The sequence below is a fragment of the Mycolicibacterium rutilum genome (genome assembly GCF_900108565.1).
GTDB classification, from domain to species: Bacteria; Actinomycetota; Actinomycetes; order Mycobacteriales; family Mycobacteriaceae; genus Mycobacterium; species Mycobacterium rutilum.
On the sequence record NZ_LT629971.1, the window covers coordinates 286,092 to 401,434 of the forward strand.

The 115,343-nt window shown below is 68.3% G+C and carries 103 protein-coding genes and 1 tRNA gene (2 of these 104 cut by a window edge); 60 read left to right on the plus strand and 44 right to left on the minus strand.

Features of this window, described 5'->3' with window-relative positions; genetic code table 11:
- On the minus strand, window positions 1-777 hold the 5' portion of the coding sequence (locus BLW81_RS01340; RefSeq protein WP_162277394.1) for a DUF2357 domain-containing protein. 723 nt of this gene lie to the left of the window's left edge; only the first 777 of its 1,500 coding nucleotides appear in the window; the start codon lies at window positions 775-777; the stop codon falls past the left edge of the window.
- Window positions 778-923: 146 nt separating this feature from the next.
- The gene (locus tag BLW81_RS01345) at window positions 924-2,321 is read right to left on the minus strand and encodes an AAA family ATPase (protein ID WP_083405629.1); all 1,398 of its coding nucleotides are present in this window, start codon (window positions 2,319-2,321) and stop codon (window positions 924-926) included.
- A gap of 857 nt (window positions 2,322-3,178) precedes the next feature.
- Here BLW81_RS01345 and BLW81_RS01350 point away from each other — a divergent pair.
- The 8 genes from BLW81_RS01350 (at window position 3,179) to BLW81_RS01385 (ending at window position 11,292) form a co-directional block, all read left to right on the plus strand.
- The gene (locus BLW81_RS01350; RefSeq protein ID WP_083405630.1) at window positions 3,179-4,777 is read left to right on the plus strand and encodes an aldehyde dehydrogenase (NADP(+)); all 1,599 of its coding nucleotides are present in this window, start codon (window positions 3,179-3,181) and stop codon (window positions 4,775-4,777) included.
- 36 nt (window positions 4,778-4,813) lie between these two features.
- Complete coding sequence (locus BLW81_RS01355; protein ID WP_083405631.1) at window positions 4,814-5,743, plus strand: 5-dehydro-4-deoxyglucarate dehydratase; 930 nt, start codon at window positions 4,814-4,816, stop codon at window positions 5,741-5,743.
- Window positions 5,740-7,011 (plus strand): glucarate dehydratase family protein, encoded by a 1,272-nt coding sequence (locus BLW81_RS01360; RefSeq protein ID WP_083405632.1) that lies wholly within the window; start codon window positions 5,740-5,742, stop codon window positions 7,009-7,011. Before BLW81_RS01355 ends, BLW81_RS01360 begins: the two co-directional genes overlap by 4 nt.
- A gap of 16 nt (window positions 7,012-7,027) precedes the next feature.
- Window positions 7,028-7,660, plus strand: coding sequence for a DUF7255 family protein (locus BLW81_RS01365; RefSeq protein WP_235632142.1), 633 nt, complete (start codon window positions 7,028-7,030; stop codon window positions 7,658-7,660).
- A gap of 70 nt (window positions 7,661-7,730) precedes the next feature.
- Window positions 7,731-8,654, plus strand: a complete 924-nt coding sequence (locus BLW81_RS01370) for a LysR family transcriptional regulator (RefSeq protein WP_083405633.1) — start codon at window positions 7,731-7,733, stop codon at window positions 8,652-8,654.
- A 248-nt stretch (window positions 8,655-8,902) separates the two neighbouring features.
- Complete coding sequence (locus BLW81_RS01375; protein ID WP_083405634.1) at window positions 8,903-9,874, plus strand: metal-dependent hydrolase; 972 nt, start codon at window positions 8,903-8,905, stop codon at window positions 9,872-9,874.
- A complete protein-coding gene (locus tag BLW81_RS01380) occupies window positions 9,871-10,059 on the plus strand; it encodes a ferredoxin (protein ID WP_083405635.1) in 189 nt (62 codons plus the stop codon). Before BLW81_RS01375 ends, BLW81_RS01380 begins: the two co-directional genes overlap by 4 nt.
- 36 nt (window positions 10,060-10,095) lie before the next feature.
- On the plus strand, window positions 10,096-11,292 hold the full coding sequence (locus tag BLW81_RS01385) for an NAD(P)/FAD-dependent oxidoreductase (protein WP_235632144.1): 1,197 nt from the start codon (window positions 10,096-10,098) through the stop codon (window positions 11,290-11,292).
- On the opposite strand, the gene BLW81_RS01390 is transcribed toward BLW81_RS01385, so the two are convergent.
- On the minus strand, window positions 11,282-12,244 hold the full coding sequence (locus BLW81_RS01390) for a 2-hydroxyacid dehydrogenase (RefSeq protein ID WP_083405637.1): 963 nt from the start codon (window positions 12,242-12,244) through the stop codon (window positions 11,282-11,284). The genes BLW81_RS01385 and BLW81_RS01390 overlap by 11 nt on opposite strands.
- A gap of 307 nt (window positions 12,245-12,551) precedes the next feature.
- On the opposite strand from BLW81_RS01390, the gene BLW81_RS01395 reads away from it, so the two are divergent.
- From BLW81_RS01395 to BLW81_RS01435, 9 genes are read left to right on the plus strand one after another with little or no spacing between them, the layout of a single operon-like run.
- Entirely contained in the window at window positions 12,552-14,123 is a 1,572-nt protein-coding gene (locus BLW81_RS01395; RefSeq protein ID WP_083405638.1) for an ABC transporter substrate-binding protein, read from the plus strand.
- A 13-nt stretch (window positions 14,124-14,136) separates the two neighbouring features.
- Window positions 14,137-15,066, plus strand: coding sequence for an ABC transporter permease (locus BLW81_RS01400; RefSeq protein ID WP_083405639.1), 930 nt, complete (start codon window positions 14,137-14,139; stop codon window positions 15,064-15,066).
- Window positions 15,067-15,079: 13 nt separating this feature from the next.
- Window positions 15,080-16,057, plus strand: a complete 978-nt coding sequence (locus BLW81_RS01405) for an ABC transporter permease (protein WP_083405640.1) — start codon at window positions 15,080-15,082, stop codon at window positions 16,055-16,057.
- Complete coding sequence (locus BLW81_RS01410; protein ID WP_083405641.1) at window positions 16,057-17,052, plus strand: ABC transporter ATP-binding protein; 996 nt, start codon at window positions 16,057-16,059, stop codon at window positions 17,050-17,052. The genes BLW81_RS01405 and BLW81_RS01410 overlap by 1 nt, the downstream gene beginning before the upstream one ends.
- On the plus strand, window positions 17,045-18,037 hold the full coding sequence (locus BLW81_RS01415; protein WP_083405642.1) for an ABC transporter ATP-binding protein: 993 nt from the start codon (window positions 17,045-17,047) through the stop codon (window positions 18,035-18,037). The genes BLW81_RS01410 and BLW81_RS01415 overlap by 8 nt, the downstream gene beginning before the upstream one ends.
- Entirely contained in the window at window positions 18,034-18,762 is a 729-nt protein-coding gene (locus BLW81_RS01420) for a sulfite exporter TauE/SafE family protein (protein WP_083405643.1), read from the plus strand. Before BLW81_RS01415 ends, BLW81_RS01420 begins: the two co-directional genes overlap by 4 nt.
- Window position 18,763: 1 nt before the next feature.
- Window positions 18,764-19,585 (plus strand): IclR family transcriptional regulator, encoded by an 822-nt coding sequence (locus tag BLW81_RS01425; RefSeq protein WP_083405644.1) that lies wholly within the window; start codon window positions 18,764-18,766, stop codon window positions 19,583-19,585.
- 1 nt (window position 19,586) lies between these two features.
- The gene (locus BLW81_RS01430; protein ID WP_083405645.1) at window positions 19,587-20,921 is read left to right on the plus strand and encodes an enolase C-terminal domain-like protein; all 1,335 of its coding nucleotides are present in this window, start codon (window positions 19,587-19,589) and stop codon (window positions 20,919-20,921) included.
- The gene (locus BLW81_RS01435) at window positions 20,918-21,886 is read left to right on the plus strand and encodes a 2-hydroxyacid dehydrogenase (protein ID WP_083405646.1); all 969 of its coding nucleotides are present in this window, start codon (window positions 20,918-20,920) and stop codon (window positions 21,884-21,886) included. Before BLW81_RS01430 ends, BLW81_RS01435 begins: the two co-directional genes overlap by 4 nt.
- On the opposite strand, the gene BLW81_RS29570 is transcribed toward BLW81_RS01435, so the two are convergent.
- From BLW81_RS29570 to BLW81_RS01450, 3 genes are all read right to left on the minus strand, one after another.
- On the minus strand, window positions 21,874-22,497 hold the full coding sequence (locus tag BLW81_RS29570; protein WP_173839563.1) for a VldE C-terminal domain-containing protein: 624 nt from the start codon (window positions 22,495-22,497) through the stop codon (window positions 21,874-21,876). The two genes, BLW81_RS01435 and BLW81_RS29570, sit on opposite strands and share 13 nt — an antisense overlap.
- Before the next feature lie 193 nt (window positions 22,498-22,690).
- Complete coding sequence (locus BLW81_RS01445) at window positions 22,691-24,889, minus strand: esterase-like activity of phytase family protein (RefSeq protein WP_083410252.1); 2,199 nt, start codon at window positions 24,887-24,889, stop codon at window positions 22,691-22,693.
- 206 nt (window positions 24,890-25,095) lie between these two features.
- Window positions 25,096-26,022: an NAD-dependent epimerase/dehydratase family protein gene (locus BLW81_RS01450; protein ID WP_157897538.1), complete on the minus strand. Its 927-nt coding sequence runs from the start codon at window positions 26,020-26,022 to the stop codon at window positions 25,096-25,098.
- A 116-nt stretch (window positions 26,023-26,138) separates the two neighbouring features.
- Here BLW81_RS01450 and arr point away from each other — a divergent pair, with 116 nt between their 5' ends.
- A complete protein-coding gene (gene arr, locus BLW81_RS01455; RefSeq protein WP_083405648.1) occupies window positions 26,139-26,567 on the plus strand; it encodes an NAD(+)--rifampin ADP-ribosyltransferase in 429 nt (142 codons plus the stop codon).
- Here the strand turns inward: arr and BLW81_RS01460 are convergent.
- From BLW81_RS01460 to BLW81_RS01505, 10 genes are all read right to left on the minus strand, one after another.
- A complete protein-coding gene (locus BLW81_RS01460) occupies window positions 26,564-26,956 on the minus strand; it encodes a hypothetical protein (RefSeq protein ID WP_083405649.1) in 393 nt (130 codons plus the stop codon). The genes arr and BLW81_RS01460 overlap by 4 nt on opposite strands.
- 237 nt (window positions 26,957-27,193) lie before the next feature.
- A complete protein-coding gene (locus BLW81_RS01465) occupies window positions 27,194-27,928 on the minus strand; it encodes a hypothetical protein (RefSeq protein ID WP_083405650.1) in 735 nt (244 codons plus the stop codon).
- A gap of 7 nt (window positions 27,929-27,935) precedes the next feature.
- Entirely contained in the window at window positions 27,936-28,292 is a 357-nt protein-coding gene (locus BLW81_RS01470) for a hypothetical protein (protein WP_083405651.1), read from the minus strand.
- Window positions 28,289-28,555 (minus strand): WXG100 family type VII secretion target, encoded by a 267-nt coding sequence (locus BLW81_RS01475; RefSeq protein ID WP_083405652.1) that lies wholly within the window; start codon window positions 28,553-28,555, stop codon window positions 28,289-28,291. The genes BLW81_RS01470 and BLW81_RS01475 overlap by 4 nt, the downstream gene beginning before the upstream one ends.
- 21 nt (window positions 28,556-28,576) lie before the next feature.
- Complete coding sequence (locus BLW81_RS01480) at window positions 28,577-28,789, minus strand: hypothetical protein (protein WP_083405653.1); 213 nt, start codon at window positions 28,787-28,789, stop codon at window positions 28,577-28,579.
- Between the two features lies 1 nt (window position 28,790).
- Window positions 28,791-29,807 carry a hypothetical protein gene (locus BLW81_RS01485; protein WP_083405654.1) on the minus strand — a complete coding sequence of 339 codons (1,017 nt, stop codon included), beginning with the start codon at window positions 29,805-29,807 and terminating at the stop codon, window positions 28,791-28,793.
- 3 nt (window positions 29,808-29,810) lie between these two features.
- Complete coding sequence (locus tag BLW81_RS01490; protein WP_083405655.1) at window positions 29,811-33,260, minus strand: FtsK/SpoIIIE domain-containing protein; 3,450 nt, start codon at window positions 33,258-33,260, stop codon at window positions 29,811-29,813.
- Between the two features lie 45 nt (window positions 33,261-33,305).
- A complete protein-coding gene (locus tag BLW81_RS01495; RefSeq protein ID WP_083405656.1) occupies window positions 33,306-34,214 on the minus strand; it encodes a serine hydrolase in 909 nt (302 codons plus the stop codon).
- Window positions 34,204-34,665 carry a hypothetical protein gene (locus tag BLW81_RS01500; RefSeq protein WP_083405657.1) on the minus strand — a complete coding sequence of 154 codons (462 nt, stop codon included), beginning with the start codon at window positions 34,663-34,665 and terminating at the stop codon, window positions 34,204-34,206. Before BLW81_RS01500 ends, BLW81_RS01495 begins: the two co-directional genes overlap by 11 nt.
- Before the next feature lie 324 nt (window positions 34,666-34,989).
- Window positions 34,990-35,790, minus strand: a complete 801-nt coding sequence (locus BLW81_RS01505; RefSeq protein WP_235632145.1) for a hypothetical protein — start codon at window positions 35,788-35,790, stop codon at window positions 34,990-34,992.
- 146 nt (window positions 35,791-35,936) lie between these two features.
- On the opposite strand from BLW81_RS01505, the gene BLW81_RS01510 reads away from it, so the two are divergent.
- The gene (locus BLW81_RS01510) at window positions 35,937-36,722 is read left to right on the plus strand and encodes a peptidoglycan recognition protein family protein (protein ID WP_235632146.1); all 786 of its coding nucleotides are present in this window, start codon (window positions 35,937-35,939) and stop codon (window positions 36,720-36,722) included.
- A 12-nt stretch (window positions 36,723-36,734) separates the two neighbouring features.
- Here BLW81_RS01510 and BLW81_RS01515 read toward each other — a convergent pair whose 3' ends face one another.
- Window positions 36,735-42,527, minus strand: coding sequence for a cadherin-like domain-containing protein (locus BLW81_RS01515; protein ID WP_157897539.1), 5,793 nt, complete (start codon window positions 42,525-42,527; stop codon window positions 36,735-36,737).
- Between the two features lie 366 nt (window positions 42,528-42,893).
- On the opposite strand from BLW81_RS01515, the gene BLW81_RS01520 reads away from it, so the two are divergent.
- Both BLW81_RS01520 and BLW81_RS01525 read left to right on the plus strand, forming a co-directional pair.
- The gene (locus BLW81_RS01520; protein ID WP_157897540.1) at window positions 42,894-43,355 is read left to right on the plus strand and encodes a DUF3592 domain-containing protein; all 462 of its coding nucleotides are present in this window, start codon (window positions 42,894-42,896) and stop codon (window positions 43,353-43,355) included.
- Window positions 43,356-43,396: 41 nt separating this feature from the next.
- Window positions 43,397-44,935: an MFS transporter gene (locus BLW81_RS01525; protein ID WP_235632147.1), complete on the plus strand. Its 1,539-nt coding sequence runs from the start codon at window positions 43,397-43,399 to the stop codon at window positions 44,933-44,935.
- Here the strand turns inward: BLW81_RS01525 and BLW81_RS01530 are convergent.
- Window positions 44,913-45,086 carry a CsbD family protein gene (locus tag BLW81_RS01530; protein ID WP_083405660.1) on the minus strand — a complete coding sequence of 58 codons (174 nt, stop codon included), beginning with the start codon at window positions 45,084-45,086 and terminating at the stop codon, window positions 44,913-44,915. The genes BLW81_RS01525 and BLW81_RS01530 overlap by 23 nt on opposite strands.
- A gap of 45 nt (window positions 45,087-45,131) precedes the next feature.
- A complete protein-coding gene (locus BLW81_RS01535) occupies window positions 45,132-45,950 on the minus strand; it encodes a DUF1206 domain-containing protein (RefSeq protein WP_083405661.1) in 819 nt (272 codons plus the stop codon).
- Window positions 45,951-46,056: 106 nt separating this feature from the next.
- Between BLW81_RS01535 and BLW81_RS01540 the strand changes: the two genes are divergently transcribed.
- A complete protein-coding gene (locus BLW81_RS01540; RefSeq protein WP_083405662.1) occupies window positions 46,057-46,476 on the plus strand; it encodes a lipoprotein LpqH in 420 nt (139 codons plus the stop codon).
- Here BLW81_RS01540 and BLW81_RS01545 read toward each other — a convergent pair.
- From BLW81_RS01545 to BLW81_RS01560, 4 genes are all read right to left on the minus strand, one after another.
- Entirely contained in the window at window positions 46,460-47,857 is a 1,398-nt protein-coding gene (locus tag BLW81_RS01545; protein ID WP_083405663.1) for a WS/DGAT/MGAT family O-acyltransferase, read from the minus strand. The two genes, BLW81_RS01540 and BLW81_RS01545, sit on opposite strands and share 17 nt — an antisense overlap.
- Before the next feature lie 40 nt (window positions 47,858-47,897).
- Window positions 47,898-48,353, minus strand: a complete 456-nt coding sequence (locus tag BLW81_RS01550; protein ID WP_083405664.1) for a cyclic nucleotide-binding domain-containing protein — start codon at window positions 48,351-48,353, stop codon at window positions 47,898-47,900.
- Window positions 48,354-48,431: 78 nt separating this feature from the next.
- On the minus strand, window positions 48,432-49,973 hold the full coding sequence (locus BLW81_RS01555) for a serine/threonine-protein kinase (RefSeq protein WP_083405665.1): 1,542 nt from the start codon (window positions 49,971-49,973) through the stop codon (window positions 48,432-48,434).
- Window positions 49,974-50,114: 141 nt separating this feature from the next.
- A complete protein-coding gene (locus BLW81_RS01560) occupies window positions 50,115-50,657 on the minus strand; it encodes a YceI family protein (RefSeq protein ID WP_083405666.1) in 543 nt (180 codons plus the stop codon).
- A 71-nt stretch (window positions 50,658-50,728) separates the two neighbouring features.
- Between BLW81_RS01560 and BLW81_RS01565 the strand changes: the two genes are divergently transcribed.
- From BLW81_RS01565 to BLW81_RS01585, 5 genes are read left to right on the plus strand one after another with little or no spacing between them, the layout of a single operon-like run.
- Window positions 50,729-51,244 carry a 2Fe-2S iron-sulfur cluster-binding protein gene (locus BLW81_RS01565; RefSeq protein ID WP_083405667.1) on the plus strand — a complete coding sequence of 172 codons (516 nt, stop codon included), beginning with the start codon at window positions 50,729-50,731 and terminating at the stop codon, window positions 51,242-51,244.
- Window positions 51,241-52,230, plus strand: a complete 990-nt coding sequence (locus tag BLW81_RS01570; RefSeq protein WP_083405668.1) for an FAD binding domain-containing protein — start codon at window positions 51,241-51,243, stop codon at window positions 52,228-52,230. The genes BLW81_RS01565 and BLW81_RS01570 overlap by 4 nt, the downstream gene beginning before the upstream one ends.
- Window positions 52,227-54,311 (plus strand): xanthine dehydrogenase family protein molybdopterin-binding subunit, encoded by a 2,085-nt coding sequence (locus BLW81_RS01575; protein WP_083405669.1) that lies wholly within the window; start codon window positions 52,227-52,229, stop codon window positions 54,309-54,311. The genes BLW81_RS01570 and BLW81_RS01575 overlap by 4 nt, the downstream gene beginning before the upstream one ends.
- Before the next feature lie 30 nt (window positions 54,312-54,341).
- Window positions 54,342-54,854 (plus strand): hypothetical protein, encoded by a 513-nt coding sequence (locus BLW81_RS01580; protein WP_083405670.1) that lies wholly within the window; start codon window positions 54,342-54,344, stop codon window positions 54,852-54,854.
- A 14-nt stretch (window positions 54,855-54,868) separates the two neighbouring features.
- Window positions 54,869-56,035: a zinc-dependent alcohol dehydrogenase gene (locus BLW81_RS01585; protein WP_083405671.1), complete on the plus strand. Its 1,167-nt coding sequence runs from the start codon at window positions 54,869-54,871 to the stop codon at window positions 56,033-56,035.
- On the opposite strand, the gene BLW81_RS01590 is transcribed toward BLW81_RS01585, so the two are convergent.
- Window positions 56,036-56,965: an NAD(P)/FAD-dependent oxidoreductase gene (locus BLW81_RS01590; RefSeq protein WP_083405672.1), complete on the minus strand. Its 930-nt coding sequence runs from the start codon at window positions 56,963-56,965 to the stop codon at window positions 56,036-56,038.
- On the minus strand, window positions 56,920-57,582 hold the full coding sequence (locus BLW81_RS01595) for a rhomboid-like protein (protein ID WP_083405673.1): 663 nt from the start codon (window positions 57,580-57,582) through the stop codon (window positions 56,920-56,922). Before BLW81_RS01595 ends, BLW81_RS01590 begins: the two co-directional genes overlap by 46 nt.
- A gap of 63 nt (window positions 57,583-57,645) precedes the next feature.
- Here BLW81_RS01595 and ppk2 point away from each other — a divergent pair, with 63 nt between their 5' ends.
- Window positions 57,646-58,536 (plus strand): polyphosphate kinase 2, encoded by an 891-nt coding sequence (ppk2, locus tag BLW81_RS01600; protein WP_083405674.1) that lies wholly within the window; start codon window positions 57,646-57,648, stop codon window positions 58,534-58,536.
- Here ppk2 and BLW81_RS01605 read toward each other — a convergent pair.
- Window positions 58,533-59,594: an NADP-dependent oxidoreductase gene (locus tag BLW81_RS01605; protein WP_162277395.1), complete on the minus strand. Its 1,062-nt coding sequence runs from the start codon at window positions 59,592-59,594 to the stop codon at window positions 58,533-58,535. The genes ppk2 and BLW81_RS01605 overlap by 4 nt on opposite strands.
- Window positions 59,595-59,687: 93 nt before the next feature.
- Here BLW81_RS01605 and BLW81_RS01610 point away from each other — a divergent pair, with 93 nt between their 5' ends.
- Window positions 59,688-60,989 (plus strand): HNH endonuclease signature motif containing protein, encoded by a 1,302-nt coding sequence (locus tag BLW81_RS01610; RefSeq protein WP_083405676.1) that lies wholly within the window; start codon window positions 59,688-59,690, stop codon window positions 60,987-60,989.
- 160 nt (window positions 60,990-61,149) lie between these two features.
- Here the strand turns inward: BLW81_RS01610 and BLW81_RS01615 are convergent, their stop codons facing one another.
- Window positions 61,150-62,016, minus strand: a complete 867-nt coding sequence (locus tag BLW81_RS01615; protein ID WP_083410256.1) for an alpha/beta fold hydrolase — start codon at window positions 62,014-62,016, stop codon at window positions 61,150-61,152.
- 63 nt (window positions 62,017-62,079) lie between these two features.
- Between BLW81_RS01615 and BLW81_RS01620 the strand changes: the two genes are divergently transcribed.
- Window positions 62,080-62,709 carry a winged helix-turn-helix transcriptional regulator gene (locus BLW81_RS01620; protein ID WP_083405677.1) on the plus strand — a complete coding sequence of 210 codons (630 nt, stop codon included), beginning with the start codon at window positions 62,080-62,082 and terminating at the stop codon, window positions 62,707-62,709.
- Here the strand turns inward: BLW81_RS01620 and BLW81_RS01625 are convergent.
- From BLW81_RS01625 to fdh, 4 genes are read right to left on the minus strand one after another with little or no spacing between them, the layout of a single operon-like run.
- Window positions 62,699-64,036, minus strand: coding sequence for an MFS transporter (locus tag BLW81_RS01625; protein ID WP_083405678.1), 1,338 nt, complete (start codon window positions 64,034-64,036; stop codon window positions 62,699-62,701). The two genes, BLW81_RS01620 and BLW81_RS01625, sit on opposite strands and share 11 nt — an antisense overlap.
- Window positions 64,033-64,995, minus strand: coding sequence for an NrfD/PsrC family molybdoenzyme membrane anchor subunit (nrfD, locus tag BLW81_RS01630; RefSeq protein WP_083405679.1), 963 nt, complete (start codon window positions 64,993-64,995; stop codon window positions 64,033-64,035). The genes BLW81_RS01625 and nrfD overlap by 4 nt, the downstream gene beginning before the upstream one ends.
- Complete coding sequence (locus BLW81_RS01635) at window positions 64,995-65,885, minus strand: 4Fe-4S dicluster domain-containing protein (RefSeq protein ID WP_083405680.1); 891 nt, start codon at window positions 65,883-65,885, stop codon at window positions 64,995-64,997. The genes nrfD and BLW81_RS01635 overlap by 1 nt, the downstream gene beginning before the upstream one ends.
- Complete coding sequence (fdh, locus tag BLW81_RS01640; protein WP_157897541.1) at window positions 65,882-69,178, minus strand: formate dehydrogenase; 3,297 nt, start codon at window positions 69,176-69,178, stop codon at window positions 65,882-65,884. The genes BLW81_RS01635 and fdh overlap by 4 nt, the downstream gene beginning before the upstream one ends.
- A gap of 81 nt (window positions 69,179-69,259) precedes the next feature.
- On the opposite strand from fdh, the gene BLW81_RS01650 reads away from it, so the two are divergent.
- From BLW81_RS01650 to BLW81_RS01695, 10 genes are all read left to right on the plus strand, one after another.
- Entirely contained in the window at window positions 69,260-70,099 is an 840-nt protein-coding gene (locus BLW81_RS01650) for a glycoside hydrolase family 16 protein (RefSeq protein WP_083410257.1), read from the plus strand.
- A 23-nt stretch (window positions 70,100-70,122) separates the two neighbouring features.
- Window positions 70,123-71,580, plus strand: a complete 1,458-nt coding sequence (locus BLW81_RS01655; protein ID WP_083405683.1) for a glycosyltransferase family 39 protein — start codon at window positions 70,123-70,125, stop codon at window positions 71,578-71,580.
- Window positions 71,581-71,619: 39 nt separating this feature from the next.
- Entirely contained in the window at window positions 71,620-74,364 is a 2,745-nt protein-coding gene (locus BLW81_RS01660; protein ID WP_083405684.1) for a helix-turn-helix transcriptional regulator, read from the plus strand.
- Between the two features lie 187 nt (window positions 74,365-74,551).
- Window positions 74,552-75,337 (plus strand): SDR family NAD(P)-dependent oxidoreductase, encoded by a 786-nt coding sequence (locus BLW81_RS01665; protein WP_083405685.1) that lies wholly within the window; start codon window positions 74,552-74,554, stop codon window positions 75,335-75,337.
- 45 nt (window positions 75,338-75,382) lie between these two features.
- Window positions 75,383-76,210, plus strand: a complete 828-nt coding sequence (locus BLW81_RS01670) for an alpha/beta fold hydrolase (RefSeq protein WP_083405686.1) — start codon at window positions 75,383-75,385, stop codon at window positions 76,208-76,210.
- Between the two features lie 3 nt (window positions 76,211-76,213).
- Window positions 76,214-76,678: a nuclear transport factor 2 family protein gene (locus BLW81_RS01675; RefSeq protein ID WP_083405687.1), complete on the plus strand. Its 465-nt coding sequence runs from the start codon at window positions 76,214-76,216 to the stop codon at window positions 76,676-76,678.
- Between the two features lie 11 nt (window positions 76,679-76,689).
- A complete protein-coding gene (locus tag BLW81_RS01680; protein WP_083410258.1) occupies window positions 76,690-77,664 on the plus strand; it encodes an NADP-dependent oxidoreductase in 975 nt (324 codons plus the stop codon).
- A 14-nt stretch (window positions 77,665-77,678) separates the two neighbouring features.
- Window positions 77,679-78,248: an HD domain-containing protein gene (locus BLW81_RS01685; protein ID WP_235632148.1), complete on the plus strand. Its 570-nt coding sequence runs from the start codon at window positions 77,679-77,681 to the stop codon at window positions 78,246-78,248.
- Entirely contained in the window at window positions 78,245-79,123 is an 879-nt protein-coding gene (locus BLW81_RS01690) for an SDR family NAD(P)-dependent oxidoreductase (RefSeq protein WP_083405688.1), read from the plus strand. The genes BLW81_RS01685 and BLW81_RS01690 overlap by 4 nt, the downstream gene beginning before the upstream one ends.
- Window positions 79,120-79,539, plus strand: coding sequence for a nitroreductase family deazaflavin-dependent oxidoreductase (locus BLW81_RS01695; protein WP_083405689.1), 420 nt, complete (start codon window positions 79,120-79,122; stop codon window positions 79,537-79,539). The genes BLW81_RS01690 and BLW81_RS01695 overlap by 4 nt, the downstream gene beginning before the upstream one ends.
- Window positions 79,540-79,551: 12 nt before the next feature.
- On the opposite strand, the gene BLW81_RS01700 is transcribed toward BLW81_RS01695, so the two are convergent.
- From BLW81_RS01700 to selA, 3 genes are all read right to left on the minus strand, one after another.
- The gene (locus tag BLW81_RS01700; protein WP_083405690.1) at window positions 79,552-80,109 is read right to left on the minus strand and encodes a hemerythrin domain-containing protein; all 558 of its coding nucleotides are present in this window, start codon (window positions 80,107-80,109) and stop codon (window positions 79,552-79,554) included.
- Window positions 80,110-80,182: 73 nt separating this feature from the next.
- Window positions 80,183-81,862, minus strand: a complete 1,680-nt coding sequence (locus tag BLW81_RS01705; RefSeq protein ID WP_083405691.1) for a selenocysteine-specific translation elongation factor — start codon at window positions 81,860-81,862, stop codon at window positions 80,183-80,185.
- Window positions 81,850-83,130: an L-seryl-tRNA(Sec) selenium transferase gene (gene selA, locus BLW81_RS01710; RefSeq protein ID WP_083405692.1), complete on the minus strand. Its 1,281-nt coding sequence runs from the start codon at window positions 83,128-83,130 to the stop codon at window positions 81,850-81,852. The genes BLW81_RS01705 and selA overlap by 13 nt, the downstream gene beginning before the upstream one ends.
- 43 nt (window positions 83,131-83,173) lie before the next feature.
- Here selA and BLW81_RS01715 point away from each other — a divergent pair, with 43 nt between their 5' ends.
- Window positions 83,174-83,695, plus strand: coding sequence for a DUF488 domain-containing protein (locus tag BLW81_RS01715; RefSeq protein WP_083410260.1), 522 nt, complete (start codon window positions 83,174-83,176; stop codon window positions 83,693-83,695).
- 3 nt (window positions 83,696-83,698) lie between these two features.
- Here BLW81_RS01715 and BLW81_RS01720 read toward each other — a convergent pair.
- Window positions 83,699-83,793, minus strand: a tRNA-Sec gene (locus BLW81_RS01720).
- Between the two features lie 30 nt (window positions 83,794-83,823).
- Between BLW81_RS01720 and selD the strand changes: the two genes are divergently transcribed.
- Window positions 83,824-84,837 carry a selenide, water dikinase SelD gene (selD, locus tag BLW81_RS01725; protein WP_407662370.1) on the plus strand — a complete coding sequence of 338 codons (1,014 nt, stop codon included), beginning with the start codon at window positions 83,824-83,826 and terminating at the stop codon, window positions 84,835-84,837.
- Here the strand turns inward: selD and BLW81_RS30115 are convergent, their stop codons facing one another.
- The 4 genes from BLW81_RS30115 to BLW81_RS01740 form a co-directional block, all read right to left on the minus strand.
- On the minus strand, window positions 84,838-84,960 hold the full coding sequence (locus BLW81_RS30115) for a hypothetical protein (RefSeq protein ID WP_268875574.1): 123 nt from the start codon (window positions 84,958-84,960) through the stop codon (window positions 84,838-84,840).
- A 104-nt stretch (window positions 84,961-85,064) separates the two neighbouring features.
- Window positions 85,065-86,879, minus strand: coding sequence for a serine/threonine protein kinase StpK7 (gene stpK7, locus BLW81_RS01730; protein ID WP_083405693.1), 1,815 nt, complete (start codon window positions 86,877-86,879; stop codon window positions 85,065-85,067).
- A gap of 129 nt (window positions 86,880-87,008) precedes the next feature.
- Window positions 87,009-89,225: a S15 peptidase family protein gene (locus BLW81_RS01735; protein ID WP_235632149.1), complete on the minus strand. Its 2,217-nt coding sequence runs from the start codon at window positions 89,223-89,225 to the stop codon at window positions 87,009-87,011.
- 62 nt (window positions 89,226-89,287) lie between these two features.
- Complete coding sequence (locus BLW81_RS01740) at window positions 89,288-90,118, minus strand: helix-turn-helix transcriptional regulator (RefSeq protein ID WP_083405695.1); 831 nt, start codon at window positions 90,116-90,118, stop codon at window positions 89,288-89,290.
- 133 nt (window positions 90,119-90,251) lie between these two features.
- Here BLW81_RS01740 and BLW81_RS01745 point away from each other — a divergent pair, with 133 nt between their 5' ends.
- The 4 genes from BLW81_RS01745 to BLW81_RS01760 all read left to right on the plus strand — a co-directional run bounded on the left by BLW81_RS01745 (window position 90,252) and on the right by BLW81_RS01760 (window position 92,953).
- Window positions 90,252-90,965, plus strand: coding sequence for an SDR family oxidoreductase (locus BLW81_RS01745; protein WP_083405696.1), 714 nt, complete (start codon window positions 90,252-90,254; stop codon window positions 90,963-90,965).
- A 66-nt stretch (window positions 90,966-91,031) separates the two neighbouring features.
- Window positions 91,032-91,619: an Rv1733c family protein gene (locus tag BLW81_RS01750; RefSeq protein ID WP_083405697.1), complete on the plus strand. Its 588-nt coding sequence runs from the start codon at window positions 91,032-91,034 to the stop codon at window positions 91,617-91,619.
- Window positions 91,591-92,385 carry an aminoglycoside phosphotransferase family protein gene (locus tag BLW81_RS01755; protein ID WP_083405698.1) on the plus strand — a complete coding sequence of 265 codons (795 nt, stop codon included), beginning with the start codon at window positions 91,591-91,593 and terminating at the stop codon, window positions 92,383-92,385. Before BLW81_RS01750 ends, BLW81_RS01755 begins: the two co-directional genes overlap by 29 nt.
- A 49-nt stretch (window positions 92,386-92,434) precedes the next feature.
- Window positions 92,435-92,953: a hypothetical protein gene (locus BLW81_RS01760; protein ID WP_083405699.1), complete on the plus strand. Its 519-nt coding sequence runs from the start codon at window positions 92,435-92,437 to the stop codon at window positions 92,951-92,953.
- 65 nt (window positions 92,954-93,018) lie between these two features.
- Here BLW81_RS01760 and BLW81_RS01765 read toward each other — a convergent pair whose 3' ends face one another.
- Genes BLW81_RS01765 through BLW81_RS01775 form a run of 3 tightly spaced genes read right to left on the minus strand, consistent with a single transcriptional unit; the run spans window position 93,019 to window position 96,369 of the window.
- The gene (locus BLW81_RS01765) at window positions 93,019-94,383 is read right to left on the minus strand and encodes a cytochrome P450 (RefSeq protein WP_083405700.1); all 1,365 of its coding nucleotides are present in this window, start codon (window positions 94,381-94,383) and stop codon (window positions 93,019-93,021) included.
- Between the two features lie 46 nt (window positions 94,384-94,429).
- Window positions 94,430-95,641 (minus strand): alcohol dehydrogenase catalytic domain-containing protein, encoded by a 1,212-nt coding sequence (locus BLW81_RS01770; protein WP_083405701.1) that lies wholly within the window; start codon window positions 95,639-95,641, stop codon window positions 94,430-94,432.
- Window positions 95,642-95,694: 53 nt separating this feature from the next.
- Window positions 95,695-96,369, minus strand: a complete 675-nt coding sequence (locus BLW81_RS01775; protein WP_173839564.1) for a DsbA family oxidoreductase — start codon at window positions 96,367-96,369, stop codon at window positions 95,695-95,697.
- Between the two features lie 95 nt (window positions 96,370-96,464).
- Here BLW81_RS01775 and BLW81_RS01780 point away from each other — a divergent pair, with 95 nt between their 5' ends.
- From BLW81_RS01780 to BLW81_RS01800, 5 genes are all read left to right on the plus strand, one after another.
- Window positions 96,465-97,382 (plus strand): quinone oxidoreductase family protein, encoded by a 918-nt coding sequence (locus BLW81_RS01780; protein ID WP_083405702.1) that lies wholly within the window; start codon window positions 96,465-96,467, stop codon window positions 97,380-97,382.
- Entirely contained in the window at window positions 97,379-98,836 is a 1,458-nt protein-coding gene (locus BLW81_RS01785) for an aldehyde dehydrogenase family protein (protein ID WP_083405703.1), read from the plus strand. The genes BLW81_RS01780 and BLW81_RS01785 overlap by 4 nt, the downstream gene beginning before the upstream one ends.
- A 91-nt stretch (window positions 98,837-98,927) precedes the next feature.
- Window positions 98,928-101,303, plus strand: a complete 2,376-nt coding sequence (locus BLW81_RS01790) for a lysylphosphatidylglycerol synthase transmembrane domain-containing protein (protein ID WP_083405704.1) — start codon at window positions 98,928-98,930, stop codon at window positions 101,301-101,303.
- Between the two features lie 146 nt (window positions 101,304-101,449).
- The gene (locus tag BLW81_RS01795; RefSeq protein WP_083405705.1) at window positions 101,450-102,394 is read left to right on the plus strand and encodes a cyclopropane mycolic acid synthase family methyltransferase; all 945 of its coding nucleotides are present in this window, start codon (window positions 101,450-101,452) and stop codon (window positions 102,392-102,394) included.
- A 118-nt stretch (window positions 102,395-102,512) separates the two neighbouring features.
- Complete coding sequence (locus BLW81_RS01800; RefSeq protein WP_083405706.1) at window positions 102,513-103,364, plus strand: cyclopropane mycolic acid synthase family methyltransferase; 852 nt, start codon at window positions 102,513-102,515, stop codon at window positions 103,362-103,364.
- A gap of 4 nt (window positions 103,365-103,368) precedes the next feature.
- Here the strand turns inward: BLW81_RS01800 and BLW81_RS01805 are convergent, their stop codons facing one another.
- Complete coding sequence (locus BLW81_RS01805) at window positions 103,369-104,619, minus strand: KasA/KasB family beta-ketoacyl-ACP synthase (RefSeq protein WP_083405707.1); 1,251 nt, start codon at window positions 104,617-104,619, stop codon at window positions 103,369-103,371.
- Between the two features lie 93 nt (window positions 104,620-104,712).
- On the opposite strand from BLW81_RS01805, the gene BLW81_RS01810 reads away from it, so the two are divergent.
- Window positions 104,713-105,099: a DUF2237 family protein gene (locus tag BLW81_RS01810; protein ID WP_083405708.1), complete on the plus strand. Its 387-nt coding sequence runs from the start codon at window positions 104,713-104,715 to the stop codon at window positions 105,097-105,099.
- A 33-nt stretch (window positions 105,100-105,132) separates the two neighbouring features.
- Window positions 105,133-105,618, plus strand: a complete 486-nt coding sequence (locus BLW81_RS01815; protein ID WP_083405709.1) for a hypothetical protein — start codon at window positions 105,133-105,135, stop codon at window positions 105,616-105,618.
- A gap of 178 nt (window positions 105,619-105,796) precedes the next feature.
- Here the strand turns inward: BLW81_RS01815 and BLW81_RS01820 are convergent, their stop codons facing one another.
- The gene (locus tag BLW81_RS01820) at window positions 105,797-106,492 is read right to left on the minus strand and encodes a FadR/GntR family transcriptional regulator (protein WP_083405710.1); all 696 of its coding nucleotides are present in this window, start codon (window positions 106,490-106,492) and stop codon (window positions 105,797-105,799) included.
- A 161-nt stretch (window positions 106,493-106,653) separates the two neighbouring features.
- Here BLW81_RS01820 and BLW81_RS01825 point away from each other — a divergent pair, with 161 nt between their 5' ends.
- From BLW81_RS01825 to BLW81_RS01855, 7 genes are all read left to right on the plus strand, one after another.
- Window positions 106,654-108,063, plus strand: coding sequence for an SLC13 family permease (locus BLW81_RS01825; RefSeq protein ID WP_083405711.1), 1,410 nt, complete (start codon window positions 106,654-106,656; stop codon window positions 108,061-108,063).
- A gap of 190 nt (window positions 108,064-108,253) precedes the next feature.
- Complete coding sequence (locus BLW81_RS01830) at window positions 108,254-109,441, plus strand: CaiB/BaiF CoA transferase family protein (RefSeq protein WP_083405712.1); 1,188 nt, start codon at window positions 108,254-108,256, stop codon at window positions 109,439-109,441.
- Complete coding sequence (locus tag BLW81_RS01835; RefSeq protein ID WP_083405713.1) at window positions 109,438-110,928, plus strand: carboxyl transferase domain-containing protein; 1,491 nt, start codon at window positions 109,438-109,440, stop codon at window positions 110,926-110,928. The genes BLW81_RS01830 and BLW81_RS01835 overlap by 4 nt, the downstream gene beginning before the upstream one ends.
- A gap of 67 nt (window positions 110,929-110,995) precedes the next feature.
- Window positions 110,996-111,685 carry an ATP-binding cassette domain-containing protein gene (locus BLW81_RS01840; RefSeq protein WP_083405714.1) on the plus strand — a complete coding sequence of 230 codons (690 nt, stop codon included), beginning with the start codon at window positions 110,996-110,998 and terminating at the stop codon, window positions 111,683-111,685.
- A 2-nt stretch (window positions 111,686-111,687) separates the two neighbouring features.
- Entirely contained in the window at window positions 111,688-113,694 is a 2,007-nt protein-coding gene (locus tag BLW81_RS01845; protein WP_157897542.1) for a YhgE/Pip domain-containing protein, read from the plus strand.
- A gap of 96 nt (window positions 113,695-113,790) precedes the next feature.
- Window positions 113,791-114,117, plus strand: a complete 327-nt coding sequence (locus tag BLW81_RS01850) for a hypothetical protein (protein ID WP_083405716.1) — start codon at window positions 113,791-113,793, stop codon at window positions 114,115-114,117.
- A 297-nt stretch (window positions 114,118-114,414) separates the two neighbouring features.
- Window positions 114,415-115,343, plus strand: the 5' portion of a protein-coding gene (locus BLW81_RS01855) for a Fic family protein (RefSeq protein WP_157897543.1). 427 nt of this gene lie beyond the right edge of the window; only the first 929 of its 1,356 coding nucleotides appear in the window; the start codon lies at window positions 114,415-114,417; the stop codon falls past the right edge of the window.

A 115,343-nucleotide genomic window follows, 5' to 3' on the forward strand; every position in this document is an offset into this window, starting at 1 on the left:
AGGTGGGATATGCGCGAGGGCATTCGACCAGTCGGTAACCCGATGTAAGAGCTGATCAACATATGCGCTGAGATCGCTATTCAAAAGTTGATACCATTCTGCAGCAGTAACGCTGAGAACAACCCCGCGCAGCTGGTCGACTTCCCATCGCAGGTGTCCGTTGAGTGGAGTGGCTTCAGAGTCACACACTTGCTGGACCAGGACGGGCCGACTCTGCCGATTCTGCGCCTGATGGCGGCGTGATATCGGCCGTGCATTTCGTAGCCGATCTGACATAAGGACCCGAATGCTGCGGTCGACGCGTCGCCGTAGCATCGGAAGCAATCTTTGCATCTTTTCTGTGAGATCATCGAGTTCGCGACACACCAACGCCATCCATTCAAGCGCCGTCGTCTGACTATTCTGCGAAGTAGTCTCAAATCCCGCACCGGCAGCACCCGATACGGAGGCCGTCAGCATCGGCGCGATCCTTTCCAGGTCAGCTCGAATCGCGGCAAAATCTTTTCGGTAATCTAGCTTCGTCGGGAAAGATTCGAGTTCGATCGTCAACTGCCCGTTCGGTGTTGACCACTGCCAGTGAACATCGCCAACCGCCCCGCGATATTGCAAGGTGAAGTGCTGGAAAGTCCCTTGCCGGAAAACTGCTCTCACGGTAGCCCGATTAGGCGCCGTGGAAAGAGTAGACGGAAGCGGACCATCAATGTAGACGTCAATTGTGTCGTTCTCTTGCACCAGAGGTCGCGCGACTATCGCGGAGCCTTCAGCGTCGATTGCCATCTCTAGGCTGTGCGCAATGACTGAGAGTGAGGCGGGGTCGACTCCGCGAAAAGCCAAGCGCGTTGGCGTGAATGGCGGCCTTGCCGTACTAGTCAAAGCGCGTAAGGTGTAGCCTTTCCAAGATACTGTCAGAAACTGCCGCTTCATCACCATGAGTCGAAATACCCGAGCGCTAAGGCCTGTTCGAGCATGGATACCAGCTTCTCAACGGTGCGCGGGAAGCGGCTGTCGGGAATTCGAGATCGAGCAATCTCGGGCGTGATCTCATCGGCGTCGGAATCGATGTCCAATAGCAACCCGACCAGACCGCGCAGAGCGGCAATAGCCGACTGTGTCGAACCTTGCCACTTAGGTACCACGCATGAGCGAAGGCCGATGTCAACGACGGCCGGCCTCGTCAACACGTCTGACAGTTGGTGCCTCTCGGCGAGCGTCACCATATTGAGCAACGCGTCACGCTGACGGTACGCTATCGGGCCGCCGAGTGCGCGGGAGTACACATTGATGGCGTCGAGTAGATCGCCGAGCTCAGCTACCAGGCCGTCGGGGAGAGTGAGGTCCCTGAGCGCACGAGGACGGTCTGAGAGGAGATCCCGCACTGCTGCGAACGTCGATGGCGCCTGCCCCGTTGCCGTAGCTGTTGCGCTTGGGACGCTCGAAAGATCAACGTGGTGAAGGTCGTACACTGCCGCACGGTCAAGCACTTTTGGGCTAAGGGGGCGCGTCGTCTCGTCAATGTTCACAGTCCCGATAAGAAATACTTGATCTGAGAGATCAATTCGAGGTAAGTCAATCCCTTCCGGGACCGGTGGCAGCTGGACGACGTCAGACCGGTAGTGTCCGTTAGCATTCCGCTGCCACCCCTCCCCCGCGCTGAGCACTTCGGCTAGGTAGTACTCAGGTGACGCCAGGTTCATCTCATCAAACCGGATGAAGTGCAGGTTGGTATCGCTCTGTGCAGCGATGAGAGCCGATGTCAAGATTCCCGGTATGAAGGTTTGCGAGGTCTCAGAGAAATATCCGAGTGTGTCCTCGGAGGAAAGCCAATTCGGCTTCACTTGGATGTCGTGTAGTACCCCACCTAAAGCGTTGCACAGGTGACGCACAACGCTACTCTTTCCAGTGCCCGATGGGCCGGACAATATAAGCCACTGTCGTGCGGCCATCATGAGCAAAATGGATGCTATCTCTTCGATTCCACACAAGTAGCCATGATCCTCGAGATAGTCGCGCAGCAACTTGACCTCTTGGCTGACGCCGCTCAGCACGAGGCCCGTTTCACCGTCTGAACTGGCAGCGAACGCAAGCCTGGAACCAGGGCGGCTGTAGACGGCTATCAGCCGGCCTTTACTCTCGGGGACCTGCGACTTGACTCGCCCAACTTCCTCGATCAAGCCATCGCGCCGTGCTTTGTTGAACACCGGGGCGATCGCACGCGGAGAGACGCCCTCGCCAAGCAGCGGCCTTACGTCGTCCGGTGTGAAAGTCTCCCTATCTGCCGCCAGCTGGCGCACGATCTCATAGATATCGTCAGTCGATGTCACGTCACCTCCTTCGCACGTGAAGGATAATGCTGCCTACCGACAAGTTAGCCGCAACGGGTTGATAAGCGTGGTTGGCGCACCGGAGCCGGGCGCCATGTCTTTCCGTCTCCGACGGGACTCCAGCGCGTAGCTCTCGAGGAATCACACCTAGCTTTCGATCGATGGATCGTAGTCGCGGTACGGAGTATCACCCGTCATTTCACCGCGAACATTTCGGCGCAATGAAGGATGAGCCTCACTCTGGCATAATACCGCGCGTGGGTTCGCTACATGATTCCGAGATGGACTGGCCCTACTCCTTGCCCAAGCATGATCCACGGCACGGAACGGTGAACGGCTATGGCAATTTGGGTTGCAGATGCGCGGCATGCAGAGCCGCGAGCAGCGCAAATCATCGTGAGTACCTCGCACGAGTTCGAGCGGAAGGCCGGGTGCTAAGTCAACACGGGACCGAGACAGCGTATGCGTCAGGATGCCGGTGTGATGCCTGTCGGCTGGAGCATAACGCCAGGAGTCGCGACTACAAGCGTCGACGCGCAGAGCGTGAACGTAGTAGCCAACTTCCTACATCGGGTGATCGAGCATCGGGGCAATCGACCGCCTAATTACACGTAGGAACAACGAGACGCCGCGTCGCTTCTGAGCGCTTGGCATCGCGCACTTCCAGATACCGGCGATCCGTTTGCTTCACGCTCTTCGGTCGCCTCAGCGCATTCAGGTTTGTGCTCCACCCGTTGATCGCTTCAACAGAATGCGATGTCGAATCAGCATTAATCATGCCTCAATCGGTCTTGGACAGGCATTGATCGCACACCTAGCGTGGTGGGCAGGTAACCGACCTCGACGGCTAGGAAGACATGACTGCCACCATCCCCGAGACCACCGGCCTCACCGGGCAGATGCTCATCGCCGGCACGCCCGTCCGCGGAACCGGCACCCCCATCCACGCCTTGAACCCCGCCACCGGCGAGACCCTCGAGCCCGCCTACCACTACGGCGACGCCTCGAACGTCGACGCCGCCTGCGCCGCCGCCGCCGAGGCTTTCCCGGCCTACCGCGCCACCACCGCCGAAGCCCGCGCCCAGTTCCTCGAAGCCATCGCCGCCAACATCGAGGCCGCCAAAGACGCCATCATCGCCCGCGCCACCGCCGAGTCCGGCCTGCCGACCGCCCGCATCACCGGCGAGGTCGGCCGCACCACCGGCCAGCTCCGCCTCTTCGCCGCCGTCCTGCGCGAAGGTTCCTGGAACCACGCCGTCATCGACCCGGCCCAACCCGACCGCCAGCCCGCGCCGCGCCCCGACATCCGCCAGCGCTCCATCCCGCTCGGACCCGTCGCCGTCTTCGGCGCCTCCAACTTCCCGCTCGCCTTCTCCGTCGCCGGCGGCGACACCGCCTCCGCCCTGGCCGCCGGCTGCCCCGTCGTCGTCAAAGGCCACGACGCCCACCCCGGCACCTCCGAACTCGTCGGCCGCGCCATCACCGACGCCGTCGCCGCCTCCGGCCTGCCCGCCGGCACCTTCTCCCTGCTCTTCGGCGACGGCCCCGACCTCGGCACCGCCCTGGTCACCGACCCCCGCATCAAGGCCGTCGGCTTCACCGGATCCCGTTCCGGCGGAACCGCTCTCGTCGCCGCTGCGGCCCGCCGCCCCGAGCCCATCCCCGTCTACGCCGAGATGAGCTCCATCAACCCCGTCTTCCTGCTCGACGGCGCACTCGCCACCCGCGGTGCCGATCTCGGCAAGGCCTTCGTCGCATCCCTGACCATGGGCTCGGGCCAGTTCTGCACCAACCCCGGTCTCGTCATCGCCGTCGACGGCGCTGGCCTCGACGCCTTCGTCACCGCCGCCCGTGACGCGCTCGCCGACGCGCCGGCCACGCCGATGCTCACGCCCGGCATCGCGACCAACTACACCACCGGCGTGGACGCCCTGGGCAAGCACGCCGAGCTCGTCGGCCGCGGCCAGGCCGCCGAGACCGAATGTGCCTGCCACGCCGCGCTGTTCACCACCGACGCCGCCACCTTCCTGAAGTCCGAAGCACTGCAGGACGAAATCTTCGGCGCCTCCAGCCTCATCGTCCGCTGCAAGGACGCCGCCGAGATGCGCGCCGTCGTCGACAACATCGAGGGCCAGCTCACCGCCACGGTGCACGCGGACGAGTCCGATTTCGACGCCGCCCGCGACCTGCTGCCAACCCTCGAACTCAAGGCCGGCCGCATCCTGTTCGACGGCTGGCCCACCGGCGTCGAGGTCAACTACGCCATGGTCCACGGCGGCCCCTACCCCGCCACCTCCGACTCGCGCAGTACGTCCGTCGGCGCCCGCGCCATCGAACGGTTCCTGCGTCCCGTCTGTTACCAGGACGTGCCAAAGGCATTGCTGCCCAGCGTTCTTACCGACGACAACCCCGACCAGCTGTGGCGCCGCATCGACGGCCAGCTCACCCGCGACTGACCACCCTCACCACCACTCATCAAGGAGCTCCGCCCGATGCACCCCACCTTTAACGGTGTCCTGTTCTTCCCCGTCACCCCCTTCACCGAGGACGGCCAGGTCGACCTGGACCTGCTCGCCCGCCACCTCGCCAAGGGTGTCGACGCCGGACCGGGCGGCGTGTTCATCGCCTGCGGCACAGGCGAATTCCACGCGCTGGAACCGCACGAGTTCGGTGATGTCGTGCGCACCGCCGTCGAGGTCGTCGCGGGCCGGGTGCCCGTCTACGCCGGCACCGGCGGCGCACTGGCCCAGGCGAAACTGTTCGCCAAGGCCGCCAAACAGGCCGGCGCCGACGGCCTGCTGCTTCTGCCGCCCTACCTCGTCGAGATGCCGCAGGCCGGGCTCGTCGCCTACACCCGCGAGGTCGCCGCGGTCACCGACCTGCCGCTGATCGTCTACAACCGCAACAACGCCCGCTTCACCGAGGCCTCCGCCGTCGAGGTCGCCAAGATCCCCACCGTCGTCGGATTCAAAGACGGCACCGGCGATCTCGACAAGGTCGCCCGCATCGTGCGCGCCGTCACCGACACCGTCGACAAGGGCTTCCTGTTCTTCAACGGCATGCCCACCGCCGAGGCCACCCAGCAGGCCTACCGCGCCATCGGAGTGCCGCTGTACTCGTCGGCGACCTTCGCCTTCGCACCCGACCTGTCGCTGGCCTTCTACAACGCGCTCGAAGCCGGCAACGACCACCTCGTGAACAAGCTGTCGGCCGCGTTCTTCCATCCGCTGGTGCGGCTCCGTGACTCGGTCCCGGGATACGCCGTCTCCCTCGTCAAGGCCGGCGTCGCGATGGAGGGCGTCCCAGTCGGGCCGGTCCGCCCGCCGCTGGTGATGCCCAACTCCGACGACCGGACCGAACTGCAGTCGATCATCGCCGCCGGCCGCGCGGTCCTCGCCGAGGCGCTCATCGAGGCGGTCTGACGGTGGCGCCGAGCAGCATTCGGATCACCGGCGCCCGCATCACCCCGATTGCGTTCGCCGATCCGCCGCTGCTCAACACTGTCGGCGTGCACGAGCCGTACGCGTTGCGGGCCATCGTCCAGCTCGACACCGACGCCGGTCTTGTCGGGCTCGGCGAGACCTACGCCGACCAGGCCCACCTGGCCCGGCTCCACGCGGCCACCGACGCGATCATCGGACTAGACGTGTTCGCGCTCAACGTGATTCGCGCCGCCATCGCCGATCGCCTGCAGGGCGACACCCGGGCCGTCGGGACCGCCGGGATGATCACCACTGCCAGCGCTGTCGACCAGGTGCTTTCCCCCTTCGAGGTCGCCTGCCTCGACGTGCAGGGCCAGGCGACCGGGCGACCGGTGTCGGATCTGCTCGGCGGCGCGGTGCGCGATGCTGTGCCGTTCAGCGCGTACCTGTTCTACAAGTGGGCCGGGCATCCAGGACGCGAGCCGGACGTGTTCGGCGAGGCGCTCGACCCGGACGGCATCGTCGCGCAGGCCAAGCGCATCGTCGACGAATACGGCTTCACGGCAATTAAACTCAAGGGCGGTGTCTTTCCTCCCGAGGAGGAGATGGCGGCGATCGAGGCGCTGCACACGGCGTTCCCGAACCACCCGCTGCGCATCGACCCCAACGCCGCGTGGACCCCGCAGACCGCGGTCAAGGTCGCGTCGGGGCTGGCGGGCATCCTCGAGTATCTCGAGGACCCGACGCCGGGCCTCGACGGGATGGCCGAAGTCGCTGCGCAGGCGCCGATGCCGCTGGCGACGAACATGTGCGTCGTCGCGTTCGACCAGCTGAAGCCGGCGGTCGCGAAAGACGCGGTGCGCGTGGTGCTGTCAGATCACCACTACTGGGGCGGATTGCAACGCTCGCGGCTGCTCGCCGGGATCTGCGAGACGTTCGGACTCGGGTTGTCGATGCACTCCAACTCGCACCTGGGCATCAGCCTGGCCGCGATGGTGCACCTGGCCGCGGCCACCCCGAACCTCACCTACGCCTGTGACACCCACTGGCCGTGGAAGACCGAAGACGTCATCAAGCCTGGAGTGCTGAACTTCGTCGACGGCTCAGTGAAGGTGCCGACCACCCCGGGCCTCGGTGTGGAGATCGATGACGACGCGCTGGCCGCGCTGCACGAGCAGTACATCCACTGCGGCATCCGCGACCGCGACGACACCGGTTACATGCAGCGCGTCGACCCGAACTACCGGCTGCTCAGCCCGCGCTGGTAACTGCCACACTGATGTCGTGGTCCGCACGGGTGCGCGCGCGGCGGCGCTGCAGAGCCTCATGACCCGAGCCGGCTTCCGCCCGGTGGCCGTGGCTCCGGCGGCCCCGCGCCCCGACGTGCTGCCCAATGACGCCTACCAGCAAGTGTCCGAAGTGTTCGAGGCGCTGGGCGGCCGGGCGCCGATGCCGGCGTTGCGGCCCGGAGCATGGGACCTCGTCTTCGCTGATGGCCTCGTGGTGGAGCTCGACGAGGAGTTGCACTTCAACCGCTACCGGGCGCAAACACTCGGTTTCCCATGGGCGACCGTGTTGCCCTGGCGTGACGCCTATCTCGACTATTGCGGTGACTACGAGCAGGAGTGCCTCGCTGCAGGCAAGTGGGGTAAGCGGTGGACCACGACGTCCTGTGAGTCGATGGTCGGAACGCCGAGTGCACCCGGCGTGCTGGCCGGGTCGGGGTCTCCTCGATGGAAGCAACGCGCCCTGTACGACGCGGTCAAGGACATCGCGGCAATGCACTCGAGCGCCCTTCGGCTGTGCAGGCTCGCAATCTGGGACACCGTCGGTGACATCAGGTTGCATGACGCGTTCGCGGGCAGTGCCCTCGATCTCCAGCAGCTCGCCGACTTCGTCGCACAGCGCACGATCTGATCGGCGAACGCGCCTAGACTGATGCTCAATCGCCGCAGCGACGGCGCGCAGTGATTCGAGGAGTGCATCGGTGTTTTCGTTAGCGCGGTTGGCGTGCTTCGTCGCCGTCGCCGAGGAACTGCACTTCGGCCGCGCCGCCGAACGCCTGCACATGACGCAGCCGCCGCTGAGCCGGCAGATCCAGCAGCTCGAGCACGAGCTGGGCGTGCAGCTGATCGACCGCACCACCCGGACGGTCACGTTGACGCCGGCGGGTGTGGCGTTCCTGCCCGACGCCCGCCGCATCCTGCAGCTCGCCGAGGGCGCCGCGCAGACCGTCAAGCGCATCCCGGAAGGTGATCTCGGCACCGTCGTCATCGGGTTCACTGCGGCGTCGGCGCATGTCGTGTTGCCGCGGTTGCTGAGCGCTGCTCGGGAGAAGCTGCCCGATGTCAAACTCGAACTGCGTGAGATGGTCACGTCGGTTCAGCTCGACGGGCTGCTGTCCGGCGAGATCGACCTGGGCATGGCGCGGCCGCCGGTGCGACGCCCGGGGTTGGTGTCGCGGCCGCTGCTGCACGAACAGCTCATCGCAGCGATCCCCGAGGGGCATGCGCTGGCGGGGTTGGAGCGGCAGCTGACGCTGAACGACCTCGACGGTGAGGACATGATCATGTACTCGCCGATCCAGGCGCGCTACTTCAACGATCTGTTGATCAGTACGTTCACGATCGCCGGCGCGACACCGCGCTATGTGCAGTACGTGACGCAGGTGCACACGATGCTGGTGCTGGTGCGCACGGGCATCGGCATCGCGCTGGTGCCCGCCTCGGCGGCGACGCTGCATCCCGACGGTGTGGTGTTCCGCTCGATCGGCGCGTTCCGGGAGCGGCCGGTGGAGCTCGACGCGGTCTGGCGTTCCGACAGCACGAACCCGGCGCTGCTACGCCTGATCAAAGACGTTCTGCCGCAGCGGGAGTGGACGACCGACGATCTGGTCGAAGATGTGAGCTGATCCCGACTGAGAAGCCAGGGTCGTGATTCAGCACCGTCAGCGATCAGGACTGCTATTTCGCCTGCGTGGTCAAGCCTCGCACTGTGCGCGCCGGTGCCCAGCGGATTCACAGCAACGCGGTACCGCAGGTACGCATAACGGCCGATGCCATTGGGTACGCGCGAGATGGACGGTTGCCGCGCGGTCCCGTCATCGCGTCGACCGGCCCTTCAACGAAGAAGGAACCGACGAGCAGGCGGAGGTTTTCGATGCCAGAGGTCGCACTCCACCACGACGGCTACCCGAAGTATCGGCGCATGGTGCGTTTCGACTGGTCACAGACGCCGATCCACTGGGTCCCCGGCGATCCATTCGCCACCCACATGATGAACGTGCTCCATCTGCTTCTGCCCGAGGGAGAACGCCACTTCATCAAAGCGGTCCTCGAGGCGTCGTCACTGGTCGACGACCCGGAGTTGGAGTCGGCGATCAAGCCGTTCATCCAGCAGGAGTCCTGGCACGCGTGGGCGCACCAGGTGGTACTTGATCACCTGGCCGAGCAGGGCATCGACACCAGGCCGTACACCGACCGCCTCGGCAGAACGCTGTCCAAAACGCTGGGCGATCCGCCGAGATTTTTTCCGCCGCCGCTGAAGCGGTGGTGGCTCTACCGTCGACTGGCCGACGTCGCCGCATTGGAGCACTTCACCGCGGTACTCGGACAGTGGGTGCTGCAGAACCGCGGGCTGGACTACGCCCGCACCGACCCCGCCATGCTCGATCTTCTGCGCTGGCACGGCGCCGAGGAGGTCGAGCACCGCTCGTTGGTGTTCGACGTCTACCAGCACGTCTGCGGGAACTACTTCATCCGGGCGTTCTCCATGCTGATGACCGCGCCGCTGTTCGTCGGCTGGTGGATCGCCGGGGCGCGCTACCTGATGGCCAACGACCCGACCATCGACCAGAAATGGAGCTTCGCCGAGTGGCGCCGCGCGGCCCGCGAGTACAAGCTGCCCGGCCCGTGGAATTTCCTCGTGACGGTGCCGCTGCGGTACATGCGACCGAGCCACCACCCGAGCGAGGAAGCGAACACCCAGATGGCGATCGACTACCTGGAGTTCTCGCCCGCGGCCCGCGACGCCCGCGAGCGCGCCGCTGCCCACGGCAAGCGTGGCGGGTCCCCGATGACCGCGGGAATGACGGATACACAGGCAGCGGCGGAAAGGGCTGAGGCGCGATGAAGGTGGCGGTCGATCTTGATACTTGTGACGGCAACGGCGTCTGCATGAGCATCTGCCACGAGGTGTTCGATGTCCGCGAGGACGGCCTGCACGTGCTTGACGACGCGCCCCGCGAGGAACTGCGCGAGCAACTGATAGGTGCCGAGGTGTCCTGCCCGACCCAGGCCATCACGATCAAGGACTGACGCATGCCGGCAACTCGTGAATTACGGGAAGTGCTCGTGGTCGGGGCCGGCATCGCCGGAATCAGGGCAGCCGAGACCCTGCGGCAGGAAGGCTTCGACGGTGAGCTGACGATCGTCGGAGACGAACGCCATGCGCCGTATCATCGGCCGCCGCTGTCGAAGAAGCTCCTGACCGGCGAGGTGCATCGGGCCGGCGTCGACATTGCGCCACAGTTCGACCTCGACGCCCGAGTGTGGCGCAGCGCGTCCGCCGTCAGTTTGGACGCGACGGCACGCACCGTCCATCTCCGAGACGACGGCCGAGATCTGTCGCTGCGGTTTGATGGGCTGGTGATCGCCACCGGCGCATCGGCTCGCGAATGGCCGGGAGGCCCAGTGCCCGACGGTGTGATGATGCTGCGCACGGTCGACGACTGCCTCGCCATCCGGGACCGCCTCGCTGCGCGCCCTCGCGTCGTGGTCGTCGGCGGCGGGTTCATCGGCGCCGAAGTCGCCGCCAGCTGCCGGTCGCGCGGCCTCGACGTCGCCCTCGTCCAGAGGGCGTCCAGCCCGCTGCTTTCCGTGCTCGGTGAGGAACTGGCGCCGCGGTGGGCGGATCTGCACCGCGAACACGGTGTCGATGTCAGGGTCGGTGTCGGAGTCGACTCCTTCATCGGTGGCCGGCACGTGGCGGGGGTGCGCCTGACCGATGGCACCCACCTCGCGGCCGATCTCGTCGTGATCGGGCTTGGCGTGACCCCGGCGACTGACTGGCTGCGTGGTTCGGGATTGCGTACCGACGACGGCGTGCTGTGCGACGCCACCGGGGCGGCCGAAGGCGCCGAGGGCATTGTCGCCGCAGGTGATGTCGCAACGTGGTGGCATCCCCTGTACGAGCGTCACCTGCGGATCGAGCACTGGGACCACGCAGCGAGCCAGGGTGAAGCGGCGGCACGCACGCTGCTGGCCGGCCCCGGAAACGCCGCTGCCTATGACGAAGTGCCCTATTTCTGGTCCGACCAGTACGAGGTGAAACTTCAGATGCTGGGCGTGCCAATTGATTACGATGCAGTCGAAGTCGTCGAAGGAGATGTCGCAGGCTGGGAGTTCGTCGCCGCATACGGGCGTGGCGGCCGCACGACCGCCGTCCTGGCGACCATTCCAGGACGGGTGCACGCCTACCGCGACGCGATCAGCGGCGGAGCCGCGTTTCCGCCGGCGCCGGCTGTTTCAAGTGCATCGGTCAGCGTCTAGCGATCGCATGCGTCGGCACCGGCGTCACCAAAGCGCCCGTCGCCAAGTAACTTTCGAGGTTTCGCAGCGTCAGTTCCTCCATCGCCGCGCGCGTCTCGACCGTCCCGCTGCCGACGTGCGGCAGCACCACCACGTTGTCCATCGCCAGCAACTCGGCCGGCACGTTCGGCTCGTCCGCGAACACGTCGAGCCCCGCACCCGCCAGGCGGCCGTCGCGCAGCGCCGCCACCAACGCCTCCTCGTCCACCACGCTCCCCCGCGCGATGTTCACCAGATAGCCGTCCGGCCCCAGCGCCTCGAGCACCTCTCGGTTCACCAGCTTCGCCGTCGCCGCGCCCCCGGCTGCCGCCACGATCAACACCTCCACCGCCGCCAACTCCACCGGCGACCCGTAATACGTATACGGCGAGCCCTCAACCCGTCGGCGGTTGTGATACGCGATCGTGCAGCCAAAAGCGCTCAGCCGCTTCGCAATCGCCGAGCCAATCCGACCCAGCCCGATGATCCCCACCCGCCGATTGCTCACCTGCCGCGTCAACGGGAAGTTCCCCGACGCCGACCACTGGCCCGCACGCACGTACCGGTCCGCCGCCGCGAACTGCCGCATCGTGTCGATCATCAACCCGACCGCGGTATCCGCTACGCAGTCGGTCAACACATCCGGCGTATTGCTCACCACCACGCCGCGCCGCGCTGCCTCATCGACATCGGTCGTGTCGTACCCGACCCCGAAGTTCACCACCGCGCCCAGGTTCGGCAGCGCCGCCATCAACGCCGCGTCGACCCCCGTGCGCCCCGACGTCACCACCGCGCGGATCTCCGGCCCATGCTCGGTGAGGAACGCCGAGCGCTCCTCACCGTCCGGCAGCACGAACGCGTCGTACGTGTCCTTCAGCGTCTGCGCCAACGACGGCTTCAACGGACCGACCTGCAACACCTGTCGAGCACTCATAGTGCTGCCCACGCTACGGCGACCTGCGAATACCCGTCCAACATCCAATTGGCATGGACTTATATCCAACCGGCATAACTAGCCATTCAACGCCCGCGCCACGGTATCGGTGGGCCCGCCAACACATGATCGGCACTGCTCAGCCCCACTTTCTAGCTGATCAAAACACCCGCACGACCGTGCCAAAAGCACGCAATCCGCCCACCTGACCCGGGTTGACGCCCCGGAAACGGCGTCCTTACCGTGTGGCTGCGATCACACGTGGCATCCACATACGTGGACGTCACTCCACAGCCCGGGAGGATCCATGAGCCCACGCCCGACGCGGCGCCACGCAGCGCTGGCCCTCGTCCTCGCCGGCTCCGTCGTCGCCAGCGGCTGCACGGTCGCCAACTCCGGCCACGGCGGCTACGACCCCGACACCCTGCGCATCGTCCTGGCTCAGGAGCCGCCGACCCTCGAGCCCTGCGAGAGCTCGCTGACGTCGACCGGCATCGTCGTGCGCTCCAACATCACCGAACCGCTCATCGAGCGCGACCCCAACTCCGGCGACCTGCAACCGCTGCTCGCCACCGAATGGCGCCAGACCTCCCCCAACCAGTGGCAGTTCACGGTTCGCGACGGCGTCACGTTCTCGAACGGTGTCCCGTTCACCGCGAAAGACGCCGCCTACTCCATCGACCGCGCCGTCAACTCCGACCTCAACTGCAACGTCGACGGCTACGTCTTCGGCGACGAGAAGCTCGAGCTGCAGACCCCCGACGACACCACCCTCATCGTCGGCACGCAGACCCCGGACCCGATTCTGCCGCTGCGCATCTCGTTCGTCGAAATCGTTCCCACCGGCACGTCGATGACCGAGAAGGTCCGCGAGCCCGTCGGCACCGGCCCGTATGCGATCGAGGACTGGGAGTACGGCCAGAAGCTGCGGCTGGCCCGCAACGCCACCTACTGGGGCGACAAGCCCGCCTTCGCCAAGGCCGAATACCAGTGGCGCAGCGAGGGCAGCGTGCGCGCGGCGATGATCACCAACGACGAGACCGACATCGCCGTCAGCCTCGGGCCCGAGGACGGCGCCGAGGAGCTCGGTGTCCCGTTCCAGAACAACGAGACCACCGCGCTGCGCATGCAGGCCACCGAGCCCCCGCTCGACGATCTGCGCGTGCGCCAGGCCATCAACTACGCCGTCAACCGCGAGGGCATCGTCAAGGCGCTGTTCCGTGGCCTCGGTGACCCTGCGTCGCAACTGATCCCGTCCGGCGTCGTCGGCTACAACGCCGACCTGCCGCTGTGGCCGCACGACACCGACAAGGCCAAGCAGCTCGTCGCCGAGGCCAAGGCCGACGGTGTCCCGGTCGACCGGCAGATCCGCCTGATCGGGCGCACCGCCCAGTTCCCGAAGATCAGCGAGACCATCGAGGTGCTGCAGAGCGAGTTCACCGAGATCGGCCTCAACGTCAAGATCGAGATGATGGACACCTCCAACCAACTCGAGTACCAGCTGCGGCCGTTCCCGGACAACACCGGTCCGTACCTGCTGATGATCATGCACGGCAACCAGGCCGGTGACGCCGCGTTCACGATGGATCAGTACATGCTCTCCGACGGCCCCCAAGCCGCCTACGGCACACCGGAATTCGACGCCAAGATCCGCGCCGCCGAGGAACTCACCGGCCGGCAGCGCCAGGACGCGTTCGCTCAGCTCTTCGCCGACGAGCCGCAGGAGATCCAGCAGATGGCCTACATTGCGCACATGAAAGGCATCCTCGGCAAGTCGCCGCGCGTCGATTACACGCCCAACTCCGCCACCGGCGACGAGATGCGGCTCTCCGAGATGACCCCCGCCGGCGGCGGCGCCACCCCGACGGTCGCGCAGTAGGAAGGCCCCGCCCATGTTCTCGTTCGTCCGGCGCCGGATGTACACCAGCGCACTGCCGTTGATCGTCGTGCTGCTCGGCGTGTTCCTGCTCGCCCGCCTCACCGGCGACCCCACCAACCTCTACCTGCCCGAGTCCGCCACCCCCGAACAGCGCGAGGCCTTCGCCGCCGCCAACGGGTTCAACGACCCGCTGTGGACCCAGCTCGCCGACTACTTCTCCGGCGTGCTGCACCTCGACTTCGGCACCTCGCTGCGCACCGGCGAGTCCGCCTCGTCGATGGCGCTCAGAGCGTTTCCCGCCACGCTGCAACTCGCGCTGACCACAATGCTTTTCGCGATCGTCGCCGCCGTCGTGATCGGCTGCTGGGCCGCCTACCGGCCCAACTCGCTGGCCGACCGGTTCTCCAGCCTGCTGTCGATGACCGCGGCGTCCATCCCCGACTTCTGGTTCGCCATCACCGGTGTGTGGCTGTTCGCCGTGCTGCTCGGGGTGCTGCCCACCTCCGGCGTCGACAACGGCGTGCTGTCGTGGATCCTGCCGATCGCCACGCTGATGATCCGCCCGCTCGGCGTGCTCACCCAGGTGGTGCGCGGCGCCATGGTGTCCGCGCTGTCCGCGCCGTATGTGCGGCTCGCGCGGAGCAAGGGCGCCGGCGACTTCCGCGTCGTCAGCCACCACGCGCTGCGCAACGCCGCCGCGCCCGCGCTGACCGTCGCCGGCGACCTGGCGGTCGGCCTGATCAACGGCGCGGTCGTCGTCGAGGCCATCTTCGGGTGGCCCGGCATCGGCAAGCTGATGATCGACGCGATCCTGCAGCGCGACTTCGCCGTCCTGCAGGCCGCGGTGCTGCTCACCGCCGTGAGCATCTTCCTGCTCAACATCATCATCGACGCCTGCTACGCCCTGCTCGACGCCCGCGTCCGCGAACCGGTCATGGCCTGAGGGAGACACCGCAATGAGCACCCAGATCGACCAGATCCCCGTCAAGCCGACCACCGCGATCGTCGGCGAACCCACCAAGCAGCGAGCCACGAGCAAGTGGTTCCGACTGCTCGTCAACGACCGCGTCGCCACCGCAGCCGCCGTCGTGCTCGGATTCGTCTTCCTCACCGCCTTTTTCGGGCCGCTGCTGATGGGCGACCTGGCGACCCGCATCGACCTCGACAACTCCAACCAGGCGCCGTTCACGCTGTCCCACGGCTGGGCCAACATCCTGGGCACCGACCCGCTGGGCCGCAGCATGCTGGCCCGCCTCGTCGTCGCGTGCCAGACCACGCTGTCGGTCGCCATCCCCGCGGTGGTGATCTCGGCGGTCGTCGGGTCGGCGATCGGCATGTGGGCCGGCTATCACCGCGGCTGGCGCGAGACGCTGGCCATGCGCGTCGCCGACGTCATCATGAGCTTCCCGTCGCTGCTGCTCGCGGTCGTCGTGCTCTACGTGTTCTCCCCCAGCGCCGCGAACATCGTTCTGGTGCTGGCGATCACCCGCATCCCGGTGTACCTGCGCACCGCCCGCGCCGAGTCCGCCGAGCTGCAGAGCCGGCTGTTCGTCGACGCCGCCCGCACGTTCGGCGCGTCGGCGCAGTCGATCATCTGGCGCCACGTGGTGCCGATCGTGCTGCCCACCCTGCTGACCGTCGCGACGCTCGACTTCTGCTACGTGATGCTCGCCGAGAGCTCGCTGAGCTTCCTGGGCATCGGCATCCAGCCGCCCGACGTCAGCTGGGGCCTGATGGTCGCCCAGGGCCGCACCTACCTGCACACCGCGTGGTGGTTGTCGTTCTTCCCCGGCCTGGCCATCGTCATCACCACCGTCGCGGCGACGATCCTGGCGGCCTGGGCCCGCATCGCCACCGATCCCGCCCAGCGGTGGCGGCTGACCGTTCCGCAGAAGCGGTTGGCCAAATTCACCAAGACCGGAAAGGCGCTGTGATGACTACAGTCGTAGAAGCCCCGCCGGTGCTCGACGTCGCCGGTATGAGCGTGGAGATCCGCACCATCAGCGGCACCGTGCGCGCCGTCAACGACGTCAGCTTCCAGGCGCGGCGCGGCGAAACCCTCGCGCTGCTCGGCGAATCCGGCTGCGGCAAGTCGATGACCGCCACCGCGCTCGTCGGCCTGCTCGAACCGGTCGCCGACGTCGTCGAGGGCTCGGCCACACTCGGGGACGTCGACCTGTTCCGCGTCGACGACAAGAAGCGCCGCGCGATGGCCGGCACCGAACTCGCCATCGTCTTCCAGGACGCGCTCACCGCGCTCAACCCGCTCTACACCGTCGGCACCCAACTCGCCGAACCGTTCCGCATCCACCACGGCATGAACGCCAAGGACGCCAAACGCAAAGCCGTCGAACTGATGGCCCGCGTCGGCATCCCGCAGCCCGAGTCGCGGCTGGGCGCCTACCCGCACCAGTTCTCCGGCGGCATGCGGCAACGCCTGCTCATCGCGATGGCCGTCGCGCTCAACCCCAGCGTGCTGATCGCCGACGAACCGACCACCGCGCTCGACGTCACGGTTCAGGCGCAGATCATGGCGCTGCTGCGCGACCTGCGCACCGAATACGACATGGCCGTCGTGCTGATCACCCACGACCTCGCTCTGGTCGCCGAGGAGGCCGACCGCGTCGCGGTGATGTATGCGGGCAACATCGTCGAAACCGGCCCGGTGTCCGCGGTTTTCGCCAACCCCCGGCATCCCTACACCAAGGGGCTGCTGAACTCGGTGCCGGTGACCGCGCACCGCGGCGACGAGCTCAAGTCGATCGGCGGTGCGCCGCCGGACCTGCACGCGATCCCCGACGGTTGCGTGTACCAGGACCGCTGCCCGCTGGCGCGGGAGATCTGCGCGACGACGCGGCCGACGCTCACCACCGTGACGCCCGGCCGCGCGGCAGCCTGCCACTTCCCCGAGGAGGTAGTGAATGTCTGAGCAACTGCTCGAGGTCCGCGACCTGCGCAAGTCGTTCCGCGTGCCGGGCAGCAAGAACAAGCTGTGCGCGCTGGACGGCATCACCCTGGATCTGCAGCGCGGCGAGACGCTCGGTCTGGTCGGCGAGTCCGGCTGCGGAAAGTCCACGCTGGCACGGACATTGATGATGCTGGAACGCCCGGACTCAGGGACCGTGCGCTTCGACGGGATCGACCCCTACACGCTGCGCGGCAAGGAGCTGCTGAAGTTCCGGCGCCGCGTGCAGATGGTGTTCCAGGACCCGTACGCGTCGCTGAACTCGCGGATGTCGGCCGGCGACATCATCGCCGAGCCGTGGCGCAGCCACAAGGGCCTCTATGCCAGCCGCAAGGACCGCGACATGCGGGTGCGCGGGCTACTCGACCTCGTCGGGCTCGGCGCCAAGGCCGCCGACAAGTATCCGCAGGAGTTCTCCGGCGGCCAGCGGCAACGCATCGGCATCGCACGGGCGCTCGCGCTCGACCCCGATGTGATCATCTGCGACGAGCCGGTGTCCGCGCTGGACCTGTCGGTGCAGGCGCAGGTGCTCAACCTGCTCAACGACCTGCAACGCCAACTCGGGATCGCCTACATCTTCATCAGCCACGACCTGTCGGTGGTGCGTCACGTCGCCGACCGCGTCGCGGTGATGTACCTCGGCCGCATCATCGAAAACGGCCCCACCGAAGCGGTTTTCGACCGGCCCAACCACCCGTACACCGCTGCGCTGATGTCGGCCGCGCCGAAGCTCGACAGCGCGCTGCGCCAGGAGCGGATCCTGCTCAAGGGCGAGGTGCCGTCGCCGCTGAACCCGCCGTCGGGCTGCCGGTTCCGTACCCGCTGCTGGAAGGCCACCGAGGTGTGCGCCACGGCCGCGCCGCCCACCGCCGTGGACCCCGAGGTCGACGGACACGCCGCCGAGTGCCACCACCCGCTGCTGTCGGAGGGCATGCTGGCCACAGCATGAGCATTACGGGATATGTCATTGTCGCCGCGACCATTCTGTTGGCGTCTGCGCTGCAGGCGTCGATCGGTTTCGGCATCGGGCTGTTGTCCGCGCCGATCATCGCGCTCGTCGACCCGGGCCTCATTCCGGGCACGCTGATCATGATCGCGACGTTGGTGACGCTGTTGGTCGTGGTGCGCGAACGCGAGTCGATCGACCTGCACGGCACCGGCTGGGCGCTGCTCGGCCGGGTGCCCGGCACCATCGCCGGGGCGCTGCTGCTGCTGGTGCTGCCCGCACGCGGTCTGGCGATCATGCTCGCCGGCGTCGTGCTGGCCGGTGTCGCGATGACGAGCTTCGGCTGGATTCCGGCTGCGCGGCGGCGCAACGTCGTGCTGGCGGGCGCGGCCTCGGGGGTGCTGGGCACCGCGACCGCGATCGGCGGCCCGCCGATGGCGTTGGTATGGCAGCGCAACGAGGGCGCCCGGCTGCGCGGCACGATGAGCGGGTTCTTTCTCGTCGGGTCGCTGCTGTCGATCGCGGCGCTGGCGGCCACCGGCGCAGTCACCGGTCACACGCTGGTGATGTTCGCGGTGTTCGTGCCCGCCGCGCTGGCCGGTTACGTGGTGTCGCGGGGGCTGAACCGGGTGCTGGACCCGAACCGGTTGCGCTGGGTGGCGATCGTGGTGTCGGCGCTCGGCGCGGTGCTGCTGATCGGGCGTGAACTTCTGCAGATGGGGGGCTGAGGTGTCCGAACAACCGGATCTCGCCGTACGCAAGGTCAAGTCGGCGGTGCGGACCGTGGAACTGCTGGAGTTCCTCGCCGCCCGCCAGGACGAGCCGGTGCGGCTTCGCGAGGTCAGCGAGGCGCTCGACATGCCGCGCAGCAGCGCGCACGCCCTGTTGCGCACGCTCGTCGCGCAGGGCTGGGTGCGCTGCGATCTGTCGGGCACGTTGTACGCCATCGGGATTCGGGCGCTGCTGGTCGGCACCAGCTATCTCGACAGCGACCCGTACCTGCCGATGATCACGCCGTTCCTCGACGATCTGCGCAACGACCTCGACGAGACCTTCCACCTCGGTCGCCTCGACGGCACCGACATCGTGTACCTGGCGACGCGCGAGTCCAAGCAGTACACCCGCACCGCCAGCCGGGTCGGTCGCCGGCTGCCCGCCTACGCGACCGCGCTGGGCAAGGCGCTGCTCGCCGAGCGGTTCGGCGGCGAACGCGACGCGCACATCCCGTCGGCGCTGCGGCCGTTGACGGTCCACACCGTCGCCGACCGTCGCGCGCTGGATGCCCAGCTCGATGAGGCCCGCGTCCGCGGCTACGCGTGCGAGGACGGCGAGAACACCGTCGGGTTGCGCTGTTTCGCGGTCACGCTGCGCTACTGCACGCCGGCCCAGGACGCGATCAGCGCGTCGGTGCCGCTGGACCGGCTCACCCCGCAACGGGAACGCGAGATCGTCGACGCCCTGTGCGCGATGGGCGACAAGGTGTCGCGCGTCGTGCGCCCGCTGGCCAACGGCGACCGGTGGTTCACCTCCTCCCGAGTGTCAGGAGATTGACATGAGCACCCCGACCATCCGCGACATGACGGTCATCCCGATCGCCGGGCACGACAGCATGCTGCTCAACCTCAGCGGCGCGCACGGCCCGTACTTCACCCGAAACCTGGTCGTACTCACCGACAGTGACGGCAACACCGGCGTCGGCGAGGTGCCCGGCGGCGAGCCGATCCGCCGCACGCTGGAGGACGCCCGCGCGATCGTCACCGGCCGCAGCATCGGCGAGCACCACGCCGTGCTCAACGACATGCGCCGCGCGTTCGGTGACCGCGACGCCGGCGGGCGGGGCGCGCAGACCTTCGACCTGCGGATCGCCGTGCACGCGGTGACCGCCGTCGAGTCGGCGCTGCTGGACCTGCTCGGCCAGCACCTCGGGGTGCCGGTCGCGGCACTGCTCGGCGACGGGCAGCAGCGGTCGCGGGTGCAGGCGCTGGGCTATCTGTTCTTCGTCGGCGACCGCACCCGCACCGACCTCGCCTACCGCTCCCCCGACGACGAGGCGCCCGACGCCGACGACTGGTTGCGCGTCCGCCACTTGGAGGCACTGACCCCCGAGGCTGTCGTGCGGTTGGCCGAGGCGGCGCGGGACCGTTACGGCTTCCACGACTTCAAACTCAAGGGCGGTGTGCTGCCCGCCGCCGAGGAGGCCAAGGCCGTCATCGCGCTGGCCGACCGGTTCCCCGACGCGCGAATCACGCTGGACCCCAACGGCGGATGGCTGTTAGCGGACGCGATCACGACCTGCCGTGAGCTCCGCGACGTGCTCGCCTACGCCGAAGACCCGGTCGGACCCGAGCGCGGGTTCTCCGGCCGCGAGGTGATGGCCGAGTTCAAGCGCGCCACCGGGCTGCCGACCGCGACGAACATGATCGGCACCGACTGGCGCGAACTCGGCCACGCCATCCGCGCCAACGCCGTCGACATCCCCCTCGCCGACCCGCACTTCTGGACGATGGCCGGCTCGGTACGCGTCGCGCAGCTGTGCGACGCGTGGGGGCTGACGTGGGGATCGCACTCCAACAACCACTTCGACGTGTCGCTGGCGATGTTCACCCACGTCGCCGCCGCCGCACCTGGGAACATCACCGCGATCGATACGCACTGGATCTGGCAGGACGGACAGCGAATCACCAAGGAGCCGTACGCGATCGTCGACGGTTATCTGACCGTCCCGCCGGTGCCGGGGCTGGGTGTCGAACTCGATTCGGAGCGGGTGGCCGCCGCGCACGAGCTGTATCTGCGTGAGGGCCTCGGGTCCCGCGACGACGCGGCCGCCATGCAGTACCTGATCCCGGGGTGGACGTTCGACAGCAAGCGTCCGGCGCTGCAGCGATGAAGGTACTGATCGCCGACGCGAACCTGGTGCCGCACCGGGAGCGACTGGAGGCAGGCCTGCCGGACGGCTGCGCTGTCGCCTGGTTCCCGGCCGGGGCGCCTTCGGAGGAATTGCGTGACGCGACGGTCTACGTCGGGAGCCGGTTCACCGCGGAAATGGCCGCGACGGCCGAGAAGCTGCGGCTCATCCACGTCGCGGGGGCGGGCACCGACAAGATCGACTTCACCGCGGTGCCGCCGGAGGTGCTGGTGGCGAACACGTTTCACCACGAGCGGTCGATCGCCGAGTACATCGTGTCCGCGGCGGTGCTGCTGCGGCGCGACTTCCTGGCGCAGGACCGGGCGCTGCGCGACGGCCGGTGGGCGACCTCGGTGTACGACGTGTCGATCCCGCAGCTGCCGACACTGGGTGACGCGCGCATCGGGTTCATCGGATTCGGGCACATCGGACAGCAGACCTGGCAGCTGTTCCGCGCGTTCGGCTGCAGCGGCGTCGCGGTCACCGGCTCCGGACAGGTGCCGGAGTGTGGATTGCACTGGGCCGGCGACACCGGCGAGTTGGATCGGTTGCTGGACGAGTGCGATGTCGCGGTGGTGTCGGCGCCACTGAACTCGCAGACGGCAGGCATGATCGGTGCCGAGCAGCTGCGATCATTGGGAGCGGACGGCGTGCTGATCAACGTCGGCCGTGGACCGCTTGTCCAGGAGCAGGCGCTGTATGACGCGTTGCGGGGCAGGGTGATTCGAGCGGCGGCGATCGACGTGTGGTACCGCTATCCGTCCGGCGGCGGACAGTCCGCGCCGAGTGAGTTGCCGTTCGGGGAGTTGCCGAACCTGCTGATGACGCCGCATTCGTCAGGAATCACGCGCGACACCTTCGAGGGCCGCGCCGACGACATCGCCGCCAACATCCGCCGGTTGTCACGCGGCGAGGCGTTGGCGAACGTCGTCAATCAGCGCAGGTAGATCTGGCCCTCTTGCGGATAGCCGCCGCCGGCCGTCGCGATGTGCACGTGGTCGTAGTGATTGGCGGTGTCCGAACCGCGGTTCGCCATCGTTCTCTTCGAGCCGCCGGGCCGGTAGATGGTCTGCCGCCAGATCGCGTGATTGAGGCCGAAGCGCTCCGCGTTCGCCAGCACATAGTCCAGGACGCGGTCGCCGAGCGCCTTTCCCTCCTCGGAGCGGGCGTTCGGGATCATCACGTCGATGGCCAGTCCGTGCGGATGCCATTTCAACGCGTCTTGCCGGACGCCGCCGATGTCGAGGATCTCGGGGAACTCGGCGCTCACCGCGCGGGCGACGCGGATCGTGTCGACCTGCAGCCCGTCCTCCTCGGCCACGCCGTGCGGCAGCGGGGGCGGTGGAGGTGGCGGGGGCGGCGGCTGGGCCGCCATCAGCTGGACCGGGGGCTGCGGGGCCGGCGGCGGTGCCGGCGCGACATCGCAGCACGGGGCTGCCTCGGTGATGTGCGGGTAGCTGTCCGCACCGACAACAAACAGCGTCGCAGCCGAGACAACGCCCGCGACCAGGGTCAACCGCGGCCACCGCCGCGTCGTGGTTAAAGAATGCCTTCCCATCGCGGGCGCACCATATCGACTTCTCCCGGGTGCGGAGCAACCCGCGCACGCGCCGTCGATTGACCGGGTTCGCGCCCGTCGCTGGCGCGAAAGGCCAGGTCACGCGGGTGTTGGGGTTTTGCGCTGACGGCCTGCACCCGCGTACCAATCGTGGTGAGCGTCATGACCCGCCGTCGAGTGTGACGCCGGTCGATCAGCCCTTCAGCGCCTCGCCGGCCGGGCCGAGGTCGAGGAATTGTGTCTCGCCGTTCGCGTCGTCGAGGCCGTCGTTGTCGGTGACCACGTACAGCTTCCCGTTGCCGGCGATCGCGAAACCCTCCACCTTCTCCTGCACGTAACCGTTGGGCGCCTGCAGATCCGGTAACAGGTTGCGTGCCAAAGTCTTCGGCAGCACCTCGAGCGTGTCTCCCCCGCTGTCCGGTATCGCGACCCGGTAGATGCCCTTCACCCGGGCGTCGGGACCGTTGAGTTTGTCGCGTTCCAGCACCAGCAGCGAACCGTCGTGCACGGCGATCTCACTCAACCCGATCCAGTCGCCCTCGGCGGACGTGGTGTCCAGCTGGTAGCCGAACCACTCCCAGGTGTCGCCCTCCGGGGTGTAGCGACCGAGCCGGACCACACCCTTCGGGTCGCCCTTGGCCTCGCGCTGCACGGCCACCCAGACCCGGTCACCGTCGACGGCCACGCCCTCGAGGCCCTGCCCGCCCAAGCCCCGGGAGACGTCGTCGGGCAGCGCGACGCGTCGGTCGATACCGCCGTCGGCGTTGACGTAGACCAGCTGGTTGCCGGGGCCGTCCTCACCCTCGACCGCGAGCACGAACCCGCCATCCGGCCGGGCCGACACTCCCTCGATGTCCAGCGTGACCGGCTGTCCGTTCTCGGTGACCGGCAGCTGCGTGTCGATCAGCGCCAGCGTCTGCGACAGGTCGATGCCCAGGATTCGCGACGGCCCCACGGCGATGTCCGGCGCCGTATAGAGCCGGTTCTCGTCGGCGGGGTCGGCGCTGAGAGCACCCAGCGCGCCCCAGCCGATCGGCACGCCGTCGACATCGCCCGAGACGATCGACGGGAACCCCAGGGCTTCCTCATGGTCCTGGCCGTAGCCGTACACGGTGACAGAAGCGCGCACGCGGTTGTCCGGTTCGTCGGCCTCCGACGAGATGACGAGAAGGTTGCGCTCCGGGATGGGCAGCACACCTTCGGGGCCCGGCGTGGTCGGCATGATCTGGCGGAACACCGGCGCGGTCACGTCGCTCACGTCGTAGGCGGCGACGAAATTGCTGCGCTCCGAAGCGATCAGCGCGGTCGACACGCCGCCGATCTCGGTGATCGCAAGTCCTTCGGGCTCGGGGCCTTTGGACTCGGCGCGGCTTTCGATATGCAAACCGGTGCGCACGGCGAGTTGTTCGAAGGAGTTTCCGGCGTCCCAGACCACGTCGCCGGTGGCGGCGTCGAAGATGGTCCAGCCGCGGGTGCCGCCCTTCCAGTCGCCCTCGTTGGCGGTGGCGACATGGTCGTCGCCAATCCAGCCGATGGCGTCGGGCTCGCGCGGGGTGTCGGGGATCGAGCCGGTCTGGTCGATGGCGCCGTCCTCGGCGGTGTCGATGCCCTCGACGGCGACGCTTCCGGCGCTGAAGACCTTGTTCACCGTGCCGGTGCGGCCGTCGAGGATGGCGAACCCGTTGTTCTCCTGCAGCGTCACCGCGACCTGGCCGCGCGAGTTGATGCTGACGTACTCGGGTTCGAGGTCCTCGGGAGTGTCGAGCCCCGCGCTCCGGGCGGCGTCGACGTCGAAGTCGACCCGGCGAGGCGTCCACGCATCGGGCGCACCGCCGAGGTCGATCAGCTGCACGAATCCCGTTGGCGGTTGCGGGAGGTCACCTTCCTCCTTGCCGGGTGGAGTGGCTTCCTCGTCACGCTGGTTTTCCATCGCGATCGCGGCGAAGGCACCGTCCGGGCTGATTGCGATCGAGTCCGGTTGACCGCCGAGGTCGATGCTGCGCACCCGGGAGCGATCAGCGGTGCGGACGACGTCGAGCCGTCCCGACGGATGGGCGAAGTCGCTGCCGGTGGTGTCGACGACGACAAGGACGAACTCGCCGACAGCGGCCACCGAAGTGGGCTGGTCGTCGGCGTGGCCCAGCTCGGTCAGCGAAAGTGTGCCCAGGCCAACCGGTTTCGCCGGGTCACGGATGTCGAGGAAGCCGATGCGCTTGGCGGCGGCGTCGGTGTAGATGACGGTGTTGCCGTCGGGGGTGACCGTCGAGATCTCGGCGACGGTCTCTTGCGCCGGGTCCTGCGAGTTCAGATACACCGGGTAGGTGGCCAGGCGGTGGTAGCGCTGCGTCGTCGGTGTGTCGTCCTGCGAGGCGGTCGAGCATCCCGCCGCCATCAGTACCACGATCGCTGCCGCTGCCCGACCCAAGTTCGCTGTCACCCGTCATCCTCTTCAGTTGTCCGATGAGTCGGGTGAGTGTGACGTGGACACGTGTCGGGATGGGTAACGCCGGGTGAACTCCTTCGTCGGCGCCGAGATAGCACACACGGTCGTGATTGCGTCGCCGCAACAGCCCTGAGTGCTATTTCGACGCCACGGCGCTAAGACGCCAGCGTCCTCAGGCCGTCCCGATACGACGGGAACTTCGGCCGCCACTCGAGTTCCCGGGCGGCACGCTCGTTCGACACCCGCATCGACATGTCGAGCATCTGCGACGCGGCGAACGGCGCGCCGAGTCGCACCAGCGCCGCCGGTAACCGCAGCGGGCGCGGTGCGCCGACAGCTGCGGCCATCGCGTCGAGCATCACGTCCCAGCCGGCAGGTTCGTCGTCGACGATGTTGTACGCCCGATCCTTCGGTACATTCTCGATCGCGACGGCGGTCGCCTCCACCGCGTCGTCGATATGGATCCAGCCGATCGATCCCGTGCCCGGCGACGGCAACGGCAACATGCGGCGCTTGAGCATCGTGACGAACATGTCGGAAGCGCCCGGACCGTAGAAGATGCCGTACCGCAACGCGACCGCATCGACATCCGCGGCGAAGGCCAGGTTCTCGGCGTCGGCCATCGCGGTGATCGCCGGATCGGACCGGTCACCACGCAGTACCTCGAACGGTTGCTCCTCGGTGATCTCGCGTGCCCCGTGATCGGTCAACCCGTAACCGAGGATCAGTGACTGCGTGACGAACCGCCGCGCACCGACCGTCGCGGCCGCCTCGAGTATGTTCGCCGTTCCGGTCGTGCGCAGCGCGTTCGTGCGGCGCACGCCTTTGCCGCCGTAGCGCGTCGGCGGCGCGTTGCGGTAGCCGGTGAGCTGGTGCACGACGACGTCGGCTCGCTGCCCCTCGACTGCCCTCAAGAGTGCGTCACGATCGAGGGCATCCGCGAGAAGCGCTGTCGCACCGGAAGATTCGACGGCTTTCGCACCCGCTGCGCTGTGGACCAGACCGACGATTTCGTGGCCGCGCAATCGCTGCAGCAGTGGGCGGCCGATGACTCCGCTGGCTCCTGCAAGCAAGATCCGCACTCGACCACCTCTGTCGATCCCCCTCTCACTTTACGACAGGGGGTGGGGCTTGCGGCAAGGCCCCTGACCTGCTGCACAATCGTCCGGCCACGCCCCGCGAGCTACGGAGAACCGCTGTGCCGAACCCGCCGAAACCCTTCGAAGTCCACGAGTCCGGTGCCTATCTGCACGGCACCAAGGCCGATCTGAAAGTCGGTGACTACCTGATGCCCGGACGCCCGTCGAACTTCGAGGAGGGCCGGACCATGAACCACGTCTACTTCACCCAAACGCTCGATGCCGCCGTGTGGGGCGCCGAGCTCGCTCCCGGCGACGGGCCCGGCCGCATCTACATCGTCGAACCCGAAGGACCTGTCGAGGACGACCCCAACGTCACAGACAAGAAGCTGCCGGGCAACCCGACCCGGTCCTACCGCACCCGTCAGCCCGTGCGCATCGTCGGCGAACTCACCGACTGGGTCGGGCATCCGCCCGAGCAGCTGCAGGCCATGCTCGACGGCCTCGCCGAGCTGCAGCGGCGCGGTGAGGCCGTCATCTACGACTAGTGCCGGTCAGCTCCGGTGAACATCTGCTCGAGGGCGTCGGCGGTCTGCAGCACCAGCTCGAACGGGCCCTCGAACTCGTTGAGGTCGAGGTTGGCCAGCGGCACCGTGTGCCGCACGGCGAGCATGTCGCCGTAGGCGACGACCCCGCCGACGACGTACTCGCCGGCCTCCCGTAGCACCGCGCTGAGGTCGACGCTGTCGACGCGGGCGAAAGTCGATGCGATCTGGGCGAATTCGTCGTTGATCGCGTCCATCGTCGACCGGCCGACCAGCACCTGCTGGGAGCGTCCGCCGGACAGTTCGAAGTTCAGCCGCAGGATCGTGCCGCCGTCCTCGGCGATCTTGTACTTGCCGCGAAGGTAGTTGGCGACGTCATTCCAGGTGGCCACGACGCGTTACTTCCAGTGGCCGCCGTGCTGGCTGCACACCACGCCGGTGCTGTTGCACTTGCTGCACGTCAGCTTGCCGCCGATACCACTGGCGCGGCCGCCGTTGCAGCCGGAGCAGTCATGCAGCGGACGATGGCACTTCTTGCACTCCACGATGAAGCCTCTCGATCGGATGACAGTTCCTGAATCGTCTCCGAGGCAGCCGGTCTGGACAATCAGCCGTTCGGATGACATTCGCTAGCACTGGATCATGTGGCGCGGGTCGGTGGTGTTGTCCAGCCACTTGCCGTACGCAGTACCGCCCGCGGCGCGCACCGCCGAGCACACCTGCGACTGGGTGCGGCCCGCCGGCCGGTACACCGCGTAGATCGGATTGCCGGCGTCGTCGCGGCGCCGCAGCGACGAACACGACTCGTCGGTACGCAGATACGACGAGCCGGGGTACATGTTCAGGTAGCGCTGGATCTCGGAGTCGTACCGGCCCGGGGTGACGGCGTTGGCCAGCACCACGATTCCCGAACCGTCGCACGGCGGATGACTCATCGGGACACTGACGTTGAGGTCGTTCGACGATTGCCGCGGCCCCGATGCCGTCGACCCGTCGCCCGAACTGCCCCACTGACCGGAACCGCTTTCCGACTCCGCCGTCTCGGTGATCGGGTTGGTCACCCGTGACGATCCGGCGGAGTCATCAGAATCGCCGCCGCCCCCGCTGAACCCGATCACGACCACGATCAGGATCGCCACCAGTGCCGCGGCGCCACCGATGTAGAGCAGATTGCGCGACGGGCTTGCGGCGGGTGGTGGTGGCGGCGCGGCGGGACGGGTCACGGTGCCGCCGATTGGTCCGGGATCAAAGCCGGTCTCGACCGGGGGTGCAGCCGAGGACGGGAATCCGCTGTTCGAGGACTTGGGGAAGGCCGTCGTCTCGAAATCGCCTGGCGTCTCGCGGATCGGGCCGAAATTCGTCACAATGCGGTCAACGCCCCAGACCGGCGGCCAGTTGCTTGGTGCCGAAGTAGGTGACGCCCGCGCCGATCAGCTGTATCACGAACGTGAACATGATGCCCGCGCCCATGAAGATGCAAGCCAGTCCACCAATCAACGCAGCCACCTGCAGCATGACCGCCAGGCCGGTCTTGTTCGTCAGCGACGTGTAGCTCACGATCAGGGCGCCGGCCGTGCCGACCAACAACGCCAGCGTGATCAGCCCGACGAATCCCGCGGTCAGGTACGTCAACCCGACCAACAGCTGTAGCGCCAGACCACCGGCAGCGATCGCGATACCCCGCTGACGCAGAACCTGCTGTGTGCGTGACGAATTGAGGTCGCTCATCGGCCGAGGTACGCCTGCAACTGCTGGGCCTTGCGGGTCAGCATGCGCTGGCTCTCGTCGCTGACGGTCTCGATCTGCTTGGCCATCCGTGCGATCGCCTCGAGGTTCTTCTCGAAGTCGCGGCGCACGTTGTCGTTCCACTGGCTGCTGTTCAGCGCGCTGCGGACCCGGCGGATGGACTGGTCGATGGACTGCCCGGCATTCTTGAGTTCACGTGCCATGGCGATCAGCGCCGCCGGGTCCGTGTCGATACGCCCTGCCATTTCGTTCCCCTTATCTGTTGTCTACAAGAGCTTCTTGGCTTCGTCGAACGCGGCGTCGAGCCGCTTGAGGTCGGCGTCGAAGCGCCGGTCCTCCTGGTCGAGTTCGTCGAAGAGTTTGTCCTCGAACCGGTCGGCCGCCCGGTCCGACCACAGCGAGCGCGCGTGCAGGCGGGCTTGGCGCCGTGACCCGCGATGGCGTTCCAGCATGCTGATCTGGCTGCTGATCCAGCTCATGTCACCCTCCGATGATCCGGGCCGGCACGTGGTCGGCGTACGCCTCGCGCAGCAGGAAGATGCGGTGGTAGCCGTTGGTCACATCGAAGGTCCCGTTGGGCAGCGGTGACAGGGCCACTGCGTCGTCGCCACCGAAGAATCCGCGGTAGGTCTGCGCGTAGGACCGGGCACCCATCAGGCCCTCCTCGGCGTCGCGCCGTTCGAGGTAGTCCAGCGGGTTGTCCTTGCGCTGCATCGCGGGCAGCACCACTTCATCGAGCGCGTTCACCGCCCATCGCAACTCGCGGACCGGATGCTTGTTCGGGTTGTCGGCGAAATCGTCGATCGACGTGATGCCGCCGTCGTCGGCGATGGCCGACAACGGAACCAGGGCGAAGCCCGCGGGGAGCCACGCCGGCGTCTCGACACCAGGCCGGTCCCTCCATGACGCCGGAGCTCCAGTCGCACCATGGTCGGCCGCCGTTCCGCCGAAACCGTTGCTGCTCAGCCCTACCGGTGGACCGGAGTCGAGGATGAGCCCGCCGCCGGTGTTTCCGGTTCCCGACAGCAGTGTCGTCCCGGGCACGTACGTCGACGCCTTCTGGTAGCCCTCCGTGCGTTCGGCGGCGGCCCGCAGCAGCTTCTGCCCGTCGAGCAGGATCTCCGACATCTTGTTGGTGTAGCGCGACTGCGCGTGCCGGAACTGCGCGGCCGCTTCGGCGATCATGGCGCGACCGCGTATGGCCCGCTCCAGCTCGGCCTGGCATTGGGCGACCTGCCGCCGGTATCCGCCGCAGTCGTTTCCCGACTCACCGCGCTCCTCGGCCTCGGCGGCCGCCGCTTCACACGAACCCAGCTGCTCTACAGCGCGATTGAGGGCGCGGCGCCGCTCGGTGACCCGGTCGTCGGCCTCCTGGGACACCTTCGCGATGCTGCGCGCCACGTCCCGGGTGAGCTCGGCGTGCTCGGTCTCGTACTGCTTGAGCCGGGGTTTGAGGTAGTCGAAGACGGACTGTTCGACCTTCGCGCGATCGGCCATCGGCTAGCCCTCGGTGCGCATCGCGGTGAACCACTTCAACGGCGGCGGCGCGAACCGGCGGATCCGGTATTCGGCGGCGCGGTCGAGGTCCGCGCAGATGCCCTGACCGGACTTCAGCGACGCCGCGTTCTCGCTGTCGATCAGCTGCGAGGAGTCGTCGCGGTTGAGCACCCCGACGAGCCGCTGCCCGAACTCGTTGAGCTGCGACGAGCTGACCCGCTTGCCGATGCCGGCAGGCCGGTCGAACCAGCACAGCACGTGCACACCGACTTCCGGGCCGTCCTTGAGGATCGTGCCGAGCAGGTTGGTCAGCGCGTCGTCGTCGTAGGAGTTGGGGTCGAAGTCACGAGCCCGCCCCATCGCCGCGAGCGCCAGCACAATTGGGCGCGAGCGATATTCGCCCATCTCCTGCCGCTCGTTGACCAGCCCGGCGAGCCGCGTCAGCGTCGGCCCCGCCGCCTTGCGCCTGCCCACCCGCACGTCGTCGAGCGCCCCGAGTTCGTCGACGACGGCGGGCCAGTCGTTCTCGTCGCCGCCGAAGTCGAGCAGCTCGACCGCCGCGCCCTGCCGCTGCACGCTGGCGATCGCGATCGCCAGCGACGACCCGCCCTGCTCGTCGACGATCAGCAGATTGCTGCCCGCGTCGCGGCGCAGTGTGGTGAACAACGGGTCCGCGTCCAGCGTCAGCGGCAGGCCCACCGGAATGCCGAGGTGCCGCGCGTCGCCTTGCGGCGGGACCAGCGCGTCGAACGGAACCGTGGTGACGTCGGCGGGTTCGTGGCCCGCGAACACGGTGGTGATGTCGGGCATCCGCGCCGACCGGGCGCGCTGCGTCATCAGCCGCAGCGCCGCACTGCGCGCGTCGGGGTCCCAGAACGCCGCCTGGAACCGCTCGTTGGCGTCCTTGTGCCCGCCCTTGCGGTTGAGGATGCCTTCACCGGCGCGGCTCAACGTCTGCGCGTCGGTGTTCTCCTCGCCGAGCACAAGCCGCGAGTCCGATTCCGAGCTCTGCAATGCGATCCGGGTCGGGATGAACCCGAGGACGTGCTTGCCGAGGCTGGCCAGCCCGGCCAGCGACTGCGACGCCAGGATGACGTGGATGCCGAACGCGCGGCCCTGCCGCAGCACCAGCTCGAGGATCTCGGCCGATTCGGCGGCGATCTTGTCGTCGCGGTAGAACAGCTGCTGGAACTCGTCGATGATCAGCACGAGGCGTTTGAGCGGCTGCCGCGTGCGGGCCCGGTACTCGCGCAGGTTGGTGGCGCCGCCGCCTTCGTTGCGGAAAAGCTCACCGCGGCGGTTGATCTCGCGGGCGACGTTCTGCAGCACCGACAGCCCGAAGTCGCGTTCGGATTCGATCGCGATCACCCGGGCATGCGGCAGCCCCTCGTCGGCGTACTGCTTGAACTCGACGCCTTCTTTGAAGTCGATCAGGAACAGCTCGACCTCTGAGGGCGGGTACTCGATCGCGATGCTCATGATCACCGCGTGCAGCAGCACCGACTTACCGGAGCCGGGCCGCCCACCGATCAGCGCGCCGAAGGTGTTGACCTCCGAGTCGAGGATCAGGTCGGCGACCTGCCGTGCCCCGATGCGGCCGAAGTGCCCGGTGACGCCGCGGTCGCTGGTTGCCCGCCACCAGGTTTCGGGCTTGTCGGGCCGCGCCACCGTCGGCACGAACCGCTCACCGAACGTCGCGGCCGCGGACTGCTGCGCGGTGTGGGCGAGTTCGGCGACCCGCTCGGGGGTGACCCGCACATCGTCGGCCGTGTGCAGGTTGCGCTTGACCGAGTCGAGCAGGCTCGACGCCACGGGCGCCGACGGCAACGCGCCCGGCTCGAACCGCCACGTCACCGTGCCCGCGCTGACCTGCGCGCCGCCGGAATGCGTGTGCGCGCCGCCGGTGCTCTCCACCACCCGCACCCCACCGGGCTGACCCGCCAGCCGCTGCAGCGTGTGGTGGGTGAGCCCGCCGCCGCTGATGAACCACGGCAGCTCCCGGATGACCTTGGTGACGTGCTCGAGCGGATGATCAGTACCGACGCTGAAGTTGTTGTTGCGCTTCTCGATCGCGTCGGTCAGCACCGCCTTGTCGCGGATGACCAGCACCGTGAACACGCCGGCGCGCGGCCCGTTGCGGATGATCTTCTGCAGCCGTTCGAGTTGGTCGCGGTCGTAGTGCCCGCCGCGGGCGAAGCCGGACGGGAAGTCGTAGAGCAGCAGCATGCGGTAAGGCTCGGCGACTTCGCCTGCAGCGCGGTTGTATTCGGTCAGCGAGCTGTGCTCGCCCTGCAGGAACCGCTGCGTGACGAACGTGATGTGCTCTTCGGTGCTCTGCAGCAGGTCGTTGAGCTCGCGGTCGCTGGTCTTGACGCGGTCGCCGATGATGCGTTCGGCCGAATCCCCCAGCCCGTAGAGAAATTTGGCCGAGTTGCCGCCGTGCTCGGGGTCGAAGACCGGCAGCTGCAGCTGGTTGGCGGGCAGCGCCGAGAGCAGGTTGAGGATGGGGGTCTCGAGGCATTCGGCTTCAGTGACGACGAACGATCCGATCGCGTCGAGGTCGACCACCACCGGGATCGCGAGCTCGGGAATCGTCATGAAGTGGTCGTCGTTGCCGTGCCCGCCCTGCGCGGTGGAGTTGAACCACACGGTGCGCGGCGTCATCTGGCCGAGGAAGACCTTCAGCGGGCCGGGACCCGACACGAGTTCGCGGTCGACCGGTTGCGGGTACGGGCCGATGGGTGGCGGCGGCAGCGGAAGCATCGGCGAACGGCTCAGTGCCGAGGTGTAGATGGCCTCAGCCCGGGCGCTGCCCGCCGACACCATGTATCGCCATTCCAGCAGCGCGAACTCCTTGAGCGTCGGCTCGTAGGTCGACAGAAGTTGCTGGGTCTCGGTGGTGAATTCCTTCTGTTGTTGGTCGCGTCCGGTGCGGGTGAACGGCACCCGGCGGGCGTTGAGGCGCCCGATCAGGTCCTGCGCCGACGCGATCCACTGGTTGGGCTGGGTGGCTGTTCCCGTGCCGCTCGCATACGGCGCCGGCCCGAAGTGCTCGCGGAAGGTGCGGATGACGCTTTCGTGGGTGGCCGCCATCTGGTCGAGCACCGGGCGGGTGTCGCGGTGTGAGCCGATGAACGCCTCGACGATCTCCGTCGCGGCCCGCTCGACGATGTCGGCGGCGTACTGGTAGTCGTGCACCAGCGCGGCGTACTGCCCGTCGGCCTCGACCAAAGCCGGTGTCGTGCTAGCGGGTTCGGCGAAGTCCGGGTAGTCCTCGACGGGTTGAGCGATCCGCTCGGTCGCGGGCTCCGGCGGCGGCCCGGCAGGCGGCGGGGGCGGCGGGCCGGGACGGGACCACGTGGTCTGGGGCCCGGCTGCGGGGCGCGGCGCTCCGCCGGTGTTGATCGGACCACCGAACGGATTGGCTCTGCGGTTTCCACGGTCAGGATGCACGAGCAACTCCCAGTGCTACGTCGATTGTCTGCGTGTGTGTTTCGGTCACGTCGCGCAACTCCCGCTCGGGACGTCGGCGGCGTGTGAGGCGAGCCAGGAGGCGATCTCGGTCATCGCGGCCGTGCCGTCGCCGAAGGAACCCGATCCGGGTTGCACTGCGATCGCGACGGCGGCGGTGCCGGTGGGTGTCGGCATCAGGCCGAACTGGCGCACCAGGTAGCCGCCGGCCTCCGTCGGTCCCCAGCCGCCCTTGAACCGGCTGCCGTCGATCACGCCGAGTCCCCACCGCTGGTCGCCGCTGATCTGGCCCATGAGGCCGACGACCGGCGCGTTGCGCGGATCGCACAGCGCGGCGGCGGCGAAGTGCGCCTGATCGGTCAACGCCCACTGCGTCTGACCGAACGCGGTGAAGCCGGGACGCACCCTCTGCGACTGCACGACCGTCGGGTCGCCGTATTCGCGCAGCACCGCGTCGACCGCGTCCGCCGCTGTCCGCGGGTCACCCAGACCGGACCACATCGCTTCTGCCGCTGCGTTGTCGGAGTGGGTGATGGCCGCGGTCATCGCCTGCGACGGTTCGGTGAGGCCGTCGTAGCGGAAGGCGGCGATCGCCACCGGCACCTTGCTCGTCGACCACGCGGCGCCCGTCGTCCACGGCCCGAACGAGACGCCCGGGCTGTTCCCGCCTGCCGGTGCGACGGTGATCCCGATCTCGCCGCCGAGCCGCTCCTGCAGGGCGGCGAAGTCGGCCGTCAGGGCATCGGTGGCGGGGGCCGGCAGCGGTGCCGGTGGTGGCGGCGGTGGTGTGGTGTTAGCCGCTGCGGGCGGAAGTGCCTGCGGTTGTTCGGTTTTGCCGAAGATGATCACCGCGCCGAAGGCGACCGCGACGACGAGGACGGCGAGCACCGCGGTCCACCACGTCGGTCGTGGTCGACCGTGCCAGTCAGTAGACATAGACGACCGCGTCGTTACCTCCGCGGCACGTAACCAGATCGCTTCCGGTGCAGCGCATCGCGTAGGTCTTCTGCGTCACCGGGCTGTAGGCGGTGACCGTGCGCGGGAAGGAGTCGGCGCTGGAGCGCACCGCGTCGCGGACGGCGTCGGCGAACGGGCAGGAAGTGACGTCGTTGCCCCTCGCCGCGACGGAGAAGCGGCCCGAGCCCGACTCGCTGCAGACCACCGCGCCCGGCGGGAGGACCACGCGGACCGGTGCGGGAGCCTCGTACTCCGGGCTCGACCAGTCGCCGGACCCGCCGGCAGAGCTGCCCTCGCCGTAGGTGCCGCCCGCGGGGGTGGTCACGGCCGCCGGCTTGTTGCCGGTCACCATCACCACACCGATGATCGCGACGATCACGACGGCAGCGATGCCGCCGATCAACAGGAGGTGGTTGCGGCTCAGCGTCACACCGCCACTCGGCGGCCGACTCGGCGTCGCAGGGGCAGTGGGGACCGGCCCGCCGCCAACGGGACCGGGATCGAACGGGGCCGGCGTAGGACCGCCGAAGGATACCGAATTGCCGGGGAAGGTGGGCGCGCTGTTACCTCGTGCGTTCGCCCACGGATTCGAGGCGCCGCCCCCGAACTGGGTCGAGTCAGGATCCACTCGTATCTCCCCAGAGATCAAGCAAGTACCACCCGAGACTTGGCACCCCGAGATCGCGCGTTCAGCGCTGGACTAGGTTCTCACCTTGTTTGCTGTCTGTCTGTCGGCCGAACGGCTGACATCGGGTCAGCGGAAGCGGGCGTTGAGTGCGCCGATCTTGGATCGGAGGAGTTCGGCGCGCTGCTGGGCGGTCTGCATCGCCCCGTCGTCGGCGGGCACGATCGCGGTGCCGTGGGCGTGTGCGGTGGCCTGTAGGCATTGCGCCACCGCTGGATCGGCGAGCACCAGGGCGGCCAGGATGCCGGGTGCGAGCTGGCGACGACGGTTGAGGCCGCCGCGGTACTCGATCTCGGCGGGGATGAGGATCTCGGCGCCGCGGTCGAACTGCTCCTTGGCGGCGGCCAGCAGCAGCGTGAACACCGCCTTCGACAGCGCGTCGAGTACCCGTTTGCGGCCGGGGAAGCGCGGCAGCGGCAGCGCGTCGAGCGCCTGGACCACCCCGTCGGCGAGCAGATAGTCGACGATGTTGCGGGTGCGGATCTCGGTGACCGACGACCACTCGATGTGGTCGCCGTCGACGGACAGTCCGCGATCGCTGATGGCAAGCCCGCCATAGCGATCCAGCTTGCGGACCAGACCGTGCATCTGGGACGGCACCCGCGGGTGCTCGGCGAGCAGGCCGCCGATGCCGATCGACCACTCCCCCTGGACGGGTCCGGGATAGGGCCGACGCGAGGCGATGAACGCCTGCAGGCGGCCGGCCTCAGCGTGGACGTCGGCGCTCGACGCGGTCTCGTCCGTGTCGTGGGGGTCCGCGGTGTCGGCCCGGTGCGCGTCGATTTCCTGCGCGACGCGCGAGGCCGCCTGCTGTCCGGCGTCTTTCGCGCGTTTCGCCAGACCCCGGCCAAGACCGGTGAAGTCGGGCATTCGTCCATCACCTGCTCTACGCGTACGTCGCGGCAATGTGTCCGCGAGGTTTCAGCGTCCGTCGCGTTCCGGGGTGCGGACAAGAGGCGGCGACGAGATTCATCCGTTCGGCCGACAGTTTGCCGGGCGGCCGTATTGTGGCCGTCATGGAACGACCTCTGCCGCGGGTGAGCCGACGCGAGCTGCTGCGGCTTGCGGGTACCGCCGGCCTGGGCGTCGCCGCCACGGTGACCGGATGCACATATCCGACGAATCCGCCGAGCGCGGCCGCACCGGAGGCACCGGCACCGACGTCGACGGCCGCCCCACCCGCGCCGGTCGCGCCGCCCCCGGCGGTCCAGTCAGCACCGCTGCTGTGCCGCGACTCCTGGGGCGCCACGCCACCCATGCCGGGCGGTACGCCGCACACCTTGAGCCGGATGACCGTGCACCACACGGCGGTCAATCTCGGCGCGAACAGCAACGCGCCGTCGCGGCTGCGCCAACATCAGCGGTACCACCAGGATTCGCACGGCTGGATCGACATCGCTTATCACATCGGTGTCGACCGCAACGGCAACATCTTCGAGCTACGCAGGCCAGAACTCGTGGGCGATACCGCGACGAGTTATGACCCCACCGGTCATTTTCTCGTCGTCTGCGAGGGCAACTTCGATGAGGAACCGGTCAGCGAGGAACAACTGCACGGCGCGGCCTTCGCGTTCGCTTGGGCCGCACAGCGATTCGATATTCCGACAGCCACGCTAGGCGGACACCGCGATGCCAGTCCCGACACCGCGTGTCCCGGCGCGAACCTTTATGCACACGTCACCTCGGGCGACCTGAAGCGTCGCATCGACGACCTGATGGCCGCGGGCACAGTCGACCTGCACACGGTGTGCGGCCCCGAGGCGTCTGCCGTCGTGGCCGACATCGAGGCCGGGCTGCGTTAACCTCCTCGGTCATCAGGGACCGGTCGCCAGGTCGACCACCATGATCAGCGAGTCGAAGGTGTTGGCGGAGACGTCCGCCTTGTTGGTCGTGATCAGCGCGCGGGTGCCGTGCGCATCGATCTCGGAGTGCGACATCTGTCCCGGCATGTCCGCCGTCTCACCGACCTGCCGTCCGGCGGCGACGTCGATCACCGTCACCCGAACGTTCTGAATTCCCGCGACCGGCGGATAGTCGAAGGTGGTGAGCAGCGCTCGCCGACCATCGGGAGTCAACTGCAGGACGTCCTGCACTCCACCCCGGTACGGCATCCCGGTGTCGGTGATCGTTTCCCCCACCCGCTTGCCGGTCGCCAGGTCGATCACGACAACCCTTGTCTGGGCGTTGAACTGATTCGTGGTCGGATTGAACGTCGAGCCGATTGTGGTCAGCACCGCCCGGGTTCCTCCCATCGCCAGCTGGGGCGGGGTCGTCGACGCCCCGGCGACGTTGATCGAGTTTCCGAGCAGCGCGCCGGTGGTCGTATCGATCACCGAGAGTCTCGTCTCGAGTTCACTGCCGTTGAATACCACGCGTGTGAGCGTCGCACGCGCGCCAACAGGACTCACCTGGACGCCGCTCGAATTGCTCATGCCGTCTTGGAAGGTGATCACCGATCCGACCCGGGTGCCTGTGGTGGTGTCGAACACGACGGCGCGCACGGCGCCCACCAAATCCCGGGTCACGATGACTGCCCGGTCTCCGCTGGTGCTGATGCTCTGGTCGTACGGCGGCCCCATCCGTCCGGGCAGCGTGATCGTCTGGCCGATTTGCCGTCCGGTCGCGGTGTTGATCGCATACATCGTCACCGCCGGCGACCCCGTCGTGTCGTCCTGACTCAGGACGGTCACCCGGCTGCCGCTGGCATTGAGCAGTGGGAGCAGCGACGCCAAGTCGGGTGCCGTGAAGGTGTCACCGATCTGCGAACCTGTCGAGGTGTCAACGACTCTCACCCACTGCGATCCCGGCGTGGTGTCGGTCTCGTGGATCTGCCCCAAGGTAACGACGCGGCTGCCGTCGGCCGAGATCAATGTCTGGTTCACCCGTCCCGCTTGCAGGGACGTACTGACCAGCGCACCGGTGCGGGTATCGATGACTGTGACGTGCGAGGTGCTCACACCGTCGTCATAGACCTCCGTGGTGATCACCACGCGCCCATCGGCGGTGAACTTCGGCTGCGCATCGCCGGACGATGACAGGGTTTCGGGCAGGGCGATCGGACCGCCGACCGCGACCCCGGTCACGGTGTCGATGACCTGAACGAGATCACTGCCGGAGCCGACGTAACCGCCGACCGCGACCAGTCGGGTCCCGTCCGAGTTGTAATAGCCCAACGCCCGACCCGGCACGTCCACGTTCGTCCCGACCCGACGGCCCGTCGCGGTGTCGATGAACGCGAACCGGGTGACGGGTTCGGGTGTCGCGGTTTCGGTGGCGATCACCAGACGCGTGCCCTGCAGCGCGAACCCCGGAGAGTTCACGAAGCCGTCGATCTCGACGTCGGTGTCGAGGAGCCGCCCCGTGGTGAGGTCGAATGCGTGCACACGGGTCACGCCGAGGACGTTGACCGGCAGGAACATTCGCGTACCGGTGTTGTCGAACAGCGGCGTGTCGCCGTAGAACCCCGGGAAGCTCACCGTGGTCCCAATCTGCTCGAACGTCGCGGTGTCGTAGACCATCACGTCCGACCACGCGGACGAATTCGGTGACGCTGGATTGTGGGTGAACGGCACGACGACAGCCCGGGTCCCGGTCGGGTTGAACGCGACATGCGCCGCCCCAGCGAACCGCAGCGTCGCACCGATCTTCTTTCCGGTGGCGGCGTTGAGGAACGTCACGGCGGTGCCGTCGGAGCCCCAGAGGGCTGCCGGAACGATCGCCCGTGAACCGTCGGGACTGAGAACCGCGCCGTTGGTGTACATCCCGGGCAGCGAGACACCGAACGCCGACGACTCGAGTTCGGGTGAGTCGTAGCCGTAGCTGTTCACCGGTGTGATGGTCCAGGAGTAGTTGTCCTCGGTGCCGGAGATCGTCAGCTTGAAAGCAGTCCAGACGGTCCCGTCGCTGGCGCCGTCGACCCGGAAGACGGCCGGGTTCGTGGTTTGACCGTGGTAGACCTTCACGTACGCGCCGGACTGTGCGAGCGCGGTCGAGTCGGTGGCGAGCCGGTTCGAGTAGTCGTGCACCACGAAGGTGTACTCGCCCGGCTTGAGGTCGCGAAGCGTGATGCGTTCGGGGCCGGCACCGTCGGTGTCGTCGTAGTCGAGATCCGCCACCAACAGGCCGTTGTCGCCGGTCGCGGTGCCGTCGCTGAAATAGGCCGGGTTGGCGAAGTAGACGTGGAATCGGTCCTCGGCTCCGTCGGCGGGCGGGCCCGTCAGGTGCGCGTCCAGGTCGACCGGGGTATCACCCCAGCGCAGAATGATTTTGAACTCGTCAGGGTTTTCGATGCCGACCTTGGTGAACCCGCCGGCGACCGCCGCCTGCTGTCCTGGCGTGAAGTTGAGCGCCTTGGCTGCGCTGATGAGCGCGGCCCGCGCGTCGAGGAAGTCGGCGTCGCTCGGCATCCGGTGCATCGCGTTGTAGAACAGCCGAGCCCAGGTTTCATTCGACACCCCGGCGGCATCCGGGTCGGTCATCATCTTGTATGCCGCGTAATCGATGATCCCGGCGTTGGTGTGAGCGGACACCGGGGCACCGGGGTGACCAGGTACGGATTCGATCAGTCCGCGCATGTCGTCGGGATAGAACCGGAGGACGGTGACGCCATCTCGCGGGTCGACGTCGGTCACATAGTCCGAGGGGTTGGCCATACTCCGGATGGCCTCGAGCGAATTCTCACCGACGAGCCAGCGTCCCGGATCATTCCCGGTTTTCCCCTCGATCAGGTTGCCCATGATGTCAGCGAACGCCTCGTTGAGCGCGCCCGACTGGGCGTCGCCCCCAAGGGAATGCGAGCGACCATCTCCGATCACGTAGTTGATCACCGCATGGGTGAATTCGTGACCGACGACGTCGAGGGCTCGTTCGAGGTCGCCCCCGAACGCCAACTGCTGATTGCGTAGGTCGTTGCTGCGTTGCCAGAACGCATTCGCGTAACCGTTCGGCAGCACCGTCGCGGTGATGCGGGCGTCGTTTCCGTCGTAGGAGGTTCGGCCCAGGATGTTCTGGTAGTACGCGTAGACCTTGGTGAGGTTGTCGTACGCCGCCGCCGTCGAGGAGTCCCAGTTCGACGAACCGGGACTGGCCGGCGTTCCCGGGATGTTCTCCTTCTTAGCGGCTGTATAGATACTGATTCGCGGGGTGGAGGTCGTGATTGCCGAATCCGATGCCGATGTTTCCACGAAGACCTGCCCGGCGTCGGTGCCGTTCGCGTACAGGAAGTAGGTGCCGTTGACGGTCCCGATCCCGGGCTGCGCGATCTCTGGGTCGGTGGCGATGTCCACGCGCCACGCCAGTCGCGGGGGCGTCTTCCGGTCGAGATCGTAGACCACCAAATCGGCTTGGGCTCCGAGTGATTCGAACACAGCGTCGAGCTCGGCCGGGTCGAGCGCTTCGGACAGCTTGCTCCGCAGTGCGCTGAGCGCGACGGCCACTGCGGCCGCGTCGTCGGTCAACGCGGAGACCGGCACGGTGTCCACCGGGGCGAGTTTCGAGTTGTAGGTGCTGAGCAAGCTCGTGACCTTGCCGTCGCCGTCGGTGACCAGAACGACCTCGCTGCCGAGCACCGGAACACCGTTGAGCGTCGGGCGCAGCCGGTAGAACGCCTGGGTGACCTCGGCGTCGTCCGCGGCGATCTGCACCAGCTCTGAACTGGTGATCGCTTCAGCTGTGGCGAAACCGCCCTTGGCGCCGAGGATTACGGCGACCTGGTTGAGCACATCAGCCGCGTCCGCACTGTCGAGCACGATGTCGTCGGTGAAGCGACCGTCGATGACGCGTACGGTGCCGTTGGGATTTTCGAGGAACGTGACGTCGCCGCGTTCGAACAGCGCGTCCAACTCCGAGATGGTCAGCCGGCCGTCGTCGCCGGGATGGCTCGGCGAGATCAGGATCTTGATGTCGATGGTGGCGCTGTCCTGGCCGTCGCTGATGGTCACGGTGAGCGTGACGGGGTCGTCGCTGTCGGTGAGTGACGCTTGATATCTCGCGTCGGCCGTGGGCGCGAAGCGCAGCGCCCCGGTCAACGGGTCGAGCTTCACACTCGCGACATCCTGTCCCGGTGCGCTTGTCAGGGTATACGTCAGAGTGTCCCCGTCGGGGTCGGTGGCGACGACGGTGGCCGTCACCACCCCGGTCACCGAATCTGTCTGCATGTCCGTGACTTTGGCGTCAGTGGGCGCCTCATTGGTGTCGACGGGCGGAGTGATCGTCACCGTCACCGTGGCGACATTGCTGACGGCTCCGCCGTTGTCACTGACGCGGTAGGTGAAGCTGTCGGAGGTGGCGTCGTCTCCGCTCGACACGTACGTGATGACCCCGGTAATCGCGTTCACCGAGACCGATCCGTGCGCGGGCTGGTCGACGACGACCACGGTGCTCGGGTCGATCGATCCGTCCACATCGCTGTCGTTGGCGGTGACCGCGATCCCGATCGAGCTGCCGCTCGCGACGGCGGCGGCGTCGTTGTGGGCGACGGGCGCGTCGTTGGTCGCCGTCACCGACACGACGACAGTGGCGGTGTCGGCGTGGCGTGCCCCGCCGAAAAGACTGGCCAGGCCGTGCAGATGGAAGGGGCGGCTCTGTGCGTCGCTGACCGTGTAACTGAATGTGTCGACGCCGCTGAAGTTCGCCTTGGGCGTGTAGGTGATGGTGCCGTCGGCGTTGACGACGACCGTGCCGTTCGTGGGCTGTGTGACCTGGGTGATCGTCAACCGGTCGTCGTCGATGTCGTTGGCGAGGACATTGACCCTCGTCGCCGTTCCTTCGGACGTGGTGACCAGATCGGCGACGGCGTCCGGATTCTTGTTGAAGAACGTCCGCTCGATCTCACGGCGCACGAAGGCCAACACCGCCCACAACGAGGGCGGTTCTGTCGGAATGTTCGAGCCCCAGCCCAGAATCGGTGTCAGGACCGCATTGACGAGATCGGTAGCGAACCGCACCAAGGTGCCGGGCAGATCGACGGCGACCGCTCGCGGTGCCGTCGTCTCCACCGCCGTTGTCCGCGCCGACTCGCCGCCACCCGTCACGAACAGCTGGATCGCGTCGGTTCTGTTCTCGGCCGTGGCGTCGGGTTCAGGCGTCGCACTCGAGCCGGCCGGCTCGGTCGGTTCAACGGGCACCGACAACGTCCCCGCGTTCGTGTCGTTGTCCGGCGAGGTGGTCGTCGGCGGCGCGGCGCTGGGCTGTGGTGGCGGTGAATCGTTGGACGGCTTCGAAATTTCTGGCGCCGGCGGAGCGCTCGGGGCCGGTTCTTCCTCCGTTTCCGGTTCATCGGTGTCGGTGAGCTGGCCAGCATCGTTGGTCGACGTGTCCTGGCCACCCGAACTGCTGACGGTGGTGATCGGACCCGTGCTCTCGGAGATGGTCCCGCCGGGGCTATCGGCCCCGTCGCCTTCGGGCTGCGGACTCAGCACGCCGGCTTCACCGCCGTCCGGTGCCGACGGTGCCGGCTCTGATTCCGCGGATGTGTTCTCGCCGGCCCCTGCCCCGTCTTCTGCCGCCGCCACGCCCGCACCGAAGTTGGTCGCGACCGCGACACCCACGCCGAGCGCCACGGCCAAGGCACCGACTCGGCCGATGTAGCGGGCATAGATCGAGTCCATCGCTGGGACCGCAATCAGTTCCGAGACCTGCCGACCACCCGAGGCGGCGCGGTGACGACCGCCCTTGCCGGTTCGGCGGTTCGAAGTTGCGGCCATGAATGTTCCCCCCGAGCTGGCGTCGATGACGTGACACGACAAGCCCGCGGACGAGCCGCGGACAGTCAGCAAAATTTACGTCAATGCCGGTAACGAAAGGAATCAGGGATTTCCCTACGTTTTCAACTAAATGGCTGTCGCCGGCACACAGAGCGACAGCGGTCGAGTGAGTTTTCTGGGCGCCGCCGAGACACTCGCCGACCCCAACGGGACAGGTCAGCTACAGCAACTTTCGCGAAAGTGCAACGGTTGGCGCGTTACGATCTCGCCGTGGCCAACTACGTCACGGAGATCGGCCTGCTGATCATCGGCACGGTCCTGCTGTTCCGTGGGCTGCCCGGCGTGCTGCAGTTGATCGGCGCGCTCGGCTGGCAGCGGGTGCCCGGCACCCTCCTCGGCTCCGGCGTCGCCGGCTATCAGACCCAAGCCGGCGGTGGCCACGCGGGCGCCAACGTGCAGCGCTCCGTCGTCGCGTACCAATATCACGTCAACGGAGCGCCTTTCGTCGGTCAGCGCGCCGCGTTCGGCACACCGCTCGGGTTCGGGATGGGGCTCGGCGGCATCGCGTCGGCGCAGGCGTCGCGCTACGCCCCCGGCCAACCCGTCGACGTCTGGGTCGATCCGAGGAACCCGGCCAACTCGGTGCTGCGCCGGTCGGCACCGTCGTCACTGGTGTTGACCGCGATCGGCGCCGCCCTGCTCGTCGCCGCGGTGGTCTTCCTGCTCGGCTGAACACCCCGCCCCGACGAATCCGCGCCGGTAGCATCCGGCGCGTGCCCGACGGAAGTGCCGAACAGCGTCAGGTCTCGGGGCTGGCCGCTGCGATGACAATCATCGCCATGGGCCTCGGCTACGCCATCGCCATCGGCGACCCGACGTCCCTGTCGGCCAACCTGCAACTCGTCTCGTCAGGCCTGCACATCACCGGCGCCACCTCGACCTTCGTCGACAGCCTCGCCACGCTGACCATGGCGGCCGCCGTCCTGAGCGCCGGCGCCCTCGGCGACCTCTACGGCATGCGGCGCATGTACATGGCCGGGCTGTGCGGCGCGTTCCTCTTCAGTGCGCTCGCCGCCGCCGCACCCGTCGCCGCCGTGCTGCTCATCGCCCGCGCCGGAGTCGGCGTCACGCTGGCCTTCCTGATCGGACTGTCGCTGGCGATCACCAACGCGGTGTTCCCGCCCGGTCGCCGCGCCGCCGCCATCGCCGCGTACTTCGGCGTCGGCTACGCCGTCGCCACCCCACTTCCCGCGATCAGCGGCGCGCTGGGCCACGCAATCAGTTGGCGCGCCTGCTTTTTCGTCGTACCCGTGATCGCCGTCGTCGGGCTGATCGTCACCTGGCGGTTCGTGCCGAACACCGTGCGCGCGACCCGGCGCCTGGACGTGCTCGGCATGGCGCTGTTCGCGATCGCGCTGCTCGGGCTGATCTTCGGCATGTCGCGGATCGAGACCGGTTTCAACGCCCTCGGGCTCGCCTCGATCGGCGTCGCCATCGTCGCCGGCGCCTTGTTCGTCCTGCAGGAGTTGAAGACTCGCGACCCGGCCCTCGATATGCGGGTGTTCCGGTCGGGCCGGTTCAACGCGGCCGTCACCGCCGGGGTGATGTTCAACATCGTGCTCGGCGGGTCGATGGTGCTGCTGTCGTTCTACCTCGTCACGATCCGCCAGGAATCGCACGAACTGTTCGGGCTGCTGCTGATCCCCGCGACCGCGCTCGCCGCCGTCGCCGCCACCGGCGCCGGACCCGCGGCCAACCGGTTCGGTCCCCGCACCGTGATGGTGTCCGGACTGACGGTGATGCTCGGCGGCCTGCTGCTGATGCGGTTCTTCGACCTCGACACCACCCGCACCACCGTGTTCGTCACGACCGCGCTCATCGTCGTCGGCGGCGCGCTGACCACCACCCCGCAGGCGCAGATCATGATGAGCAGTGCCCCACCGGATCTCGGCGGCGCGGTGTCGGCCGTCAAGAGCGCGGTCAACGAGGGCGGCTACTCGCTGGGCCCTGCGTTGTTCGCGCTCGTCGGCATCAACCTGTTCCTCACCGACAGCGTCCGCGCCCTGTCCGGCACCGGGCTCACCCGCGCCGAAACCCGCGAGGCGCTGCAGATGGCGCACGGCGGCCGCGGCGCCCAGGTCGTCAACCCCGAACAGGCCCGGCTCGTCGTCGACAGCGCCCCGCACATCGCCGTCGACGCGATCCACACGTTGAGCCTGATCATGGCCGTCGGCCCGATCACCGCGATCATCCTCGCGCTCTGGCTGATCAAGCCGTCCCGCGAGAAGGCTACTTCCGGAACGCGTCCTTGATCTTCTCGCCGGCGTCCTTGAGGTTGGCCTTGGCCTGGTCGCCGCGGCCCTCGTCGCGGTAGCGGGCGTCGCCACTGGCGTTGCCGAGCGCCTCTTTGGCTTTGCCACCGAGGTTCTGAAGCTTGTTCCGTGCCTTGTCCGCTGCGCTCATCGCACGCTCCTTTCGTATTCCGGCCGGATACCCGATCTGCCGCCGTCACATGCGGGCGTAGCGGGTCAACGCGAAGCTGTACAGGCCGTAGGCCGCGAAACCCAGTGCCGCAACGATCAAGATCGTCTTGCCGAACTCGCCGTGACCCAGCGCCTTGACCGCCCCGTCGAGCCCCGTCGCCCTGGCCGGCTCGCTCAGGAACGACGCCGCGATGAGCGACAGGCCGGCGAGGGACAGCACCGCACCTTCGGCGACGTGACCGCTGACGCCCAGCACGGTGATCAGCCGCCCGCCCGGCACGGTGAGGTCGTCGAGGAACTTTCTCGACGCCCCCTTGTAGGCGAAGTAGCCGCCGATCACCGCGATCACGATGCCGGTCACCACCAGCACCGCCTTGCCGGCATCGGATTGCATCAGCCGCGCGCTCAGTCCCGCCGCCTGCTCACTGCCCCGCCGATGCGCGCCCAGGGCGAATTGGATCGCGGTGACGGCAAGCGCGCAGTACACCAGCGCCAGCCCAAAAGCCTTCAGCTTGTTCAGGAGTGGGGAATGCCGCTCGTCGGCGTCGGTGCACTCGCCGGGATGCAGGCCCAGCACGGTCTCCGCGAGCCGCCAGGCCGCCAACGCGAACAACCCGAACGCGACGATCCACAGCGAGATGTTCCCGCCCCGCTGCGCGGCGATCGTCGCCAGCGCGCCGGTCTGGTCGGCCTCGCCGCTCACGCCCATCGCGATCCGCACGATCAGGTACGCGATCAACAGATGCAGGATCCCGTTGACCGGATAACCCGATCGTGCGACGTATTCGACCACGCGACTGCCCGTCGCCTGGTTGACCGCGCCCTTGAAATCCTGGTAGCTCACCTGTCCCGCCCTGGCATACCACCGACTACCCGAGCCGGCACGCCCAGAAACGGCGCGTATGTCGAGCGCAGGCCGGGTAACCGGATACCCGACGGAAGGTGTTGGGATGCGTTATCAACCAGTCACCACGGCAGCGACGGCGCTGCTCGTCGCGGGATGCGGCCTGACCGGACCCGCGCCCAACGAGACGCCGGCGCAGTCCGGCCACATCACGATCGCCGACAGATCGCGGACCACGCAGTCCGTCGAGTGCACGCAGCACGACTGGGCCATGACCATCGACGCCGACGCGAATCCCGGTCGCGCGCAGGTCTATCTCGAGCTCGGCGGCGCGGCGCCCGTCGTCCGCACGGTCACCATCGAGAACGTCGACGGACTCGACGGCGTCTCGGGTGGCGATACCGGAAAAGCGACGGCCTCGACCGACGGGAACGTGTACAAAGTCTCCGGCACCGCCGTCGTTGCCGACCGAGGCAAGCCCGGCCAGACCCGCCCGATGCCGTTCGAGATCACGGCTCCGTGCTGATCTTGGCGACGAGTTCTTTGAGTTCGGCCTCGAAACTGTCGGCCAGATCCCACAAGTCGTCGACCAGTTTGCGGCACGAGATGATGCCGACGTTGAGCTTGCCGTCCAACGACATCACGGTGATGTTGAGCCCCGAGCCGTGGAAGATCGGGCCGAGCGGATACATCGCGTCGATCTTCGCGCCCATCGCGTAGAGCGTGACGTCCGGTCCGGGGACGTTGGAGATCACCACGTTATGGATGGGGGTGCGTTTCAGCGGGGTGTACGACAGCACCTCCATCACGGCGCCGAACATCGCCGGCGGCAGCACCTGGGTCACGTCGGCGAGCAGGGTCGGCGCGATGGCCTCACTGTGATCCTTTGCGCGCATACTGGATTCGGCGATGGCGCGGAGCCGGTCGACAGAATCCTCGACGTGGGTCTGCAGGTTGCAGAAGAATCCGGAGAGCTGGTTGCGGCCGGGCCGGTCGGATTTGTCGCGCACCGACGACGGCACCACCGCCAGCAGCGGCTTGTCCGGCAGCTCACCGCGATGGGCGAGGTACCGGCGTAAGGCCCCCGCGCACAACGCCATCACCACGTCGTTGACCTTCACCCCGAAGTGATTCTTGACGCTCTTGACGTCGTCGAGGTCGAGTTGGGCCATCGCCAGGATGCGGTCGGCGGTGATCTCGGCGTTGAACACCGTCGCGGGCGCGGTGAACGGCGCTGCCATCGCCGTGCCGCTGCGCGCCCGGGTGATCGTGCTGAGAATCGTCGACATCGTCGCGGGCACCGCCCGCGCCAGCTGCAGCGGCCGCGTCAGCGAACGCACCAGCCCCCCAGCCGCGATCTCCAGCGGCCGCGCGCCGCCCGGCCCGTCGACGGGGTCAGGTGGCGGGGCGTCGGGTTCGAGGTCGCACAGCTTGGCGATCAGGTTGGCCGCCGACACCCCGTCGACCGCGGCGTGGTGCACCTTGATCATCAGCGCGACGCGGCCGCCGTCGCTGGGGTCGGTGCCGTTGAGGCCCTCGATCACCCACATCTCCCACAGCGGCTTGCTGCGGTCCAGCGGCGTGGACGCGATGCGCCCGCACACCTCGGTGAGTTCTTTGCGGCCGCCCGGCGACGGCAGCGCGGTGCGCCTCAGGTGATAGGTCAGGTCGACATCGGGCTCCTCGACCCACACCGGATGGTCGAGGTTGAACTGGCTGTTGGCAACTTTGGTCCGCAATTCGGGCAGCGCCTGCATCCGCGACGCCAGGTGCTCACGCATCTTCTCGAAGCTGTAGCCGCCCGGGATCGTCGTGGTGTCCAACTCGGAGATCGACGACACATGCAGTGGGACGCTGGACGATTCGCTGTACAGCATGCTGGCGTCGAATGCGCTCAGCCGTTCCATGGGGGCGGCGTACCCGATTTGACAGCCGCGTTAAACCTCGTTACTCGGCGGCTTGCGGGGCGTGCCGCCGGACCGTCTCGTCCATCGCCTCGCGCAACGCGGGCATCTCGTCCATCAGCCGGGCGAGGTCGTCGCGGTTGATGTGCAGCACCTCGGCGCGTCCGGTGGTGGTCACGGTGGCGTTGCGCAGCGAGCCCCGCCGCAGCACCGACTCCCCGATCACCTCGCCGGGACCGACCACCGCGATGCGGTCGTGGCCGACATACACGCCGACCTCACCGCTGAGCAGGATGTAGCACGCGTCCGACGGCGTCTGCTCCTGGATCAGCGGCCACGGGCCCGACGTCGACGTGCGGTGCGCGGCCTGCACCAGGCGTTTGAGGTCACCGTCGGAGAACTTCGCGAAGGCGTCGAACTCGCGCAAACGGCTGGAGTCCTGCTCGATCTCCTGCGCGCGGGCCGCTTCGCTCTCCCGAACGTACTTGCGGTTGTCCATGGTCAGTCCCCGATCCCAGACAGCGTTTGCGCCGAACCGTAGTCGACGGACGACCGGTCGCGCACCGGAATCGCCACGTCAGCGGTCTGCGGTGCCGTACTCCAGCGCCGGTTCCGCCGAATCGACCTTGCCGCCGCTCGAGATCGTCAGCATGCCGGGCTGCACGTCGTAGCGGGCGCCGTCGGCCGGATTGACCGCGGTGAACCCGCTGCCCGACGGCTGCGCGTTCGACAGCTGCAGGTTCGCGCCGTCGCGCAGGCGTTCGCCGCGGTACTCGTACTGGCCGTCGCCCGTCTCGCAGATCACCGCCAGCGAGTTCGCGGTGCGGATCGCCGCCGCGGGGGTGCTGCCCGCGGCGCAGCGGGCGGTGTGCCCGACGAAGCCCTGCGCGTCGGTGCCGGACACCCCGGCGATCGGCGCTCCGCTGGTGGTCGGCGTCGTCGAGGTCGTGGTGCTGGGGCTGGTGGTTTCCGCCGACGGCGCGGTGGTCTGCGTCGTGGTTGACGGCGGCACCGCCAGCGGCGGTTGCTGCGTGGTCGTGTCGTTGCCGCCGAGCGCCAGCACCAGGGCCAGCACGATCGCGGCGGTGAACAGCACGATCGTCGCCGCGATCAGCCCGACCTGCCCCTTGCCGAGCCGCTCCTTCTTCTTCGGCGGCGCCGGCATCGGCGAGTACATCTGCTGGTAGGCGGTGCGCGCCGGGTTCGGGTCGACGGCGGAGAACTGCCGGGTCGACGGCGCCGGTGGCGGGGGCGGCGGCGCAGCGGGTGCGACGGGCGCGGGCTCGCTCGCCGCCTTCGCGGCAGCTTTGGCCAGCTCGCCGGCGGTGGTGAACCGGTCGGTCGGCTTCTTGGCCATGCCGCGGGCGACGACGTCGTCGAACGCCCGGGGGATCCCGCGGCGCATGATGCTGGGCCGCGGGGCGGGCGAGAACATGTGCGCGCCCATGATTTCGCGCAGGTCGCCGGCCTCGTAGGGCGCGCGGCCGGTCAGGCATTCGTAGAGCAGGCAGGTCAGCGAGTAGATGTCGGAGGCCGGGCCGCCGCGTTCACCGCTGATCCGCTCGGGCGCCATGTACGCGCACGACCCGATCACCAGACCGGTCTTGGTCACGGTCGCCTCGCCGCCGCCGTGCGCGATGCCGAAGTCGACAAGGTAGGCGAAGTCGTCGTTGGTGAGCAGCACGTTCTCGGGTTTGATGTCGCGGTGCACCAGCCCGTTGGCGTGCGCGTCGTCCAGCGCCGCCGCGACCTGCGCGATGATCGAGACCGCGCGCGTCGGCGGGAGCGGCCCGTCGGTGCGCAGCAGGTCCTTGAGGCTCGCGCCATCGACCAGGCGCATGTCGATATAGAGGACGCCGTCGATGTCGCCGAAGTCGTGCACGGGGATGACGTGAGGCTCCTGCAGGCGGGCCGCGACGCGGGATTCGCGCCGGAAGCGTTCCTGGAAATTCGGATCCGAGGCCATGTCCGGACGCAGCAGCTTGATCGCCACGGTCCGTTCCTTGGCGGTGTCGTACGCGCGGTAGACCTCGCCCATGCCGCCGACGCCGATCAGGGACTTCAGCTCATACGGCCCGAATCGCGTACCCAGCCGGGAGCCGCCGTTCGGGGAGCTCACATGCGGTCCTTTCTCTTCTCGACGCGGGCGCAGCAACCTTTGGTGTTCCCGCAACGCGCTCTCGCATAACCCGCTCCCCGCAGCGGGAGGTGCCGCGATCCGAAATCGCAGCGACACAGGCGAATTGCTCAGGCGCCGAGCTTACCGATCTTTGGCGACATGCGCTGTGAACGTAACGGTCACCGCGTCGGCGACCCGCATCGAGCCCATCAGCATCGAGTACGGCTTGAGGCCGAAGTCGCGATGGTGGACCGTGGATTCGACCGACATCGACCAGGTGTCGCCTTCGTCGGCGACTCGCACGTCGACGGGGTGTTCGCGCTCCGTGCCCGCGATCTGCAGCGTCCCCTCGAGGCGGTAGCCGTCGGCGGCCTTTGCGATGGTGTCGGCCTGGTAGGTGATTTGCGGAAAGTGCTTTGCATTCAGAACTTTCAGCGCGTTCGTCCGGGCGAGCGCTTTCTCCGGCGGTGTCAGCGGCGTCACACCGCCCTCACCGGAGAGCACCTCGACACCGTTGAGGTCGACGGTCAACGTGAGTGCGGCCGGTTCGTCACCCGCCCAGTCGACGGTCGCGTGCCAACTGTTCGCCGCGATGGTGAGCCGGTGCCCCATCCGGGCGGCGCGGCCCTCGACACCGGTGTGCAAGCGCAGCTGACCATCGGACTGGTCCAGGTTCCAGGTCATGGCTCCCCATTGTGGTGGGCCATTGTGGTGTGCCGTCGTTTCGCCTGGCTGATCCCGGGTACGTGACGTCAATGGAGTCAGCCCACTTCACCGACATCACGCTGTCCGTCGACGGCACGCAGCACCAGGTGCACGTCGACAACCGCATCACCCTTCTCGATCTGCTTCGCGAACACCTCGGCGTCACCGCCCCCAAGAAAGGCTGCGACCACGGCCAGTGCGGGTCCTGCACCGTGCTGCTCGACGGCCGCCGCGCCACCACGTGCCTGGCCTTCGCGGTCGCGCACGACGGTGCCGAGGTGATCACCGCGGCCGGCCTCGGCGACGGTGACTCGCTGCATCCGGTCGCCCAGTCGTTCCTCGACCACGACGGCTTCCAGTGCGGCTACTGCACGCCGGGTCAGATTTGCTCGGCAGTCGGCATGCTCGACGAGGTCAAGGCCGGCCAGCCCAGCAGCGTCACCCCCGACCTGGACGAGTCGCCGGAACTGTCCGACGCCGAGATCCGCGAACGGATGAGCGGCAACCTGTGCCGCTGCGCCGCCTACCCGAACATCGTCGCCGCGATCCACGAGGCCGCCCGATGATCCCTTTCGACTACCACCGGGCGACCAGTGTCGCCGACGCCGTCACCGCGGTCGCCGACCGACCCGACGCGGTGTTCCTGGCCGGCGGCACCAACCTCGTCGACCACATGAAGCTGGGCATCCTCGAACCGTCGCTGGTGGTCGACGTCGGTCACCTGCCGCTCACCGACGTCGAGCAGCTGCCCGACGGGTCCCTGCGCGTGGGCGCCGACGTCCGCAACAGCGACCTCGCCGCCCATCCGGTGGTGCGCAGCCGCTACCCCGTGCTGGCGCGCGCACTGCTGTCGGCCGCGTCCGGCCAGCTGCGCAACCTCGCCACCACCGCGGGAAACCTGTTGCAGCGCACCCGATGTGTGTACTTCCAGGACGTCACCACGCCGTGTAACAAGCGCAACCCCGGCGACGGCTGCTCGGCGATCGGCGGTTACGTCCGTTACCACGCGATCCTCGGCGCCTCGGAGCACTGCATCGCCGTGCACCCGTCGGACATGGCGGTCGCGATGGCCGCGCTCGACGCCGTCGTCGTCTACGTGGATGCCTCTGGCGAGCACCGGGTCCCGCTGGTTTCGTTTCATCGGCTGCCCGGCGACCGTCCGGACCAGGACACCGAGCTGCCGGCCGGGGCGCTGATCACCGGGGTCGAGATCCCGCCGCCGCCCGACGGCGCCCGTTCGACGTACCGCAAGGTGCGCGACCGCGCCTCGTACGCGTTCGCGCTGACGTCGGTGGCCGCCGAACTCGTCGTCGACGACGGCACGGTGGCCAAGGCCCGCATCGCGCTCGGCGGCGTCGCGCACAAACCGTGGCGCGCCACCCTCGCCGAGGATGCTCTTGCCGGCGCGTCCTGCGACGTCGACGCCTTCGGCCGCGCGGCCGACGCCGAGCTGGAACAGGCGAAACCGGTGCCGGGCAACGAGTTCAAGGTGGCGCTGACCCGCCGCGCCATCGTCGCGACGCTGGCCGAACTGACGGGAGCGGAGCGATGACCGCCCTGGAAATCCGCACCATCGGCACCCGCGTCACCCGCCTCGACGGGCCCGCGAAGGTGACCGGAACCGCGCAATACGCCTACGAGTACGCCGTCGACAACGCCGCCTACCTGCACCCGGTCCAGGCCACCGTCACCAACGGCCGGATCACCGTGATGGACACCTCCGCCACCGAGGCGCTCGACGGCGTCCTCGCGGTCCTCACGGTGTTCGACAAGGCCCGACTGGCCGACACCTCTAACGGCGACCTGACGATCCTGCAGGGTCCGGAGGTGCACTACCGCGGTCAGCTGATCGGCGGCGTGGTCGCCGAGAGCGCCGAAACCGCGCGGCAGGCAGCGTCATTGGTGCACGTCGAGTACGACGCCGCCGACCCCGACACCGAACTCAGCGCTGACCACCCGACACTGTATGCCCCAGAACAGGTCAACGCCGGATACCCGACGGACACCGCCGAAGGTGACGCCGAGGCCGCGCTGCGCGACGCGGCGATCGTCGTCGACCAGACCTACACCACCCCGCACGAGCACAACAACCCGATGGAGCCGCACGCCTGTATCGCGCTGTGGGACAACGAGACGCTGACGCTGTGGGATTCGACGCAGGGCGTGCACGTCGTCCGAAAGCAGATGGCGACGACGTTCGGCCTCGAACCCGAGCAGGTGCGGGTGATCGCGAAGAACGTCGGCGGCGGGTTCGGCTCCAAGGGGGCACCGCACTCGCACAACGTGCTCGCCGTGCTGGCCGCGCAACGGGTGCCGGGTCGGCCCGTGAAGCTGGCAGTGACGCGTCAGCAGATGTTCGACTTCGTCGGGTATCGCACACCGACCATTCAGCGGTTGCGGCTGGGGGCGGACCGCGACGGTGCGATCACCGCGATCAGTCACGACGTCGTGAGCCAAACCGCGACCGTCAAGGAGTTCGCCGAGCAGGCCGCGGTGCCGGTGCGCATGATGTACGCCGGCGCGAACCGGAAGACGTCGCACCGCTTGGCGAAACTCGATGTGCCGGTGCCGTTCTGGATGCGCGCCCCGGGTGAATGCCCGGGCATGTTCGCACTCGAGGTCGCGATGGACGAGCTCGCGGTCGCGTGCGGCGTGGACCCGATCGAACTGCGCATTCGCAACGAACCCGAGGTCGACCCCGAGACGGGCAACCCGTGGTCGGACCGCCGGCTGGTGGAGTGTCTGCTCACCGGGGCGGACCGGTTCGGCTGGGCGCCCCGCGATCCGCGGCCCGGGGTCCGCAGCGACGGTGAGTGGCTGCTCGGGACCGGCGTCGCGTCCGCGGTGTACCCGGCGATGATCCAGCCGGGCAACAGTGCGCGCATCGAATGCGTTGCCCCGCAATGCTATGCCGTACAGATCGGGGCCGTCGACATCGGCACTGGGACGTGGACCGCGCTGTCGCAGATCGCGGCGGACGCGCTGGGCTGCGACCTGTCCGCGGTGGACCTGCAGATCGGCGACAGCTCGTTGCCCGCCGCGTCGGTGGAAGGTGGCTCGTCGGGCATCAGTTCGTGGGGCCGTGCGATCGTGGCGGCGGCGCGGCAGTTCCGCCACGATCACGGCGACGACCCCGAAGTCGGTGTCGCGACGCTGGTGGATGCGCCGGAAAACGAAGAGGCGCAGAGCCATGCGATGTACTCGTTCGGCGCGCACTTCGTCGAGGTGCGGGTGAGCCGCTACACCGGCGAGATCCACCTGTCGCGGATGCTCGGGGTGTTCTCGATCGGCCGGGCGATCAACCCGGTGACACTGCGCTCCCAGTTGATCGGCGGCATGACGATGGGGTTGTCGATGGCGCTGCACGAGGAAAGCGTGCGCGACCATCGGTTTGGCCACATCGTCACTCGCGACCTGGCCACCTACCACTTCAGTTCGCACGCCGACGTCGCCGACATCGACGCGATCTGGCTCGAGGACGCCGACCCGCACTCGAACCCGATGGGCTCACGCGGCGCCGGTGAGATCGGCATCGTCGGGTCGGCCGCGGCCGTCGTCAACGCGATCTACCACGCCACCGGGGTGCGCGTGCGCGACCTACCTGTCATGTGTGACGCGCTGCTGACGGGGTAGCCGCACGCGAAGACATCCGAGGAGAACCGCATGAACGTCGTCGACACCGCGCTGGCACAGGCCAAGCAGGTCATAGGAAAAGTCACCGAGAAGGTCACCGACGCGGCCACCGCCGAGTCGCACATCCAGGCGATCACCATCGGGAAGCCACGGCGCGAGGTGATCGACCTGTTCCGTGACCCGGTCGGGCTGTCACAGGTGTTCGGTGACATCGCCGACGTGCACGAGGCCGGCGTCGACCGGTTGCGGTGGGCGTTTTTCGGTGACGGTCCTGCGTGGGACTGCGTCGTCTCCCTGGAGGACGAGTCGCGGTTGCGCTACGTCGACGTCGACCCCGAGAAGGACATCGGCGTCACCCTGCTGTTCCGCGACGCACCCCAGGACCGCGGCACCGAGGTGATCGGCAAGGCCAGCGCCCCGGCGCCCGGCGCGCTGACCGGACTGGTCATCTACAAGGCGCTCTACCGGGCCCGCGCCCTGCTCCAGACCGGCGAAGTGCCGACCATCAAACACAACCCCAGCGCCCGCGACTCGCAACGCTGACCGAAAGGCATCCCATGAAGGCACTGGTGTGGAACGGCGTCAACGACCTCGCCGTCGAAACCGTCGACGATCCCAAGATTCTCAACCCACACGACGTCATCGTGCAGGTGAAGCTGACCACGACCTGCGGTTCGGATCTGCATTTCATCGACGGCTACCTGCCCGGCATGCGCGAAGGTGACGTGTTCGGCCACGAGTTCATGGGCGAGGTGGTCGAGGTCGGCTCCGCGGTCAGCGCGACGGCCGTCGGCACCCGGGTGGTGGTGCCGTCGTTCATCGCGTGCAACCGCTGTTGGTACTGCGACCACGATCTGTACTCGTTGTGCGACACCACCAATCCGAACGCGGACCTGCAGCGGCCCATCTTGGGCACGTCGACCGCGGGCATCTACGGATACACACATCCGTTCGGCGGCTATGCCGGGTCGCACGCGCAGTACGTGCGCGTGCCGTTCGGCGACGTGAACTGTTTTGCGGTACCGGATTTCGTCACCGACGAGCAGGCCCTGTTCATGTCCGACGCGGTGCCGACCGGCTACATGGGCGCCGACTTCTGCGACATCGCCGGCGGTGACGTGATCGCGGTGTGGGGTGCGGGGGCGGTGGGGCTGATGGCGGCGCGCAGCGCTCTGCTCAACGGCGCCGGGCGGGTCATCTCGATCGACCGGTATCCGGAGAGACTGGCTCTGGCAGCGAAATTCGGCGCCGAGACCATCAACTACACCGAGGTGGACAGCGTGCAGGAGGTGCTCGGCGAGCTCACCGGCGGCCGAGGACCAGATGCCGTGATCGAGGCCGTCGGCATGGAGGCACACAGCACCGGCGTGCAGCAGGTCTACGACCGCGCCAAGCAGGCGCTGCGCATGGAGACCGACCGCGCGGCACCGCTGCGCGAGGCGATCCTGGCGTGCCGCAAGGGCGGTGTGGTGTCGGTGCTGGGCGTGTACGGGCTGACCGACAAGTTCCCGATGGGTGTGCTGATGAACAAGGGCCTGACCCTGCGCTCCGCGCAGCAGCACGGGCAACGCTACATCCCGCAGTTCTTCGACTACGTCCAGCAGGGCGATCTCGACCCGTCGCTGCTGATCACCCATGACCTGCCGCTGGAGCAGGGGGTGCGGGCCTACGACATGTTCAAGAACAAGACCGACGGGTGCATCCGGGTCGCGTTGCGGCCCTGATCAGATCGGCGGATAGGGCAGGGCGAACTCGTCGGCCAGCAGGCTCTGCACGATGATCATCGCCGCCTTCGACCCCGCGGCGATCGCCCCCGCGACATAGGGCTGCTCGCTGCACAGGTCACCGGCGGCGAACACGTCGCTGGCCTCGGTGCGGTGGATCGGGTCGATGCTGATGGTGTCGGCGGCCAGCGGGCCGGGCGTGCAGGCGGCGCCCAGCTGCTTGGCGAGTTCGGAGCGCTGCTCGAGGGGCGCCTCGACGAGCAGTCCGTCGCGGGCGAGGCGGTCACCGTCGGCGAACGCGATCGCGGTCAGTTTGCCGTCCTCGCTGAGCAATTCGACGACGCGGCGGTCATCGATGGTGACGTTGGCCGCGTGCAGGACGTTGATGTCGGCGGGTGAGAGGTCGGTGCGACCGTCGGTCAACAGCACGACGTCGTCGCTCCAGCCGCGCAGCATCAGCGCCGAGTGCATGGCCTCCTCGCCGGCGGCCATGGTGGCGAGCCGCTTGTCGCGCATCTCCCAGCCGTGGCAGAACGGGCACTGGAACACCGAGGTGCCCCACAGCTCGGCGAGCCCGGGCAGCTCGGGCGGGCAGTACCGCATGCCGGTCGCCAGCAGCACCCGCTTGGTGAGGATCGGGTCGCCGTCGTCGGGTTCGAGGATGAAGCCGTTGTCCATGGGACGGCCGCTGACGATCTCACCGTGCCGGTACTCGACGCTGGGATAGGCGGTGAGCTCGCGGCGTCCTTGCGCGTAAAGCTCGGCGGGCGGTCGCTGGTCATAGCCGAGAAGACCGCCGATGACGCTCGCGGCACGGTTGCTCTGCTGGTCGGCGTCGATGACGATCGTGCGTCGCCGCGCCCGCCCCAAGACGAGTGCGGCGCTCAGCCCGGCGGCTCCGGCGCCGACGACGGCGCATTCCCACTGCATGGCCCCATGCTTCCCCGAATGGCCTCGCGCAAACGTCGCGGCGGGTATGGACCGGCGTCGTCCGGGGTCAGCGGGGTCGCCGCCACGCCGACGATGTACGCGGTGAGGTGGCCGACCTCGGTGAACGTCGGCCTGATCGCGGTGTTGGCCGCCAGCGCGAGCAGTGCGAGTGCCTGGGTGCGGCGCGGCCGTCGCGTGGACCCGGTGAGCGCCCCGGCCACCCCGAGCACGAAGTAGCTGACGCCGACGTCGCGGGCGTTCTCGAGACGCTGCGGGGCCCGGCCCCGACGGATCAGCAGCCGCAGGTAACTCTGGCCGACGTAGGTGCCGATGGTGTGGGCGCTGAGGCCGACGAGAAGCCAACGCCACGAACGCAATCGGCGTTCGGCGGGCGCGACGACGCCGGCGAACACGGGCACGTACGGCCACCACCGCGCGTCGTCGAGCCAGAACAGGCTGGTGGTCAGCACCCGGTGCGGTTCGGTCCGCAGCCGGCGCAGGTTGGTGGAGTGGTTGCGCTGGATGCGGCGCGACCCCTTGTGGCCGGCTCTGCGCTGCAACCGCGTGGTCACGAGCAGGGCGAGCAGCCACGCGAACGTGAGCGGGGCGCGGGCCATGCCGCAGAGGTTAGCGCGGTTAGTCAGCGTCGCTGATGGGTAGGCGGGCGTCAGGAGCCAGCGATGACCACTGCAGACCCGGAGATCGATCTCGACGCGCTGTCGACCGACGCCCACGGTTACACCGTCAACGACGAGGACGAAGACGATCCCGTCCTGCTGGACCGTGACGGTCGGCCGATCGAGACGTGGCGCGAGCACTATCCCTACGACGCGCGGATGTCGCGCGACGAGTACGAGCGGGTGAAGCGGCGCCTGCAGATCGAACTGCTCAAGCTGCAGAACTGGAGCAAGCGCACCGGCGCGCGGCATGTGATCCTCTTCGAGGGCCGCGACGCGGCGGGTAAGGGCGGTTCGATCCAGCGGTTCATGGAGCATCTCAATCCGCGGGGCGCGCGGGTGGTGGCGCTGGAGAAGCCGACCGAGGAGGAGAAGTCGCAGTGGTATTTCCAGCGCTACGTGCGGCACCTGCCGACCGGCGGTGAGATGGTGCTGTTCGACCGGTCCTGGTACAACCGCGCGGGCGTCGAGCGGGTGATGGGCTTCTGCACACCCGAGCAGCACGCCGAGTTCATGCGGCAGGCACCGGCATTCGAGGAGATGTTGGTCAACTCGGGGATACACCTGACGAAGTTCTGGTTCTCGGTGTCGCCGTGTGAGCAGCGGACGCGGTTCGCGATCCGGTTGGTCGATCCGCTGCGGCAATGGAAGTTCTCATCGATGGACATGGAGGCGGTCAATCGGTGGGACGCCTACACGAAGGCCAAGGAGGAGATGTTCGTCGCCACCGACACCGACTACGCGCCGTGGATCGTCGTGAAGAGCAACGACAAGAAGCGCGGGCGGATCAACGCGATGCGATATTTGTTGTCGCGGTTCGACTATGACGACAAGGACGACTCGGTGGTCGGCGAGCCGGACCCGTTGATCGTGGGGCGGGCGCTGGAGGACTAGGGGCTGTCGGGCATGTGGACGGCGATCTTGCCGACGGTTCGACCGGCTTCGCTTTCGCGGTGTGCGGCGGCGATCTCGTCGAGGCGGTACATGGACGCCACCCGCGGGACGACCTTGCCCTCCGCCAGCCACCGCGCCAGCTTCGGCAGCCCCTCTCGTGCGGGCAACCCGACAAGGCCGGGCACCAAGCGGTACCGCTTGGTGGCATACCGGCGTGCCAGTTGCGCGACCAGAACGGCGCCGTCGCGCGGCCCGACGTCCTCCCCCGGCCGCCCCGGCTGAAATGACGGCAAGGCGATGGTCACGTATCGACCCGAGTCCTTGAGCAGCCATGGCGCCGACTCGGTGTAGTAGCTGTCGTCACCGACGCAGTCGAGGATGAGGTCGAAGCTGTGCTCCCACCCCGGGAAGTGTTGCGGATACTCGGACTTGGCGATGCGGTCATACGGCGCGACGGTTCGGGCACCGAGTCCGGTGACGAACGCTTCGTTGCGGGAACTCGACACCCCGATGACCTCCGCGCCCAGCCCGTTGGCCGCGATCTGCACCGCCAGGTGCCCGACGCCTCCCGATGCGCCGACCACGAGGACTCGGCTGTTGCCCTCGCGCAGAGCACCATGGACGACCAGCCCCGCGTAGGCGACGAGGCCGGCGAACGGAACCACTGCGGCGTCGCCGGATGAGACGCCTGCGGGTGTGTGCGTGATCGCCGCGCGCCGGCCGCGCGTTCTCGCCGTGAGATGTGTTGTGTAGCTTCCCGCTATCGGCTGCACACCCATCACCGCATCGCCGGCCTTGAAGCCAGCGGCCTCCGGGCCAGCTTCGAGGACGACACCGGCGAAGTCCTGACCGAGGATCATCGGTGACCCGATGAGGCGACGCCACAGCCATTTTGGCAAACCCAGACCCTGACGGATCTTCCATTCGATCGGGTTGACGCTCGTCGCGGCGACTCGAACCAGCACCTCGTCGGAGTGGCGGAGACGCGGCATCGGTAGGTCCGAGATCGCGAACATGTCGCTGTCACCGAAATCGGTCAGGACGGCAGCGCGGCGCATCACGGCCACCTCCTCGGTTTCGCAGTCCCCGGGATTGTACTGAGGAGCGTTCTGCCGACGAGATCTGTCGGTGGGTGTTGGCATGATGCGGGTATGGCTTCGGCGACGGCATCTGATGACGCTCCGGCGGTGAGTCGCGGGGACCGGTTGTTGAAGTTGTATGAGCGGTTGGCGGAATTGTCAGGCCAGCGCAACGCCATCGACGGTCAGATCGTGGAGATCGTCGCCGAGATCGACCGCGACGGTTTGTGGGCCGGCACGGGGCTCAAGTCGGTCAAAGCGTTGGTGGCCTGGAGACTGGGCATGTCGGAAACCACCGCGGGCAATGTGGCCGCCGTCGCCGATCGCTACGACGAGTTCCCGCGCTGCACCACCGAGATGCGCGAAGGCCGGCTGTCGTTGGATCAAGTCGGTGTCATCGCCGCGCACGCCGGCGAGGGCTCTGATGATCACTATGCCGATTTCGCGGCGGTGGCCACGGTGCGCCAAATACGCAAAGCGCTCAGCTTGGAGGTGCGCCCCGAACCCGAGCGCGAACCCGAACCCGAGTTCAAGCGATCGTTCTCCAGAAGCAGCGGCGACAACTACACGACGTATCGCATCACCGTGCCGAATCTGGAAGCGGCCAAGGTCGATGCCGCGTTGGCCTCGCACCGCGACGCATTGATCAACGAGTACCGCCGCGATCACGGCCCCGATACCGCCGGTGATCCCGACGCCCCCAGTTTTGCGGCCAGCGGCCAATACGAACGCGAAAAAGCCCAGGGCACCAAGCCGCCGTTTCCGACGTTGACCGATGCGTTCATGCGGATGGTCGAAACCGCCTGGGACGCCGAGGTCGCGCGGCGCCCCCACAGCGCGCACACCACGGTCATGGTGCATCTCGATGTCGACAAACGCGCCAGCTGGATCCACGCCGGCCCCGCCCTCTCCGACGCCGATCGCCAATATCTGTTGTGTGACGCCGACTGCGAGATCTGGCTCGAACAACGCGGACAGGTCATCGGCACCGGCCGCAGCACCCGGGTGATCAGCCGCCGGCTGCGCCGCGCACTGGAATACCGCAACAACACCTGCGCAGTCCCGGGCTGCGGAGCCACCCGCGGCCTGCACGCCCACCACATTCAGCATTGGGAAGACGGCGGAGTAACCGAACTGCACAACCTGGTGCTGGTGTGCCCGCACCACCACCGCATGCATCACCGCGGCGAAATCACCATCCGCGCACCCGCCGACCAACTCGTCGTCTGCGACCGCGACGGCGACCCCATCACCAACGCCTCCCTGGCCCGACCACCCACCCAACCCCCACCGGCCGTCCCACCCTGGCACGGACCCCTCGGCCAACGCGCCGAATGGTGGTGGTACGAACCCTACAAACCCTCACCGAACTAACCCCTCGAAACACTTAGCAGCATCGACACATTCGATGCCGCCCATCCCTGCACGCCGACCCCCTCGCAGAACTACATCCAGTCGTAATTGAGCGACATTGTCGCCACAAGGCTGGCAAGAAGGAGGGTGCAGGCCGACACCGCATCAAATACCGAGGTACTCAGCGCCCCCACGCGCGGATGGCCGCAGCGAACTTGGTCGGCGCGTCGGACTGGACGAAGTGGCCCGCGCCTTCGACAATGACGGTCCGATGGTCGGCCAAGGTCTGCTCCCAGCGCCGAAGTTCTCTGTCCCCGAACGCGATGTCGGCGTCGCCCCAGATGATCAGGGTCGGCAATGTGGCGAGATTGCCGAGCCCGGCTTCGACGCCGGCGAGAAACGCTCTGCTGGCGGTGATCTCGCGGGGGAAGATCGCCGACGGGTCACGCCTCGCTCCGCTGTCGAGGGCCTTTTGGTAATGCCTCATCTCGTCGCGATTGGGCTTGGTCAATCGATGCCCCGCGGGGATCATCACGTTGACGAACAGGTTGAACTGCCGGATCAGTAGGCGTCCGATCGGGCTGCCCATCACGTGCGACATCACCTGAACATGCGGGGCGCCGATGGGCCACGCCCACGTGTTGGCCAGCACCAACTGCTCGAACACCGCCGGTCGGTTCTGCACGGCCGCCAACCCGATGGGCCCACCCCAGTCGTGAGCCACCAGCGTGACTCCCGTCAGCCCCAGCGCGTCGATGAACGCGGTCAGTACCTCAACGTGTTCGACCGGCAGATAGCCATATCCCGGACCGGCCGTGGACAGTCCGAAGCCCGGGAAGTCGACGGCGACACAACGAAATTCGTCCCGCAGTGATGCGATGCCGTCGCGATAGACGAACGACCACGTGGGGTTGCCGTGCAGGAACAGCAGCGTAGGGCCCGACCCCTCATCCACGTAGTGAACGGTGTGACCGTCAATCTCGATAAATCGGCTCTCGAACGAGAACAGCGTGTCGTCGACCCACCCGGGCCTTTCTTTGACAGCCATCTCCACCCCTTCCCTCAACTGCTTGATATAATCAAGTGCGCTTTAGATTAACAAGTGAGGGCGATGAGTCGAGGTTACGGCCAATATTGCGGGCTGGCCCGGGCGCTGGACGTCGTCGGCGACCGGTGGAACCTGCTGATCGTGCGCCAACTGCTGGTCACGCCCGCGCGCTACCGCGATCTACGCCAGGCGCTGCCCGGGATTGCCACCAACCTGCTCGCCGACCGGCTCCGCGATCTCGAGACCGCCGGTGTCCTCGAGCGGCGATTGGGCGATGACGGCGCCGTCACCTATGCGCTCACCGATTGGGGTGCACAACTGCGCGAGCCGGTCGAGGGACTCATCCGCTGGTCGACACCGATGATGGTCCGCGGCCCCGAGGGCGACGAGTTCCGTCACGAATGGCTGACCCTCGCGCTGCCCGCCCTGTTCGCCGGCCGTCGTACCGACCGAACAGTGACCGTCGGCGTGGCCGTCGACGGCGGCGTCGTGCAGGTCCACGGCACCCCCGCCGGCATCGAGGTGACCCTGCCCGACATCGCCGAATTCGATGCTGTGCTGAGAGCCGACGCCCAGATCGTGCTCGGGCTCGCCACCGGGATGCTCACGCTCGACGACATGGCCGAGCTCGTCGACATTGACGGCGACAAGGCTGCCGTCCGAACACTTTTCGACGCGTCGACTAGCGGATGAACGCCGCACCCCGCTCGCGGTCCAGGTACGTCTCCGACTTGTTCTTCAGGAAGAACACATAGACCACCAGCGACACCGCGACACACACCGTGACGTACCCGATGAACAGCGGCACCTGGTCCCGCTCCTTGAGCGCCTGGTAGATCAGCGGGGCGGTGCCGCCGAAGATCGAGTTCGCCAGCGCATAGCCCACGCCCACACCGAGCGCCCGCACCCGCGCCGGGAACAACTCCGACTTGACCAGCGCGTTGATCGACGTGTAGCCGGTGAGGATCACGTAACCGACCGCGACGAGCAGGAAAGACGTGAGCGGCGAACGGGATTCGGGCAGATACGTGATCAGGATGTAGGTGTAGATCAGTCCGCCGAAGCCGAACCACAGCAGCAGCGGTTTGCGGCCCACCTTGTCGCTGATCATCCCGCCGACCGGCTGCAGCAGCATCAGGAAGATCAACCCGACCAGGTTGATCCAGGTGCCCGTCATCCCCTCGCCCTTGTACGCCGTCTTCACGATCGCCGGCGCGTTGACGCTGTAGGTGTAGAACGCGACCGTGCCACCCAGCGTGATCAGGAAGCACATCAGCAGCGGCTTCCAGTAGCGGGTGAACAGCTCGCGCATCGAACCGGCTCCCGTGTCCTCGCCGGCCTTCGTCGCCTCGATGACCTCCTCGGACAGCGACTCGTCCATCGTGCGCCGCAGCCAGAACACCACGACCGCCGCGACGCCACCGATCGCAAACCCGATGCGCCAACCGAAATCTCGCAACTGGTCGTCGGTCAAGAACGCATCCAGCACCAGCAGCGTGAACTGCGCCAGCACGTGACCGCCCACCAGCGTGACGTACTGGAACGACGAGAAGAACCCGCGACGCTCGCGGGTCGCCGCCTCCGACATGTACGTCGCCGACGTCCCGTACTCGCCGCCGGTCGCGAAGCCCTGCAGCAGCCGGGCCAGCACGAGGACGATCGGCGCGGCCAGCCCGATCGTCGCCTGCGACGGCACCAGCGCGATCACCGCCGAACACAACGCCATCAGCGACACGCTGACCGTCAGCGCCGCACGCCTGCCCCGGCGGTCGGCGAACCGCCCGAAGAACCAGGATCCGACCGGCCGCATCACGAACGTCACCGCGAAGATCGCATACACGTAGACGGTCGAGTTCTTCTCGGACTCGGCGAAGAACTGTCCTTCGAAGTACGAGGCGAACACCGTGTAGATGTAGACGTCGTACCACTCGACGAGGTTGCCCGACGAGCCGCGGATCGTGTTCCAGATCGCCCGCCGCGTCTCAGCGGGCGTCGACCGCGGCCGCTCGGTTGTCGTCAACGTGTACCTCTAGACGTCTCGCGGGGCCGGGAAGACTCGAGGCGCTCGCGCTGCGGGACCACCACGTACTTCGGGTCTTTGGTCGACGCGACGCCGGCCTCGAACACCGCGAACCGCTGCAGCGCGCTGCCCGCGAGCAATGCCGCGCCCGACGCGGCCAGCACCGCGCGGTTGCGTCCGACCACCGCGCCGAGCGCTCCCCCGACGGTCAGCGCCTCCGACAGTTGCCGCAGCCGGTGGGGCCGCCCGGTCGTGTAGGCCTCGCCCTCGATCCCGAGCCGACGTTCCATGGTGCGCGACGCCGCGACCTCCATGCCCGCGCCCAGCACCGCCATGCGTCGCGCCGGACCGGTCTCGCCGTACGGCGCCAACAGCATTCCCAATCCGGCGCCGCTGGCCGCCGCCGATCCGGTGAACACGAACGGCAGATACGGGTGCGCTTCCTTCCAAGCCGGAACGGCCGTGTGGGACAACAACACCGCGGTGTACGACGCCACCCCCGGCGCTGTCGCCGCCGCCCAGATGCCGGCCGGGCGCGCGACGACATCGACCAGCCTGCCCAGCCAAGTCCGCCGCAGCCGGCGCGGCATCATCTCCGCGACGCCGACCACGCCGGCTCCCGGCCCGTACGCCGACAGGATCCAGGTGCCCATGCTCATCGGCGAGCTCGGCTTGGCCACCCGCAGCATGTGGTGGAACCGCTCCGGGCGGCCGAGGTCGGCGATCAGGAAGTACAGGCTCGCCAAAACGCTGACCAGCGAACCGATTCGGCTCACCTTGCGCAGCTGCGGGCGACCGGTCAGGTCGGCGCCGGCCGCGAGCATCGCCGATCCGGCCGAGAGCCCGCCGCAGAACAGGTAGGCCGCGATCATCCAGTTCCACACCGGGCTCTTGAGGATCTGCCTGCCGTAGTAGGACCGGAATTCGGCCTTCGGCACGTTGAGCTGTTCGCGTGGCATCAGCGTTTCCGCCCGAAGAAGGACGACACCGCGATGCCCACGAGCGCCGACGCCGCCATCCCGGCGTAGCGCCACATCGCGCCGGCGTCGCGCGTCGGCACCACCGGATCGGGCGGCAACCCGTACACCTCGGGCTCGTCGAGCAGCAGGAAGAACGCGCCGTCGCCACCGACGCCGTCGTTGGGGTCCTCGCCGTAGAGCCGGGCCTCGGTCACGCCGCGCTCGTGTAACTCGTTGACGCGCAACGCCGCCCGCTCGCGCAGCTCGTCGAGCACGCCGAACTGGATGGAGTCCGTCGGGCAGGCCTTCGCGCAGGCCGGTTCGAGCCCGTCGCGCAGCCGGTCGTAGCACAGGGTGCACTTCCAGGCGCGACCGTCGCCCTCGCGCCGCTCGATCACCCCGTACGGGCAGCCCGACACGCAATACCCGCAGCCATTGCAGATGTCCTGCTGCACAACGACGGTCGCGAACTCGGTGCGGAACAGCGCGCCGGTCGGGCACACGTCGAGACACCCGGCGTGCGTGCAGTGTTTGCACACGTCGCTGCTCATCAGCCAGCGGAAGTCCTGGCGCGTCTCGGCGCTCATCGTGTCGCCGGGGCGGTCGAAGCCCGGCATACCAAGATCCACCCGCTCCCGGGAAGGCTGCTCGATGAACGCCACGTGCCGCCACGAGTTCGCGCCCAGTTCGCCGGTGTTGTCGAACGACATGCCGAGCAGGTTGAACCCATCGTCCGGGACGCCGTTCCACTCCTTGCACGCCACCTCGCAGGCCTTGCAGCCGATGCACACCGAGGTGTCGGTGAAGAACCCCATCCTCGGCGGGTGCTCGCCGTAGCCGGCGTCAGCGGCGACGTCGTCCAGCGGGCCGTAGAAGCTATTGGTACTCATGGCTTCTCCTCGGTGTGGTCGGTCGACGCCTCGGTCGTGTCGAGTTTCGTACCGGTGTCGATCGTGATGCGCGCGCGGTCCCGGTACATCGCGATGTACTCCAGCAGCGCCGGGCCGCGGGGCCGACGGCCGGGCTGGATGTCGCACGTCGCAACCTTGCTCTCCTGAATGAAGACGTTCGGGTCGGCCACCACACCGAGCAGGTCGTTCACGACGTCGCCGTCGATCAACCCGACGTTGCCCCAGTGGTACGGCATCCAGATCTGGTGTACGACGCGGTCCTCGATGCGCAGCGGCCGCATCCGGTCGGTGACGAACACCCGTGCGTCGACCGCGGCGCGGCTGGTGATCACGTGCGCCCAATCCATGTGTGTCAGGCCGCGTTCGGTGGCCAGCTCGGGTGACACCTCGACGAACAGGCCGGGCTGCAGCTCGCTCAGATACGGCAGCTGGCGGCTCATCCCGCCCGCGGTGTGATGCTCGGTGAGCCGCGCGGCGGTGAAGACGAACGGGAACACGTCACCGTGCAATTCGGGCGGTGACGGATTCGACGGGTTGTCGGCCCGCCCGTACACCTTGCGCGCCGGGTTGCCCTGCTGTTTGTAGAACGCGTTGGGCACCGGCGACTCGTGCGGTTCGTAGTGTGTCGGCATCGGACCGTCGGCCACCCCGTTCGGCGCGAACAGCCAACCCTTGCCGTCGGCCTGCATCACGAACGCGTCGTCGCCGCGCAGTGCCTCGACACCGACTGCGCCGCTGGGCGGTTCGTAGTCCGGCGGCTTGGTCTTCTCGAAGTCGGGGACGTCGTAGCCCGTCCACTCCCCCTTGTCGGGGTCCCACCAGATCAGCTTCTTGCGCTCGCTCCACGGCCGGCCCTGCGGATCGGCCGACGCGCGGTTGTAGAGCACGCGGCGGTTCATCGGCCACGTCCAACCCCACTCGGACTCGTACGGGCCCTGCTGGTCGTGTGGCACCCGGCGGGCGGCCTGGTTCACGTCGTCGGCGTAGACCCCGCTGTAGATCCAGCATCCGCACATCGTGGAGCCGTCGGCCTTGAGCGACAGGTAGTTGTCGACGGCGCGGCCGGTGGTCAGGTCGACACCGCTGATGCGCCGCAGCACGTCCTCGCCGGAAGGTTCGTCGCCGTGCAGCTCGTAGTCCCACGAGAGGTTCAGCAGCGGCTTGTCGCGCTCATCGGTTGAGCCGGCGAGCTTTTCGCGCAGGATGCGGCCGAGGTGGTAGAAGAACCACAGCTCCGAACGGGCGTCGCCCGGCGGTTCGACGGCCTGGTCGCGCCACTGCAGCATGCGCTGGGTCTGGGTGAAAGTGCCGGACTTCTCGACGTGCGACGCCGCCGGAAACAGGAACACCTCGGTGCGGCACGTCTCCGGGCTGATCTCGCCGGTCTCGATCTCGGGGGCGTTCTTCCAGAACGTCGCGCTCTCGATCTCGACGAGGTCGCGCACCACCAGCCAGTCGAGGTTGGCCATGCCGAGGCGCTGCAACCGGCCGTGCGCCGACCCGACCGCCGGGTTCTGCCCGAGCAGGAAGTAGCCGAACACCTTGCCGTCGACCATGTCCATCACCGTGCGGTACGTGCCGTGGTCGCCGTTGATGCGGGGCAGATAATCGAAACAGAAGTCGTTGTCGGCGGTGGCGTGCTCGCCCCAGTACTCCTTGAGCAGCGACACCATGTAGGTATCGGCGTTGTGCCAGAAGCCTTTCTGGTTGCGGCTCTTGATGTCGTCGAGGTAGTCGGCCAGCGTCTCCTGACCGGCGTGCGGCATCGCGAGATAACCGGGCAGCAGGTTGAACAGCGTCGGCACGTCGGTCGAGCCCTGGATGCTGGCATGCCCGCGCAGCGCGAACACCCCGCCGCCGGGACGGCCGATGTTGCCCAGCAGCAGCTGGATGATCGCCCCGGCGCGGATGAACTGCGCGCCCATCGTGTGCTGGGTCCACCCGACGCTGTAGACCAGCGCCGCGGTGCGTTCGCGCCCGGAGTTCTCCGTCCAGGCGCGCGCGATGTCGAGGAAGTCCTCCGCGGCGACACCGCACACCCGCTCGACCATCTCCGGGGTGTAGCGGGCGTAGTGCCGCTTGAGGATCTGGAAGACGCAGCGCGGGTGTTGCAGCGTCGGGTCGTTGGGGATGTCGCCCGCGCCGCCCTCGACCGGCGGTCCGCCCGAACCGCTTTCGTCGGGCACCGCCTGTTCTTTGGCCGCCGCGCCGCCGGACTCCGGATCGGTGCTTTCGTACTGCCACGTCGACGGGTCGTAGGAGGCGGACTCGTCGTCGTAGCCGGAGAACAGGCCGTCGAGGTCCTCGGCGTCCTGGAAGCGTTCGTCGACGATGAACGACGCGTTCGTGTAGGCGGTGACGTATTCGCGGAAGTCGAGGTCGTTGGACAGGATGTAGTTGATCACCCCGCCGAGGAACGCGATGTCACTGCCGGCGCGCAGCGTCAGGTGCCGGTCGGCGAGCGCGCTGGTGCGGGTGAACCGCGGGTCGACGTGCACGACCTTGGCGCCGCGCGCCTTGGCCTCGACCACCCACTGGAACCCGACCGGATGGGCCTCGGCCATGTTCGAGCCCATGATCACGATGTAGTCCGCGTTGACGAGGTCCTGCTGATAATCCGTCGCCCCGCCGCGACCGAAGGAGGCTCCCAGACCGGGAACCGTGGCGCTGTGTCAAATACGCGCCTGGTTCTCGATCTGTAACGCCCCTAACGCTGTGAACAGCTTCTTGATCAGGTAGTTCTCTTCGTTGTCCAGCGTCGCGCCGCCCAGGCTGGCGATGCCCATGGTGCGGCGCAGCGTGTGACGGTCGGCGTCGAACTGCTGCCAGCCCTTCTCCCGCGCGTCGAGCACCCGGTCGGCGACCATGTTCATCGCCGTGTCGAGGTCGATCTCCTGCCACTCGGTGGCGTACGGCGGGCGGTAGCGCACCTTGGTCAGCCGCTGCGGTCCCGTCACCAGTTGCTTGCTCGCAGAACCCTTGGGGCACAGGCGGCCTCGCGAGATCGGGCTGTCGGGGTTGCCCTCGATCTGGATGACCTTCTCGTCTTTGACGTAGACCTTCTGCGCGCAGCCGACCGCGCAGTACGGGCACACCGAGTGCACGACGCGGTCGGCGTCGACGGTGCGCGGGGTCAGCTCCGCCGAGCGTTTGGACTGGGCGGCCTTACCGCGACCCAACCGGTCCTCGCCGGTGAGCTGGCGATACACCGGCCACGACTGGAACAGCCCCTTGATGTCCACGAAGCCCTCCTTACCCGGCGGTCCCTCCATCAAACCGTGCCACAGATCGCCAGCGTGCCAGAACCCGGCGCGACTCGCCTGTGAACCCTCTATGGTGCTGCTGTGGCCGAAATCGACCGTCGCAGCCTGATGATGATGACCGGGATCGCCGCCATCGGCGCCTCTCTGCCCACACCGGTGGCGAACGCGTCGCCGCTGCGGCCCGCGCCACCAGCGCAACCACCCGTCGCCGCGTCCGGCTCCTACCTGTTCGCCGACGAGTTCGACGGCCCGGCCGGCTCGGCGCCCGACCCGTCGAAGTGGCTGATCCAGAACTGGGACGACCCGGTCACGCCCCCGCTGGCCGGCCACTACCGCGACGACCGTCGCAACGTGTTCGTCGACGGCAATTCCAACCTGGTGCTGTGCGCGACCCGCGAAGGTGACCAGTACTTCAGCGGCAAGGTGCTCAGCCACTTCCGTGGGCAGATCGGCACGACCTGGGAAGCGCGGATCAAGCTCGACTGCATGCACCCGGGCCTGTGGCCCGCCTACTGGCTGCTCAACCAGGACCCGCTGCCCGACGGCGAGGTCGACATCGTCGAGTACTACGGCAACGGCGACTGGCCGCCCGGCACCACCGTGCACGCGGCGTCTAACGGCAAGACGTGGGAGGGCAAGTCGATCCCGCAGCTCGTCGACCCGGCCTGGCACAACTGGCGGGTCAACTGGGCCGAGGACGGGTTCCGGTTCTGGCGCGACTACGTCGACGGCGCCGAGCCGTACTTCTACGTCCCGGCCAAGCCGATCCCGGTGCACGGCCGTCCCGGCGACCTGCGCTGGCCGTTCGGCATCCCGGGCTACTGGATGCAGGCGATCCTCAACCTCGCCGTCGGCGGCACCGGCGGCGGCAACCCCGCCCTGGCGCCGTATCCGTCGGTGATGCTGGTCGACTGGATCCGCGTCTGGTAGACGCACGGGCGCAGCGGCCCTGGGTGGCTCCGCTGCTCGTCGCCGTCCTCGGCGCGGCCGTCAGCCTCGCCGGCGCGGGCCGCCCGTCGTTCTGGTACGACGAGGCCGCCACCATCTCGGCCTCCTACAGCCGCTCGCTGCCCGAGCTGTGGCAGATGCTGCACGACGTGGACGCCGTGCACGGCCTCTACTACGTGCTGATGCACGGCTGGTTCGAGCTGTTCCCGCCGACCGAGTTCTGGTCCCGGGTGCCCAGCGGGCTGGCCGTCGGTGCCGCCGCGGGCGGCGTTGTCGTCTTGGGCACCCAGGTGTCCTCGCGCGCCGTCGGGGTGACCGCGGGCGTGATGTGCGCGATCCTGCCGCGCAGCACCTGGGCAGGCATCGAGGCGCGGCCGTATGCGCTGACGATGGCGTTGGCGGTGTGGCTGGCCGTCGTGCTGGTGTGGGCGCACCGGCGTGAATCCCGCTGGGCCTGGCTGGGTTACGGCGTGCTGCTGGCGGTGTCGGTGGTGCTGGACGTGTACCTGGCGCTGCTGGTTTTCGCGCACGCGGTGTTCGTGCTGGTGTCGCGGCGGCGCACCCCCGCGTTCTGGGTGACGTCGGCGGTGGCGCTGGCGGCGACGGCGCCGTTCGTGGCGCTGGTCGCGGGCCAGGCGCAGCAGATCAGCTGGATCACGCCGATCGGCTGGCGCACCTTCGAAGACGTTGCCGTGCAACAGTATTTCGATCGCGACCCGTACTTCGCGGTGCTGGCCGGGCTGGTGGTGGTCGTGGCCGTGGCGACGCGGCGGCTGGCCGGCCAGCGGGAGGTGGTGGCGCTGGCGGTCGGGTGGATCGTGGCGCCGACGACGGTGATCGTCGCGTACTCGGCGGTCGCCGAACCGCTCTACACGCCGCGATATCTGTGCTTCACCGCGCCTGCGGTCGCGCTGTTGCTCGGGGTGTGCATCGTCGCGGTGAGCCGGTCGGGGTGGGTGGCGGCGGCGGTGGTCGGAGTGTTCGCGGTGCTGACGGCACACAATTACGTTGCGGTGCAACGCGGTCCGTACGCGAAGTACGGGATGGATTACAGCCCGGTGGCCGACCTGATCACCGCGTCGGCGTCGCCCGGGGACTGCCTGCTGGTCAACGACACCGTCACGTTCCATCCCGCACCGATGCGCCCGCTGATGGCCGCGCGGCCCGACGCCTTCCGTCCGCTCGTCGACGTCAGCCTGTGGCAGCGAGCGACCGAGACGCACGCGGTGTTCGACACCAACCTCATCCCCGAGGCCTCCGTCGGGCCGCTGCAGCACTGCGCGACGGTGTGGATCCTCACGCAGGCCGACCCGGCGGCGCCCGCACACGAAACCGGCGTGGCGATCCCGCCGGGTCCGCTGTTCGGCGGCACCCGCGCCTTTGCCGTCACCCACGATCTCGGGCTCCGGCTGGTCGAGCGGTGGCAGTTCAACCTGGTGCAGGTGATCAAGGCTGTGCGCTAAGGGCTTTGCCGAGATCGCGTGGCGGTATAGCGTCGGTCCGTGCAGGTCGGCGATGTCTCGCGAGCCGCGACGCCGCTGACGGGGCGTCGCGACGAGACGGCTGTGCTCGACCGGTTCCTCGATGCCGTGACGTCCGGGGAAAGCCGCGCCCTCGTCATTCGCGGAGACGCCGGAGTCGGGAAGACGGCGCTGCTGGACTACCTGGCGACCCGGGCCACCGGGTGCCGCGTCCTGCGGGCCTCCGGCGTACAGGCCGAAATGGAGTTGGCGTTCGCAGCGCTGCACCAGCTGTGCCTACCGCTGCTGGACCAACTGGACCGGCTGCCCGACAATCAGCACACGGCGTTGAGCGTCGCGCTCGGTGTGACGAGCGGTCCTGCACCCGATCGATTCCTGGTCGGGCTGGCGGTGCTGAACCTGTTCTCGCTCGCTGCAGAGCAGCGACCCCTGGTGTGCCTGATCGACGACGAGCACTGGCTCGACCGCGCCTCAGCACAGGTGCTGGCGTTCGTCGCGCGACGCCTCGGTGCCGAGTCGGTCGGGCTCGTGCTGGCCGCGCGGGAGCCCAGCGACGCGGTCGACGGCCTGCCGGTGCTCGTCGTCAGCGGCCTGCGCGCCGTCGACGCGCGGGCGCTGCTCAACGCGGTGCTGTCAGAGCCCCTCGACGACCGGGTGCGCGATCAGATCGTCGCCGAGACCGGCGGGAACCCGTTGGCCCTGCTGGAGATCCCCCGGTCACTTCCTGCCGGTGAGCTCGCCGGCGGCTTCGGACTTCCTGCGGCAGTGGGCATCTCGGCCGACATGGAGCAGAGGTTCGGGCACCGCATCGAAGCGTTGCCCGCAGCGGCCCGCCGCTTGCTGCTGCTCGCCGCGGCCGAACCGACCGGCGATCTGGGGCTGCTGTGGCGGGCGGCCGAGCTGATAGGGCTCGGCAGGGACGCGATCGCACCGGTCGTCGAGGCCGATCTGGCGACGTTTGCGACGCGGGTCCGGTTCCGGCATCCGCTGGTGCGTTCGGCGACCTACAAGTCCGCGTCGGTCGCCGATCGGCTCGAGGTGCACCGGGTGCTCGCCGAGGCCACCGACGCCGATCTCGATCCCGACCGGCAGGCCTGGCATCTGGCCAACGCCACCCCGGGTCCTGACGAAGCGGTGGCGGAGGAGTTGGTGCGGTCCGCCGACCGGGCGCAGGCCCGCGGCGGGGTCGGGGCGGCGGCGGCGTTTCTGGAGCGTGCCGCGGGGCTGACACCCGACTCCGCGGTGCGGGCGGACCGCGCACTGACCGCCGCAGTGGCCAAGATCCAGGCCGGGGCCTACGACCGCGCGTTGGACCTGCTGGCCATGGCCGAGAGCGAACCCCTGTCCGAGGTCCAGCACGCACGCGTGGACTCCGCGCGGGCTCAGATCGCGTTCGCCACCAGCCACGGCAGCGACGCACCCCCGCTGTTCTTGGCGGCCGCCGAACAACTCAAGGATCACGACGTACAGCTCTGTCGGACAACGTTTCTCGAAGCGTTCCTCGCGTCCATGTTCGCGGGGCGACTCGCGGTGAACGCCACCGTCGGAGAAGTGGCGCACGCCGCCGCAGGCGCACCCGCCGACTCCGCGTCCCCACCCGGTCTTCTGCTCGACTGGCTGGTGACGCACTACACCCGCGGGTACGTCGCCGCCGCGCCAGCGCTCGGTCCGGTGCTCGGCGCGTTCGTCGACGCCCCGGCCGAGCACCTACGGTGGGCCCTATTGGCGTCGACGGCTGCTCATTTCGCCTGGGACGACAACTGTCTGGAAGTCATGACCCGTCGTCACGTCGAGTTGGCGCGCCACACCGGGACACTCAGCGAGCTACCGATCGCGCTCAGCTCGCGTGCCTATCCCCTGCTGTTCTTCGGCAATTTGGCCGAAGCCGCGGCCGTGGTCGACGAGTTGCAGGCCGCCCAGGACGCAACGGGTAGCAGGTTGGCACCGTATGCCGCGTTGGGAGTGGCGGCGCTGCGCGGTGACCGCGAACGGACGTCGGCGCTCATCGACGCCACGGTCACCGAGGTGAGCGGCCGGGGTGAAGGTAACGGGTTGACCGTCGCATGGTGGGCAGAAGCGGTGCTGCACAACGGGATCGGTGACTACCACCGGGCCTTCGCCGCGGCCAGCAGGGCGGCGGCCTTCCCGGGCGAGCTGACCGCGATGCATTGGTCTCTTCCGGAACTCGTCGAGGCGGCGGTGCGCGTCGGAGAGGACGAGGTCGCCGTGCGAGCCGCTGAGGAGCTGGCCACGATGGCCGCCGCGAGTGGCACGCCGTGGGCGCTGGGTGTCGGGTGCCGGGTCCGCGCGCTGGTCGCTGAGGACGCAGACGACGCCGAACGGCTGTACCTGGAGGCTATCGAGCACTTCGAGCGCACCCGGATCCGCACCGAACTCGCCCGCACCCATCTTCTCTACGGGGAATGGCTGCGGCGAGAACGTCGGCGCAGCGACGCCCGTGCGCATCTACGAGTCGCCCACGACATGCTCGGGTCCATGGGCATGGCGGCGTTCGCCGAACGGGCGCGGCGCGAGCTGAAGGCCGTCGGCGACACCGCGCAGAAGATCGACGCCGCGACCGGCGCCGAGCAGCTCACCGCACAGGAGGCGCAGGTCGCCCGGCTGGCCCGCGACGGGCTGTCGAACCCGGAGATCGGGTCTCGGCTGTTCATCAGCGCCCGCACCGTGCAGTACCACCTGAGCAAGGTGTTCACCAAGCTCGGGATCTCCTCGCGTGCGCAACTCGAGCGCGTGCTGCCCGACTGACTCCGCCCGCCCGCCCCTCGCCGAGCGCACGGTTCTGTCCGCATATCCCCAGGTAGGGGTGCACACAAGCGTGCGCTCGGCGAGTCACTGTTCAGGGACTGGCGACTTGGACTGGCCAGTTGCCGATGCGCGGGCCGCGCTCGCGGGTCGACGCTGGGAGCAGGTTGACAGGCAGAAAGAGAACGCTATGGACATGGGTTTGGTGGGCCGACGGGCGTTGGTCACCGGCTCGAGCGCCGGCATCGGAGCGGCGATCGCCGAGATGCTTGCCGAGGAGGGCGCCGCGGTCGTGGTACACGGCCGGGATCGGGACCGCACCGAGGCCGTCGCGCACCGCATCGAGGCCGTCCCGGTTGTCGGTGACCTGAGCACCGACGCCGGCGCCGCGTATGTCGCCGACGCCGCGTCGGCGGGCGGACCGATCGACATCCTGGTCAACAACGCCGGCGGGTACGAGGAACTGTCGTGGAGCGACGCGGTTCCGGAACAGTGGGCGCAGGTCTACCAGGCCAACGTCGTGTCCGGCGTACGGATGATCCGCCACCTGACGCCGGCCATGCGGCAGCGTGGCTGGGGACGGGTCATCCAGATCGGCGGCGGACTCGCCGTGCAGCCGATGGCGATCCAGCCGCACTACCAGGCGACGCTGGCCGCCCGCCACAACCTGACGGTCTCGCTGGCCCGTGAGCTGGCGGGCACCGGGATCACCGCCAACACCGTTGCCCCGGGGGCCATCCTGACCGACCAGGTGGCCGAGCTGTTGATGCGGATCGCGCCCGAGCATGGATGGACGGGCAACCTCAGCGACGTCGAACGCGTGGCGGCCGAATCGTGGATCCCCAACGACGTCGGCCGGTTCGGACGGCCCGACGAAATCGCCGCCGCGGTCGTCTTTCTGGCCGGCAAGCACGCCGACTACATCAGCGGCGCCACCATCCGCGTCGACGGCGGGACCATCCGCAGCGTCGCCTGACCCTGCGGTGAGCAAAAGCACACGGACACAACGAAAGGCCATCCCATGGGAATAGTGCACACCGACGACGGCGCTGACATCTTCTACAAGGACTGGGGCAGCGGTCAGCCGATCGTCTTCAGTCACGGTTGGCCACTGTCAAGCGACGACTGGGACGCACAGATGTTGTTCTTCCTGCAGCGCGGTTACCGCGTGGTGGCCCACGACCGTCGCGGCCACGGCCGCTCTACGCAGACGGCCGGCGGACATGACATGGACCGCTACGCCGATGATCTCGCCACGCTGGTCGACCACCTCGATCTGCACGACGTCATTCACGTCGGTCATTCCGCAGGCGGGGGCGAAGTGGTCCGATACCTGGCCCGACACGGCGAGCAACGCGCCGCCAAGGCGGCCCTGCTGTGCGCGGTGCCACCCCTGATGGTGCAGACCGACACCAACCCCGACGGGCAACCGAAGGCGGTGTTCGACGATCTGCAAGCCCAGTTGGCGGCGAACCGTTCCGAATTCTACCGCAGCGTGGCTTCGGGACCGTTCTACGGCTTCAACCGCCCGCAGGCCCGTTACTCCGAGGCGATCGTCGCCAACTGGTGGCGGCAGGGCATGACCGGGGCGGCCAACGCCCACTATGAGGGGATCGTGGCCTGGTCGCAGACCGACTTCACCGACGACCTGAAGAAGATCACTGTTCCCACACTGGTGATCCACAGTGACGACGACCAGATCGTCCCCTACCGCGCAGCCGGACCGAAGACCGCCGAACTGCTCAAGAACGGCGTCCTCAAGACCTATCACGGCCTGCCGCATGGCTTGCCGACCACTGACGCCGACACCGTGAACGCCGACCTGCTCGCATTCATCGAAAGGAACTGAAGAATGACCACGTTGGCTCCGCCCTTCACCCATGACACCGCGGTCGCGAAAGTCCGTGCGGGAGAGGACCTCTGGAACACGCGCGATCCCGAACGCGTCGCGCTCGGCTACACGCCGGACAGCTGGTGGCGTAACCGGTCGACGTTCCTGCAGGGCCGCGAGCAGATCATCGAGTTCCTGACCGGCAAGTGGGCACGCGAACTGGAGTACCGCCTGATCAAAGAACTGTGGGCGTTCGGCGAGGACCGCATCGCGGTCCGGTTCGCCTACGAGTATCACGACGCCGAGGGGCGCTGGTTCCGTGCATACGGAAACGAGAACTGGGAGTTCGCCGAGAGCGGGCTGATGAAGACCCGGCACGCCAGCATCAACGACGTGGCCATCAGCGAGGAGCAGCGGCTGTTCCACTGGGACCGTTCCGGCCCGCGGCCCGCCGACCACCCCGGCCTCACCGAATTGGGGTTGTAGCCGTGCCGATGATGACGGCGGTCGGTGTGCGCGAGTACGGCGGGCCCGATGCACTCGAACTCGTCGAGGTCCCCCGGCCCGTGACCGGGCCGACGCAGGTGCGGCTGCGCGTACACGCCGCGACGGTCAATCCGGGCGACGTCCTGCTGCGCACCGGCGTTCTGGACGCCGCGCTGCGCGACGGGCCGCTGCGGCCCCCGTACGTGCCGGGGATGGAAGCGGCCGGCGTGGTGGACGAGATTGGGCCCGATGCCCGCACCGACCTGCGAGTCGGCGACCGCGTCATGGCAATCGTCATGCCGATCGACGCCACCGGCGGCGCCTACGCCCAATACCTCGTCGTCGACCCGGACCAGGTGACCCACGTCCCGAACGGGGCGACGCTCGCCGAGGCCGCCACCTTGCCGATGAACGGCCTGACCGCGCGTCTGGCCATCGACCTACTGAATCTGCCTGCCGGAGAGACAATCGCAGTCACGGGCGCCGCGGGAGCCGTCGGCGGATATGCGGTTCAGCTGGCGAAAGTCGACGGTCTGCGCGTCATCGCCGACGCCGCACCCGCCGACGAGAACCTGGTCGTCGCGCTGGGCGCAGATCAGATCGTGCCCCGCGGACCGGGAATCGGAGCGCGCATCAGACAGTGGTGGCCCGAAGGAGTAGCCGCAGCGGTCGACGGGGCGTGGCAGGGCGCAGACGTCGTTCCTGCGCTACGCGACGGCGGTCAGATCGCGGTGCTGCTGCGCGGAGATCGCCCCGACGACCACCGCGACCTGGGCCGGTCTCACGGGATTGACGTGCGCGAGGTTTTCGTCCCGCAGTACACGCATGCCATCGACAAGCTCGAGCAGTTGAAAACGCTTGTCGAGCAGGACAAGTTGACCTTGCGCGTAGCCGCCACCTATCCCGCCGCGAAGGCCGCCGATGCGCATCGGGCCATGGAGGCCGGCGGCGTCCGTGGCCGCATCGTGCTGACGTTCGACCAGTGATGCGAGGACACGTGATGCAACCCATCGTGTCGGAGGCGACCGAGCATGTCCGCACGGTGCTGCACCCGCAGATCTTCAACCACAGTCTGAGGACTCACCTGTTGGGGTTGGAGGCGGCGCGGCGCGACGCAGCCGACATCGATTCGGAAGCACTGCTGCTGGCCGCGCTGTTCCACGACGCCGGCACCGCCGACATCTACGACGGGCCATCGCGATTCGAGGTCGAAGGAGCCGATGCAGCCGCGGAATTCCTCACCGCCCGCGGGTGGGATGCGGTCTCGGTCGATCCGATCTGGGAGGCGATCGCACTGCACACCTCGCCGGGCATCGCCGAACGCCGCGGTCCCGTCCCGCACTACCTGCGCGCGGGTGTGGCCATCGAGTTCGGGTCGCGGCAATTGCGTGCCGAGTACGCGGTGGCGATCGCCGCTGCGGAGGCCCAGCACCCGCGGTCCGGGCTGGATGAAGTCTTGGAGGGCCTGGTCGTCGCGCAGGCGTTACGACAGCCGCAGAAGGCGCAGAGACCCTCCTGGGCAGGCGATCTCGTCGCCGCCCGCAGACACAACGAAAGGACACTGCGATGACAGTTTGGTTCATCACCGGTTCGTCGCGCGGGTTCGGCCGCGCACTGGTCGAGGCGGTGGCACAAAACGGGGACCGGGTAGCGGCGACCGCCCGTCGACCCGAGCAACTCGACGATCTGGTCGCCAAATACGGTTCCGACGCCGTGTTCCCGGTGGCGCTCGACGTCACCGATCCCGCCGCGGTCTCCCGCGCAATCACGACAGCACGCGATCACTTCGGCCGCATCGATGTGGTCGTCAACAACGCCGGTTACGCCAACGTGGCGCCGATCGAAACCGGCGACGAGGACGACTTCCGGCGGCAGTTCGAGACGAACTTCTGGGGTGTCTACCACGTGTCGAAGGCGGTGATCCCGGTGTTGCGCGACCAGGGCGGCGGGCTAATCATCCAGTTCTCGTCGATGGGCGGCCGCGTCGGCGGGTCACCCGGCATCGCGTCCTATCAGGCCGCCAAGTTCGCGATCGACGGGTTCTCCCGCGTGCTGCAGACCGAGACCGCGCCGTTCGGTGTGCGGGTGCTCGTCGTGGAACCCAGCGGGTTCGCCACCGACTGGGCCGGCTCGTCGATGACCGTCGACGCGATCCCCGACCTCTATGCCGATACCGTTGGCGCGATGAACGCCGTGCGGGGCAGCGACGCCATCACCGCCGGCGATCCGCAGCGAGCCGCCGAGATACTGGTGAAAATAGCTGCGCGCAACGACATTCCGTACCACCTCCCGATCGGGGTCACTGCTGTCGACGGGACCCTGCGCCACGACGAGAAGCTGCTGGCCGACGACCGCAAGTGGGCAGCCGTCGGACGGTCGGCCGACTACGGCCAGCCGTACCCCGCCGCCTTTCCGTCCGACAACCTAGAAGGAAAAACCGCATGAGCACAATTGATTTCGACGAGATGAACCGTAACGTCATTCGTGAATTCCGGGAGACCGGCGGCCGCGCGGGCGGGGTGTTCGAGGGCAAGCCGCTGGTGCTGGTGCATCATTTCGGCGCCAAGAGCGGCACAGAGCGGATCGCCCCGCTGGTGCCCTACCTCGACGGCGACCGCATCTACATCTTCGCCAGCAAGGGCGGCGCCGACACGAACCCCGACTGGTATCACAACCTGGTGGCGCATCCGGACATCGCCGTGGAGCTGGGCACCGAGACGTTCCCGGCGACCGCGCGGGTCCTCACCGGACAGGAACGCGACGACATCTACGCCAAACAGGTCGCGGTCGAACCGCAGTTCGGCGACTACCAGCGCAACACGACGCGGGTGATCCCGGTGGTGGAGTTGGTCCGGGCTTAGCTTCTGGGCCGGCTAGTTGCGGCCGGACAGCGCGTCGCGCAACCGGTCGACCAACCCGGCGCCCGGCGCGAGGATGCGGTTGGCCGGCGGATGGTCGGGCGCGAGCGGATGAGGGCGGGTGGGTGCCATCTTCTTGGCCCGGTGGAACTTCTCGCTGAGCTCGCGCAACTGGTCGGAGGTCGCCGCGATGCGCATCTTCGCCAGCAGATCGTTCTCTTCGTCCTCGATGTGGTGGCGGATGTCGGCGATGAGCTTGCGGACGAGCTCGTCGTACTTGGGATCATCGGTGCCGACCTTTTCGATCTCCTTCATGACCTCCTCGGCCTCCGAGTGCTCCTGGATCTCGTGGTCGACCATCTCGTCGCCGTTGGGCACGATGTCGCGCGCCGCCGGATACACGTACTCCTCCTCGGCCACCGCGTGCCGCACGATTCCGGCGATCACGTGCTCGACGAGCTCGGGTTGGGTTCGGGGATCGCCCGCGGATTCGATCTCGCTGAAGACGCTTTCGAACTCGCGGTGGTCGGCGATGATGTCGTCGACGATATTGCCTGTCTTGGTGTCCGCCATGGTTGCTCCTTCCGTATCCGCGCGGCGTACCCGGGCGGTCGACGGCCAAACCCACGGCGGGGAGAAGACGGGCTCAGAGCAGCGTGCGGGTGCCGTCGGGTGCACGGCGGGTAAGCCTTCGGGCGTCGAGCTGTTCGAGCAGCGGCACCGCGACCCGGCGGGTGGTGTTCAGCGCACGCTTGGCCTCGGCGACGGTGAACGGCTGCGCCAGTCCCGCAAGGACTTTCGCGGCGCGGTCGTAGACGTCCGGGCCGAGCACCACACCGTCGGCGATCCTGGCCAGCCGCCCCGCACGCACTGCCGCGGCGAGCTCGCGCGGACCGAGGTGCAGGTCGGCCAGTTCGTCGGCCTCCGGCGCGCGGAACGGCTCGGCGGCCAACCACTCCTCCACCGTGCGCACGGCCTTGTCGACCCGCTCTGGTAGCCCCGCGTCGGGCCGGCGCACCACGCCGTCGACCACCTGCAGCCCGGTGCCGGCGAGCAGCGGGGGCAACAGGTCGGCGGCCGGCAGCCCGGCCTGCTGTCGCAGCGCCTCCAGCGGCATCCCGGCCGCGACGTCATGCCCGGCCGTCCACGCGTCCAGCGCCGCGAGCATCTGCTGACGGCACTGCGCCCACCAGTCGTCGTCAACGACCCACTCGCCGACCCGGGTGCCGTCGGTGTCAAAACCCATGGCGCGCAGCTCGTTCACCCGCGCGAATTCCGGGCGGCGCACGCGGCCGGTCGCCAGTTCCGCGCCGCGCTCCCGGGCCGCGCCGCGTCGGCGCAGCGCCGGTGGCCGCACGTCGAGCACCTCGACGCCCGCGGCGATCCGGTGCTCACCCGGGTCCCGTAACAGCCCGACGTCGCCGATGCGCAGCGGCAGCGGCCGGGTCAACCGCAACCGGGCTCCGGTCTCGCCGAGCGGGCGCACCTGCACCGGCACCGCCGCCGACCCGATGTGCAGCACCAGCTGCCGGTGCAGTTCACCGGAACGCCTGAGCAGCACGTCGATTTCGCTGGTGTCCAGCCACGCGCCGGGTGTGCGCACGGTGTCGCCGCGGCCGATGTGGTGGCGCTCGATGCCGCGCAGGTTCACCGCGACCCGCGCGACCGCCTCGACCCGGTCGCGGTCGCGGCCCAGCGACTGCAGGCCGCGGACCGTCAACCGTCGTCCCGCGTGTTCGAGTTCGTCGCCGACCCGCAGCGTGCCCGCCGCCAGCGTTCCCGTCACCACGGTGCCCGCGCCGCGCACGGTGAACGACCGGTCCACCCACAGCCGCACATCGGCGTCGCGGTCGGGAACCGGCAGCGCGTCGATCATCGAGATCACCTGCTGTTGAACGGCTTCGATATCGGTGCCGAGCACCACCGGCGCGTCGGGCAGCCGCTCGCGCACCTGCGCCAGAGCGGACGTCGGGTCGGCGAGGTCGGCCTTGCTGATCACCACCAGCAGATGGCGCACGCCCAACGCCCGCAGCGCGTCGAGGTGTTCGTCGGATTGCGGCATCCACCCCTCGGTCGCGGCGACGACGAAGACGACCGCCGGGACGGGTCCGACTCCGGCCAGCATGTTCGCGACGAACCGTTCGTGGCCGGGCACGTCGACGAACGCGACCTCGCGCCCGTCCAGGGTCGTCCACGCGAACCCGAGGTCGATGGTCAGGCCGCGGCGCTGCTCTTCGGCCAGCCGGTCCGGCCACATGCCGGTGAGGCGTTCGACGAGCGTGGACTTTCCGTGGTCGACGTGGCCGGCCGTCGCTACGACGTACACGCCAGGACCGCCTTGGCGAGCAGGTCGTCGTCAGCGGCGGCGACCGTGCGCAGGTCGAGCAGACAGCGGCCGCTCTCCAGCCGGCCGACCACTGCCGGGGTGCCGGTCCGCAGCGGCCTGGCGTAGGACTCGGGCAGGCTGACCGCGGCGCTGGGCAGCTCGACGTCGGGTGCGCCGCCGCCGCCGACCGCGGCGACGCAGTCCACCACCTGGGCGCGCGGCAGCTGCGCGGCCAGTCGCTGCGCGCGGGCCCGCAGGTCGGCGACGTCGGCGTCGAGCGCCTGCAGCACCGGCGGCGGCGGGCCGACCAGCGTGGCCTCCAGCGCGGCCAGCGTCAGCTTGTCGACGCGCAGCGCCCGCGCGGCGGGGTGCCTGCGCAGCCGTTCGATCAGCTCGGCGTCGCCGAACAGCAGGCCCGCCTGCGGACCGCCGAGCAGTTTGTCCCCGCTGGCGGTGACCAGGTCGGCGCCGTCGCGCAGCATCGTGGTGGCATCGGGCTCGTCGGGCAGCAGCGGATGCGGGGTGAGCAGGCCGGACCCGATGTCGGCCACCACGGGGACCTCGAGGGCGGCCAGGTCGCGCACGCCGACCGCCGAGGTGAACCCGCCGACGGTGTAGTTCGACGGGTGCACCTTGAGGATGAAGCCGGTGTCGGGGCCCAGCGCGTCGGCGTAATCGCGCAGGTGGGTGCGGTTGGTGGTGCCGACCTCGCGGAACCGCGAGCCCGTCGACTGCATCAGCTCCGGCAGCCGGAACCCGTCGCCGATCTCGATGAGCTCGCCGCGGCTGACCACGATCTCCTTGCTCGGGGCCAGCGTCATCGCTGCCAACAGCAGCGCGGCGGCGTTGTTGTTGACGACGTGCACGCCGCCGGCGGACGGCACCGCCGCCGCCAGCGCAGCCAGGGCGCCGCGACCCCGGCGGGCCCGGCGGCCGGTCTCGAGGTCGAACTCGACGTCCGTCGCGCCGCTGGCGGTGACGACCGCGTCGACCGCCGCCCGCGACAGCGGCGCCCGCCCGAGGTTGGTGTGCACGACGACTCCGGTGGCGTTGATCACGGGCCGCAGCCTCGCCGCGCTGTGCGGCAGGGCGGCGACGGCCTCGTCGGCCACCCGCTCCGGCGGGATCTGCCCGTCGCGGGCGCGCTGTTGCGCCTGTGCCACAACACTTTTCACCAGCGCGCGACCGAGGACGTGCGCCGCCTCGGCGAGCCGCGGGTCGGCGAGCAGCGCGTCGGTGCGCGGCACCCGGCGGCGCGGATCGGTCATGGAGCCATCATGGCCTATGGGTCCGATCGGGTACACCGGTGACATGTTGATCTCGGTCGGCCACGGGGCGCTCGACAGGACCGCGCTCGCGGGGCTGCTGCGCGGCGCGGACGTCGAGGCGATCGTCGACATCCGCCGGTTTCCCAACAGCCGCCACAACCCCGACGTCGAGCGCGGCGCGATCACCGCGTGGGCCGCCGAAGCCGGGCTGGCGTACCGGTGGGACGAGCGGCTCGGCGGGCGCCGCCGGTTGCCGCCCGACCAGCCGCCCGAGGACCCGTGGTGGCGCGTCGCGCAGTTCGCGGCCTACGCCGCCTACACCCGCACGCCCACCTTCGCCGCCGCGCTCGACGACCTCGTCGAGCAGGCGCGCACGCAGCGCACCGCGATGATGTGCAGCGAGGCGGTGTGGTGGCGCTGTCACCGGCGGATCGTCGCCGACGTCGCCGAACTGCGGCTGTCGGTGCCCGTCGTCCATCTCATGCACGACGGCCGGCTGACCGAGCATCCCGCGTCGGAAGGTGCCCGCATCCGCGAGGACGGCCAGGTGGTGTGGGACGGGTGAGGGTGGCGGAGGCGGACGGGAATCGAACCCGCCAGCGACAGAATCTGCCGCTCAGCGATTTTGAAGATCGCGCCGGTCACCAGACCGGATACGCCTCCCTGACCCACCGCCCGATCATGCCAGGCAGCATGGAGGGCGTGACCGAACAGCTGACGTATCGACTGACCCAGTACGCGCACGGCGGCGGGTGCGCCTGCAAGATCCCGCCCGGCGAGCTCGAAGAGGTGGTCCGCGGGCTGACCCACGCCGCGCCGACGGATCCGGTCGGCGAGCTGCTGGTGGGCCTCGACGACGGCGACGACGCGGCCGCGGTGCGCATCGACGGGGGCGTGGCGCTGATCGCGACGACGGACTTCTTCACCCCGGTCGTCGACGACGCCTACGACTGGGGCCGGATCGCGGCGACCAACGCCCTGTCGGACGTCTACGCGATGGGCGGGCGGCCGGTCGTCGCAGTCAACCTGCTGGGCTGGCCGCGCGAGCTGCTGCCGTTCGAGTTGGCGGCCGAGGCGCTGCGCGGCGGCCTCGACGTGTGCAACGCCGCGGGCTGCCATCTGGCCGGCGGGCACAGCGTCGACGATCCCGAACCCAAGTACGGTCTGGCCGTCACCGGCATCGCCGACCCGAATCGGTTGCTGCGCAACGACGCCGGCAAGCCCGGCGTGCCGCTGTCGTTGACCAAGCCGCTCGGTGTGGGGGTGCTCAACAGCCGGCACAAGAACACCGGTGAGACGTTCCCGGAGGCAGTCGCGGTGATGACGACGCTGAACGCCGACGCCGCCCGCGCGGCAGTGGGCGCCGGCGTCGAGTGCGCGACTGACGTGACAGGCTTCGGGCTGCTCGGACATCTGCACAAGCTGGCCCGCGCCAGCGGGGTGACCGCGGTGCTCGACAGCGCGGCGGTGCCCTACCTCGACGGTGCCCGCGAGGCGCTGGCCGACGGCTATGTCAGCGGCGGTACCCGCCGCAATCTGGAGTGGGTGGCCCCGCACGTCGATCTGAGCGCGGTCGACGGCGACGAGGCGCTGCTGCTGGCCGACGCGCAGACCTCCGGGGGCCTGCTGATCGCCGGGGAGATCCCCGGCGCACCGGTCATCGGTCAGCTGGTGCCGCGCGGGGAGCACACGATCGTCGTGCGCTGATCAGCCCTTGCCGGGCTCCGGCTGATCGGAGAACACCGGGTTGGTGACGGCGCCCGTGGTGTCGCGGTCCTCGGCGACGAACTCGGGCTTCTGCGGGTGCGAGAACAGGTCGGACGATTCCATGAATGAAGTCCTTAAGTCGATTTCCGCTGCTGCCGACGTGGACTGTGGCGCGCGGGACGTGCTGACCGGATACGGTCTGACCACCACTTTACACGTCGGTCGCGTCAACGGGTCGCGCCGTTGATCTCCGGGGTCGAGATCATGCCCTTCTCGACGCCCCACATCACCGCGATCGTGCGGTACTCCCCCGTCGAGATGAGATGAACGAGCGCCTGGCGCAACGGTTCTGCGAGCCCGGAGTCTTTGGCGACCGGCCAGCCGTAGGGCGCGGAGTTGAACACATCGCCGGCGGCCTCCAACGCACCGCCGGAGGTCTTGATCGCGAACCCGGCGACCGGTGAATCGGCGGCCATCACGTCGACCTCGCCGTTGAGCAGCGCGGCGTTGAGGTCGTCCTGGCTGACGTAGACGACCTTGTCGATCGGCGCGAGGCCGGCGGCCACGCACTCGTCGTTCTTGGCGGGAATCTCGTCGGTCTCCTGCAGCGTCGCGTACGAGACCCCGATCCGCAGCCCGCACGCGTCGGCCGGGGTGAAACCGGACCCGGTGCGCTGCGCCCACAGCGTGCCCGCGCGGAAGTAGGTCACGAAATCGACCAGCTGCTCGCGTTCCTTGGTGTCGGTGAACGACGACATCCCGACGTTGAAGTCGCCGGCGCGCACCGACGGCAGGATCGCCTCGAACGCGGTCTCCCGGTACTCGGGCACCAGGCCCAGTGTGCGGGTGATCGCGTTCATCAGGTCGACGTCGAAGCCGACGATCTGACCGTTGGCGTCCTTGAATTCGTTGGGCGCGTAGGGAATGTTGACCCCGATGATGAGCCGGCCCGCCGACCGGATGTCGTCGGGAACGGTGGCCGCGATGGCCTCGACGACACCGGGACCGGTGCCGGGGGCGGGCGTTTCGGTGCTCTCCTCGACGCTGGCCGGCCGGGCGTCGCTGCGGTCCGGGCCGCCGCGCCACTGCAGCACCCCGAACGTGCCCAGCGCGGCGACCAACACGATCGAACCGGTCACCGCCAGCACGCGCCGCGACACCCGTCGGCGTGTGGTGCGCGCCGGGCTGCGTCGCGCCTGGTGCCTGCCGCTGCCCGTCGTGCGCACCGGCGCGTTGAAGGCGCGCCGCGTGGCCTCGGCCAGGTCGCCGGCCTTCTGGAAGCGCTTGGCCGGTTTCTTGGCCATGCCCTTGGCGATCACGTCGTCGAACGCGGCCAACCGCGGGTCGATCGCCGACGGCTTCGGGATCTCCTTGGTCATGTGGCCGGCGATCTGCTGTTCGAGGCTGTCGGCCGGATACGGCCGCTCGCCGGTCAAGCATTCGTAGAGCACGCAGGCGAGCGCGTAGATGTCGGCGGTCGGGTCGACGGGCTTGCCCTCGAAGCGTTCGGGGGCCATGTAGGCCATGGTGCCGAGGGTGCTGCCCGCGGTGGTCAAACCCTTCTCACCGGCGGTGCGGGCCAGCCCGAAGTCGATGAGATAGACGAAGTCGCGGTCGGTGATCAGGATGTTCGACGGTTTGATGTCGCGGTGGATCAGGCCGGCGCCGTGCGCGGCGTCGAGCGCCATCGCGACCTGCTCGACGACCTTGACCGCGAGCGCGATGTCGATCGGCTTGCCGGTGTCGGTGAGCATGGCGCCCAGGTTGCGGCCCTCGATCAGCCGCATGTCGAGGTAAAGCCGGCCGTCGATCTCGCCGAAACCGTGGATCGGCACCACATGTGGGTCGTTGAGGCCCGCGGCGGCCTGCGATTCGCGGCGGAAGCGCTGCTGGAAGATTTCGTCGGCGGCCATGCTGGGCGGCAACACTTTCAGCGCGACGATGCGGTCAGTGCGGGTGTCGTAGGCGCGATAGACCTCACCCATGCCGCCACGGCCTATCAGCTGCTGCAGCTGATAGTGCCCGAATGGTGTCGAATCCACCGTCCCTGTTAACCCCTCGACAGCGGCCAACCCCGCATCGTGTGTCGCTTGAAGTTACCGCATGTTTGCCAGAATCTCTTAATAATCGACGCCGCCGATGATTGCAGCGCTTTCGCGCCCTGCTGAGCGCTAGGCGGTCAGCAGGGCGTCGAGTTCGCTGGCGGGTGCGACCGCGGTGGCGTTGGTGGTCGGCACCGACAGCTTCACGTTGGACACCGTGAGCCGCCCGTAGGTGATGAAGGCCTGGTACTGGATCGCGGACGCGACGATCTGCAGGGTCACCGTCTGGCCCGGTTCGAGCGTGTGCGCGATCTGTTCGAGGGAGACGGTGGCGACGTGTTCCTCACCGTCGAGCGTCACCGGTATCGGCGTCACCTGGTTGCCGAGCACCAGCCCGGTCTCGTCGTCGACGAGTTGGGCGTAGACGTGCCGAGCCTCACCCGTTCCGGAGTAGGTGAACTCCAATTGCGGTGCGCCGACGAGGTATTGGGTGGTCTGCTGGGCGGGCAGCGTGACGTTTACGGCGTTGGCGGCGCGCGAGCTGGACAGGATGCCCAGTAGCGCGCCGATCGGGCCCGCTTGCAGCGCACGCAGATTCGGGCCCGAGCCGTTGAAGAACTGGTACAGCCCGAGCGTCTCACTGATGGTGGTCTGCACCGCCAGCGCCGGTCCCGGCGTCACCGGGTACTGGCTGGAACCGAAGCGCCGGCCCTTCTGGTCGACCCACTCGAACTGCGGGCCGGTGCTGACTGCCAGGCCCATCACGTACCTGTCGAGCCAGTTCATCGTCGCTTCCTCGATCAGCGTGCCGTCGTTACCGCTGCTGATGCAGGCGCCGTGACCGCCGCAGAACCACACGACCTTGGTCGGAACCCCGTTGCCGATCAACGCGATCGCGTTGTCGTGCGCCTCCTGCAGCGAGAACAGCGTGTCGACGGTGCCCTGCAGCAGCAGGGTCGGCGCGGTGATCTGGTCGAGCAACCGGTCGGGGCTGCGTTGGTCGAGGAAGTCCTGCTGGGCGGGCGTGATCTGGCCGGTGAACAGCCCGGTCGCGACTGCGCCGTAGATCTGCGGGTTGACCCGGGCGCCGGTGAGCAGCAGCGCGGCGGTGAGGATCGCGCCCCAGCTGGTCTTCACCGCGCCGGCGTTGTACAGCGAGGTGTTGAGGTTGTTCCAGGCGATCGTCGGCGCGATCGCGTCGACCCGGTGATCGATTGCGGCGGTGACCAATTGGATTCCGCCGCCGTAGGAGGCGCCGACCATCCCGATCCGCGGGTCGCCCGGCGCGTCAAGCTGGACCTCGGGTTGCTGGGCGATCCAGTCCAGGATCGCCTTCATGTCCTGGCCCTCGTAGGCGGGGTTGTCGATCTGCAGGACGCCGCCGGATTGCCATTCGCCGCGCGGATCCCAGGTGACGACGTTGTAGCCGCCCTGCAGCAGCGGCGCCATCCCGATGACCTGGTTGGGCATGAACGGGTTGTCCTGCGCGAGCGGGTTGGTCTCGCCCGGCAGGCCGAGTCCGGGGCCGTTGAGGATCGTCGGCGCGACCTTGCCGGTGTTGGCGCCCTGGGCGGGGAAGAAGTGGACGTAGATCGCGGTGCCGTCGGCGGAGATGACGTGCACGTCGCGGGGTGTGGTGCCGCCGGTGAAGCCGACCGGGTAGCCGATGATCGGGTGCAGGATGTCGCCGACGAACGGCACCTGTTTGAGCGCCGCGACCACCGGGGTGACGAACAGCGGGCCGAAGATCGGTACGTGCTGCAGCGGGGTCAGCAGAGGCGTCGACGGTTTGGCGACGACGGTGGTGGCGGCGACGGGTGTCGCGCTGACACTGTTGGCGGCAGCTGGGGACTCGTCCTGCGACGCCCCGATCTCGCGCCGGCTGGCGGCGGCCAGCGTCCACGCCGCGGTCTCCACGGGCGCCGGTTCGTCCTCGCCGTCGTCGGCGGCCGGCTTGTCGACCGCTTCGTCCGGCTGCGAAACGGCGACCGTCGCTTGCTTTTTGGGTTTGTTGGCCGGTTCGTCGGGCTCGTCGGATTCGTCCTTGGGTTCTTCGTCGGCCTTGTCGTCGTCGTCCTTGGTGGCCTTGGTGTCTTTGGTGTCGTCTTCCTTCTCGGTGTCGTCCTCTTTGGCGGCACCGGACACCGTGGTGTCGGGCTTCTTGGCGTCGGCCTTCTTGGTGTCGGCTTTCGATTCGGAGGAACTCGATTGCGATGTTCCCGACGTCGACGCCGAGGTGTCCGACGGTTCGGCGGAGGCCACGCCGTGTCCGGTGAACACCGCCGTCCCGATGCCCAGCGCAACCGCCAACCCGCCGACTCGACCCACGTATGTCCCCGCACCCATACCTATGTGTCTACCGGCGGGCCCGTCACGCCATGGCGGGTTTCGGCCGATTCACAGCGAAGCTAGCCTGCGGGCTCGCTGTCGGTCACCGCGAGGGAGCCCAGCAGCTTCAGCGCGTGCGCGTCGGTCGAGTTCGGTGCCGCGTGATACACGACCAGTTCCTGACCGGGTGCCGACCGCACGTCGAACGTCTGCATCGACAGCGTCAGCTCACCGACCTCGTGATGGTAGAACCGCTTGGTCTCCAACGCTTTTCCGCGGGCGTCGTGCCGCTCCCAAAGACGGGTGAACTCGTCGCTGGCCGCGAGTAATTCGCTCAACACCCGCTGGATGCGCGGGTGGTTCGGCGACCGGCCGTGGTTGAGGCGGAAGCCGGCGACCGCGTTCGCCGCCGCCTTGTCCCAGTCGCGGTAGAACGCGCGGGCGCCGGGATCGGTGAACACGACGTGCATCAGGTTGCGCGAGTGGGTCCAGTCGTGGAACAGCGCATCGGCAATCTTGTTGGAGGCCAACACGTCATAGGCGATGTTGTAGACGATCGCCGGGTTGTCCGGCCACGCTGCCATCAGGTCGAGCAGCGCCGGCTCGACCTGGTCGACGACCGCCACGTCGTCGCGGGGAATGTGCCCGGCCAACCGGTACAGATGCCGGCGGCCGTCGTCACCGAGGCGCAGCGCCGTGGCGAGCGCCTCGACCACCTGCGCCGACGGTGACCGTTCGCGGCCCTGCTCGAGGCGCGTGAAGTAGTCGACGCTCAAGCCCGCCAACAACGCCACTTCCTCCCGGCGCAGCCCGGCCACCCGCCGGTGACCGGCGCGCGGCAGGCCGACCGACTCCGGGCTCACCGCGGCGCGGGCGGCGCGCAGGTATTCCCCCAGCTCGGTGTCGGCCATGGCGCAATGCTACGGCGCACCGCCGCCGCGAGGGTGGGTGCAGCACTCCCAGGAAACCCGCGCCCTTCCCGGTGTTGCTGCGCCGCACCAAAGTTGGGGTGAACAACAACACCGATCCAGGAGAGCGCGACCCATGATCGACCCCAAAGTCGCATTCGTCACCGGCGCCAGCAGCGGCATCGGACGGGCTGTGGCCACTCGCCTGGCCGCCGACGGCCTCCGCGTGGTCGCGGCGGCCCGGCGCACCGAGCGGCTGACTGAACTCGCCGAACACCACCCCACCATCGAGCCCTGCACCCTCGACGTCGCCGACCGCGACGCCGTGCGCGCGGCAGTGGACGACACCGTCGCCCGGCACGGCCGCCTCGACGTGTTCATCGCCAACGCCGGGGTGATGCCGCTGTCGCGGCTCGACGCCGGGCTCGTCGACGAGTGGGACCGCATGATCGACGTCAACGTGCGCGGTCTGCTGCACGGCATCCACGCCGCGCTGCCCCACTTCACCCGGCAGGGCAGCGGCCACTTCATCACGATGGCCTCGATCGGGGCGCACTCGGTCACGACCACCGCCGCGGTGTACTGCGGCACCAAGTACGCGGCTTGGGCGATCACCGAAGGGCTCCGGATGGAATCGCCGCCGGGAATCCGGGTCACGACGGTCTCCCCCGGCGTCGTCGAAAGCGAGCTGGCGGACACGATCAGCGACCCGGGCGCCAAGGAATACATGGCCGAATACCGGCGTCATGCGCTCGATCCCGACGCCATCGGCAACGCCGTCGCCTACGCCGTGCACCAACCGCCGGGCGTCGACGTCAACGAGATCGTCGTGCGGCCCGTGCAGCGGTGAGGGCATACCAGGTTTGAAGCCCTCACCTCGGTCAATCCCACCCGTGGTCGATCGAGGGAGACAGGGGTGGAAACGGTCACGTTCGGGTGGTGGCGCTGGCGGTGGTGCCATGCGTTGGGCCGCAATCCGCTGGTGCGAACCAGCGACCGCATCGAAGCCATGATCGCCGCGATGGCGGTCGCCGCCGTGCTGGTCGCGATTCCCATCGCCGCCGCGATGGCCACCGCCATCCACGACGAACGCGGCCAGGCCTACGCCGCCGAGGCCGAGCGCCACGTGCAGATCACGGCCACCGTGACCCAGGCCAGCCCGACGCTGCCGCGGACCAACGTCAGCGTGGTGCAAGCCGCGTGGGACTTCGGCGGCACCGAACACGTCGGGCGCTTCCAGTGGGACAAGCCGGTGCGGGCCGGCCAGAACATCGACATCGTCGTCGACCAGGACGGGCGGCGAATGGTGCCGCTGGACCCGTGGTGGCGCGCCGGGCTGGACGGGACGATCGCCGCGATCACGTTCTGGCTCGCGGTGGCCGGAGTTGCGGCGGGCTCCGTCGCGATCGCGCGGCCCTGCCTGAGGCGCATGCGCTACGCCGCGTGGGACCGCGACATCGCTAGCCTCGCCGACGATGGCGGAACCACGAACCGACACGGCTGACCTGATCGACGAGTGGCGGCTGCGCCCCGACGGCGGCCCCTTCGCCGACCCCATGGTGCTGCCGGTGCGCACCGAGGACGGCGCCCGGGCTGTGCTCAAGCTCGGGGCGTCCCCGCACGAACATCTGGTGTTACGCCGCTGGGCCGGACGCGGCGCGGTGCGACTACTGCGGGCTGATCCGCGCCGACGGGCAGTGCTGACCGAACGAGCCGGTCCCCGCACCCTCGAATCGCTGACCGACGTCGACGCCTGCCGGGTGGTCGCCGAACTCTACCGTGACCTACACGTACCCGCGATGCCGCAATTACCCTCAGCGCCAACGCTTCTGGCGCAGTGGGCGGAGGACTTCGACGCGCTGCCCCGGGGTGCGCCCATACCGCACCGGCTGGTCGAGCAGGCGTCGGTGCGGGCCCGTGAGCTGGCCGGCGCACCCGCCGAGACCGTCGTGCACGGCAACCTGCACTACGGCACCGTGCTGGCCGCCGACCGCGCGCCGTGGCTGGCGATCGCGCCGCGACCGGTCAACGGCGACCCGCACTTCGAGATCGCCCCGATGTTGTGGACGCGCTGGGAGGAGATCGCCGACGACGCGCGCCATGGCGTGCAGCGCCGGTTCTATGCGCTAGTGGACGCCGCCGGTTTCGACGAGGACCTCGCACGGGCGTGGGTGGTGTTGCGGGTGGTGCGGGAGGCAACGCGAGCGCTCGACGGCGACGCCGCGACGCTGACCCGGTTGGTCACGCTCGCAAAGGCTGTGCAGGACTGAGGTAGCACTTCGAGGTTTGAGCTTTGCTGCCGGTGGTAAAAGCACGAGCATGTTGATCAACTTGAAGAGGTTCTCACCGCTTCTGCTGGCCGGTGCGGCCGCCGCGGCGATCGCGGCTGCGCCAACAGGCTTAGCTTCTCCGTCATTCCTGCCGGCCGGTGGCCTGGCGGGATGTGTTGATCCTGCCGGCACGGGCTGCGCGGCACCTGCGCCGCCGCCGCCCGCCGCACCGGGGGCATGGGTTCCGCCTCCGCCGCCGCCTCCTGGCGCGCCTGTTCCCCCGCCGCCTCCGGGTGCGCCCGCGGTCGCGGGTGCGGTTCCGGGTGGACCGGGCGGCGTCGCCGGACCGGAGGGCGCCGCGGGTGCGATCCCCGGTGGCCCGGCGGGCGTGGCCGGCCCCGAGGGTGCGTCCGGCGTCATCCCGGGTGGTCCCGGGGGCGTTGCCGGACCTGAGGGTGCAACGGGCGCGATCCCCGGCGGCCCGTCAGGCACCGCCGGACCGGGCGGTGCGGCCGGTTGCATCCCCGGTGTGGGCTGCGGCAGCGTGCCCGCCACCGACATTCCCTGAGCTATTTCGCGTCGCGGGTGAAGCGGCGGCGGGTGTTGGGGTTTTCGCCCGCCGCCGCGTCCGCGTCAATCCTGTTGTAGCGCAGCGCTATCCGTGCGGACCGCCTCGACGGCGGCGTCGGCAACCTGTCTGCGCGTCCGCACGGTGATGCGCGCGCCGCGGTGCGGCGTCAGAATCACGTGTTTGATCCTCGGCCGTTCGCCGGGCGAGGTGGTCGTCGCCAATTCGACCCGGCGCAGCACCTCGCGCAGCACCACCCGCATCTCGACCATCGCGAAACCTGCACCGAGACAACGTCGATTGCCGCCGCCGAACGGCAGCCACGTCGTCGGGCTCAACGTCGCGCCGAGCATGCGGTCCGGTTCGAAGCGGTCGGGGTCGGGATAGATCTCGGCGTCGTCGTGCACGAGCGTGATGCTGGGCACCACCATCACCCCGGCGGGTAGCCGGTACCCCGCGATCTCGACGGGTTCGGTGAGGATCCGGCCGACGTCGGGCACCACCGGCCGAATTCGCAACGTCTCCTTGTCAATTGCGTCGAGGTACTCGTCGTCGCCGTCGTCCGCCGCGCGCACCGCGGCGACGAGCAGATCTGGGTGTCGCGTCAATCTCTCCAGCGCCCAGGACAGTCCGGTCGCGGTGGTGTCGTGACCGGCCACCAACAGGGTGATCAACTGGTCGCGCAGTTCCTTGTCGGTCATGGCCGAACCGTCGTCGGCGCCGACGCGCACCAGCATCGCCAGCGCGTCGGTGCGGTCGGCGAGATCCGGATCCGCACGGCGGTCGGCGATCTCGGCGTAGAGCAGCCGGTCGGCCTCCGCCATGAGCCGGCGCAGCCGCCGCCAGGGCCGGCGCTCGATCAGTTCCGGCCTCGCGATCGCCAGCGACTCCCACGGCCCGACACTCAACAGTCGCGGCATCACGTCGCGCAGCGCCGCGAGCCGGGCCGGGTCGCTGGCGCCGATCACCGTCCGCAGGATCACTTCGAGCGTGATCTCGGCCATCTTCGGCGCCACGGCGAAGGGCCTGCCGACGGGCCAGCCGGCGATGTTGTCCGCGGCGATCTCGGCCATCACCGCGGCTTGGCGCGCGACCGCGTCCCGGTGGAACGGCGCCATCATCGAGCGGCGGCGGTCCCGGTGCACGTCCTCGTCGATCACCAGCACCGAGGAATCGCCGAGCAACCCCGACAACATCGAATTCGCCTCGCCCGCATGGAAAATCCGTGGGTCGCCGGCGAAGACGGTCTTGATGTCGGCGGGGTCGGCCAGATACACCATCTGCCCCATGACGGAGTTGGTCAGCGTGAAGACCTTTCCGTAGCGACGCTGGGCCAGCGCCACCACGCGGGGCCACCAGCGCAGCATCAGCAGCGACATCGCGATCGACGGCAGCCGCGGGCCGGGCGGCAGCGCCGTTGTTGTACTCATGCCTAATAGAGTACGAGCGCCGCGCCGCGAAAGGAATAGGAAATCGCTAACCCATCGGCACGACCGTCTTCAGCCAGCCTTCTTTACGCAGGTCGAACCGCTCGTACGCCTGATCCATGGCCAACGGTTCGCTGTGTTGGGTGATGAAGGTGGTCGGGTCCAACTGGCCGCCGCCGACCATGCCGAGCAGCTTCGGCACGAAACGGCGGTGCGGGCAGTTGCCGGCCTTAACCGTGAGGTTGCGGTTCATCATGTCGCCGAGAGGGAAGGCGGAGAACCCCGGCGGATACACGCCGATGATCCCGATGCTGCCGGCCTTGGCGACGGCCTGCACGGCCCAGCGCGCCACCAGGCTGGGCGCGTCACCGGGCAGCCACTGATCGGACGACGTGTCGCCTTCCGGTGCCGCTGCCCGACGCTCGGCCTCGAACGTCTCCTCGTCGACCGGGAGATTGTCAGCAGCCGGCCCGTGTTTCGGACGCTGCGCGTCGACTCCCACCGCGTCGATCACGCGATCGGCGCCGATCCCACCCGTCAGTTCCTGAATCGCTGCGATCGGATCCTCGGTGTTGAAGTTGATCGGTTCGGCATTCTGACGGCGAGCGACTTCGAGGCGTTCCTCGATACCGTCGATCACCAGAATGCGGCCCGCTCCTTGCCTTTTCGCTGACGCGATCGCGCACTGGCCGACCACACCGGCGCCGAACACCGCAACCGTGTCGCCCTCGCCGACCTCCGCCAGTCGCGCGCCGAACCACCCGGTGGGCAGCACATCGGAGACCATGATCGCCTGGTCGTCGGTCACCGAGTCGGGCACCTTCACCAGCGTGGACATCGCATACGGGATGCGGGCGTACTCGGCTTGCAACCCATTGACCGGACCCGTGGCCTCGGGCCCGCCGAAGAAACTTGTGCCGGCGGATGGACCGTTCGGGTTTGCGTTGTCGCACTGTGAGAAATAGCCCGCGCGACAATAGGAGCACGTTCCGCACGACACCGTCGAGCAGACCACCACCCGCTCGCCGGGCGAGAAGCCGCGCACACCATCGCCGGTCTCCTCGACGACTCCGACGGCCTCATGCCCCAGCACCGTTCCTGCCTTCATGCCGGGCATGGTGCCGCGGATCAGGTGCAGATCGGTCCCGCAGATCGCCGACGTGGTGATCCGGATGATCGCGTCGGTCGGTTGTTCGAGTTTGGGGTCCGCCACGTCATCGACGCCGATCTCACCCACGCCCTTGAATACGACTGCTTTCACGATTCTTCGCTTCCTGTTCGACAATCCGCGTCGGCTACCCGTGCGCGAAGCCGTCAAACGCAGCGCTTGAGCAGTTCGTCGATCGCCGACGGATCGTCCTTCGTGACAACCGGGAAACCGGCGCCCGGCTCGCCTTGCGACTCGATCTCGATGCCGGGGTTGTGCACATCCGAGCCGTCGGGGAAGAAGAAGTGCGGGCTGCCCTGCACCTCGTCGGCGTGCTGGCGGTAGCTGCGCATCATCTCGCCGCGCGCCGCGCCGTCGTCGAGATCGTGGCGCAGGGTCTCGGCGTCGACGCTGTCACACCCCTGTGCGACGTCGACGATCTCGTGCAACAGCGATATCGGCCTGCTGTCGGTGAAGAACGCGTGCCGCAACGCCATGTCGAGATCCTCGGCCGCCTGCGGGGACTGTCGCTTCGCGGCGTGCACGGCTTCGTTGGGCAGCAACGACGTGATGGGCCACGTCGAGGGCTCGCCCTGCCATGGACTCCAGCCGAAATCGGGTGCAAGCGCCCCGACGACCGGAATTTCGGTGTCCAGCAGTCGTTTCGGGATCGCGAAGCGGTTGACGTCCTCGAGTAGGAACAACTGGTGGTCGACGCGGAGCCGGTCGTCGAGGCCGGCACGTCGACGCGCTTGATAGAAGCGGTGCAACGCGACAGTCGACCAGCCGCACACCACGTCGGTGAAAACCACCACAGTTCCGGGTTCCACATTCACAGCCATGGTCGGCGGGTTCCCTGGCCGATCGGCACCAAACGACTCCGCTTAACACCGTCGACACCGGGTAGCCCGCTGGTGCACCCAACGGAAGGAACCCCATGCGCGCCGCCGTACTGGAAGCGCCCGGACAGACGCCGACGGTCAAGGACTTCGACGACCCCGACGGCCCCGAGGTCGTCGACGTGCGCCTCGCCGGCTGCAACCCCGTCGACCTGGCCCTGGCGTCCGGCAAGATGGGCGAGCCCGTGACCCCGTCGGTGGTCGGCAAGGAAGGCATCGGCACGACCGCCGACGGCCGCCGCGTGTACTTCGACTCGCCGCCCAAACCGTTCGGCTCGTGGGCCCAGCGGTGCCGCGTCGATCCCACGCTGACGTTTCCCGTCCCCGACGGGATCGACGACGAACTGGCCGTCGCGCTCGGCATCGCGGGCCTGGCGGCGTGGCTGCCGCTGACCCGGCACACCGACGTGTCCGACGGCAAGTCCGTGCTGGTCCTCGGCGCCACCGGCGTGGTCGGCCACATCGCCGTGCAGGCCGCCAAGCTGCTCGGCGCGGGCCGCGTGGTCGGCGCCGGCCGCAGCGCCGAGGCGCTCGAGAAGGCACGCGCGCTCGGCGCCAACGCCGTGGTCCGCCTCGGTGAGGGCGACGACGCCGCGGCACTGAAAAGCGAAGCCGGCGACGGCTACGACGTCGTCCTCGACATGGTCTACGGCGATCCGTTCCTCGCGGCGCTCGACGCGACCGCCGTCGGCGCGACGCTGGTGACCGTCGGGCAGGGCGCCGGACCGACCGCCGCCGTGCCCTTCGCCAAACTGATGGGCCGCACGCACATCGGGCACATGAACAACTTCATGCCGGCCGACGTGATGCGTGCGGCCTACGAGGAACTCACCGAACACGCCGCCGCCGGACGCATCCGCGTCGAGACCGCGCGCTACAGCCTCGACGAGGCTCCCCGCGCGTGGCAGGCCCAGGCCGAGAGCCCGCACACCAAGATTGCGATCCAGATTTCATGAGTACTTATCCCGACTTCGACACCATGCCGATCGGCAAGCAATGGCGCCCCGGTTCGGCGAACAAGACCCGCCAGGACACCGACCCGTACACCGGCGACGTGCTGACCGAGATCCCGCAGGCTGACGCCGACGACCTCGACGAGGCCTACGCGACAGCCGCTGAGGCGCAACGGGATTGGGCCGCCCAACCGCCGATGGCCCGCGCGGAGGTGATGCGCAACGCCGCCGACGTCATGGGCGCGCGCAAGGACGAGATCACCGACTGGCTGATCCGCGAGTCCGGCGGCACCATCGCCAAGGCCGAACTCGAGTGGAGCCTGGTGCGCTCGGTGCTATGGGAGGCGGCGTCCATGCCGCACCACGTCGAGGGCAAGATCATGCCCTCGGACATCCCCGGCAAGGAGAGCCGCGTCTATCGCGAACCCGTCGGCGTCGTCGCGGTGATCTCGCCGTGGAACTTCCCGATGCAGTTGTCGAACCGCTCCGTCGCACCCGCGCTCGCCGTCGGCAATGCCGTCGTGCTCAAACCCGCCGGCGACACCCCGGTCACCGGCGGTCTGCTGCTCGCGCGGATCTTCGAGGAGGCCGGGCTGCCGCCGGGACTGCTGTCGGTGGTCGTCGGCTCGGGCTCCGACATCGGCGACGCGATCGTGCAGCATCCGACGCCGCGCGTCGTCTCGTTCACCGGGTCGACGCCCGTCGGGCAGGGCATCGCCGCCAAGGCCGGCATCAAACGGACCGCGCTCGAACTCGGCGGCAACGGCCCGATCGTGGTGCTCGAGGACGCCGACCTCGACCTGGCTGCGCGGGCGGCGGTGTTCGGCTCGTTCTTCCACCAGGGCCAGATCTGCATGATCGGCAACCGCACGATCGTCGACGCCCGGGTCTTTGACGACTTCCTCGACCGCTTCGTCGAGCACACCAAGCAGCTCAAAGTCGGTGATCCGCGCGACCCGCAGACCCAGCTAGGGCCGATCATCAACCGCTCGCAACTGGAGTCGATCCAGGACAAGCTCGAACGCGCCCGCAGCGACGGCGCCTCCCTGCTGATCGGCGGCGACCCGTTCGGCCCGACCGGGCAGTGCCTGCCGCCGCACATCCTCACCGGCTCCAACGACGTGGCGACCGCCCGCGAAGAGGTGTTCGGGCCGGTCATGACGGTGATCCGCGCCGACGGCGACGAGGACGCGCTGCGGCTGGCCAACGCCACCGAGTACGGGCTGTCGTCGGCGGTGTTCAGCCGCGACGTCGAGCGCGCGGTGCGCTTCGCCCGCCGCGTCGACGCCGGCATGACCCACGTCAACGACGCGCCGGTCAACGACGACGCCAACACCGCGTTCGGCGGGGAGAAGGCGTCGGGCATCGGCCGCTTCGGCGGGCAGTGGGCGATCGACGAGTTCACCACCGAGCACTGGGTCTCGGTGCAGCACCAGCCGCGCCAGTACGCCATCTGAACCGAGCAATGAGCAGGTTCGCCGCGGTCTCCGGTTAAGTTGTCGGCGGGTCGCTACCGACGCGGCCACGAATCCGGAAGATCGTTGATACATGCGTGTGGACGGGCGGGACATCGCCGTCTCGGGCAGCCTGCTGCAACCGCTGACGCGGCGGACCAACGACATCGTCCGCGTCGTGCTGGCCGCGCTGTTCCTCGCCGTCGTCGTCACCAGCTCGCTGATCACCCGCAACGAATGGGTGGCGCTGGAGCGGTCGATCTCCGAGATCGTCGCGGTGTTGACCCCGACCCAGGCCAACCTGGTCTACTTGATCTACGGCATCGCGATCGTCGCGCTGCCGTTCGTCATCCTGGTCAGCCTGATCATCGCGCGGCAGTGGAAGCTGCTCGGCGCGTACGCCGCCGCGGCCGCGATCGCCGGCGTGGCACTGTCGATCAGCGGGTTCGGCCTGACCGCGCCGCGCTGGCACTTCGACATCTCCGGCCGGCTCGACACGTTCGCCTCGCAGTTCGTCGACGACCCGCGCTGGATCGCGATGCTGGCCGCGGTGCTCACGGTGTCCGGACCCTGGCTGCCGGGCCGCTGGCGGCGCTGGTGGTGGACGCTGCTGCTGGCCTTCGTGCCGATCCACCTGGTGATCAGCGCCGTGGTGCCGGCCCGCTCGCTGTTCGGGCTGGCCGTCGGCTGGTTCATCGGCGCGCTGGTGGTGCTCGTCGTCGGCACACCGGGACTCGAGGTGCCGCTCGACGGCGCCGTGCGCGCGATGGCCCGCCGCGGCTGCACCGTCTCCGGGCTGAGCGTGGTCCGCCCGGCCGGCGCCGGCCCGCTGGTGATCAACGCCGTCTGCGACGAACAGCAGTCGACGGCGGTGATGGAGCTGTACGGCCCGCACCAACGCGGCGGCGGTGTGCTGCTGCAGCTGTGGCGCAAACTGCGGTTCCGCGACCGCGAGACCGCCCCACTGCACGCGTCGATGCGCCGCCTCGTCGAACACCGCGCACTGATGGCGATCGCGATCGGTGAGCTCAAGATCGCCAACACCTCGACGATCGCGGTGTCCGCGCTCGACCGCGGATGGACGCTGTACGCGCACAGCCCGGCGCGCGGCGTCCCGATCAGCGAATGCGTCGAGTCGGTGCCCGTCGCGCGGGTCTGGGAGTCCCTACGCGAGCTGCACGACTGCCAGATCAGCCACGGTGACCTGCGGCCCAGCGAGATCACCGTCGACGACGACGTGGTGCTGTTCGGCGGGTTCGACAACGCCGAGTACGGCGCCACCGACGCCCAGTTGCGCACCGACATCGCCCAGCTGCTGGTGACGACGACGCACCTCTACGACGCGCCGTCGGCGGTGAGCGCGGCGATCGCCGCGTTCGGCAACGACACCGTGCTGACCGCGTCGCGCCGGCTGACCAAGGCCGCGGTTCCATTGGGCATCCGGCATTCGGTGACCGACGCCAAGGCCGTCATTTCCGCGGCCCGCGACGAGGTCAAACGCCAGACCCGGGTCGACGAGATCCGCGCCGAGACGGTCACCCGATTCACCCGCGGCCAGGTGATCCAGCTGGTGCTGCTGGCCGCGCTCGTCTACGTCGCCTATCCGTTCCTGAGCTCGGTGCCTACCTTCATCACCGAACTGCGCACCGCGAACTGGTGGTGGGCGCTGGTCGGGCTGGCCGCGTCGGGGCTGACGTACGTGGGCGCGGCGGCCGCGCTGTGGGCGTGCGCCGACGGCCTGGTGACGCTGTGGGGGCTGGTCGTGATGCAGGTGGCCAACAAGTTCGCCGCCACGACGACGCCGGCGGGTGTCGGCGGCCTGGCGCTCTCGGCGCGCTATCTGCAGAAGGGCGGCGTCAACCCGATGCGCGCGACCACCGCCGTCGCGCTGCAGCAGTCGGTCCAGGTGATCACCCACGTCTCGTTGCTGATCTTCTTCTCGACCGCGGCGGGGGTGTCGGCCGACCTGGCCCGGTTCGTCCCGAACGTCACCCTGATCTATCTCGTCGGCGGTGTCCTGCTCGGGTTGATCGGCACTTTCCTGCTGGTGCCCCGGCTACGCCACTGGCTGGCGACGGCGGTGCGGCCGCGGCTGCAGGAGGTGATCGGGCACCTGGTCGCACTGGCCCGCGAACCGAAGCGGTTGGCGACCATCATGTTGGGTTGTGCGGCAACAACTCTCGGCAACGCGTTCGCGTTGTGGGCGGCGATCGAGGCGTTCGGCGGGGACACGTCGTTCATCACGGTGACGGTCGTGACCATGGTCGGTGGCACGCTGGCGTCGGCGGCCCCCACGCCCGGCGGTATCGGCGCGGTGGAGGCGGCGCTGATCGGCGGACTGGCCGCGTTCGGGATGGCCGCGTCCGTCGCGGTTCCCGCCGTTTTGCTGTACCGGGTGCTGACCACGTGGCTGCCGGTGTTCGCCGGCTGGCAGGTCATGCGGTGGATGACGCGCAACAACAAAATCTGACAAACGTCCTGCATATCTCGTGTGCGATAAATGCCGCGGCGCGCGAGTGCCGAATACTCCGTGAGGGGTAGGGTCTGTACATCGTGTCGAACACACCTGCGCGATAGGCAATAGTCGATCCCTCGATCTGCATTTAAGGGTGGACCGTGACCGAAGCATCAAACCTCCAGGACAACTCGACACAGCAGGCGCAATCGAAGTGGTTGTCGAAGTCGGCCTCCCAGACTCGCGGCTCGGACAAGGACGAAGTCCAGTTCCACTACGACATCTCCAACGAGTTCTTCAAGCTCTGGCAGGACCCGTCGCAGACCTACAGCTGCGCGTACTTCGAGAAGGACGACTACACCCTCGAGCAGGCGCAGCTCGCGAAGGTCGACCTCTCCCTGGGCAAGCTGGGTCTGCAGCCCGGGATGACGCTGCTGGACATCGGGTGCGGCTGGGGTTCGACAATCCAACGCGCGGTGGAGAAGTACGACGTCAACGTCATCGGCCTCACGCTGAGCGAGAACCAGAAGCGCCACATCGAAGAGAACCGGTTCGCCAACATCAAGAGCGACCGCAAGATGGAAGTCCGGCTGCAGCCGTGGGAGGAGTTCGAGGGCCAGGTCGACCGCATCGTGTCGATCGGCGCGTTCGAGCACTTCGGCTTCAACAAGTACGACGACTACTTCAAGAAAACCTTCAACTGGATGCCCGACGACGGCGTGATGATGCTACACACGATCATCATTCCCGAGGACGAGGAGATCAAGGCAAAAGGCCTGCCCCTCACCATGTCCCGGGTGAGATTCATCAAGTTCATCATGGACGAGATCTACCCCGGTGGTCGTTTGCCGCTGGCCTCGATGGTGCGTGAGCACGCAAACAAAGCGGGTTACACGGTGACGCGCGAGCAGCACCTGCAGCCGCACTACGTAAAGACGCTCGACACGTGGGCAGCGAACCTGGAAGCCAAAAAGGACGAGGCGATCGCGATCACGTCGGAAGCGATTTACGAGCGCTTCCGCAAATACCTGACGGGGTGCGCCGATCTTTTCCGGGACGGCTATACCGACGTCGCGCAGTTCACGTGCGAGAAGGCCGCTGCTTAGCCGGTATACGAAAAGTGCGATATATAAGTGGGTCGTTACTGAGCACACGCTGAGTAACCGCCGCAGAGGAGGTCAGTCGCAGATGTCGGACGGTTCGGGGACAACTTCAGGAGCCACCATGAAAGTGGCGTACGAAGACGTCCAGGCGCATTACGACACCTCCAACGACTTCTTCGGCCTGTTCCAGGACCCGACGCGGACCTACAGCTGCGCCTTCTACGAGCGTGACGACATGTCGCTCGAGGAGGCGCAGATCGCGAAGATCGACCTCGCGCTGGGCAAGCTCGACCTGAAGCCGGGCATGACGCTGCTCGACATCGGCTGCGGCTGGGGCTCGGTGATGAAGCGGGCGATCGAGACCTACGACGTCAACGTCGTCGGGCTCACGCTCAGCCGCAACCAGTGCGCGCTGGGTCAGCAGATCCTCGACGCGGTGGAGACCGACCGCTCGCGGCGGGTGCTGCTCAAGGGCTGGGAGGAGTTCGACGAGCCCGTCGACCGCATCGTGTCGATCGAGGCCTTCGAGGCGTGGCCCAAGTCGAAGTACAAGGCGTTCTTCGACACCTGCTACCGGGTGATGCCCGACGACGGCCGGATGGTGCTGCAGACGATCATGGGCCACCCGCTCAAGCGCTGGCCGGAGATGGGCATCCCGATCACCATGAGCGACCTGAAGTTCATGCGGTTCATCGCCAAGGAGATCTTCCCCGGCGGCGCGGTGCCCTGCGATGAGGACGTCTACGAGTTCGCGGGTAATGCGGGCTTCTCGGTCGACCACTTCGACGAGATGACGACGCACTACGTGCGCACGCTCGACACCTGGGCGACCGCGCTGGAGGCCGGCCGCGACAAGGCGATCGAGGCCACCTCGCAGGAGGTCTACGACCGCTACATGAAGTATCTGGTCGGCTGCTCGGACTTCTTCCAGCGCAACGTCAGCTACGTCGGGCAGTTCACGCTGACCAAGTGACGGCTCAGTAGGCGCCGAACACCAGCGCGACGTTGTTGCCGCCCAGCCCGAACGAGTTGCTGACCGCGTAGCGGTACTCGCCGCGGCGGGGATTCTCGGCGACCACGTCGAGGTCGATCTGCGGGTCGAGGTCCTTGAGGTTGAGCGTCGGCGGCACGACGCCGTCGCGCAGCGTCTGCACCGTCAGCACCGCCTCGATGGCGCCTGCGGAACCCAGGGAGTGCCCCAGGGCGGCCTTGGGCGCGTACACCGGCGCGCTGTGATCGCCCAGCGCGCGGCGGATCGCGCGGGCCTCGGCGAGATCGCCGTGCACGGTTCCGGTGGCGTGGGCGTTGATGTGGTCGATGTCGGTGGGCGTCAAGCCGGCCAGTTCGATCGCCCGCGCGATGGCGTCGCCGGCGCGCTCACCGTCGGGGTCGGGTTCGACGACGTCGTAGCCGTCCGAGGTGATGGCGGCGCCCATCAGCCGGGCCAGCGGTCGCGCGCCGCGCGCCTTGGCGTGCTCCTCGGTTTCGAGCAGCAGCAGCGCGCCGCCCTCGCCGAACACCATCCCGTCGCGGTCCTTGTCGAACGGGCGGCACGCCCCGGCCGGGTCGTCGTTGTTGGTGGACAACAGTTCCTGCAGGCTGAACGCCGCGACCGGGACGGCTTCGATGTGGGTCTCGACGCCGCCGCAGATCACGATGTCGGCCTCGCCGAGGACGATCTGGCGCCACGCCTGTGCGACCGCGGCGGCGCCGGACGCGTCGGCCATCACCGGCGAGATGACGCCGGCCTTGGCTTGCCGGTCCAGCCCGACTGCGGCGGCCGCGCCGTTGGGCATATACATCTGGATCGTCAGCGGCGACACCGCCCGCAGGCCCTTCTGCCGCCACAGGTCGTGCTGCAGCGGGATCTCCTCGGTGCTGCCGAGCGCGAGGCCGACCGAGACGCCCAGTCGTCGGGTGTCGACCTCAGGCGAGCCCGCCTGCGCCCACAGCCGTCGGCTCAGGATCGTCGACATTTTCTGCATGTACGACGTGCGCCGGCGCTCGACCCGGTCGAGTTGTTCGTCGAGGTTCTCCAGGATCGCGCCGCCGATGCGCACCGGCGAGTCGAACTCGTCGATGAACCACTTGTCCAACGGCCGGATGCCGCTGCGCCCTTCCTGCAGCAGCCGCCACGTCTCTTCGGCGTCGGTCGCCAGCGACGTCGTGGAGGCGACGGCTGTCACCACGACGTCGGGAAATCCGTCACCGGTCCTCAGCGCGGACATACTCGGTCTCCTTGTTTCATCCACCCGCCAGCCGAATATGTTGAGGTGTCACCAGGAGATACCTTAAAACCCCCGACACAGCTTGGACGACTTGTGGCTGAACTCAATGTCCTCGGCGAACCGCTTGAGCCGTGCGGCACCGAACCGATGACCGGCTTCTACCGCGACGGGTGCTGCTCCACCGGACCCGAAGATCTCGGCAGCCATACGATCTGCGCGGTCGTCACCGCCGACTTCCTGCGCCACCAGCGCTCGATCGGCAACGACTTGTCCACCCCGCGACCGGAGTACCGCTTCCCGGGCCTGTCCCCCGGCGACCGCTGGTGTGTCACCGCGGTCAACTGGCTCAAGGCCTATCAGGACGGGTTCGCCTCGCCGGTGGTGCTGGCCTCGACGCACGAACGCACGCTGGAGGTCATCCCGCTCGAGGCGCTGCGTGCGCACGCCGTCGACGTCCCCGACGACCTGGCCGATCTTTAGCGGTCGGCACAGCGGTCGGCATACCGTGGCGCCATGACGAATCCGACACCAGCGGTCAGCACCGCACATCCGCCGGATGCCCTGCTGCGGGTGGTCAACCCGTCCCTGCGCGTGCTGTTGCGCACGCCGTTGGCCGGGCCGCTGCGCAAGCAGTTCATGGTGCTGAACTTCACGGGCCGAAAGACGGGGCGGCAGTTCTCGATTCCGGTGAGCGCGCATCAGCTGGACGGCTCGCTGTACGCGATCGCCAACGCCGGCTGGAAGCACAACTTCCGCGACGGGGCCGACGCCGAGGTGCTGCACGGCGGCAAGACGACGTCGATGCGCGGCGAGATGATCGCCGACCCCGCGACGGTCGCCGAGCTCGCGCACCGGCTCGCGCAGTCCTACGGGGCCAAACGCGCGCAGACCATGATGGGGCTCACGTTCCGCGACGGGACCGTTCCGAGCGCGGCCGACTTCCGCGAGGCGGCCGAACGGGAGAAGATCGTCGCGGTCCGCTTCACCCCGCTCACCTAGCCGGAATACGAAGGGACTTTCGTCCCTCGAGTAGGGGACCTTGTCCGATTCCGGCGTGATCTTGACGCTGCGAACCTGTTCCGGTGAGCACCGAAATGATCATCCGCCTCGTGATCGTCGGACTCGTCGCCGCGGCACTGGTCGTCGGCTTCGCGCTCGACGAAAAGACCTACCGCGACTAGTTTCCCGCCCGCAGCAGCGCGACGTCGGAGACCATCCGGATGTGTTCGGCCATCGCGCGGGCCGCTTCCTGGGAGTCCTGGCGGCGCACCGCCTCGGCGATCCGGCGGTGTCCTTCCAGCGACGCGCGCGGCCGGTTCTCCTGCGACAGCGACTCGATGCGCGTCTCGCGGACCAGCCCGGAGATCTCGAGCATCAGCTTGGCCAACAGCGACGAATGCGCGGCCGTCGTGATGGCCCGGTGGAACATCTCGTCACCGACCACCCCGCGGTCGCCGTCGGAGACCTCACGCTCCATCGTGGCGATCGCCTCGTCGATCGCGGCCATCTCCTCGTCGGTGCGGCGTGCGGCGGCCAGGCCGGCCAGCTTCACCTCGAGCGCCTCGCGGGCCTCGATGATGTCGGGGATGCGGTCGGCGTGCTCGCGCAGCGCGCGGATGGCGCCGTCCTCGGTCGGCTGGCGCAGCAGGATCGCACCGTCGCCGTGCCGGACCGAGAGCACGCCCTGCACCTCGAGTGCGACCAGCGCCTGACTCAGCGAGGCCCGGCTGACCCCGAGCCGGGCGGCCAGATCACGTTCGGCGGGCAGCCGATCGCCGGGCTGCATGGCGTTCTGCGAGATGTATGCGCACAGCTGCTCGACGATCACTTCGTAGAGCCGCGGGCGCGTCACCGGCTTGAGTTGCTCAGCCACTAGCTCACCTACTCTCTGCACCAGCAACCATACCCGCTGCTCATCGCCGCGCTGCGAACGGCACCGATCACATTTAGGGTTGACAGTGAGATGCCTCACTGGTTTACTGGCTAGGCCAGTGCGCCACTGGCTCCTCATTGCTCGATCGTTCGGAGACGCAGATGCCGCTCGAATTGATTCCGATCCTCGCCCTCATCGCGATGTTCGTAGCGGCCACGCTGCTACCGATCAACATGGGCACGCTCGGGTTCGTCGCCGCCTTCCTGGTCGGCACACTGGCCGTCGGGATGAACACCGACGACATCATCGCCGGGTTCCCCAGCGATCTGTTCCTGACGTTGGTCGGCGTCACATACCTGTTCGCCATCGCCCAGAACAACGGCACCGTCGACCTGATGGTGCAGGGCGCGCTACGCCTGGTGCGCGGGCGCGTCGTCTTCATCCCGTGGGTGATGTTCGGCATCACCGGCGTGTTGACCGCACTCGGTGCGCTCGGCCCGGCCGCGGTCGCCATCATCGCGCCGATCGCGCTGACCTTCGCCCGCCAGTACCGGATCAACGCGCTGCTGATGGGCATGATGGTCATCCACGGCGCCCAGGCCGGCGGGTTCTCGCCGATCAGCATCTACGGCGTCACCGTCAACAACATCGCGGCCAAGGCCGAGCTCGTCAACAGCCCCCTGACGCTGTTCCTCGGCAGCCTGTTCTTCAATGCCGGGATCGGCGTGCTGCTGTTCATCTTCCTCGGCGGACGCAAGCTGATCGGCCGCACCGTGCACGACACCTTCGACGAAGAGGGCCCGAGCGGATCCGGCAGGTCGGCCCCGGCCGGGGCGACGGACGGCACCGGCGGAACCGGCGGAGCGGGCGCACACGGCGGCGCTCCGGTGTTCTCCGGACACGGCACCGCCGCGTCGACCGCGACCCTGACCGCGCCACCGAACAGCCCGCTGAGTCCCCTTCCACGCCGGTCGGTTTCGTTCGACCAGGTGCTGACGTTGATCGGACTCGGCGCGCTGGCGGTGTTCGCGCTGATCCTCGACCTCGACATCGGCTTCGTGTCGATGACCGTCGCGGCGGTGCTCGCGCTGGCCTCGCCGAAGGCGCAGAAGGGTGCGGTCTCGCAGATCAGCTGGTCGACGGTGTTGCTCATCGGCGGCGTGCTGACCTTCGTCGGCGTCCTGCAGGAAGCCGGCAGCGTCGAGTGGGTCGGCAACGGGGTGGCCGCGATCGGCATGCCGCTGCTGGTCGCGCTGCTGCTGTGCTACCTGGGTGCGATCGTCTCGGCGTTCGCTTCCTCGGTGGCGATCCTCGGTGCGACGATCCCGCTGGCGGTGCCGCTGCTGCTGGCCGGAGAGATCGGTCCGGTCGGAGTGATTGTGGCGCTGGCGATCTCGTCGACGATCGTCGATGTCAGCCCGTTCTCCACCAACGGTGCGCTGGTGCTGGCCAACGCCCAGGGCGTCGACCGCGACACGTTCTACCGGCAGATCCTCAAGTACAGCGCGATCGTGGTGGCCATCGGGCCGGCGATCGCGTGGGCCGTGCTGGTGCTGCCCGGCTGGCTCTAGGACCGTGCGCGACGGGATGCCCGCGGCCGCTCCGGCCGGCGGGCATTTCGTGCTGAATATGTTCTGGCGCAACGTGATTCAGTTCACCGTCGGATAGCGTCGGCACCGTTGACACCGGGCCGCCGTGATGCTTTCGTTGAATTGGCTAGGCCACTAGCCCAACAAGCCAGCACTATCCGAGGCGGTCCTCATGACAACTCACTCGAACACCTCGGCGGGCCCGCTGCACGGCCTGCTCGTCGTCGACCTCACCCGCGCCCTCGCCGGGCCGCACGCCGCGATGATGCTCGGCGACCTCGGCGCCGAGGTGATCAAGGTGGAGAACCCCGCGGGTGGCGACGACACCCGCGGGTGGGGCCCGCCGTTCGTGCAGCCCGAGGACGCGCCCCGCGAGTCGACGTACTTCCTGTGCGCCAACCGCAACAAGCGCTCGGTCACGCTGGACCTCAAGGACGCGCGCGGGAAAGATGCTCTGCGCGAGCTGATTCGGCGCGCCGACGTGTTGTTGGAAAACTTCCGGCCCGGTGTGCTCGACAAGCTCGGGTTCTCACAGCAGGCCCTCGGTGAGCTCAACCCGCGGCTGGTCGTCCTGTCGATCAGCGGGTTCGGCCACGACGGCCCGGAGGCCGCGCGCGCGGGGTACGACCAGATCGCGCAGGGCGAGGCCGGGCTGATGTCGGTCACCGGATCGGGGCCGCACGACCTGCAGCGGGTCGGTGTGCCGATCGCCGATCTGCTCGCGGGCATGTACGGGGCGTTCGGGGTGCTGGCCGCGCTGCAGGAGCGTTCGCGCACCGGCCGCGGGCAGGTGGTGCGCTCGTCGCTGCTGTCCGCGGTCGTCGGGGTGCACGCGTTCCAGGGCACGAAGTGGACGGTCGCCGCTCAGGTCGGCGAGGCCAGCGGTAACCACCATCCGTCGATCTGCCCGTATGGCCTGTTCGACACCGCTGACGGTGCGGTGCAAATCGCAGTTGGCAGCGAAGGCCTTTGGCGTCGTTTCTGTGACGGGTTCGGGTTGGACCCGGCCGCCGACGGGATGGAGACCAACCCGCAGCGGGTGGCCAACCAGAAGCAGGTCAACGAGCTCGTGGCGTCGGCGTTCGCGTTGTACTCGACCGACGAGCTGCTCGACAAGCTCGACGCGATCGGCGTGCCTGCCGGGCGGATCCGGTCCATCCGCGAGGTGTACGAGTGGGAGCAGACGCAGTCGCAGGGCCTGTTGATCGACGTCGACCACGCGACCCTGGGCCGGATCACGCTGCCCGGTCCGCCGCTGCGGTTCTTCGACACCGACGGCGCCGAGCGCACCCGCCGCACGCACACCGCTCCCCCGGTGCTGGGCGCCGACAACGCGCTGCTCGAGGCGGTCGGGCGATGAAACTCGGTGCGCGGCAGATTATCACCGCTGTGGCCGACCCGGGCTCGTGGACGACGTGGGACACCCCGGTGCTCGCGCTGCCCGCCGACCGCGACTACGCGGCAGCGCTGGAGTCGGCGCGGGCCAACACCGGGCTGGACGAGGCGGTCGTCACCGGCACGGCGACCATCCGCGGCCGCCGCGTGGCAATGCTGGTGTGCGACTTCGGTTTCCTGGGTGGCTCGATCGGCATCGCGACCGGGGAACGGCTGACCGCGGCGATCCGGCGCGCGACCGCCGAACGGCTGCCGCTGCTGGCGTTGCCGACCTCCGGCGGCACCCGCATGCAGGAGGGCACCGCGGCGCTTCTGCAGATGGTGCGGATCACCGACGCCGTCGTCGCGCACAAGGCGGCCGGGCTGCCCTACCTGGTGTATCTGCGCCACCCCACCACGGGCGGGGTGTTCGCGTCGTGGGGTTCGCTCGGTCATCTCACCGTGGCCGAACCCGGCGCGCTGATCGGGTTCCTCGGCCCGCGGGTGTACTCGGCCCTGCACGGTGAGGAGTTTCCGGCCGGGGTGCAGACCGCCGAGAACCTGTACGCGCACGGTCTGGTCGACGCCGTCGCGCCGGTTGCCGGGTTCGCCGGCATGGTGGACCGCGTGCTCACCGTGCTCGCACCGCCGTCACACGGGGCCGCGGCACCGCTGTTCGACCTGCCTCCCGCGGCCGGGGCGTGGGAGACCGTGCTGGCGTCGCGTCACCCCTCCCGCCCCGGTGTCCGCGACCTGCTGCACCATACCGCTCGAGAGGTGTTGCCGCTGAACGGAACCGGGCAGGGCGAGGTGGATACTGGGCTGATGCTGGCGCTGGTCCGGCTCGACGAGACGGGTTGCGTGCTGCTCGGTCAGGACCGGTCCTGCCCGGCGCCGCTGGGGCCGGCCGCGCTGCGGCAGTCGCGCCGCGGCATGCGACTGGCCGCGGAACTGGGCCTGCCGCTGGTCACGGTGATCGACACCGCGGGCGCGGCGCTGTCGCAGGCGGCAGAGGAAGGCGGGCTCGCGGGCGAAATCGCGCGGTGCATCGCCGACATGGTCGCGCTGGACGTGCCGACGGTGTCGGTGATCCTGGGCCAGGGCACCGGCGGCGCCGCGCTGGCGCTGCTGCCCGCCGACCGGATGCTGGCCGCCCAGCACGGATGGCTGTCGCCGCTGCCGCCCGAGGGTGCCAGCGCGATCCTGCATCACGACACGGGCCACGCACCGGAGATGGCCGAGCGGCAGGGCGTCAAGGCCGCGGACCTGTATCGCGATCACATCGTCGACGCGGTGATCCCCGAGTGCCCGGACGCTGCGGCGGAGCCGCGGGCGTTCTGTGTGCGCGTCGGCGCCGCGGTGCAGAGCGCGCTGGCGGGGTTGGCATCTTGTCCGCCCGACGAGCGGCGCGCGGCGCGCACCCGCCGGTTCGACCGCATCGGACGGACATCGGTGCTCGCGAAGGCGGGCTAGCGGGGCACTCGTCGGCCTCAGGTCTTGTATGAATTAAGCCCTGACGTGTCGACGGAAAGGGCGCCCGATGTCCGATTCACCGCCGGAGGCAGACGCGCCGCCGGCAGCCGTCGTCGCCCGCGGCATCTCGCAGCGCGGCCCGTGGGGGCCGGTGTTCGGGCCCGTCGACCTGGACATCGACGCCGGCGGCGTGACCGTGCTGGTCTGTCCGCCCGGCTCGGGCCGCACCGCGCTGCTGATGACGCTCGCCGGGCGGATGAAGACGCTGACCGGCTCGCTGACCGTGTTCGGTCGTAGCACCGCGCGGGCGATCTTCGCGGTGGCGGCGTTGACGGGCATCGACGAACTCGACGAGGTCGCCGAGTCGGTGACCGTCGCCGACGCGATCACCGAACAGCTGCGCTGGGAGGCACCGTGGTATCGCCGGGTGCCGCGCGCCGGCGAGGCCGAGCTCGACCGGGTGTGCGCGCCGGTCTTCGGGACGCTATCGATACCCGCGCTCGGTGACTACGTCGAGGAGCTGTCCGAACTCGACCGCAGGCTGCTGCGGATCGCGCTCGCCAACCTCGGTCGGCCTCCGCTGCTGGTCGTCGGCGACCTCGACCGCGTGCCCAGCGACGAGCACCGCGCGCAGCTGCTGGGGCGCCTCGTCGAACTGGGCCGGGAGCAGACCGTCGTCACCGTGTCGGTGAACGGCGTGAGCACCGAATCCGGTGTGCGCGCCCAACTGACCGTCGACCTGAAGGGTGGTCGCTGATCATGCTTGCCGGATTCTCGCTGGGCACCGACATCAAGCGGTACTCGCGCGGCACGGTGCCGCGCATCGCGCTGGTGACGATCGTGGTGCTCCCGCTGCTCTACGGCGCGATGTACCTGTGGGCGTTCTGGAACCCGTTCGGCGAGGTGAACAAGGTGCCCGTCGCGCTGGTCAACGAGGACACCGGAACGATGGTGCAGGACAAGGAGTTACGCGCCGGAGACCAGGTGGCCGACGGTCTGCTGGACTCGGGCGAGCTGGACCTGGTCGAGGTGTCGGCTCAGGACGCCGCGCGCGGTCTGGCCGACGGCGACTACTACTTCACGATCACGGTGCCCGAGGATTTCAGCGCGGCGATCGCGTCCTCGGCATCGGACGACCCGCACAAGGCGCAGGTGCGGTTCACGTTCAACGACGCCAACAACTATCTCGGGTCGATCATCGGGCAGAACGCGGCCCGCGAGGTCATCAACGAGGTCAACGCGAAGGTCAGCGCGCAGACCGTCGACACCGTGCTGACCGGGGTGGCCGAGGCGGGCACCGGCCTGCGCCAGGCCGCCGACGGGGCGGGTCAGCTGGCTTCCGGCTTGCAATCGGCCAATGACGGTGCGGCGCAATTGGCAAGCGGCGCACAGCTGTTGGCTTCGAACCTGGCAGTGGCACGTGACGGGGCTGCGCAACTGGCCGCGGGCACCCGCGAGCTGTCGTCGTCGGTGAAGACCGCCACCGACCCGCTGCTGTCCACACTGGACCTAATCGGCGATCTGCAGGTGGACCCGCAGGTCGTCGGGGAGGCGGCCACGCACCTCAGCGCTGCGGCCCGCTCGGTGACCGACCGGATCGCCGCACTGAACATCGACTACGCGCAAGCGGCCTCGGTCATCGACCAGGTCGTCGGCGGACTGCGCACCAATCCCGACCCGGCCGTGCAGCATCTCGGCGAGACACTGGCCCGGGTGCACACGGTGCTGGTGGCGCGCGGCATCGACCCGGCCACCGACGAGGGGCTGACGCGGCTGCGCGACGGTGCCGCGCGGCTCGAGAACGACCTGGCCGACCCGACCAGCCACGTGCGCACCGTGCTGACAAAGGTGTTCGACGGCGGGCTCAAGGCGGACCTGGTGCGGCTGCGCGACGGCGTCACGGAGTTGGATTCCGGTGCGGGCCGGTTGAGTTCAGGGCTGGTGCAGCTGACCGACGGCGGTGAGCGGCTCGCGTCGGGCGCGGGTGAACTGGCATCGGGCACCGAGCAGTTGCGTGACGGCGCGCAGGTGTTGTCGACGAAGCTGCGCGAGGGCGCCGAACAGGTGCCGTCGTGGACGCCGGTGCAGCGACTGAAGGTGGCGTCGACGCTGTCGACGCCGGTGGCGCTGACCGAGCAGACCGACAACCGCGCGGTGACGTTCGGGACGGGATTCGCGCCGTTCTTCCTGCCGTTGGCGTTGTTCATCGGTGCGCTGATCATCTGGATGTTGTTGACGCCGCTGCAGGCTCGGCCCGTCGTATACGGGCTCAACGCCCTGCGGGTGGTGCTGGTGTCCTATTGGCCTGCGGCACTGCTGGCGCTGTGCCAGGTGCTGGTGATGTACGTCGTCGTGCACTTCGGCGTCGGGTTGCAACCGAAGTACCCGATCCCGACACTGCTGTTCCTCGGCTTGATCGCGGCGGCGTTCCTGGCGATGATCCAGGCCCTCAACGCGGTGTTCGGGGTCGCGATCGGCCGGGTGATCACGCTGGCGTTCCTGATGCTGCAGCTGGTCTCGGCCGGTGGCATCTATCCGGTGGAGACCACGGCGCGACCGTTCCAGATCATCCATCCGTTCGATCCGATGACCTACGCCGTCAACGGGTTACGGCAGCTGACGGTCGGCGGCGTCGACCACCGGCTGTGGGTGGCGGTCGCGGTGCTGACCGGGATCCTGGCGGTGTCGTTGGCGGCGTCGTCATGGGCGGCGCGGCGCAACCGGCAGTACACGATCGAACGGCTGCATCCGCCGGTGGAGGTGTAGCGGCTTGCCCCGCCGACAGGAAACCCTGTCTCTGCCGGCGGGAAAACTGGCGTCGCGGCGATTCTGCGAGGGCTTTTCGGCGACGACCATCGATGCATGATCACACGCGGAATCACGATCTTGATGACAGCAACGTTCGGTCTCGGGGTGTTGGTGACTGTCGGCGCACCGGCCGCGCATGCGAGCCAGAAGTCCGAATGCGAAGGCAGGGGTGGCACGTACTCCGAGACGGCGGTGACGTGGAACGGCAAGCCCGGCACGACCTATCGCTGCTGCGTCAAGGACACCGTCTCCAACACGACCAGTTGCACGAGCACGACGGTGACCAAGGCCACCCAAGCGATCACCTCGGCGGGCGGTGGTGGTCCGCGGGTTCCGCTCGTGGTGGCAGACTCCGGTATCGCGATCGAGGCGGCGCCGTGACCGAGGTGCACGCGGCCGATTGGTTCACGCTGGCCGACCGGATCTTCCCGGCCGACGTTCTGGGCCCTGAACGAAAGAAGCCGCAGACCAGGGTCTACGGCTTTCCAATGTCTTGCGAATCGCAGGGTCGCAGGTGCAGGCATCTAACAGCGGGGTACGGCAGGTCGAACCCCGTACAACTCCGCCAAAGTCAAAGTCAAACAAAACTTGACTTTGGGTGTACTTTGGACGCAACACGGTAGTAAGTCAAAGTCTAACGATTTTTGACTTACTTAGCTTTTGCGGTGGAGGTCCCAGTTGAAGACACCGATGCCCCCGCCAGATTTTCCGACGCTCCTGGAGAATCTGCGGGACGACATGCCGCGCATGGTCAAAGTGTTGAGCACTATCGGCACGACCGATGATGAGGAGTACCTGTGGTGGGACAAGCTACGGTACAAAGAACCGCCGGAGGGCCTTAACCACGAAGAGTGGTGGCTTGGCCTCAAGTTCAAGCGCCGAGCCAACATGCGCCAGTTGCCGCTCGAGATGATCGACGGTGAGCCGTTCGCATACTCACTACCGGACAAGATGCTGCGCGAGCTCGACTACGTCTCTCAGCGCGCCAGCGGTCAGATCGCGCTTCCGGAAGAGGTCGTGTCAAAGACCTCGAGAGACCGCTATGTCATCCAATCTCTCATCGAAGAGGCGATCAGTTCCAGCCAACTCGAAGGGGCATCGACGACCCGCCGCGAGGCCAAGCGGATGCTCGCCTATGGCGAGCCACCTAAAGATCGCAGCCAGCAAATGATCTTGAACAACTACCGAGCGATGCAGCGCATTCGCGAGATCAGTAATGAGTCGTTTACGCCAGAGCGGATCTGCGAGATCCACAGGATTGTCACTGAGAAGACGCTTAACGACCCACACTCGGCAGGCAGCATCCAGAGCAATCCCGACCCGGATGACAGGGTGAAAATCCTCGATGAGGAGGACCGCCTGCTGCATAAGCCACCACCGGTCGAGCAACTGCCAGACCGCCTAAAGCGCCTATGCGACTTTGCGAACGCTGGGATCGATTCCCACCCTTACGTTCCGCCCGTCGTCCGGGCCCTCACTATCCACTTCATGATGGGCTACGACCACTACTTCGAAGACGGCAACGGGCGTACCGCGCGAGCACTCTTCTACTGGAGCATGCTGAAGCAGGGTTTCTGGCTGACGGAACACTTGGCCATCTCCCTGAT

Excerpts from the sequence above, each read along its gene's own strand:
- BLW81_RS01350 (WP_083405630.1), top strand. The coding sequence starts at position 3,179 with ATGACTGCCACCATCCCCGAGACCACCGGCCTCACCGGGCAGATGCTC.
- BLW81_RS01355 (WP_083405631.1), top strand. The coding sequence starts at position 4,814 with ATGCACCCCACCTTTAACGGTGTCCTGTTCTTCCCCGTCACCCCCTTC.
- BLW81_RS01375 (WP_083405634.1), top strand. The coding sequence starts at position 8,903 with ATGCCAGAGGTCGCACTCCACCACGACGGCTACCCGAAGTATCGGCGC.
- BLW81_RS01380 (WP_083405635.1), top strand. The coding sequence starts at position 9,871 with ATGAAGGTGGCGGTCGATCTTGATACTTGTGACGGCAACGGCGTCTGC.
- BLW81_RS01390 (WP_083405637.1), bottom strand. The coding sequence starts at position 12,244 with ATGAGTGCTCGACAGGTGTTGCAGGTCGGTCCGTTGAAGCCGTCGTTG.
- BLW81_RS01395 (WP_083405638.1), top strand. The coding sequence starts at position 12,552 with ATGAGCCCACGCCCGACGCGGCGCCACGCAGCGCTGGCCCTCGTCCTC.
- BLW81_RS01400 (WP_083405639.1), top strand. The coding sequence starts at position 14,137 with ATGTTCTCGTTCGTCCGGCGCCGGATGTACACCAGCGCACTGCCGTTG.
- BLW81_RS01405 (WP_083405640.1), top strand. The coding sequence starts at position 15,080 with ATGAGCACCCAGATCGACCAGATCCCCGTCAAGCCGACCACCGCGATC.
- BLW81_RS01410 (WP_083405641.1), top strand. The coding sequence starts at position 16,057 with ATGACTACAGTCGTAGAAGCCCCGCCGGTGCTCGACGTCGCCGGTATG.
- BLW81_RS01415 (WP_083405642.1), top strand. The coding sequence starts at position 17,045 with ATGTCTGAGCAACTGCTCGAGGTCCGCGACCTGCGCAAGTCGTTCCGC.
- BLW81_RS01420 (WP_083405643.1), top strand. The coding sequence starts at position 18,034 with ATGAGCATTACGGGATATGTCATTGTCGCCGCGACCATTCTGTTGGCG.
- BLW81_RS01430 (WP_083405645.1), top strand. The coding sequence starts at position 19,587 with ATGAGCACCCCGACCATCCGCGACATGACGGTCATCCCGATCGCCGGG.
- BLW81_RS01435 (WP_083405646.1), top strand. The coding sequence starts at position 20,918 with ATGAAGGTACTGATCGCCGACGCGAACCTGGTGCCGCACCGGGAGCGA.
- BLW81_RS29570 (WP_173839563.1), bottom strand. The coding sequence starts at position 22,497 with ATGGGAAGGCATTCTTTAACCACGACGCGGCGGTGGCCGCGGTTGACC.
- BLW81_RS01445 (WP_083410252.1), bottom strand. The coding sequence starts at position 24,889 with ATGGCGGCGGGATGCTCGACCGCCTCGCAGGACGACACACCGACGACG.
- BLW81_RS01470 (WP_083405651.1), bottom strand. The coding sequence starts at position 28,292 with ATGAGCGACCTCAATTCGTCACGCACACAGCAGGTTCTGCGTCAGCGG.
- BLW81_RS01475 (WP_083405652.1), bottom strand. The coding sequence starts at position 28,555 with ATGGCAGGGCGTATCGACACGGACCCGGCGGCGCTGATCGCCATGGCA.
- BLW81_RS01480 (WP_083405653.1), bottom strand. The coding sequence starts at position 28,789 with ATGAGCTGGATCAGCAGCCAGATCAGCATGCTGGAACGCCATCGCGGG.
- BLW81_RS01485 (WP_083405654.1), bottom strand. The coding sequence starts at position 29,807 with ATGGCCGATCGCGCGAAGGTCGAACAGTCCGTCTTCGACTACCTCAAA.
- BLW81_RS01495 (WP_083405656.1), bottom strand. The coding sequence starts at position 34,214 with ATGTCTACTGACTGGCACGGTCGACCACGACCGACGTGGTGGACCGCG.
- BLW81_RS01505 (WP_235632145.1), bottom strand. The coding sequence starts at position 35,790 with ATGCCCGACTTCACCGGTCTTGGCCGGGGTCTGGCGAAACGCGCGAAA.
- BLW81_RS01510 (WP_235632146.1), top strand. The coding sequence starts at position 35,937 with ATGGAACGACCTCTGCCGCGGGTGAGCCGACGCGAGCTGCTGCGGCTT.
- BLW81_RS01515 (WP_157897539.1), bottom strand. The coding sequence starts at position 42,527 with ATGGACTCGATCTATGCCCGCTACATCGGCCGAGTCGGTGCCTTGGCC.
- BLW81_RS01530 (WP_083405660.1), bottom strand. The coding sequence starts at position 45,086 with ATGAGCGCAGCGGACAAGGCACGGAACAAGCTTCAGAACCTCGGTGGC.
- BLW81_RS01540 (WP_083405662.1), top strand. The coding sequence starts at position 46,057 with ATGCGTTATCAACCAGTCACCACGGCAGCGACGGCGCTGCTCGTCGCG.
- BLW81_RS01545 (WP_083405663.1), bottom strand. The coding sequence starts at position 47,857 with ATGGAACGGCTGAGCGCATTCGACGCCAGCATGCTGTACAGCGAATCG.
- BLW81_RS01550 (WP_083405664.1), bottom strand. The coding sequence starts at position 48,353 with ATGGACAACCGCAAGTACGTTCGGGAGAGCGAAGCGGCCCGCGCGCAG.
- BLW81_RS01560 (WP_083405666.1), bottom strand. The coding sequence starts at position 50,657 with ATGACCTGGAACCTGGACCAGTCCGATGGTCAGCTGCGCTTGCACACC.
- BLW81_RS01565 (WP_083405667.1), top strand. The coding sequence starts at position 50,729 with ATGGAGTCAGCCCACTTCACCGACATCACGCTGTCCGTCGACGGCACG.
- BLW81_RS01570 (WP_083405668.1), top strand. The coding sequence starts at position 51,241 with ATGATCCCTTTCGACTACCACCGGGCGACCAGTGTCGCCGACGCCGTC.
- BLW81_RS01575 (WP_083405669.1), top strand. The coding sequence starts at position 52,227 with ATGACCGCCCTGGAAATCCGCACCATCGGCACCCGCGTCACCCGCCTC.
- BLW81_RS01580 (WP_083405670.1), top strand. The coding sequence starts at position 54,342 with ATGAACGTCGTCGACACCGCGCTGGCACAGGCCAAGCAGGTCATAGGA.
- BLW81_RS01585 (WP_083405671.1), top strand. The coding sequence starts at position 54,869 with ATGAAGGCACTGGTGTGGAACGGCGTCAACGACCTCGCCGTCGAAACC.
- BLW81_RS01590 (WP_083405672.1), bottom strand. The coding sequence starts at position 56,965 with ATGCAGTGGGAATGCGCCGTCGTCGGCGCCGGAGCCGCCGGGCTGAGC.
- BLW81_RS01595 (WP_083405673.1), bottom strand. The coding sequence starts at position 57,582 with ATGGCCCGCGCCCCGCTCACGTTCGCGTGGCTGCTCGCCCTGCTCGTG.
- ppk2 (WP_083405674.1), top strand. The coding sequence starts at position 57,646 with ATGACCACTGCAGACCCGGAGATCGATCTCGACGCGCTGTCGACCGAC.
- BLW81_RS01605 (WP_162277395.1), bottom strand. The coding sequence starts at position 59,594 with ATGCGCCGCGCTGCCGTCCTGACCGATTTCGGTGACAGCGACATGTTC.
- BLW81_RS01610 (WP_083405676.1), top strand. The coding sequence starts at position 59,688 with ATGGCTTCGGCGACGGCATCTGATGACGCTCCGGCGGTGAGTCGCGGG.
- BLW81_RS01615 (WP_083410256.1), bottom strand. The coding sequence starts at position 62,016 with ATGGCTGTCAAAGAAAGGCCCGGGTGGGTCGACGACACGCTGTTCTCG.
- BLW81_RS01620 (WP_083405677.1), top strand. The coding sequence starts at position 62,080 with ATGAGTCGAGGTTACGGCCAATATTGCGGGCTGGCCCGGGCGCTGGAC.
- nrfD (WP_083405679.1), bottom strand. The coding sequence starts at position 64,995 with ATGCCACGCGAACAGCTCAACGTGCCGAAGGCCGAATTCCGGTCCTAC.
- BLW81_RS01635 (WP_083405680.1), bottom strand. The coding sequence starts at position 65,885 with ATGAGTACCAATAGCTTCTACGGCCCGCTGGACGACGTCGCCGCTGAC.
- BLW81_RS01665 (WP_083405685.1), top strand. The coding sequence starts at position 74,552 with ATGGACATGGGTTTGGTGGGCCGACGGGCGTTGGTCACCGGCTCGAGC.
- BLW81_RS01670 (WP_083405686.1), top strand. The coding sequence starts at position 75,383 with ATGGGAATAGTGCACACCGACGACGGCGCTGACATCTTCTACAAGGAC.
- BLW81_RS01675 (WP_083405687.1), top strand. The coding sequence starts at position 76,214 with ATGACCACGTTGGCTCCGCCCTTCACCCATGACACCGCGGTCGCGAAA.
- BLW81_RS01680 (WP_083410258.1), top strand. The coding sequence starts at position 76,690 with ATGACGGCGGTCGGTGTGCGCGAGTACGGCGGGCCCGATGCACTCGAA.
- BLW81_RS01685 (WP_235632148.1), top strand. The coding sequence starts at position 77,679 with ATGCAACCCATCGTGTCGGAGGCGACCGAGCATGTCCGCACGGTGCTG.
- BLW81_RS01690 (WP_083405688.1), top strand. The coding sequence starts at position 78,245 with ATGACAGTTTGGTTCATCACCGGTTCGTCGCGCGGGTTCGGCCGCGCA.
- BLW81_RS01695 (WP_083405689.1), top strand. The coding sequence starts at position 79,120 with ATGAGCACAATTGATTTCGACGAGATGAACCGTAACGTCATTCGTGAA.
- BLW81_RS01700 (WP_083405690.1), bottom strand. The coding sequence starts at position 80,109 with ATGGCGGACACCAAGACAGGCAATATCGTCGACGACATCATCGCCGAC.
- selA (WP_083405692.1), bottom strand. The coding sequence starts at position 83,130 with ATGACCGATCCGCGCCGCCGGGTGCCGCGCACCGACGCGCTGCTCGCC.
- BLW81_RS01715 (WP_083410260.1), top strand. The coding sequence starts at position 83,174 with ATGTTGATCTCGGTCGGCCACGGGGCGCTCGACAGGACCGCGCTCGCG.
- selD (WP_407662370.1), top strand. The coding sequence starts at position 83,824 with ATGGAGGGCGTGACCGAACAGCTGACGTATCGACTGACCCAGTACGCG.
- BLW81_RS30115 (WP_268875574.1), bottom strand. The coding sequence starts at position 84,960 with ATGGAATCGTCCGACCTGTTCTCGCACCCGCAGAAGCCCGAGTTCGTC.
- BLW81_RS01735 (WP_235632149.1), bottom strand. The coding sequence starts at position 89,225 with ATGGGTGCGGGGACATACGTGGGTCGAGTCGGCGGGTTGGCGGTTGCG.
- BLW81_RS01740 (WP_083405695.1), bottom strand. The coding sequence starts at position 90,118 with ATGGCCGACACCGAGCTGGGGGAATACCTGCGCGCCGCCCGCGCCGCG.
- BLW81_RS01745 (WP_083405696.1), top strand. The coding sequence starts at position 90,252 with ATGATCGACCCCAAAGTCGCATTCGTCACCGGCGCCAGCAGCGGCATC.
- BLW81_RS01755 (WP_083405698.1), top strand. The coding sequence starts at position 91,591 with ATGGCGGAACCACGAACCGACACGGCTGACCTGATCGACGAGTGGCGG.
- BLW81_RS01760 (WP_083405699.1), top strand. The coding sequence starts at position 92,435 with ATGTTGATCAACTTGAAGAGGTTCTCACCGCTTCTGCTGGCCGGTGCG.
- BLW81_RS01765 (WP_083405700.1), bottom strand. The coding sequence starts at position 94,383 with ATGAGTACAACAACGGCGCTGCCGCCCGGCCCGCGGCTGCCGTCGATC.
- BLW81_RS01775 (WP_173839564.1), bottom strand. The coding sequence starts at position 96,369 with ATGGCTGTGAATGTGGAACCCGGAACTGTGGTGGTTTTCACCGACGTG.
- BLW81_RS01780 (WP_083405702.1), top strand. The coding sequence starts at position 96,465 with ATGCGCGCCGCCGTACTGGAAGCGCCCGGACAGACGCCGACGGTCAAG.
- BLW81_RS01785 (WP_083405703.1), top strand. The coding sequence starts at position 97,379 with ATGAGTACTTATCCCGACTTCGACACCATGCCGATCGGCAAGCAATGG.
- BLW81_RS01790 (WP_083405704.1), top strand. The coding sequence starts at position 98,928 with ATGCGTGTGGACGGGCGGGACATCGCCGTCTCGGGCAGCCTGCTGCAA.
- BLW81_RS01800 (WP_083405706.1), top strand. The coding sequence starts at position 102,513 with ATGAAAGTGGCGTACGAAGACGTCCAGGCGCATTACGACACCTCCAAC.
- BLW81_RS01805 (WP_083405707.1), bottom strand. The coding sequence starts at position 104,619 with ATGTCCGCGCTGAGGACCGGTGACGGATTTCCCGACGTCGTGGTGACA.
- BLW81_RS01815 (WP_083405709.1), top strand. The coding sequence starts at position 105,133 with ATGACGAATCCGACACCAGCGGTCAGCACCGCACATCCGCCGGATGCC.
- BLW81_RS01825 (WP_083405711.1), top strand. The coding sequence starts at position 106,654 with ATGCCGCTCGAATTGATTCCGATCCTCGCCCTCATCGCGATGTTCGTA.
- BLW81_RS01830 (WP_083405712.1), top strand. The coding sequence starts at position 108,254 with ATGACAACTCACTCGAACACCTCGGCGGGCCCGCTGCACGGCCTGCTC.
- BLW81_RS01835 (WP_083405713.1), top strand. The coding sequence starts at position 109,438 with ATGAAACTCGGTGCGCGGCAGATTATCACCGCTGTGGCCGACCCGGGC.
- BLW81_RS01840 (WP_083405714.1), top strand. The coding sequence starts at position 110,996 with ATGTCCGATTCACCGCCGGAGGCAGACGCGCCGCCGGCAGCCGTCGTC.
- BLW81_RS01845 (WP_157897542.1), top strand. The coding sequence starts at position 111,688 with ATGCTTGCCGGATTCTCGCTGGGCACCGACATCAAGCGGTACTCGCGC.
- BLW81_RS01850 (WP_083405716.1), top strand. The coding sequence starts at position 113,791 with ATGATCACACGCGGAATCACGATCTTGATGACAGCAACGTTCGGTCTC.